This window comes from Streptomyces tailanensis (assembly GCF_008386495.1).
Classification (GTDB): Bacteria; Actinomycetota; Actinomycetes; order Streptomycetales; family Streptomycetaceae; genus Streptomyces; species Streptomyces tailanensis.
In genome coordinates, this window is the sequence record NZ_VTHJ01000029.1 from 1 (window position 1) to 98,123 (window position 98,123).

The following is a 98,123-nucleotide window of genomic DNA, read 5'->3' on the forward strand; positions in this document are numbered from 1 at the left end:
GTCCTGCCCGGCGTTCGCATCGGATACGGGTCGGTCATCGGCGCCGGCAGCGTCGTCAGCCGCAGCATTCCCCCGATGACCGTCGCGGTCGGAACCCCTTGCCGGGTGGTCCGCTCCATCACGGACGAGGACCTCACCGCTCGTACCGCCGGGCATTAGTGCTGGTTGCGGATCCCGCCACCCCTTCCCAGCCGCGCCGCGCGGGGCCTGGCTGCGGCTGGGCGAGCGCGCTTCGCAAGCACGATCAGCCGACACGGGCCCTGGCCAGCCTGTCCTGCCGCGCCGTCCCGGCGCGGCAGGACAGGCTGGCCAGCGAAGCAGAGCGCGGTGGGCCGTTCCGCCGCCGGTGTTCAACGCTCGTCACGGATGCGTGGCCAGCGGATCGAGGAACGTCAGGACGGAGGCGTCCTCCTCGATCAGCGGGGTGAGGGCGGCGTTGAACGGACCGCCGTACGGGGCGTTCAGGTGCGTCTGGAAGGCGTCCTCGTCCCTGTATACCTCGAAGATCCAGTAGGCGCGCGGGGCGGCCGCCTTGGTGTAGACATCGAAGGCCAGGTTGCCTTCCTCGTCGCGCACCTTCAGGGTGTAGTCCCGGATCAGGCGGGCGACTTCGTCCTCCGCTCCCTCTCGGGCGGTGAACTCGGCGAGCAGGGTTTTCGTCATGGTTTCGTGTCCTTGTCAGTGGGTGGAGTCGAGGTGCTGGGCGACGGTCTTTTCCGTCGCGAACCTTGCCAACTGGCTCTCCCATGGCGGGTTGGGGCCGGCGACCGAGCAGGTCAGGGCCGCGACCTGCGTGGCGAACAGGCAGGCGGCCTCGACATCGCCGATACGCAGATCGGTCAGCCTGCCGCCGAGGAGTCCGCGGGTGCCGAGGTGGTGCAGCAGTCCGGCGGTGAACGAGTCCCCCGCACCGACTGTGTCGACGACCTGCGTCGCCGGTGCGGGGACCTGCACCCGTTCCCCGTCGAGTGAGGCCAGGGCACCATCGGCGCCGCGCGTGATCAGGACGAGCCGCGCCCCCGCTTCATGCCAGGTGTCGCACGCCTGCTCGGGCGGCGTCCCGGGCAGCAGGAGTTCCAGGTCGTCCTCGCTCAGCCGCAGCACATCCGCGAGGCCACACCAGTGCGCCAGCCGGGCGCGGTAGACCTCGGGACGCACCAGGAGCGGGCGGACGTTGGGGTCGATGCTGATGGCGGCCCGGGAGGCGGCCGCTGCCAGGAAGTCCTCCACCACCGCCGCCCCGGGTTCCTTGACCAGGGCCAGTGACCCGGTGTGTACGCAGGCGGTGCCGGCCAGGTCCACCCCGGCCAGTTCCGCGCTCGTCCACTGCCAGTCGGCGGTGGCCTGCGCATGGAAGGAGAACGTGGCCTGGCCCTGGGTGTCCAGCTCGGCCACGGCCAGCGTGCTGGGCTCGGCGGCCTCGACGGCGTGCGACAGGTCCACCCCGGATGCCTCCAGGTGGGCCCGGAAGAGGCGGCCGAACACGTCGCCGGACAGCCGTGCGAGGAAGCGGGCCGATGTGCCCAGTCGGGCCAGGGCCACCGCCGTGTTGGCGGGTCCGCCGCCCGGCAGCACCCGCAGGGCGAGTTCGTTCCGGGCACTTGCGGGTTCGGTGAACGCGTCGGCGACGCACTCTCCCAGGACGGTGATCTGAGGCGGGGTCATGGCTGCTCTTCTCTTGGAATGCGCTGGCAGAACGGGCACGCTGCGGGCAGTCTCTGAGCGGCTTCGGGCGGGCGACGGCCACGGGCGTTGCCGATTTGTGACGGGTGCAAGGCATTGACGTTGCCTGGAGGCGGAGTCCATCATCCTGGCCAAGCAGTGTCAACGATGACATAAGTCAACGATGACACCTCGGGACGGCATGCCCCGATGCCGGCCGCTCGCCCGCAATCCCGCAGGAGTTGTTCATGTCACGCATCTCTCGTCTGCCCTCCTCCTTGCTCAGAGCCGCTGCCTGCACGGGTGTCGCAGCCCTCACCCTGACCGCCTGTGGATCCGGATCCGAATCGGGCACCGCGAGCACCGGCTCGGGCAGCATCAAGGTCGGTCTGATCACCAAGACCGACACCAACCCGTTCTTCGTGAAGATGAAGGAGGGCGCGGAGAAGGCCGCCAAGGAGAACGGTGTCGAACTGTCCACCGCGGCGGGCAAGTTCGACGGGGACAACGCCGGTCAGGTCACCGCCATCGAGAACATGGTCGCCGCCGGGGTGAAGGGCATCCTGATCACGCCGAGCGACTCCAAGGCGATCGTGCCGGCCCTCGAGAAGGCCAAGGCCAAGGGTGTCCTGGTCATCGCCCTCGACACCCCGACCGAGCCGGAAAGCGCGGTCGACGCCCTCTTCGCCACCGACAACGTCAAGGCCGGTGAGCTGATCGGCGAGTACGCCAAGGCCGCCATGAAGGGCAAGTCGGCGAAGATAGCCACCCTCGACCTCGCGCCGGGCGTCTCTGTCGGCGTCCAGCGGCACAGCGGCTTCCTGAAGGGCTTCGGCGCCACCGACAAGGACGTCGTCTGCGCCCAGGACACCGGCGGCGACCAGGCCAAGGGCCAGACGGCGATGGAGAACTGCCTCCAGAAGGAGCCGGACATCAACGTCGTCTACACCATCAACGAACCGGCCGCACTCGGCGCGTACACCGCGCTCAAGGCCAAGGGCCGGGAGAAGGACGTACTGATCGTCTCGGTCGACGGCGGCTGCACGGGCACTCAGGCTGTCAAGGACGGCAAGATCGCCGCGACCTCGCAGCAGTACCCGCTGAAGATGGCCGCCGAGGGCGTCAAGGCCGTCGCGACGTACGCCAAGGACGGCACGAAGGCGTCCGGTTACACCGACACGGGCGTCACGCTGATCACCGACAAGGCGCAGGACGGGGTCACCTCCAAGGACACCGCCTACGGCCTGGAGAACTGCTGGGGCTGAGCCGCCGACCCCAGCTGCCGCCGTAGTAGCTGCCGCCGTTCGAAACCCCTCAGCGGGGCGGCCGGCCCCTCCTCCCCGACCGGGGACGGCCGCCCCCTCGTCCTCTTGCCGTCCGACAAGGACCGACAAGGACTTGAGTCTTCCGACAAGGACCTCGCATGACTGCCACGTCCACGCCACCCTCCACGTCCACGCCGTACGCCGAGCTCAAAGCGCCGACCACGGCCCGCAGACTGCTCACGGCACCGACCACCGGCCCGCTGGTCGCCCTCCTCCTGGCCTGCGCCTTCTTCTCCACGACGACCGACCAGTTCCTCACCGGCGGGAACTTCTCGCTGATCGTGCAGCAGGTCATGGTCGTCGGCACCCTCGCCATCGGACAGACCCTGATCATCCTCACCGCGGGCATCGACCTGTCCTGCGGAGCGGTGATGGCGTTCGGCAGCATCGTGATCGCCAAGATGGCGGCCGAGGGCTCCCTGCCCCCGCTCGTCGCGATCGCGTTGGGCCTGGTCGTCTGTGGCGGGTTCGGGCTGCTCAACGGGGCACTGGTGCAGAAGATCCCGCTGCCGCCGTTCATCGTCACCCTCGGCATGCTCAACGTGGCGTTCGCGCTGACCCACATCTACTCCGAGGAGCAGACGGTCACCAACCTGCCGGGCCCCCTGACGGCGCTCGGGCAGACCTTCCCGCTCGGCAACACCGACATCACGTACGGCTCGCTGGTCACCATCGCCCTGTTCCTCCTCCTCGCGTATGCGCTGAGCAGCACAGGCTGGGGCCGGCACGTCTACGCCCTGGGCAACAGCCCGGAAGCGGCCCGGCTGAACGGCATCCGCACCTCCCGGCTGACCATCGGCGTCTACACCGTGGCCGGCCTGCTGTACGGCATCGCCGCCCTGCTGCTCATCTCCCGCACCGGAGTAGGCGACCCCCAGGCCGGGCAGACCGACAACCTCGACAGCATCACCGCCGTGGTCCTCGGCGGCACCAGCCTCTTCGGCGGACGCGGATCGGTCCTGGGCACCTTCATCGGCGTCCTCATCGTCGGCGTCTTCCGCAACGGCCTGCAGCTGATGGGCGTCGCCTCCATCTACCAGACCCTGATCACCGGAGTCCTGGTGATCCTCGCGGTGACCGTCGACCAGCTCTCCCGGAAGAAGGCCCGATGACCGCCACATCCTCCCCCACCCCCGTGCTGCAGGCCCGCGGTCTGGTCAAGCGCTACGGCCACGTCACCGCCATCGACGGCGCCGACTTCGACCTGCTGCCCGGCGAGGTCCTCGCCGTCATCGGCGACAACGGAGCCGGCAAGACCAGCCTCATCAAGGCCCTCACCGGCGCGGTGGTCCCCGACGCGGGCGAGATTCGCCTCAACGGGAAGCCCATCACCTTCTCCGGGCCGCAGAGCGCACGCGCTCACGGCATCGAAACGGTCTATCAGGACCTCGCCGTGGCCGCCTCCATGGACATCGCCTCGAACATGTTCCTCGGGCGCGAGCTTCGCCGCCCCGGTGTCCTCGGCAGTGTCTTCCGCATGCTGGACAAGAAGCGCATGCGCCAGGAGGCCGCCGAGCACATGGCCGACCTGAAGATCGGCCTGCGCTCGCTGACCCAGTCGGTGGAGACGCTCTCCGGCGGACAGCGGCAGGCCGTCGCGGTCGCCCGTTCCGTCGCCTGGGCCCGCAGCGTCGTCGTCATGGACGAACCCACCGCCGCGCTCGGTGTCAAGGAATCCGGCCAGGTCCTCGACCTCATCCGCCGGGTCCGGGACAAGGGCATGCCGGTCGTCCTGATCAGCCACAACATGCCGCACGTCTTCGAGATCGCCGACCGGATCCACGTCCACCGGCTGGGCCGGCGCGCCGCGGTGATCAAGCCCTCCGACTACTCCATGGCGGAAGTCGTCGCCATCATGACCGGCGCCCTCACCGTCGACGAGGCCGGAACTACTGTCGTAGCAGATTCGGAGGCCGCCAAGGCCGCCGGAGTCCAGGCCACCTGACAGCGCAACCCCGCTCTCACGGCTTCCGGCCGAGGCCGCGGCCGGAACCGACGAGCACAGGAGACTGTTTCACCCATGGCAGCGAACCGCCGCCCCACCCTGGCCGACGTCGCACGAGAAGTCGGCGTCAGCGCCAAGACAGTCTCGCGCGTCCTCAACGAGGACGGACCCGTCTCGCCGCAGACGCGGGAAGAGGTACTCGCCGCCGTGGCCAAGCTGGGCTTCCAGCCGAACCTCATGGCCCGCAGCATCCGCGTCGGCGGCCCGGACACCACCATCGGACTGGTCATCCCCGACCTCGCCAACCCCTTCTTCGGAGCCGTGGCCCGCGCCATCGAGGACACCGTCGGCGACCGCGGCCTGACCCTGCTCATGGGCTCCTCCGCCGACGCCCCCGACCGCGAACGCGCCCTCACGGCCAAGTTCCTCGCCCGCCGCGTCAGCATCCTGATCGTCGTGCCGTCCGTCGGCGCCGACCACTCCCACCTCAAGTCCCACCGGACGGCGGGGCTGCCCATCGTCTTCCTCGACCGACCAGGAGTCGGCCTGTCCACGGACAGCATCGTCAGCTCCAACCGTGCGGGGGCCCAAGACGGTGTCGCCCACCTGATCGCCCACGGGCACCGCCGCATCGGATTCGTCGGCGACCTGCCCGTCAAGCTGTACACCCGCCGCGAACGCCTCGCCGGATACCGCGCGGCCCTGCAAGAAGCCGACATGCCCTACGATCGCTCCCTGGTCGCCAGCGCACACGACCAGCCGGGAGCCGAGGCCGCGACCTCCCAACTCCTCGAACTGGCCGATCCCCCCACGGCCCTGTTCGCCGGAAACAACATCATGGCGCTCGGCATCGTCGCCGAACTCGCCCGCAGCAAGCGCAAGGACGTAGCAGTCGTCGCCTTCGACGACGTATCACTCGCCGAAGCCCTCGAACCGGCCCTGACCGTCGTCGCCCAGGACCCCGAAGAACTCGGCCGCAGCGCCGCGGCCACCGCCCTGGCCCGGCTCGACGGCGACCGCTCCCGGGCGCGCACCATCACCGTTCCCACCCGGCTGATCGTCCGAGGCTCCGGGGAGCAACCCGCGCCCAAGCCGTAGGCGGCTTGCCCCTGTCAGCCGACGAGCCGGGAATCGCCGATTCCGCCCAGAGGCTACTGATCAGCCTCGGGCGGCTGGTCGTATGAGCTCAGCAGCCCCTCGATGCGCTGGTTGTTGATGGACTGCCTGTCGTACAGGCACTTCGCGTACCGGCTCAGCAGGACCTCGACGCTGTTGCCCGCCCGCTGGGCGACCTCGGCCGGGTCCGCGCCCGCGCACAGCCAGGTGGACAGCGCCGAGTGCCGCAGGTCATAGGGGCGCTTGGCGAGCGGGGTGCTGGTCAGGACGGGTGGCAGGGCGAGGTCGCGGGTCTCGTGCCAGACCCGGTGGTAGGTGGTGTAAGTGATGATCCGGCCCTGTTCGGTGAAGAACAGCCGGCCGTCGTCGGCCGTGCCGAACGTGGCGACATGCTCGCGCCACAGGGCCACCAAGTGCGGCGGGAGCGGCACCACCCGCGTCTCGCCCGGCGGACGGTTCTTCAGCCCGCCCTCATCGTGGTACTCGCCGGTGTCGGTCCACCGTTTGCCCGCCTGCGGCCGAGCACGGTGCAAGATCAACCGCCCCCAGCCGGTGCTGGGCAGGCGACAGTCCGGCAACGCCACCGCGACCGCCTCCTCCGGACGCAGACCCGCGTAGTACATGCCGGCGAAGAACCCGACCAGCCGACGGCCACGAGCCTGCCGGTAACCGCCCACGTAGGAGACGGCGTCCAGCAGATCCCGTGCCTGGTACGGGTTGGCCACCACCCGCGGATCCACCGACACGTTCGGCTTGGGCACCCGCCACCGAATCTTCTCCAGCGGATGACTGCCCAACTTGCCCCGTTGCACCGGCCGGTCCTCCGCCGGCATCTCCTGGTGTCCCGGCCCGGGTACGACAAAGGCCCAGTGCCGCAGGGCACGGCGCAGCAGCTGCTCCTTCGGCCGGCCCGGCAGGTCCCAGCACATCGCCTGAGTGATCGCTGTCAGCGCCTCGCTGACCTCGTTCCGGGTCTTCGCCGCCCGGCCGGGCCAGTGCGCCCGCGCGTACTCGGTCGCAAAGGCGTACCAGCTCAGCTTCGACGGGCCTCGAGGGCCGTACCCAGGGCTGGCGCCTTGGGCCAGGCCCGCACGGATGGCCCGCACCAGCTCCGCACCGAACTCACCGGCCATGTCCGCGACCGCTCTGTCGCGGTCCGGGTGTCCATCGCTGTGCGGCTGCGCCGGGGATTGGTCCGCCGTCTGTTCGGGGTCTGGTGTAGCTCCATCGTGCTGTTCTGTGCCCGGTTGACGAGCGCGGATTGTCGGACGTTCGGCCTGGCTTCCGTCGCCGCTGGTCATACCCGGTCCCAGTGTGGCCGGTTGTGCTCCATGGCGCACTATGCGCACTTGTATGCGCCCCCATGCCCCGAACTACCGTTCCCGGCCGGCCCTCGGCGGCGCCGCACCACGGTCCCGGAGCAGGCGCGTGGTCACCTCGGCGGACGGGGACGGCGGCCGGGCGGCGGCTGTCAGGGGGTCGCCAAGGGGGCGTGCCGGACCCACACGTCCGCCGAAGGACCCAAGACCGGCGGTACTCCGTCGATCGGTACTCACTCGCATTCATCCGCCCGGCGGCGCAGCAGACGACTCCGGACCGGCCGTGGCGCCCGGTCCTGCGGAGTGGAGGACGGGCATGGGCGCCGCGGCGTCACACGCCGACGCGGTGCCGCAGGCGGCAGCCTGGGGATGAAGCGGGACGCCGTTGGCGCGCAGCACCTCGCGGACGTCCAGGATCAGGGGAAAAACCTCGTGATTGCGATCCTCGCCCTGCTCCTCCCACGCCCGCTGCTCGGCTTCGACAGCCATGCGATCCTCAGCGAACACCCGTTCGATGAAGCGCCTGATGAGCGGCCAGGCCAGATGAAGGGCGCCGGGAATCCCGGGCTTCTCGATCATGAGCAGGCCGTAGGCGTGACATGTGCGCTGTTCGGCGTCCTCGGGCACGTACGCGGCCCAGAGGCTGAAGGCCGGACGTTCGGCATGTTCGGGGACGAGGTCGAGTGTCTGGTACGGGTATTCGGTGCGGATGGTCATGACGTCGCGGGAGCCGCCGCCGATGCCCTCGCCGGCCAGCAGGGAGGCGCCGCGGTTCCGCTTCCCTCCGGCGTGAGTGAACAGGTACCTGGCCTCCACCGACCGTGGGCCGGTCCGGTATTCCAGCAACTTCGGGTGGAGCCTGCCGACGACGCCCTGGTGGAGGAACTGGTGGTTCATGTCGAGCAGGTTCTCGTGCATGAAGGAGTAGTGGCAGCGTACGGTCCGGGAGAAGGTCATGGTCTTGTACTTCGGTGAGCCGTAGGTCGGCAGCTCGGGCAGCGCGGTGACCGCCGCTTTCTCCGGGTCGCCCGGGAAGACGAACACCAGGCCGTACGCCTCGCGGACGGCGTAGCCGCGCACGCCGGGCGGTGGCCGGCCATCGCCCTTGGACAGGTACGGGATCTGTGAGATGCGGCCGTCGCCGCGATAGGCCCACGCGTGATAGCGGCAGCGGAGTGTCTCGCCCTCCACGACGCCCATGCTCAGTGGCACCTGCCGGTGGGCGCACCGGTCCTCCAGCGCGTGAACGGTGCCGCTCTCCCCGCGGTAGAGCGCGATGCGCTCGCCGGCGAACGCGGTCGCGACCACCCGCCTGCTGCACACCCTCCCGGACAGCGCGACCGGGTACCAGAAATCCGGGTTCGCCCCGACGCGCCGAAGGTCAGCCGTGCCGGGACCTGGATCGCGGTGCCCAGAGGGCCGACCACCCCCGTCCGCGTCGGTCTCGGTCATGCCTCTCCCTCGTAGGTGGGACAGCACCCTCCATCCTGGCGGCCGCCCGCCGCCCACGCCCCGCTCAGCGCGTCCGATCGAGCGAGCGGCCTGTCAACCCTGGCGTTCACTGACGCATGGGGCAGGTGATTCCAGGCGGTGATGCGTACGTTGGGCGTCGTCGATCGTGGCTGAGGCGACCGCCATTGGGCCGGAGGGCAAGCGCAACCATCACTGTGAGTAACAACTCTACGAGTGTGCACGCTGCCAACGGCGTGTTTGCACGGTGATCGGGTGGGCACTTCGGCCGCATGAGCAAGCGGGACGACAGGGTGCCCGGCACGAGGCGTCGGTGGGCGAGCCGACTCGTTGCGGGGCCTCTTACCGCGTGGCTGCTCGCCGGCTGCGTCCTGTACGAAGATCGCGACGGCTCGGAGGCGCCGCGGACCTCTCCAGGAGCGGTGCGCGAAGTCCCCCTCAGGGTCGTGGAGCAGGGCGGCCAGACGCTGGCGTTCGTCCCGGTGAGCATCGAGGGCGAGGGGCCCTTCATGTTCGCTCTGGACACCGGTGCCTCCTCCAGCGTGGTCGACGAGGACGTCGCCGACCGGGTCGGTCTGGAACGCACTGGCGAGCGCCGCTCGGTGAGCGGGATCCTCGGCACCGGGCAGGTTCCCGTTGCCGTGGTGGACCAGTGGAAGGTCGGTGACGTACGTCTCGACCCGGGTGAGGTTACGGTCATCGACCTGGGCCCTCCCAGGGAAGGCGGTGGCATTCAGGGCCTGCTCGGCTCGGACGTGCTCAGCGACTTCGGCTCGATCGCAGTGGACTACGAGGACGGCGTCCTCAAGATCCCCGCCCCTTGAGGGCTTACCTGCCCATGACCGCGGCAGGGCCGGTTGGCGCCTCGTTTCACACGGCGTCGTGGTCGTGACCAGAAGCCCGCTTTCCCCGTAGGGCATCGGCCCAGCCGCTCGGCACACCGGTGAAGAGGCCCAAGGCCACTCCTCAACCGTTGCGGTCGACACCCGAGCATCGGTGGGCCGACCCTGGAATGGGGGCACATAGCGAGGCCGTAAGCGAAGGGTGCGGAGATGGAATGGTGGACCTGGCTCATCATCGCTCTCGCGATCGTCCTGGTGGGCGCCGCTTCCCTCGTGGCGCTGCAGGCGCGCCGCCGCTCCGGTGGCGTGATAGCCCAGGGCCGCCGACATCGGAGGGGAGGAGGGCCCAAGCCGTGACCGTCTACATGCGAGCCAGCGAGATCGCCAAGAAACCGGTGGTCACTCTGGCGGGGGAAGACATCGGGCAGGTCAAAGACCTCGTCTTCGACGCCTCGACAGGCAGCATCCGGTGCTTCACACTCGCCGGCCGCGGCCTGCTCGCAGGCCCGCTCCACCGTGCTCTGCTGTGGAGGAACGTCCATGCCCTGGGGCCGCACGCAGTCATGGTGCGCGACGAGAGCGCGCTGGAGGAGAACGACACGGCCGCCCGATCGGACGCCAAAGAGCCGGGCGGAGGCAATGTGCTCGGTCTCGCGGTGACGACCCGCAGCGGGGTACGGCTCGGCATCGTCACCGACGCCGTCGTAGCGACAGGCAGAGCACCGGTGGTCGCGGGGTACGAGGTCCAAACCGCCGAGCACCGCCGCGTCTTGCTGCCGGTGGCCGGCCCGGTCACCGTCTCCGGCGAACGGGTACTCGTTCCGGACGCCACCGCCCAGCACAGCGCAGGTGACCTGGGAGGGTTCGGCGCCGCCGCGGAGAGCCTGCGCAACCGCCTCCATCAGGCCCCGCAGGAGGATTGACGCAGATGTTGTTCACCAAAGCGCAGGGCAAGGCGGTCATGGACCTCACGACGGCCGAAACAGTGGGGACGGTCGCCGCGTGCACCGTTGCACCGTCACCGGCGCGTATCGCCGGGCTGCGCCTCAAAACCCGAGGCCGCGGACACCACACCCTCGACTGGAGCGACGTCCAGTCGTTCGGCCCCGACGCGGTCGCCGTCGAAGAGGCCGGTCGCCTCCGCGACGAGAAGGACATCGATCCCGGCAACCACGCCCACGCCGCGCACGACCCCATCAGGAAGGCGGTACTGACCGAAACGGGTCTCAACAAGGGCACCGTGATCGACATCGAATTCGACGAGCAATCAGGACGCATCAGTCACCTGCTGACCGATGAGGAGCAGATCCCCGGCGGCGAACTTCTCGGAGTCGGCAGTTACGCGGTTGTCGTCACCGCGCCCCAGTGACGGCAAAGGGCTCACCGTCTGGTCCACCCGTCTGAGGACGAACGTCGGTGTACGAATGCCCCGCCTCCGTCCGGTCCCCGGCTGAGACGGGCCCACGTGCCCGGCCGAGCGGCGAACCGGGGCACACGCCTGCGAACGGCAACACGGCAGGCCGGGCAACTTCGTCGCGGTGGACTACGCGACGATCGGAGACGCACGAGCAGCCGTGGACGCCCTCAACACCGAACGCCTCCGGACAAGTACCCTCGTGCGCCGGATACCACATGCGAGCCACGCTCGCGGCCCCGAGCACGGCGTCCGCCAGCCTGGTGCCGGATGTGGTGTCAGCACTCCTGGGAGGGGCCAGGCTCCGGCTCCTCCAGGTACTCGGGACAGTCAGGGTTGTGGCAGGGGCCCGGACCCCACACGGGCACGAAGACTCCCAAGGTCTTGTGCCGTCTCTTGACGGTCATCTGCAGAGGCCGCTTGCAGACCGGGCACACAAGCGTCCCTTGAGGGCCGGTCTCATGCTCGCGTTTACTCATTCTTTAACCATAGATTGCCTGGTCGTAGAAGAGGCAGGCCACGTGCTCAGTCATTGTCCCGGCGATCAGAGTGCTCCTCAGGCCCGTCCCGCTGTTCCCGCTCTGCGCGCGGAGAGCTGACGGGCCCGGGGTTCTTGGCAGCCGTGTCTGACCGTGGGGCTGCGTCCGCCGGGGCGGCGGGGGCCAGCTGGGGCGGGACGGGTCTCCGCAGGCTGAGGACGACGGATGCGGCCAGCACGACGACGATGACCGCGAGACTGATCAGTGAAGGGATTTCCGGGACGCCGGGGCTGATCGTCTTGTGGGCCGCTTGGAGGACCAGCTTGACGCCGATGAAGCCGAGGATGACCGCCAGGCCCATGTTCAGGTAGTGGAAACGGTCCAGGAGGCCCGATAGCAGGAAGTACAGGGCCCGCAGACCCAGAATGGCGAACGCGTTGCTGGTATAGACGATGAAGAGGTCGTCGCTGACGGCGAGCACAGCAGGGACACTGTCGACTGCGAAGACCAGGTCGGCTGCCTCAATCGCGGCGACCACCGCAAGCAGCGGGGTGGCCACGCGTTTGCCGGCCTCCTTGACGAAGAAGCTCATGCCCGCGTACTCGTCCCGGACCGGGATGACCTTGCGGAGCATCCGCAGGGCGAAGCTCTTGCCGGGGTCGAAGCCCTCCTCCTCGCCCCTGAGTAGCTTGTAGGTGCTGTAGAAGAGCACAGCCGCGAAGGCGAACAGCACCGCGGTGAAGCGGCTGACAACGGCGACACCGAGGGTGAGGAAGATCCCGCGGAACACCAGAGCGCCCATCACGCCGAAGAAGAGGACACGGTGCTGGTAGGCACGGGGCACCCTGAAGTAGGCGAAGATCACGGCGAAGACGAAGAGATTGTCCACCGACAGGCTCTTCTCCAGCAGCCACGCGGTGGTGTACTCGGTGCCGGCCGTCGTGCCGAGGACGAGGAAGACGACCGCGCCGAAGACCAGAGCAAGTCCCACCCACACGGCGCTCCAGGCGACGGCCTCCTTGAAACCGATGACATGTTCGGCGCGGTGGGCAAGCAGGTCCACCGCCAGCGACACCACCACCGTCGCGGCGAACGCCACCCACAACCAGAGCGGGACCTCCAGCACTCCGGTCACCCTCTCCACGGCCCACACCGACACAGGCCCTCATACAGGAGTCTCCGGCATCTCACCGCACTGGGCGAGCCCAGGAAGGCGACGGGATCCAAGCCCCTTGTCTGAACCCGGTCATCCCGCCCTCCCTCACAGAGTGACGCTCCGGGGGCCCTTCCTCAAGCTTCCGCGGCCATACGATCAGCCGGTTCATGCAACGCGCGTCCGGTCGACTGGTCCCCTGCTTGTCCGGTCGATCAGCCGGTGGCTTCCTCGGCGGCGGGGCGGGTCTGTCGGTGATCAGCGGCGTACGCGTCAAAGACGTTGCCCCGCGACCCGCCGTTGTACAGATGCCGCTGATCAAGCGTCTTGGCCAGATCATCCAAGGCGGCGGCCAGTACCCCGGCCGTCAGTCGTACTTCCGTTCTTCCGGCCGCCTGTCCCCGCTCTGCGAGGAGAACAGCGTGACGCACCATGACGGCCAGCGACGTACGATCCGCGCCATCGTGGAAGTAGTACGCCTCCGGGTACTGGGCGAAGTCGATGCGGACACGCACGACTTCGCCGGCCAGGCTGTCCAGTGTGGTCGCGCCTGCGGACGATTCCAGCAGCCGCATACCCGGGTCGGCGTGCCGGAGCAGGGCGAGCCGAACCGCCAGAGCTCTCCTGCGGGCCAGGGCCGGGTAGAGCTCCAGCACCCATGCCACGGTGGCCGACAGCAGGACGAACCCGATCAATGCCTCCAGCGGCGCTGCGATGCGGAGCCATCCGGCTTCCGGTGCGATGTCCCCCAGTCCCAAAGTGCCCACCATGACGAGCGACACGTACACAGCGTCCAGCAGATCGGCCCGCTCGGACGGCACAAGCCCTTGCGCGAACGCGAACGCTTCCGGCATGTGCGGCCAGTAGATCAACGCCCACCCCAGCACAACGGCAAGCGCCCACGTCCCGACGACGGCGACCATGCCGAGCGGTCCGACCAGTCCGGCCGTCCGATGCCAGAAGGGCAGCAGGTGCGACAGCCTCCACATCGCGGTCATGATCAGTTGGCTCAGCCCGCCCCGACGAGTCGGGTGCCAAATCGTATGGAAAAGATCACGAAGGGCCGCCAGCACGACGACAACACCGACCGCGGAGATCAACCAGTTCACGGGAAACACGCCCCTGTGAAGAGTGATGGCCGTACCCCGAGTCGGACCGGCGAAGTACTCGGCGCCGCGCCACCACCTCGCCTGCTCGACGAACACCGAGCCAGGGACGATCGCGACGGTGATGGATGCAGACACGGACCAGAAGGTCCCCCCTGGAGCCGGCCCCATCGCGACGGACCGACCGGCGGGTGCATGGCGGCATTCCGGTGCATCCGATGAGGTGGCTGCGGAGACTCGTACGCCGACGCCTGCGGCACATGCCGATCAGCCGCCATTAGGGGCCCGGCAGCCGAAGCGTCCGCACTTGTCGTCCGCCCTGTCGTGTGTGGATCGGCCATCAGTGGTTCTCCGATCCGCGCAGCGCGTGGCGCTGGACGATCCGGGAGATGTCCCGCGCGGTGATGATGCCCACCAGGTGCCGGCCGTCGGTGACGAGGATGGGCAGGCCGCTGCCCGGGCGGAGCATTTCGAGCACGCCTTCCAGGAGGGCGTCCGGCGCGCAGGTCGTGGCGTGCGCCAGCGGGGTCGCCACGTCGCGCACGCGCAGTGTCTGCCGCTGCGGGGCCGGGATCCGCGCGAGCTGAGGCAGATGCAGCAGGCCGCTGGGCCGCCCCTCGAAGTCGGTCAGGACGAACGTCGAGTGGTGGGTCCGCAGAGCCACGTCCTCGACGCAGCGTTCCACAGTGAACCAGTCAGGGCAGGTCTCCACAGGACTCGACATGGCATCGGCCGCTTTCACTCCACGCAGAGCCGGGACCAACCGTGCACGCCGGCGTTCGGCGCCGGCCACGATCACGACGAAGAAGCCGATGACGGCCAGCCACAGGCCGCCGAAGGCGCCGCGCAGGACAGCGATCCATCCAAGAGCGATCAACAGCATGCCGAGGACCTGTCCGCTGCGCGCGGCCGCTCGTTCGGCACGGTCCCGGTCCCCGGTACGCCACCACATCAGCGCCTGCACCACCCGACCGCCGTCGAGCGGGGCGGCCGGCAGCAGGTTGAACACGCCCAGGACCACATTCACCCACCCGAGCCACACCAGGACGGCCACGGGCACCTCCCAGCCGGACACCGCATCCAGCCCGATGCCCGCCCCGAGCGCCGCCGCACCGACAATGAAGCTGGTGAGCGGCCCGGTCACGGCTACCAAGAAGGCCGCGCCGGCCCCGCGCGGCCGGCCCATCTCGGTCATCCCGCCCAGCGCCCACAGGGTGATGCACCGGACCTCGATGCCCTTCCTGCGGGCCGTGATCGCGTGGGCGGCCTCATGTGCCAACAGGCTCCCCAGGAGCAACAGAGCTCCGACCAGGCCGGCCACGGTGTACGTGGCGTTCGACTGGTCCGGAACTGAGGCGGGAAGAGTCTGGCTGCCCAGGCTGTATCCGAAGAGCAGCACGAGCAGCGGCACGGTCCAGTGGATGCGCAGCGGCACCCCGAGAATGCGCCCCGTCCCTACCGAGCCGTTCATCACCGTCTCCTGGGGGCTGAAGCCGGCGGTCCTGTGCCCGAGCCAACAGGCTGGGGCCTCAACGGGACGGGACCAGCATGGTGTCCCCCCGCCGACAGTCTCACTCGCCAGGGGCGGGTGGCAGAGGGCGCAGCGTTCCTGGGCACGGCGGATCTCCTTCGCATGCGGATGGGGTATCGGAGTCGCCGCTTTGATCGGGGCGGTCCTCGTTCCGAGTGGCCGGAGCGGCGATGTGGTGCTGATAGATGTCGGGGATGTTGTCGGCGTTCTCGTCGAGGTTCTCTTCCTCATAGAGCCGCCGGTACTTGCTGTTCCGTGCTCTCAACAGCACGCACGCCAGCAGCGCGGAGGTCAGGGAGCCGAGGAGGACGGCGGCCTTGATGTGCTCGAGGTCTGCGGGCGTCGGGTAGGCGAGTTCACCGATCAGCAGCGAAACGGTGAACCCGATCCCGGCCAGCATCGCCACGGCGATCACGTCCGCCCAGGCGAGATCCGGGCTGAGGCGTGCCCGGGTGAAGCGGACGGCAAGGTAGCAGCCGCCGAAGATACCCAGCACCTTGCCGGCGGCCAGGCCCAGGGCCACGCCCAGCGGTTCCGGACCGCCGACCACATCTCCCAGCGTGTCGCCGGACACGCTGACGCCGGCCGCGAACAGCGCGAACAGCGGGACGGCCACCCCGGCGGAGACCGGCCGCACCAGGTGCGTGATGTGCTCAGCCGGACGCCGGCCTCGCTCACCGTCCTGCGCCACCCGCAGCAGCAGTCCCATGGCGACTCCCGCCACCGTGGCATGCACGCCACTGGCGTACGTCAGACCCCAGATCACCAGGGCGAGCGGCAGGTACCAGTACCAGCCGTGCACGCGCCGCCGGTCGTGCAGGTGGAAGAACAGCCCCAGCCCGAGGACAGCGCCGATGAGGGCGGCAAAGTTGATCGTCGAGGTGTAGAAGAGGGCGATGACGACGATGGCACCGAGATCGTCCACGACCGCGAGCGTCAGCAGGAAGGCACGCAGCGCCGAGGGCAGATGGGTGTCGATCACCGCGAGGACGCCCAGGGCGAAGGCGATGTCGGTGGCCATGGGGACCGCCCAGCCGTTCCACGTCCCTCCCATGGAGGTGGCGACGAGTCCGTAGACCAGAGCGGGTACGGCCATACCGCAGGCCGCTGCGACCACGGGCAGGACCGCTGTTCCCGGGTGGCGCAGTTCGCCGACCACAAGCTCACGTTTGAGTTCGGCACCGGCGACGAAGAAGAAGATCGCCAGCAGTCCATCGGCTGTCCAGTGGGCCACGGAGAGATCCAGGCCCAGTGCCTCGATGCCGAAGTGGAATTCGCGTATCGACTCGTATGCGCTGCTCAGCGGTGTGTTGGCCCATACCAGCGCTACGGCAGCCGCAGCGAGCAGCACCATGCCACCAACGGTCTCCGTGCGCAGAGCGTCCGTCACGAACGTGCGCTCGGGCAGCGGGAGACGGCCGAGGAAGGTGCGGTTCTTGCGGTTGCCTCCGGACACGCAGCTGACCTTTCGACGATTCGGCAGGGGGCGAGCCGGCCGGGCTGCTCACGCCTGGAGGAGTCGTTCCAGCAGGTGGGCGGCCGTGACGACGCCGAGGAGGCGGCCAGGGCCCCCGGCATCCCGTTGGACGATGGCGATGAGGGGACTCCGGGTACGGGCCATCAGTTCGGCCAGCTCCACGGCCGTGCGATCCGGAGCGGCAGTGGGAAGGAAGGGCCTTCCCGGCGGGAGACGGTCGGCGAGCGTGCGTCCCGCCAGCGCGCGACACAGGCGATCGGCATGCGGCTCGTCGATCACGGCGGCAAGTACCGGATCCTCCTGGATGTAGCCGGGAACCAGCGTCCTGACCACGTCGCAGGCAGGCAGCATCGCGAACGGCTGCCCGGCCCGGCCAACGACCAGAAGACCCGGCAGCCCCTGCTCGACGAGCAGTCTCACCGCTTCTACGGCATCGGTGTCCGTGCTGACCGAGACGTACGGCTGTGCGAGATCACGTGCACGCATTCGTCCTCCTTGGGAGTGTGGATGCTGACGGGCGTAGCGCGGGCAGGGTTGGCCTGGGGCCTGTCCGAGTCCGAGGGCCACGCCGCTGGGTATGGACAGCTACGGCCGGAGCGAGGCCCTTCGCCGGTGGTCCCTGGTTGTCGTCGGCCGGGGGCGGCTTGGCGAAGAGCGCCGTGAGGATCAGGCCCGCCAGCGCGACGAGGAGCAGTGCCACGACGACCTTCCGGCGCCAGTCAGGCCGTCCGCCGTTGTCGTTGTGGCCGTCGGCGTCATCCGGTTCGTGAGGGAACTGGTGGTTCAGCGCGTCCATCATCGAGACCAGCTCGGGATCGTCCCGGGCGAGAGACCGCTCGATCTCGGCAAGGATGCGCCGGTCGTCCATCGAGGGGTTCATACCGATCTCCTCTGTCCTTGAGGCTGAGGCCTCCCCTGCGGAGTGCGCGACCGCTCGGCGGGGTCTCGGCTATCCCGTGCGGGGGCCTCTCTGCGCGGCCTCGGGAGGCCGGAGCATGTCGACCAGGCGCAGCACCTCCATCGGCAGCGGGAAGATGAGGGTGGAGTTCCGCTCGTTGGAGACTTCGGCCATGGTCGACAGGATGCGCAGGTGCATGGCAGCGGGGTGGCCCTCGAGCCGTTCTGCGGCGTCCGCCAGGGTCTGAGCGGCCTCGAACTCGCCCTTGGCGTGGATGACCTTGGCCCGCCGGTCGCGCTCGGCCTCGGCCTGGCGAGCCATGGCGCGCCGCATGGCCTCGGGCAGCTCGACGTCCTTGACCTCGACGAGGGTGACCTTGACTCCCCACGGGTTGGTGACGTCGTCGATGATCCGCTGGAGGCGTTGGTTGATCTCGTCCCGGTTGATCAGCAGCTCGTCCAGGTCCACCTGGCCGAGGATGCTGCGCAGCGTCGTCTGGGCGATCTGCGAGGTTCCCTTGATGTGGTCCTCGATGGCCACCACGGAGCGGTTGGGGTCGACGACGTTGAAGTAGGTGACGGCGTTGACCCGTACGGTGACGTTGTCCTTGGTGATGACGTCCTGCGGTGGGATGTCCATCGTGATGGTGCGCAGCGAGACACGGACCATGCGATCGACCACGGGGATGATGACGAACAGGCCAGGCCCCTTGGCTCCGATGATCCGGCCGAGGCGGAAGATCACCCCGCGTTCGTACTCGGGAACGATCTTCACGGCGGCCATGAGCAGCAGGAGCAGGACGGCTGCGCCGATGATGATGCCGGTCAGTGCTGGGCTCATGGTTCGTCCTTCTGTTCGGTGCCTTGGCCCTGTGCGGGCTCGACATGTTCGACGATCAGTTCCAGGCCGTCGTGGTCCACCACGCGGACGTGCTGCCCTTCGGCAACCGCCGCATCGCGGCCGCGCACGATCCACCAGGCCCCTTCGAGCCACACCTGGCCCGTGCCACCTGCGGCGCGCCGTACGACCGCCTCATGGCCTACCAGCGCCTGGTGCCCGGTTGTCGCCGGTGCTCTGCGGGCACGCCAGGCCAGCCGGCCGGCGAGGATCGAGCCGCCTCCCACCACTAGGGCGGTCGGCCACAGCACGGCGGGATCCACGCCGAGCTCACCGCGGAAGAGCAGCACTCCCGCGAAGAGCAGGGACACCGTCCCCCCGGCGGCGAAGACCCCAACGCCCGGGGTGATCACTTCCGCGGCGAACAGGGCGGCGGCCAGGAGCAGGAGCAGCAGCCCGCCGACGTTGAAGGGCAGCACGCTCAGCGCGACGAACCCGAGAACGAGCAGGACGACACCGAGGACACCGGCGAAGCCCATGCCAGGGCCGGCCAGCTCGTAGATCACGGCCAGCGTGCCGATCGACAGGAACAAGTACGCCAGCTCCGGGCTGGCCAGGAGTTGGCGCAGCTCGCCGAAGAAGCCGAGTTCGTGCTCGACGACCTGTGCTCCCGCCGTGTTCAGAACGACCTCGCGCTCCGCGCCGTCAGGGCCGACCATGACACGGCGGCCGTCGAGCTCGGTGAGCAGCACATCGCGGGACGGCGCCACGAGATCGACAGCCTTGATCCGCAGGGCCTCCTGGTCGGACACCGATTTGCCGTCGCGGACCATGTCCCGGGCGAAATCCGTGCTGCGCTCTCGCTGCTCGGCGATCGAGACCGCGAAGGCGACCGCATCGTTGACGACCTTCTCGCTCGCCTCCTCGCCCTGCCCGGTCACCGGCGTGCCGGCCCCGATGTGGGTGCCCGGTGCCATGGCGGCGACGTGTGCGGACAGCGTGATGTAGGCGCCGGCCGACGCGGCACGCGCTCCCGAGGGGGTGACGTGGACGATGACCGGAACGTCGGAGGCGAGGACATCCTGGACGATCTCCCTGGTCGACTGAAGCAGCCCGCCCGGGGTGTCCATCTCGACCAAGAGCGCCACATGGCCCTCCCGCTCGGCGGTGCGCACCCCTTCCCCAAGGTGATCGGCGACGACCGGCGTGATGGTGCCGTCGATCCGCATCACGAGCACCGTTGGCGTCTGCGCCGCGCTCACCACGGGGGCTGCGAGAAGGCAGCCCAGCGCCACCAGGAGGATCCCGGCAATCCTCCGGAACAACGACAGGAAGGGGCTTCGGGGCACAGCGCAGTACCCCCTTGTTCGTGGGTCTTCGTCAGGCGCTTTACCCACGGATTACCCTCGCGGCTCAGCCGGACGCCTGCCGAGGGCGGCCAGCCAAGGACGTCTCACGGACCCCCGTTTTGCCGTTGTTCGGCAAAATGGGAGCATGCCGACGCGAAAACGCCACCAGGAACCGCGTGCGGCGACAGGTGCCATGGTGCCCGCACCGAATGCCGCACCCGCCGCCGAGAGCAAGCCTCCGCCCTCGGTGGCGGACATGAGCCGCCACTTGGAGCACCTCGCAGGGATTTCCCTCAGTAAACGGTGCCTGCCCCAGGAGGATCTCGCGGGTCTGCGGCAGTTCGCCGCCGCCGCGGCCGACCGCGGCACGGCCCTGCGGTTCCTGATCGCCGAATATCTCGACTCCGTCTGCCGCACCTGGACCGACCTGCCCGGCACCCGGCAGGCTACGGACCCTCAGGGCCTCAAAGAGGTCGCCTCCGCCGTGATCAGGGCAATCGGTGACGCGACGGTGGCTCTCACCGAAGGCTACGAAACCGCACACCGGGCAGCCATCCGAGGCGAAGAGGCGACGCGACGGGAATTCGTCGGCGACCTCCTCGAAGGCCGCACCGACCTCGGCCGACTCGCCGAGCGGGCCGAGCGATTCGGGCTGCGGCTGATCGGACCACACCAGGTGACCGTCGCCCGCGCCGAGAGCGCGTTCGAGGCAGGCGATGACACCACCCGCTACGTCGAGGAAGCGCTGACCGGCCGGTTCCGTACACGGGACGTACTCATCACCACCAAGGACGGCCTGCTCGTGTGCGTGTCACCCGGGGCGGTGTCGGAGGTTCCGGACGCCTTCGCCGCCAAGGTGGGCGACGCCGTCGACGAGCCGTACCAGATCGCCGTCAGCCGACCACGGCCCGGACCCAGCGGCATCGTCCGCTCCTACCAGGAAGCACGCAGCACCCTCGACCTCGCCGACCTGCTCGGCCTCACCACCCCGCTCGTGCACGCCTCAGACCTGCTGGTCTTCCAGGTCCTCGGCAGGGACCGCGCCGCCATCACCGACCTGGTGGCCACCGTCCTCGGCGACCTCGAAGGAGCACGCAGCGGGCCCAAGGCCCTCCTGGACACCCTGACCGCGTACTTCGCCAGCGGCTGCCTGAACACCGCCACGGCCCGCCGCCTCGGAGTGAGCGTGCGTACCGTCACCTACCGGCTCACCCGCATCCGCGAGCTCACCGGCCACGACCCCACCGATCCCGACCAGCGCTACATCCTGCAGACCGCCGCGCTCGGCGCCCGCCTCCTCAACTGGCCCTCGCGCCCCCTGCAGCCCGCCGAATGATCCGCTCCGCCCTCAGTGGGTACCGGGACAGACATGAGTGAGTCGTCGCCGGTGCCCCTGGAGGGGTATCTGCCGATCGAAGACCACGGCCTGATCGGCGACGGCCGTGGCTGTGCCCTGGTGGGCCGCGACGGCGCCATCAGCTTCATGTGTGTGCCCCGCTTCGACGCGCCTCCCCTGTTCTGTTCACTGCTCGACCGCCACCGTGGCGGTTCCTTCCTGCTGTCTCCGGACCGGCTGTGGGACAGCCGCCAGTATTACCTGCAGGACACCGGTGTCCTGGTGACGGAACTTCGGGCGGACACCGGCATCGTCGAGGTCACCGACGCCTTCCTCCTCGAACCAGGTGCCCGCCTCGAAGAGGACATGCCGGCCAGCCGAGGCGAACTCGTCCGGCACGCCAGAGTCACCCACGGCTTTGTCGATCTCACCGTGTCGGTGCGACCGCGCGGCGGCGCGCAGCCCGAGCGTCACGCCGGCGGATGGCAACTGACCTGCCCCGGGCAGCCTCTGAAGCTGCGCCTGACCGCCTCCCGGCCGCTGCCCGACCACCCGTGCACCCTGCCCCTGCGCGAAGGGGAAGACCTCTGGCTACGCCTGCGCTGGAGCCAACAGCAGGACCCCTGCGCAGGGCAAACATTCGCCGACCGCGTCACCGACACGATCGAGGCATGGCTCCGCTGGTCAGCACACGTGGTGGACGACACGCCCCGCCCGGAGATGGTGCGTCGCTCGGCCATCACGCTCAAGCTCCTCGACCACATCGAGAACGGCGCCATCGTCGCCGCTCCCACCTCCTCGCTGCCGGAACTCATCGGAGGCGACCGGAACTGGGACTACCGCTACGCATGGATCCGCGATGCCGCATACACCGTCTTCGCCCTGCGCCGCATCGGCCTTCCCGACGAAGCAGGAGGCTTCCTCCGCTGGGCCCTGAGCGCCGCCTGGCGGGACGGGCGACCACGCGTCCTGTACGACGTGGACGGCCGGCCACCGCCGGCGGAAGTGATCGACGAGGAGCTGGAGGGCTACCGCGCTTCCGCACCCGTGCGGTGGGGAAACGCCGCCGCCGAACAAGTGCAGCACGACGTCTACGGAGAGATCCTCGACTGCGCCTTCCAATGGGCAGCCACCGGCAGAACGCTGGACACCGACCTGTGGCACCGCCTGTCCGGCCTGGCCGATCAGGCCCGCACCGCCTGGAAGACACCGGACCACGGCATCTGGGAAGTACGCACTCACGGGCGCCCGTTCACGTACTCCACAGCGATGTGCCAGGTGGCCCTCGACCGCGCCGCCCGCCTTGCCACCCGCCTGAACCTCCCGGGCGACGCGACCACTTGGGCTGCTCAGGCCCGGCACCTCACCGAGCGGATCATCCGCGATGCCTGGGACGACCGTCTGAACTCCCTCACCGAACACGTCGGCGAGACAGGAGGACTGGACGCCTCGCTCCTCGCCTTGCCCCTCAGGCGCGTCCTTCCCGCTGACCACCCGCGCATGATCGCCACCACGAGGGCCATCGCCGAACGCCTCAGCGCGGGCAATGGCCTGCTGTTCCGCTACTTGCCGAAGGTCTCACCCGACGGACTCGACGAGCCGGAGGGCGCTTTCCTGCTGTGCAGCTTCTGGCTCGTGGACAACCTCGCGGGCCAGGGACGCGTCGACGAAGCCTCCGAACTGTTCGAGAAACTCTGCTCCTACGCCAGCCCGCTCGGCCTGTTCGCCGAACAGATCGACCCCGGCGACCACTCCTTCCTCGGCAACTTCCCCCAGGCACTCAGTCACGTCGGGCTCCTCTCCAGCGCCGTCGTCCTCGCCCGCGCCCAGCGCGGCGTGCGACCGGAACTCTCCACCCATGCGTGGTTTCAGTGAGCGCAGCAGCCCGGAGCAACAGCGACGAGAGCCCCGCGGCAACGCACGCGCCGTCCTCCGCCGTCACATACGGCCCCGTCCGTGCCCAAGGCAGACTGACAGCTACGCAGTGGAGGGCCAGTTCAACGCTCGTCGCGCCCAAGTCGTCTGACAGGACAGTCAGGGTCAGCGGTAGCGGAGCAGCAGCATGGCGGCGTCGTCCTGCAGAGGTCCGTTCACATGCTGCAGCAGCCCCTGTCGCAGGGTTTCCAGCGCCGTCTCCGGATCGTCCTCTTTGAGGAGGTGGACGCGCTCGGTGAGCGGGAAGAAGCGTCCTTCGTCGTCGCGTGCCTCGATGACCCCGTCGGTGTAGAGCAGCAGTTGGTCCCCTGGTCGGAAGTCCGCGGAGTACGGCTCCGGCTGGGACGGGCCGTGCACACCCAGGCCCAGCGGAAGCGCGTAAACGTCCGGCTCGGGAAGACTCGCGGAACCGTCGGCGTGGACCAGCAGCGGTGCGGGGTGGCCGTAGTTCAGGAACGTCACCCGCCGGTCTGTCATCTCGGCGAGAATGGCGGTGACGAACTTCTCCCCCTCCAGTTGCCGGTCGACGGACCGCTCCAGCCTGCGCCCCACCTGGGTGAGGTCCGCCTCGTCCAGCGCCGCTTCACGGAAGGCGCCCAGGACCACGGCCGCGGTCTCCACCGCTTCGAGCCCCTTCCCCTGTACGTCCCCCACGATCACGCGCACGCCCTGCGGGGCGGCGACCACTTCGTACAGGTCACCGCCGATACGCGCCTCGGCGACGGCGGACATGTAGCAGACGGCCGCGCGTAGTTCCCCGGCCAGGCGCGGCACCGGCTTGAGCAGCACCCGCTGGGCCGCCTCGGCGATCGACCGGACGCTGTCGAGCTCCGCCTCCCGCTCCCGGCGCATGAACACGGCCACGAGTCCCGCCACCGTGACGCCAACGACGGAGGCAAGGCTCATGTAGCCGCGGCGGGCCTCAAAGAGGTCGTTGTACAGGCCGAGGCCGACACAGAGCAGCAGCGCGACCACACCAACGCACGCGGTGCGTCGCCAACCGCCGACGAGCGGGGCGAAGGCCGGTCCCACCGACACCAGCGGCAGCAATCCCACCGAAGGGCCTACGGCGACATCCACCACCGCAACTGTGCCCATCATGGCGAAGGGCAGGACGGACAGGACCGTCAGCCGGTGGTTCTTCGCGGACACATCGCCCTCCGACACTTCGGCGGCCTGTCCGGTCCAAGGGAGCGCCACAGGCCGCCGGAACCTCCCCCATCACGCCCTCGTGCCCTCGCACAGAGCAAGATTCATCTTCCCAGACGTTGCGCGCCTGTCTCCATGATGAGGCGAATCGAACGCGCTGCCGCGTGTGCAACTTCCTCTGAAAGCCGCGGACCCAACGCGCGGGTACGTGGCCACGGCGGGGCCACGTCCGCTGGTCGCCCAGCAGAGACCTCGGCATCGGTAGATCAGGCCGCGAACAAGGAGCTACTCGCGGAACTGTTCCCGTTCGGCGGTCAGCCCAGCGCCCTGAGGATGCCGTACGCCCCGGGGACAGAGCACGGACCGGGAGCCGTCAGTCCTTGGGACACCATGAGTTCGACCTCAGTAGGCGGTTTCGGTGGGGCGGTCTTTCACGACGGCCAGGAGCTTGTCACGTTGTTCCTCGTTCGCGAGCGCGACCAGCCTGTCCTCGACATGCGGTGGCAGGTCCTTGATGCCGAGTTCGACGCCGGACTTGTACGAGTGGTCGATGAAGGTCAGCAATGCCTTGGCCCCGGACATGTCAATGTAGTCGACGTGCTTCAGGTCCAGCGACAGGTTTGACTCGTCGTCGCGGAGTGCTGTGAAGACGCGGTCGACGGACAGGAACGACAGTGGTCCCTCGATGCGGTAGGTGCCGACGCCGTCGTGCGCGATTGAGGCTTTGCGTCGGCGCGACTTCGTGGCGTGCACGATGAGCGCCAGGACGACGCCGACGGCGACCGCCATGGTCAGGTCGACGACAACGGTGATGATCATCGTCGCGAACATGACGACGACGTCGCCCCTCGGGGAGACGTGCGCTTTGCGCAGGCTCTCCCAGTCGAACATGCCGACCGCGGTCAGGATCAGGATCCCCGACAGCACCGCGAGGGGGATGTACTGCACGACGGCCCCGAGCCCGGCCACGAGGGCGAGGAGGATGACGCTGTGCGTGGCCGCCGACAGCGCGGTGCGGCCGCCGCTTCTGACGTTGACCACGGACCGGACGGTCGCTCCGGCGCTGGCCAGGCCGCCGAACAGTCCGCTGGCGGCGTTGCCGAGTCCCTGGCCGATCAGTTCCTTGTTGCTGCGGTGCCGTTGGCCGGTGATGTTGTCCATGACGACCGACGTCAGCAGCGAGTCGATGGAGCCCAGCAGGGCGATGCTGAGCGCGGGCAGGACCAGGGTGAGCAGCAGCGACCCGCTGAGCTCGGGGACGGTGATCGAGGGGATCGACTCCGGGATCTGGCCTATGTAGTCGATCGCCGTGTTCAGCGGGACCGGCCCGAGGCGCACGTCCCGCAGGAGCGAGTCCGTGAGCTGCAGGGCCGGGGTGACGAGGAGGAGCGCGATCAGACTCGCCGGGACCGACTTGATCACTCGTGTGGATACGAGCATGAGCACGATCGTGCCCGCCACCACCAGGAAACTGCTCTGCACCTGGTCCAGTTCGCCCAGGATGATGATCAGTGCGATCCCGCCCATGAAACCCGACACCACGGGGTGGGGAATGTAGCGGATCAACGATCCGAGCCTGCACAGCCCGAACAGGATCTGGAACGCGCCGGCCATGATGAACGCAAGGAACGCGCCCTCGAGCCCGTGCTCGGCGATCACCCCGGTGGCGACGACGGTGATGGGACCGGTCGGGCCGGTCACCTGGCCAGGAGTACCACCGAACACCGCCGCGAAGAATCCGGCGAAGATCGCGCCGTACAGCCCGACGAGCGCGCCCTCGGAGGTGCCCGTCGCCGTGATGCCGAAGGCGATCGCCAACGGCAACGCCACGATCGCCACGGTCAAGCCGGAAAGAATCTCTTTTGCGACGCGCTGGAACATCGGCCCCCACTCCGGTCGACGGCATGCTGACGTCGGCCCATGGCGGACCGAACCGCCGACCAGACTTCCCGGCACTCCATGCGTAAAGATGCCGTATGGAACACGTCAAAGCAAGACCAAAGATCGCCATCTGAGGCTGCCCAACGCGCCACCGGCCACCGGCCGTGTCGCAGTCCACCGGCGGCCGCAGCTTGATCCCGGGCACTGACGAAACGAGCATGCCAAGCTCACCGAACACCTCGGCTGCCTGCTCGTAGCTTCCGCTCATCAGCACAGCAGAGCCGGCGAAACGTCAGAAGGGCAGCGGCTGCTCTGGGCGTGGGTTGCGGCCTCGGCGAACGTCACCCGCGCAGACTCTCCGTCGCCAAGTACAGGATGACGGCCAAGGGTACGGCCCAGCGCACGAACGCCGATCCGCCCGCCGGGTGCGGAGCCTGAGCAGCGGGGCGCAGGTGACTGTGGCGGGCCATCGCGGTGAGCGTGTCGGCCGCAAGTCCCCCGGTGCCGGGCCGACGCAAGAGCCGGGCCAGCCACGGCGGCATGAACAAGCCCGCCATAGGAGCCCGCTGCGGGCCGATGAACTCCAGCAGCCCGTCGCGCCGGATCTCCACACGGCCGATCACCGACCAGGCGATGAAGCGGGTCGACCACATGCGGCGGAGGTACACCCCGGAGCGGTCAGCGGTGATGCGCCACATACTGAACTGGCAAGTGATCCACGCGGCGACGAGCGAGGTCCAGACCGCGAAGAACAGGGCACCCGGCTCGGGATGCGTCAGGCTCGCTCCGTCAGGCCGGTCAGTCAGCGCGACGAACGACAGGCACCACACCAGGCCGGCCAGCCTCCCCTGCCAGCCTGCCCGCCACACCAGCGGTTCCGCAGGGTCCCTCATCTTCGCAGCGAGTTCCTCGATCCTCTCACGCTGCTCCCGCCGCGCGTGCTTGCGCCGCTCCCCACGACCCATCGTCGCCCCCCTGCCCCTCGGATCTCAGTTATCTGTGGTGTTGACGCAGGTGCGGTTCAGCCGCCCCCGCCTGCTTCCCGGTCCGACCGACGCGCGAGTACGGTCAGCGGCGCGGTGAGCGCCCGGGCCGTTCGGACAGCTCCCCACAAAGGACGGCCTCGGGAACAGCGGCCGCCGCACAGTGATGGCGTCGGTAGTCACCCGCTCCGCGTGGTCGCAGAGCCGGTCAACAAGCAGCAACGCCACGGCCGTACCGACCGCTCCCCGGCAGCAGGTGCCCAGATGGGTTCGCAGCCGGGAACGCAGACGACTCGCGCACTATCACCGCGGGGATCGCGACGGGCACCGTCGGTTCCTCCAGCAACTGCACAGCCGCGAACGACAGGCGCAGCCAGACGACGCCAACAGCCCGCCGTAACCGGGACGTACCGGCCAGGACGCGCTCACCGCGACCGGTCGACCAGTCGGCCCACTCCGGCCGCAGCCAGGCAGAAGATGCCGAGCAGGAGAACGGGCACTCCGGGTCCGGGCAGCACCCACATCGCGGTGCCGCAGAGAGTGAGCAGCACACCGGCGACCGCAAACGACCATACGAATGTGCGACCGGTGAAGGATGGGGGCATCAGGCGACTCCAGGAAACGGGGGAACTCGATGCCGACCAGGCTTCCCGGCTCACCTGCGCGGATTGTAGCCGGTCGGACAAGAGCGCGATCCGGCAGCGTCAGGGCACGCCGGGAGGCACGAGCCCTCATCCCGTCCTCGTCCGGCCGCGACCGCGCAAGGAGGGGCCTACAGCGTCTTCGACGAGTCGCAACCCGCCTAAAGATCATCAGCGTTCGGATCCTGCTGGGATTCCTGCGGCCCCGACCGGGCGGGACGCCGTGAAGAAGCTCCTCGGCCACATGCGGGATCCTGCGGCGGATGCGCTGAGGCGGGTCGTCGCAGTGGCCGTCTGCGCAGCAGACACGCACGAGAACGCCGCCGGTACTGTCTGCTCGACCAAGTCGCCGAGCATGCTGCCCCCGTCCGCAAGGCACTGGCCGACCGGGGCTTCAAGACGGCCGTGGTCGACCACGGCGCCACACTGGGCATCGACGAGGTGGGCTTCGTACCGAGCGAGCCGAAGCCGTGGGCGGTAGAGCGGACAGGCGGGATCCTGATACTGATCCGGCGGCTCGCAACCATCGCCTCGTCTGGGCCACGGTTGCCAGAACCCGGCAGGTTTCGCGTCCGCGGACTGCCATTGTGTGCTCTGCCGCCAGCCAGTGGGCCAGGCGATGCTGGGCGGGCCGCCGAGGGCGCGGACAACCAGGCGACAGGGCGGGAGGGAGAGCTTCTCAACATCGCCTCGTCGTTCGTTGCCGGGATCGGGAAGGCTCGGCCCGCGTTCCTCGCCAGACGCCGCTGTATTGGCTGAGAAACGGCTGGTGAAATATGCAGGGTGTGGTTGCCGTCCCGGACAGCAACCAGCCGCCGCCGTATGACGCGCTGGAAGGAGGAAGCCGGTCATGAGACGTCGGCGACGCCACAGCCGACACGGCCGACCCTTCCTGTGGCGCCGGGCGAGCTCGGCCAGGGACTGCGGCAGATCGTCCATGTGGCTGCGCTGCGAGGGCCTGGTCGTCGCGTTCGTCGGTACGCCGCTTGTCGTCGGCGCCGGCCTCTACGGCGCGCTCGCCGGGCCGGGCGCGCCGAGTATCAGTGCGGCCGGGGTCGTGTGCACCTTGGCTCTCAGTCTGTATCTGCTCATCGTGCGGGCGGGGCGTGTGCTGGTGGGCTTCATCGCCCTGACGGGTATGGCGCTGGCCGTGCTGGTCCCCCGGGTCACGGCGGAGATCGCACTGAGCGAGCGCGGCCACCGCAAGGACGTGATCGTCACCGCAGTCCAGGCCGAGCAGGCTCCGTCCGGCCGCAGTGCCGGTGTCCTCTGCTCCTACGCCTGGGAGGACGGGGCTCCCGTGCTGGTCCCGATACGCCGGGGTTGCCGTACCACGACCTCGGCAGGAGAGCACATCAGTGTGCTGTTCGATCCCAGGGGCGTGATCACGCCCCGCGCCGCCGGCCCCTTCCGGCTCGGCCGATTCGCAGTCACCGCGGCACTTGCGCTGATGCTGCCGGTGTTGTGTGTCGCCGCCGTCCAGCGCTCGTACCGCTCGCCCGCGCCTCACCGAACACCTCAAGACCTCGTACAGCGAAAGCCAGGCAGCCGGGTTCGCGGCCGCGGTCGCCGCGGCCCGCGCGCCTCGAAGTCGTGACTATCGGCGCAGTGCCTGTGCTTCATGGATGGCAAGGGCCGATGTCTCCCGATGCACGCCGGCCGAACGCCTGTAGATTCTGAAACCCGACAGCTCGCGGCCCTTGGAGTCACTGGGGAAGGTCCCGGGACGACTGATGCCCCTCCTCCTCTCGTGTCGGCCACGACCACATGGTCGAGAGGCAGCGATTTCGCGCAGCGCGGCCGACGTCGTTCCCTGGTGCCGTACCGGGTGGTTCCAGCCAAGGGCGCGGGTTCGGCTCTCGTGTTCATCTCGGGACTCGGGCGTCCTTGCCTGCGGCCAGGATGAACAAGAGGCCCGCGAGGGCGGAGCAGCCGATACCGACAGCGATGCCGGCCATAACCGTGTTGTACGAGGCATCCGCGAGCCGGGGTACGCCGTTGGCCGGCGTGCCCGCGTACAGGCACAGCAATCCGAAGGCGCGCAGTCGCAGGCCGCCGGTGCGGTTGCGCATCCACGGCGGAACCCATCCACGCAGGATCGCTGTCGACAGCGGCAGCAGAAGCACACTGGCGATCCCCAAAGCGATCCAGTGATACAGCGGGTTGCCATGCACGAGCCCGCCCCCGTCTTTCGTCCGGCTTTCATCCGGTCGCACGGCGCTGGTCCCCGCGCGACGCCATCGGCGACAGGGCTGCACGGCAGCGGCCACCATGCCGGATCCCAGCAGTCCTGAACGCCTCCTACCTGCCTGGTGACGGCGGGGAGCCCCGCCGTGGCGCGCTGGTCAGCGGCAGGTCACCGCAACCACCGGTCTGCGGGCGACAAGTGGTGGCCGCCCGCTCGTTCCCGAGCCGGCAGCGGCTCGGCGCAGCGCCCTGCGGGAGGTCCGGACTGGTGAGGCCGAGGGACACCCCGTGGGCGTCGCGCACCAGCAGGACGCGTTCCGACACCGCTGCGGGAGAAGTAGGTCAGCCGCCGCACCCGCTCGATCCGGGACGGATCCACGGGAAAACCGTCACGTCCTGCTCCCTTTCCGCACTTCCTCAGCGCGAAGTCTGCCCTCCCGCACGATCCGCCGTCACTGCCGGAATCCGGAAGTCTCCGCCCGTCCGGACTGCGCGGGTACCGCTACCCGCCACCGGACGGCTCACCTGGTCCGTCAGGGACCGGGCCCGGCACGACGGGCCCCCTTCCTGTTCGGCGGCAAGGACACCGAGAAGGGCGGCGAAGAGAAAACACGACGAGCCCGCCGAGCCGGGCCGGAAGGCCGGTCGGAGCCGCAGCCGTTCTGCAGGCTCGGCTACATGACCGGACAGTTCCCCCAGACCGCGGCCAGGGCCTCGGGAATCTGTGGGACATCGCCGCAGCCCCGCGGCCCTCGGGGGAAACCGTCACTGGCGACGTAGCTCCAGTTACCTGCGGACGTACTGCGGAAGTACTTCCTGGCGCTGCCCTCGTCCTGCATGCTCACGAGTTCCTCGTGCGAGGCACCGGAGGTGGACTCGAATTGGGTGGCGGCGTAGCGGACGCCGCCGCACTGGCCGTAGAAGAACTGCCCCGGCACCGGCTGGATATGGGTGAAGCGAGGAAAGCTGCGCTGGTATGCCACCGTCACAGCGGCCTTCACCGCGTCGGTGGCGGTCAGGTTGTGACAGCCGGAACGGTCTGCGGAGGCAGCGGTTCCGGCGGGAGTGGGGGACGTCGTCGCCCTAGCCGGGGCGGCAGAGGTGCGCGATGGCGTGGGCGTGGTGCCGGAAGATGCCGAGGGCGTGGTGTCGGCAGGGACGTGCGAAGGGGTGGCCGTCGGCACTTGATCCCCGAGACGTCACGCCCGGCTGGATGTCCGAGTTCCGTAATGTGCCCAGTTCCTTAGGTGTTGGCGTCTCTGCCCGGCGCCTGTCGCGCGGTTCTTGGAGGCATGAGAACCAGCCTTCCGCGTCCGCCGGTGCGGGTGTTCACCGGTACCCATGGGGTCAGGGTGGTCGGCGACCCGCATCTGCGGATCGCCGACGCCCCGCTTCCGCCGGCCGAGGTCTTCGGCGTCGTACGGGACACACTCGCCGTCCAGGACGCCGCCGCCCAGTCGGGAAGCCGCGCCGCCCGCCTGCCCGCTTCGGCGACGGCACCAGGAAGCAGGTGCTGGACCTGCTCCTGGGTCTCGACGACCGGAACGCCGAGGACGCGAAACTGCTCAAGCTCTTCGGCGCCAAGTCCTTCGTAGGCACGAAGAATTCCGCCTACGACCGGATCGAGGACGTGGCCCGCGACCTGGGGCCGCTGCGGTGAGTGAGGCTCCGCCGGTGATCCGGCTGCGCGGCGCGGGGTGCCGGTTCGGTGCGCACGAGGCCCTGGGTGAGCTGGACCTCACGGTCCATGCCGGGGAGCGGGTGGCGGTGCTCGGCACCAGCGGCGCCGGCAAGAGCACGCTCCTGGCTCTGGTCAACGGGTCGTTGGAGCCGACCACGGGCAGTGTGGAGGCCTTCGGTGAGAACTCCGCCCACCTGACGGCCCCACGGCGGCGGCTGGTGCAGCGGCGCATCGGCTCGGTGAGCCAGGACCTCGCCCTGATCGAGCAGGTCCGGGTGGTGCACAACGTCAACGCGGGCCGGCTCGGCCGGTGGAGCACCACCCGCGCGCTGGCCTCGCTGATCTGGCCCCACTCGCTCGACGTGGTCCGCGACGCGCTCGAACGGGTCGACCTGGGCTGGGGCGAGCCCGTATCCAGTCTCGATCCGGTGCGCGCCGCGCGGGTTCTCGGCCTGCTCGGCGCCTCACCGACCGGGAGAACGCTCGTGGTGAGTCTGCACCAGCCGGCATTGGCCCGCGAGCACTGCACCCGCGTGGTGGGCCTGCGCCAGGGCCGGATCGTCCTCGACCTCCCGGCCGGCGACGCGACCGACGAAGCCCTGTCATACGACCTCTACGAGCTCGTATGACACTCCAACTCGACGCCCCGCCATCCCCGCCGTCCCCGCCGGCCGTGTCCGCGCCGGGACGAAAGCCCGTGAGCGGGCGGCGGATTCTGCTCCGCAGGCTCACAGCACTGGTGACGGTGACCGGGCTGCTGGCCTGGGCGTTTGCTCGCGCCGTCCCGTCGGGCGGCGAGCTGGTCAACCGAGGCGGTCTGGCCCTGCTCGACGACCTCGCGGCGACCGCGCTGCACCCCGCCCTGGACCCGGGCTTCCTCGCCGTGGTCCTGGAAGCGACGGCGACGACGCTGGCCCTGGCGCTGCTCGGGACGGCCGGGGCACTGGTGATCGGCCTGGTCGGCGGGCTGGTCCTCAGCGACGCGGCGTGGAGCGGCGCGCTGCCGTGGCCCCTAGGTGCGGGGCGGCTTGTGCTGCGTGGCGCGCTGGTGGCCGTCCGCTCGGTGCACGAGCTGGTGTGGGCGCTGCTCTTCGTCAGCGTGCTCGGCCTCGACCCGCTCGTCGCCGCCCTGGCACTCGCCCTGCCCTTCGGCGCGCAGAGCGCCCAGGTCTTCGGGGAGACCTTCGACAGCGTGCCCGACGCGCCGCTGCGTGCGCTGCGCGCCGCCGGCGCCAAGCGTTGCTCCGCTCTGGCCTACGCCCTTCTTCCCGGCACGGCACCGCTGCTGCTGTCCTACTCCTTCCACCGGTTCGAGTGCGCCCTGCGGTCCGCGGTCGTGCTCGGCGTCGCCGGCGTCGGAGGGCTGGGATTCGAGCTCACGGTGAGCCTGCAGTCGCGTAACTGGGGGGAGGTCTGGACGCTGGTCGCGGCACTGCTGGCCCTCGCGGGGGCGGTCGAGCTGTGGAGCAACCGCGTCCGCTCCGACGTCGCGGTGGTGACCTGCGCCGACTGGTCGGTCGGACATGAACGCTCACGCGACGACGGCCGGTCACCGCGTGGCCTGTCCCGCCCGACCCGCTGGTCTCTGATCCTGGCTGTACCGGCGATCGCGGTCGCCTGGTGGTGGGCCGGCCTCTCACTCGCCGGACTCGCCTCGACCCGCACCCAGGACCTCACCGGCCGACTGCTCGGCGACCTGTGGCCTCCCGCACTCCCCGAAGGCGGTCTGCGGGTACTGACCGGCGCCGCCCTCGACACCGTGACCATGGCCGTCCTCGCCATGGCCGTGGCGGTCGTGATCACCCTGCTCGTGGGCCCCTGGGCCGGCCGCCCGCGCGCCGACCGGCGCGGCCCGGCATCCTGGGGCCGACGCCGTGTCCGTGTCCGACCTCACCGACAGCCGCGCGGCAACCGACACCCTGCTAAGGACGCCGAGAGACGGCCGCTGGAGACCGTATGTCGTGGCGCGTTTCCTGGGTCTGGCCGCTGATAGGTCGGTGCGGCAGGCGGCCCGCCGCCCCCGGGCGCTGACCCAGCTCACCGTCCTGCACGGCCTGTTGTTCGTCCTCGCCCGCGATCGCGAACCGGGACGGGGCTGGGTGGCGGCCAACTGGCTGCTCGCGCAGCCCTGCATCTGGGCCTGTTGGAGCGCCGCGACCGGCTCGCACCGGCCGATGCGCTCACCCTGATCCGTGGCAGTCTCCCCGCCACGGCCCTGGGGTCCTGCCGCTGGTCGGGGGTGGCGGCGGTCGGCCTGGACCTGGCCGACGGCCGCCTGGCCCGCCGCCAGGAGACCGTGTCCCCGTTCGGCGACTACGCCGACTCCCTCGCCGATGCCGCGTTCGGGACCTGGCTGGTGCTGCGGCACGGGCCGAGCCGCACGCTGCGGGTTACCGCGATCGCCGCGTGGGCGGTACCGGTCGTCACGGTCACCGCCGTCGCCATCTGTCGCGGCACCATGCCCGAACCCGGCCCAGTGCACGGACGCCCACATCTGCCGCATCCTGGTCGGGACGAACAGTGAGCGCCATTACTGAGCCGCGCCTCCGCCCGGGCATAGCGTTCCGTACATGAGGAACCTCCACCGCGCATGACGAGGAGCACGGTAATGCTGCGCGCAGTATGGAACGGCACCGTGATCGCGGAAGCCCCCCGCACCGTGATCGTCGAGGGCAACCACTACTTCCCGCCCGGAACACTGCATCGCGAGTACTTCACCGAGACCCGCGGCCGGTCGCTGTGTCTCTGGAAGGGGCTCGCCCGCTACTACACCGTCACCGTCGACGGGCGGACCAACCGGAACGCGGCCTGGTACTACCCGCACCCGAGCCCGCTCGCCCGCAGGATCAAGAACCACGTCGCCTTCTGGCAGGGCGTGACGGTCGAGGGCGAGCCGGGGGGCACGTCGTGAGCGGCCGCCGGAGGGTCCGGACGGCAGCATGGACGGCGACCGCGGCGGCCATGGCCGTCGGCGGATACGCCGGGCTGGTCAGCGGGGCACTTCCGGTCGACCTGGGCGTGGGCCGACGGGTCAGACCGCTCGGGCCGCAGACCCTGGACATCGCGGCGCCCCGGGACGTGGTCTTCGACGTGATCGCCCAGCCGTACCTGGGGCGCGCCACCCGGGCCATGCGGGAGAAGGTGCGCGTTCTGGAGCGCGGCAGTGACATGGCACTGGCCGCTCACTTCACGCCGCTCGGCGGACGGTGGAAGGCCGTCACGGTAGAGACCGTACGGTTCAGCCGCCCCGAGCGCGTCGACTTCCGCCTCGTGCGCGGTCCGGTCCCCTACGTCGTGGAGTCGTTCACCCTGACCGAACTGCCCACCGGCACCCGCCTGTTGTACGAAGGGGAGCTGGGCACCGACCTGTGGCGGGCCGGAGCCTGGTGGGGTGAGAAGGTCGCCGCCCGCTGGGAGGCGACCGTCGCCGGATCGCTCGCCGCGGTCAAGGAGGAGGCGGAGCGCAGGGCCCGGCGATGACTGGCGAGAGCCGTCAGGGTGCCGCCGGGCCACCGAGCGAGGCGAGGGCGGCGGTCACCGTTCTGCCCAGGTCGTGTGCGTCCGCTCCGGCGCGGGAGCGGAGGTTGACGCCGTACGCGAGCAGCGCCAGTAGGTCGGCGCAGGCGCCGGGGTCGCAGCCGGGGGCGAGCTGTCCCTGGGCATGGGCGGTGACGAGCGCCGCGTGCATCGCGTCCCGTAGCTCCTGGTGATGCCGGTCCAGGACAGCGCGCACCTCGGGATCACCGTTCTCGGCCCCGGCATGCGCGTTGGCGACCATGCAGCCCCAGCGGGCGTACTCGCCCGAGCAGCGCGCCTCGATCAGGCCGGCGAAGAACTCGGAGATGGCCGGCAGTCCCCGCTCGTCCTCGGCGAGGCGCCGGAACGCCGGCTCGGACCGCTGTTCCACGTAGCGGCGCAGTGCGGCACGGTAGAGCTCCTGCTTGCCGCCGAACGTGGCGTACAGGCTGGAACGGTTGAGCCCGGTCGCGGTGACGACGTCCTGGATACCGGTTGAAGCCACGCCCTGCCGCCAGAACAGGCGGACCATCGTCTCCAGGGCCGTGTCCGGGTCGAAGTGCTTGATGTCCGGCATGCTTCCTACCCCGCCATCTCGAAACGATAGTTCCAGGATACCTCCGCCACTGCTATCCTGGAACGGTCATTCCGAGTTGAGTCGTGCCCCAGTGACCCAGGAGGACCATCCCCATGACCCTCAACGCCGAACTGCGCGCCTTCTACGAAGCCCGCCAGCAGCAGATCCCCGCCGAGATCCGGGAGATCATGCGCCGGGCGGGCCAGGCACTGGCCGACTCCGGCCAGGCCGACCGCACCCTGACCGCCGGCGCGCGGGCCCCCCGCTTCACCCTCCCCTCGGCGACCGGGCAGGCCGTGTCCCTGGACGACCTGCTCGCCGACGGCCCGATCGTGCTGACCTTCTACCGCGGTGCCTGGTGCCCGTACTGCAACATCGCCCTGCACGCCCTCCAGCAGCACCACGACGCCATCACCGCACGCGGCGCCCAACTGGTGGCCGTCTCCCCGCAGATCCCCGACGAATCCCTCTCTCTCACCGAGAAGCACCAGCTCGCCTTCGACGTCCTCAGCGACATCGGCTCCGACACCGCCAAGCAGTACGGCCTCGCCTTCGACCTCCCCGACGACCTCGCCGCCGTCTACGACAAACTCGGCTTCGACCTCCAGCGCGTCAACGCCGGCCACCCGCGCACCCTCCCACTGCCCGCCACCTACGTCATCGACCGCGCCGGCACCATCCGCTGGGCCTTCGCCGACACCGACTACACCCGCCGCGCTGAACCGGCCGACATCCTCGCCACCCTCGACTCCCTGGACTGACCCACCAGGGCGTCGGTCAACAGCACGAGCGTGAGCGGATAGAACACCGGCCGCATCGGAATCGACGCCGGCAGCAGCACGGCGGCGGTGCCGAGCACGAGCCGGACGGCCGGTGCGCAGCAGACGAGGCCGGGCAGGAACACCGGGAACACCCCGAGCAGGCGTGTGTATCCCCTCCGGCGACGCGTCGCCCGGCAGGCCGCCGCATGCCGGGTCGCGAGCCCGGCGACCGCGACGTTGCAGCCGCCCCGGGCGCGACGATTCCTCCGAGCAGCAAGTTGAGCAGGCTGACGAACACCGCCAGGTGCGCCGAGGATGCGCCGCGACCACCGGCTCGAACAGGTGCGGCGCCCGGACCTGCAACACGCGCTCCCGGGCCGTCTGGAACACCGGGCCGCCGGTGAACCGGCCCGGAGGCCGAGACCGCGAGGTCACCGATGGAGAAGAGATACGCCACCAGCACGACGAGCGGCGATCAGTCCCGTCCTCGGTGGCGCGCGGCGGTTGCCTGTTCGGTGAGCGCGCTTACAGTTCCCGGCCCCGTTCCGGCCGTAGCGTTCAGGCATGGTGCTGCGGATCGTACTGGGCGCGCTGTTCGTCGCGATGGCGGCCGGGCAGCTTGTCTCGTTCCGGTGGATGCCCGGCATTCTGGCCGCGTACGGGCTGGCCTCCGGGGCGGGCGCGACCGCACTGGCCGTGGCAGTGATCGCAGGCGAACTGCTGTGCGGGGTGTGGTTCCTGGCCCGCCCTCGATCCCGCGCGAGGGCGCCGGTATGGGTGTTCACCGGCGTCGCCCTGGCGTGGGCGCTGCTGGCGGCACAGGCGTACGCGCGCGGGCTCACCGTGGCCAACTGCGGCTGCTTCGGCCGCTACCTGCCCCAGCGGCTGAGCTGGTTCGTGCTCGTCCAGGACGCCCTCTTGCTGCTCTACGCCGGTCTGCTGCTGCGCGGCAGCGCGGCCACGCCTCCCGGCACGGGTGGAGCCCGCAAGCGGGGCGGGCTGCGTAACGAGGAGGCGGACGCGTGATGACGTGTGATGACCGGACGGCGTGAACGTCCCGGTGTGCGCGGGACACTCGGGCCACTGGGCGCCGAGCTGGTGATGGTGCTGCGCCGGCCCGTCGTTCGTTGCCGGCGGAGCACTCGGCGCGGTCGGCGGAGCACCACGCAACCCATGGCTGATCGCCGTCCGCCTACGCCCTGCACTGCCGCGCCCGTCACCGACGCGGCGCCGGCCCCGAGGACTGCTGCTCGTCCGCACCGCTCCCCTCCAGCGCCGGCGAGCACAAGAGCGCGGGCTCGGGGAGCGCCCCACGGCGCAGGGGCGTCCAAGCCGAACAGCCGATCCCGTCACGACGGAGTGAGGAGTACCGATGCCCCAGGCATCCGCGCCACGGCGCAAGGCGGACCGCGACGAGGTGTTCGTGGAGTTCACCAAGTCGATCTGCCCCCTGTGCAAGACGCCCGTCGACGCCCAGGTCAACATCCGTGACAACAAGGTGTATCTGCGTAAACGCTGCCGCGAGCACGGCGAATTCGAGGCCCTCGTCTACGGGGACGCCGAGGAGTACCTGTCCTCGGCCCGCTTCAACAAGCCCGGCACCATCCCGCTGGTCTTCCAGACCGAGGTGAAGGACGGCTGCCCCAGCGACTGCGGGCTGTGCCCCGAGCACAAGCAACACGCCTGCCTGGGCATCATCGAGGTCAACACCGGCTGCAACCTGGACTGCCCGATCTGCTTCGCCGACTCCGGCCACCACAGCGACGGTTACTCGATCACCCACGAGCAGTGCGAGCGGATGCTCGACGCGTTCGTGGAGTCCGAGGGCGAGGCGGAGGTGGTGATGTTCTCCGGCGGTGAGCCCACCATCCACAAACACATCCTCGAGTTCATCGACCTCGCCCAGACCCGCCCGATCAAGAACGTCCACCTCAACACCAACGGCATCCGCCTCGCCACCGACAAGAACTTCGTCGCCGAGCTCGGCAAACGCAACCAGGTCCCCGGCAAGTCCGTGAACATCTACCTCCAGTTCGACGGCCTCGACGAGCGCACCCACCTGGAGATCCGCAGGCGGGACCTGCGCACGTTCAAGCAGCGGGCGCTGGACAACTGCGCCGAGGCCGGGCTGACCGTCACCCTCGTAGCGGCCGTCGAACGCGGCCTGAACGAGCACGAGATCGGCGCGATCATCGAGTACGGCATCGACCATCCGGCCGTCCGGTCTGTGGCCTTCCAGCCGGTCACCCACTCCGGACGGCATGTCGAATTCGACCCGCTGAACCGGCTCACCAACCCCGACGTCATCAAGCTCATCAACGCCCAGCGCCCGCAGTGGTTCCAGAAGGGCGACTTCTTCCCCGTGCCCTGCTGCTTTCCCACCTGCCGCTCCATCACCTACCTCCTCGTGGACGGCGAACCCGGCAACCGCACCGTCGTGCCCATCCCGCGCCTGCTGAACGTGGAGGACCACCTCGACTACGTCACCAACCGGGTCATGCCCGACGCCGGCATCCGCGAGGCCCTGGAGAAACTCTGGTCAGCTTCCGCGTTCATGGGCACCGCCACCACCGAGGAGCAGCTCCGCGCCACCGCGGAGGCCCTGGACTGCGCGGACGCCTGCGGCATCGACCTGCCCCAGGCGGTGAAGGAACTCAACGACAAGGCTTTCATGATCGTGGTGCAGGACTTCCAGGACCCCTACACCCTCAACGTCAAGCAGCTGATGAAGTGCTGCGTCGAGGAGATCACCCCGGACGGGCGGCTGATCCCGTTCTGCGCCTACAACTCGGTCGGCTACCGGGAGCAGGTCCGGGCCCAGATGTCGGGGGTACCGGTCGCGGATGTGGTGCCGAACGCGCTGCCGCTGGCGGACCGGCTCACCCCGACACCGTACGGCTCGAAAACCGTCCGTACCGAGGCGGAGGGAGAGCGGTCATGAACAGCGACGAGGTCAAAGCATGCTGTGCGGACGCCTACGCGAAGGATGTCGTCGCCCTGCTGCTCGGCGGCTCCTACCACCCCGGCGGCACCGCCCTGACCCGACGCCTCGCCGACCGCCTTCAGCTGACCGCAGGCGGCCGGGTCCTGGATGTGGCCTCGGGTCGGGGCACCACGGCACTCCTGCTCGCCGACGCCTACGGGGTACGAGTGGACGGTGTGGACTACTCGGCCGCCAATACAGCGCTCGCCCAAGGCGCGGCCCAGGCGGCGGGGTTGGTGGAGCGGACCGTGTTCACCACGGGCGACGCGGAACACCTGCCCTACCCGGACGAGGTGTTCGACGCGGTGGTGTGCGAGTGCGCCCTGTGCACCTTCCCCGACAAGGTCCAGGCCGCAGCCGAGTTCGCCCGTGTCCTGCGCCCGGGCGGCCGGGTCGGCATCACCGACGTGACCGCCGTCCCCGACCGGCTGCCGCCCGGGCTGGCCGGTCTCGGTGCCCGCATCGCCTGCGTCGCCGACGCCCGCCCGCTGGCCGAGTACGGCGACATCCTGGCCGTTGCAGGACTGCGCACCCTGGCCACCGAGCGCCACGACGCGGCGCTGCTCCGCATGATCGACCAGATCGAGGCGCGGCTGAACCTGCTGCGCATCACCGCCCCCGGCCGCCTCGCCGACGCCGGTGTGGACATGGCCGCCGCCCCGGCCGTGCTCGCCGCGGCCCGCGCCGCCGTCGCGGACGGCACGCTCGGCTACGCCCTGCTGACCGCCGTGAAGTCCACCTGACGGCCGTACCGCTACCGCCGGGTACGTAAGCGCCCTCACATACCTGTACCTGCCCCGCGTCCTAGCGTCAGCGACAAGAGCGATGAGTCACTGCACCAGGAGGGCGATCATCATGACTACGACCCTGCGCGTTTCCCCGAGCACGGCCGTCATTCCGGTGCACGCGGTGTGGGGCGCCGCGGCCGGTCTGGTCGGCGGTGTCGGGATGGGCATCTGGATGTCGGTGTCGAGGCCCATGACGGACACCGCGATGATCACCATGGTCGCAGGTCTCCTCGGCTCCACCAACGCCTTCGCCGGATGGCTGATCCACCTGTCCATCGCGCTCTTCGCCGGCATCACCTTCGGCGCGCTGCTGGGGCAGTTCGCCCAGCGCCTCGCGTCCGCCGTGGTCCTCGGCCTGGCCTACGGCGCGGTGTGGTGGACCGTCGGCGCGCTGTGGATCATGCCCGCCAACCTGGGCATGCCGGTCTTCGAATGGAACGACGTCACCTCCTCCAGTCTCGGCGCCCACCTTGTCTTCGGTCTCCTGGCCGGACTCACCTTCTCCCTCGTCGCCCGGACGGCGGGCAAGCAGACCGGCCGGACTACCGGATGACACCGGTACCACCAGAGTCAACGCCTGGTTCCGGCGCACCGCCGGGGGGTACCGAGCCTCTCCTGGGCGCCCTGGACGACTACTGTCTGGCCAGCAGCGCTGGCGCGCTGGCCGGCCCGGCGTGGGGCGCCGCACCCCCGCCCTGGGCACCGGGACGACGCGAGGAACCACACCACATGAAGCACACCGGCGACGAGGCCGAGAAGACCTGGTGCATCTCCGAGGTCGACATCTTCCGCGACCTGAGCGACGCGGAAATGGACGCCATCGCCACCGCGGCCCCGATGAAGACCTACAGCGCCGGAGAACTGCTCTACTCGCCCTCCCAGCCCTCCGAGGTGCTGTTCATCCTCAAGCAGGGCCGGGTGCGTATCTTCCGGGTCTCGGCCGACGGCCGCGCCCTGACCTGCGCGATCATCAGCCCCGGCACCATCTTCGGCGAGATGGTGCTGCTCGGGCAGCGTATGTACGACAACTTCGCCGAAGCCCTCGACGACGTCACCGTCTGCGTGATGAGCCGCGCCGACGTCCACCGCTTCCTGCTGTCCGACGCCCGGATCTCCGCCCGCATCACCGAGATCCTCGGCCGCCGCCTGACCGACCTCGAACAGCGCCTGTCCGACAGCGTCTTCAAGTCCGTCCCGCAGCGGATCGCCACCACCCTGCTGACCCTCGCGGCCGAGACCCGCCCCAGGGTGCTCGGGACCCACAGCCCGCAGATCGCTCTCACCCACCAGCAGATCGCCGCCCTGGCCGGCACCTCCCGCGAAACGTGCACCAAGGTGCTGCGCGACTTCGCCGACCAGCACCTGATCCGCCTCGCTCGGGGCCGCATCACCGTCCTCGCCCCGGAGCGGCTCGCCGACCACGCGGGCTGACGTCACCGGACCGTAAGCACCCACCCCAGCCCGTACCGCTCGCCGCCCGGCCTACAGTTCAGCCGACCCCGACCACCAGGAGCCGTCCCGTCATGCGTGCCCGCCTGATCCTTCCCGGCCTGCTGGCCGCCACCGCGCTCACCCTCGTCGGCTGCGGCGCGGAGAAGTCCGCCTCCTCCAGCGGTACCGCAGAAGAGACCAGCCCCACGGCCTCCGGCTCCTCCTCGCCGGCGCAGGCAAGGGCCAGCACCGGGGCGGTCCCCGAGACGCTGCGGTTCACCGGCACGACCGTGGACGGTAAGCCGTTCGACGCGGCCATGCTGGCGGGCAAGCCCACCGTGTTGTGGTTCTGGGCGCCGTGGTGTCCCACCTGCAAGGCCCAGGGCCCCGAAACCGCCAAGGTCGCCGACCGGTTCCAGGGCCAGGCGCACGTGATCGGGGTGGCCGGACTCGACAAGACCAAGGCCATGAAGGACTTTGTCGCCGACACCGGGGTCGGCGCCTTCCCGAACCTGTCCGACGAGCCGGGGATATCTGGAAGAAGTTCGAGATCACCCAGCAGAGCGTCTACGTGATCCTCGACAAGGACGGCAAGACGGTCTTCACCGGCAGCCTCCCGGCCGGCAAGGGCCTCGCCGACAAGCTCAGCCCGCTCGTCGGCTGAGCCGCCATGTCCGATCTGCCGCTGGCCCTCGCTCTGACCGCGGGCATGCTCGCCGCCGTCAACCCCAGGGTGGTCGACGCGATACTGCGTCACCTGGGGCAGCACTTCGGCAACCCGTCCAGCAGCCATCCCTATAGCGATCAGCCCGCCACGCGCTCGGACAAGCACGCGCGCAGGTCGAGGCCGGCCTCTTCGCCCTTCAGGGCGAAGAGCAAGTCAATTCTGCGAGCTTCCCTCGGGCTCTTCGGCAGCATGTCGAGCGCCGTGACGCAGTGTTGTAGCAGGTCAGGCATTGTCCCGGACCGGGCCCGCCCGCAGAAGGCTGCCTCTTTCCCGCGGTTCCCGCGGGAAAGAGGCAGCCGGCGTCAGTGGCCTGCGGTGAGCTGGCCGGCGAGGCGTTCGTGCATGTCCGCGCTGGGCTCGTTCAGGCCGATGATGGTGACCTTCTTGCCGCGCTGCTTGTACTTGGTCTCGATGGCGTCCAGGGCGGCCACTGACGAGGCGTCCCAGATGTGGGCGTCGGTGAGGTCTATGACGACGTCGTCCGGGTCGTCCTTGTAGTTGAACTGGTAGACGAGGTCGTTGGACGAGGCGAAGAACAGCTCGCCGGTAACGGCGTAGACGACCTGGTTGCCGTCGGGGTCGACGACGCCGGAGACGTTGGCGAGGTGGGCGACGCGCTTGGCGAAGATCACCATGGCGGTGATGGAGCCGAGGACGACACCGATGGCGAGGTTGTGGGTGGCGACCACGGCGGCGACGGTGACGACCATGACGGTGGTCTCGCCCAGCGGCATCCGCTTCAGCGTCTTGGGCTGGATGGAGTGCCAGTCGAAGGTGGCGACCGACACCAGGATCATGACGGCGACCAGGGCGGCCATCGGAATGTCGGAGACGACAGGGCCGAAGGCGATGCACAGGACCATCAGGAAGGACCCGGCCAGGAAGGTCGACAGGCGGGTGCGGGCGCCGGACGTCTTCACGTTGATCATCGTCTGGCCGATCATGGCGCAGCCGCCCATGCCGCCGAAGAAGCCGGTGACGATGTTGGCGATGCCCTGGCCGATGGACTCACGGGTCTTGTTGGAGTGGGTGTCGGTGATGTCGTCTACCAGCTTGGCCGTCATCAGCGACTCCATCAGCCCGACCAGCGCGAAGGCGAACGCGTACGGGGCGATGATGGTCAGCGTGTCCAGCGTGAACGGCACGTCGGGCAAGCCCGGGACCGGGAGCGAGGAGGGCAGGTCGCCCTTGTCGCCGACGTTGGGGACGGCGATGCCCGCGGCGACGGTGATGACCGTGAGGATGACGATGGAGACCAGGGGGGCCGGGACGGTCTTGGTGATCTTCGGGAAGAGCACCATGAGCGCGAGGCCGCCGGCGATCAGCGGGTAGACGGCCCACGGGACGTCGTGCATCTCGGGCACCTGGGCCATGAAGATGAGGATGGCGAGGGCGTTGACGAAGCCCACCATCACCGAGCGCGGCACGAATCGCATCAGCTTGGCGACGCCCAGCGCACCGAGAACGATCTGGATGAGCCCGCCGAGGATGACGGCGGCGATCAGGTAACCCAGGCCATAGTCGTGGTTGAGCGGCGCGATGACCAGCGCCATCGCGCCGGTCGCGGCGGAGATCATGGCCGTGCGGCCACCGACGAACGAGATCACCACAGCCATGGTGAACGACGCGAACAGGCCGATCGCCGGGTCGACCCCGGCGATGATCGAGAAGGAGATGGCCTCAGGGATCAGTGCCAGCGCCACCACCAGACCGGCCAGCACCTCGGTGCGGAAGACCTTCGGGGAATCGAGCCAGTCGGGCTTGACTGTGCCCTTTGAAAAACGGGCGCGCAGCTTGGGGCCTGCGGACAGCAGTGAAGACATGCAACCGTTTCTGTTCGGGCGCGCACATCCACCTGCTGGATGTGCGCGCGTCGTACTCGACTCCACGCAAGGGGCGGAAGTCCCCGGCGGCCCGGCCTCGACGGGGGCCCTGCCGGATGGAGTGGCAGCCTTCGCGGCTGCCGGTCGGGCATCATTGCCCGGAAGTCTGCGGGTGCCGGCGGGGCCCGGTCGGGGCCCGCGCTCTGCCGGGGCCGCCCTGGCTGCGCCTTTACAGCGTGGCTGCCCTCGCAAAAAGACTCTACCCTGACGTGAGGTGAGAGTGCGACCTGTGGCTTGTGAAATGCAGGTGAACACGGCCTCGGATCATGTGATTCCAGACACGTATGCTGGAGCACTTCGAACGTTCGAACGCGGCGGGACGCAGAAGGAGAAGGCGTGACGATGACTGAGCGGCAGATGCAGATCGGCGAGGTGGCCGAGCGGACCGGTTTGTCGCTGCGCACGATCCGCCACTACGAGGAAGTCGGCCTCGTCATCCCGTCCGCCCGCAGCAAGGGCGGCTTCCGTCTCTACACCGAGGCCGACGTCGAGCGCCTGATGGTCATCCGCCGCATGAAGCCGCTGGACTTCTCGCTGGAGGAGATGCGGGACCTGCTGGAGATCACCGACCGCATCGCCGACACCGACAAGCCGCCCGCCGGCGAGGAGATGGAGCGGCTGCGCGAGCGCCTCGACTCCTACCGGAAGGTGGCCGACGCCCGCTGCGAAACGCTGCGCGCCCAACTGATGGCCGCCGAGGACTTCGCCACCACGCTCCGCCGCAGGCTCGGCACAGGGAACTGACAGCGGCGCGCGAGGGGACATTCTCCTCACGCGCCGCCCGGCCGACTCCGCTTACGAGGCTGTCGGCTCACCGCTGCCGTAAGGACGGGTGATGACCTCCATGCCGTGTCCGGCGGGGTCCATGAAGTACATACCGCGCCCGCCGTCGTTGCGGTTGATCTCGCCAGGCTTCTTGCCGTGCGGATCGGTCCAGTACGTGATCTCGGCATCCTGGATCCGCTGGAAGATGGCGTCGAACTCACCCGGACGGTGACCGACACGCGATGCCGTGCCGTCATCCTAAAGGGCCAATGCCCCGTCGCCCCAAGGTATTTCGTCGGTCAGAGGCTGCCCATACGTGGGCGGCTGCGTCCTTCAGTACGCCCACCACCGGCCCGAGTCGCTTTGCCGTACCCAGCACGCGATGCCGTCCTCGCCGATCACGCGCACGTGGGCGCTGTCGAGGCGATCGGCCTTGACGCTGCAGGCTCGGGACCAGTTGCCGCGGGCGTCCACGTTCTCGAAGGCCACGTCCCCGGCGTCGGTGCGGGTGGCCCGTCCGGCGGTGAGGATCATCTCGGAGCCGTCGGTCAGATTCACCATGAACGTTCCCATCGGCGTTCTCATCCTCTCGGCGTGGACTGCGCGTGAGCGTGCAGTCCACCCCTGCCCCGGCGGGCAGGCGGCCGCTTCAGTAGCACCACCAGGTGCCGTCGGGCGGCTGTGGAATCCAGTGGTAGCCGCCGCCGTCGGCGGGGCCGCGCCGGAAGACGGCCGTCACCGTGTCCACCCGGTACGTGTGCACCCGCTCGGAGTTGCCGTGCAGGTCGGTGCGCTCCAGCACGATCTCGCCCGACGCGGTGCGCCCGGCGGCGTCCGCCTCGATCACGGCGTCCTCGCCGTGGGCCAGCTGCAGCATGGAGTTTGCCGCTTGTGAATTACGCCTACAGTTGGAGAGTCGTCTTACAGACTCTCACGTGTCAATAGAGTCTTGACGAGCCAGCCGATCCACTGGACAGGTCCGGCCGGCGCGGCGGCGCCGGTAAGCCCTCCACTCGGCGGTGGTCGGGGCCGCCACACCCTTTCCCGCCTCAGCCGCCGCCTCGGCGGAGCTTCGCGGCCGGGTCGGAAGCGAGCCGGCCACGGGCGCCCCAGAAGTCGATGGCCCGCAGGATGGTGCCCAGGGCGCGCTGCGCGGCCGCACTGTTCCGGTCGCCCCAGTGCCCGTCGCACCAGGCGGCCAGGCTGTCGGCGGCGTCGGGTTCGTCCGGGACGCCGAGGCGCTCGTGCGAGCCGAGATGAGTGCCCAGCACCAGCATGGCGGTGTGATCGACCTCGCCGGAGGCTTCGGCGAGAAAGCCGGCGATCGCCTGCCGCACGGTCGGCACCACAGAGGGCGCCGCCGGGCGAGGACGGCTACGCGCGGCCCGGGGCTGCGCGGGAGGGCCCGCCGACCGCGCAGGACCCCTGGCCGGTTTCGCCGCCGCCGGGTCGGGTTGCGCGACGGGCCGCGGGGCCGGTGTGGCGGTCGGCGCCGGGCGCGGCGCGGGCCCCGTTGAGGGCCGCTCCCCGGGCCCGTACAGGCAGTTGGAGACGTAGTCGCCGGGGACGGGCGTGTTCTGGGCGATGGAGGTCTCAAGCACCTCGGCGTCGCAGGTCCGACACAGCGACACCTCGCGCCAGCCGATGATCGACAGCTGGGTGCCGCGCGAGTGGCGGGTCATCGACTGCGGCCTCTCCACGATGTCCTGGCCGCCGCAGCCCGCGCAGCGGGGAGCGCCCCGCATCCACTGGGCCCCGCACGACAGGCAGGTAACCCGGATGTCACCCTCGCAGGGCTCCCCGCGCAGCTCCTCGCCCTCCCCGCACGACGGGCACTCCGCCACACCCGCCATCGGCCTTCCCTCCCGGCTGCCTCATCAGACTGCGCACGCCATTCAAGTCTACCTTCACGTGAGTGTAGACTCCGGAGTGGATGATCAACGGCCGAGCATGCCGGTGGTGACGCGGCAGGAGGTCGGCGCCCGCACACCCCTGGCGTTCAGGTCCGGCCGGGTCCGCAGGACAACCTGTCCACCGTCGCGCGGGCGGCCGGCGGGAAGTGATGGAGACCCTGGCGCCGCGACATGCCCTATTCGTGTGCGGCGAGGAGGTGCTCGAGCCGGGCGTCGGGAAACTCCCGCTCGAAGGAGCCGGCCTGCCAGCGGTCCGGGAACAGGGCGAGGACGGCCTTGTCGCGGATACGGGTCAGCGCCTCGCCCTTGACCAGCCGAGAGCGGTTGAGCGCCTCACCTCCGGCCGTGTCCGTCGCCCGCGCCAGATGGTAGGGCAGCATCTCCAGCCGTACAGGCGCGGAGAACTCGCCCGCCATCCGCGCGGAAACGACATCGAACTGCATCGGCCCCACCGCGGCGAGCACCGGCGCCTGATCGCCGCGCACATCCGACACCAGGACCTGCACCACGCCCTCCTCATCCAACTGGGCGATGCCGCGCCGGAACTGCTTGGAGCGGCCGATGTCCACGGGGCGCACGACGGCGAAGTGCTCCGGGGCGAAGGTCGGCATGGACGGAAAGAGGGCGGGCGGCCCGTCGTAGAGGGTGTCGCCCACGCGCAGGGCGGCGGCGTTGACCAGGCCGACCACGTCACCGGGGTAGGCGGTGTCGACCATGGAGCGATCCTGTCCGAAGACGCTGTGCGCGTACTTGGTGGCGAACGGCTTGCCGGAGGCGGCGCGGGTGACGGTCGCTCCCCGTTCGAACATGCCCGAGCACACCCGCAGGAACGCGATCCGGTCGCGGTGCGAGGGGTCCATGTTCGCCTGCACCTTGAACACCAGTCCGGAGAAGGGCGCGTCGACCGGGCGGCTGCCGCCACCCTCCAGCCCACGGGGGCCGGGCGGTGGGGCGAGGTCGACGACGGCGTCCAGAAGCAGCCGAACGCCGATGTTGGACAGGGCGGCCCCGAAGAAGACCGGCGTGGAGGTACCGGCCAGGAACGAGGGGCGGTCGAACTCAGCCCCGTCCGCCCGCAGGAGTTCCAGCTCGTCGGTGGCCTGCGCCCAGTCGGCGCCCTCCTCCAAGGCGGCCTGCTCGGCGGGGATCGGCTCCTCGACGGCTTCGTGGGCACCGCCGGGCGCCCGGGTGTAGCGCAGCATCCGGCCGGGTTCGCGTACGTCGATCAGTCCGCGCAGGTATCCGGCGGTGCCGACCGGCCAGGTGATGGGGGTGGGCCTGAGGCGGAACTCGCGCTCGATCTCGTCGAGCAGCTCCAGCGCCTCGCGCCCCGGGCGGTCCCACTTGTTGACGAACGTGATCACCGGAATGCCGCGGTGGCGGCAGACGTCGAAGAGCTTGCGGGTCTGCTCCTCCAGGCCCTTGGCCGCGTCGATGAGCATCACCGCGCAGTCCACCGCCGCCAGCACCCGGTAGGTGTCCTCGGAGAAGTCCGCGTGCCCAGGAGTGTCCAGCAGATTCAGCACGCAGTCGCGGTGGGCGAACTGCAGCACCGCCGACGTGACGGAGATGCCGCGGGCCTTCTCCATCTCCATCCAGTCCGAAGACACCCCGCGGCGCCCGGACTTGCCGTGCACCGCACCCGCCTCGGTTATCGCGTGCGCATGCAGGGCGAGGGCCTCGGTGAGCGTGGACTTGCCCGCGTCCGGATGGCTGATCACCGCGAACGTCCGCCGCCGGGCGGCCTCGGAGGCCGCCCATTCACTGGTGGCGTTCACCGCACCGCCTTCACGGCCGTCGTGGGGGCATCAAGGAGCTTGGCCAGGTGCCCGTGCAGGGAGTGGGCGAATTCCTCCGCCGACGCCGGCTCCCGGCGCAGGTCCACGCACCGTGCATCGGCCTCCACCCAGTACTTCCGCAACATCGCCACCAGTTCCTCGTGCGCTTCCTCGTCGTTCTCGGGCAAGGGCCCGCCCGCGTCGGGCAGCCGCTCCAGGACGTCCGGCAGTGCCCGTACGTCCTCCAGGCAGAGGCCGAGCGGGCGCATCCGGCGCACCAGTGCCAGCCTGCGCACCTCCGCCTCCGTATAGAGGCGGAAGCCGCCCGTACTGCGCTCGCTGGGCGCGACCACGCCGACGTCCTCGTAGTGGCGGATCGTGCGCAGCGACAAGCCCGTGCGCTCGGACAGCTCGCCGATCCGCATCAGCCTTCCGCCCACGGCTCCACCACCTCGCGTCGCCCGCCCGGCTCCCTTGCCTACTACAAACTTACCCTGACGTTAGGGTAGGTTTGTAGTCGCTGCAACGAGATGGCCTGACAGGCCGCCGTCGTTGCCAGGCGGCGCCGCCCTCATCCCCCGAGGGGCGGCGCCGCCCCTTGACCGCCAATGGGCATGAGCCGGCGCGCCGCCGGCAGCCCGATCCCGCTCAGGAAGCGGCACCGCAAAGCGTCTTGGTGTCCTCGCGTCCGGTGGCGACAGCCGCGGCCTGAACGCCGTCATCCGGTCCGTCGCGCATTGCGCCGTCGTCGACCACGGCGACGAGGTCATCGGCTTCCGGGACGGCTGGAAGGGCCTCGTGGAGTGCGACTACCTCAAGCTCGACCTCGACGCGGTGAGCGGCGTCCTGGCTCGCGGCGGCACCATCCTCGGCTCCTCCCGGTTCCAGCCTGCGCATCTGCGTGACGGTGCGGAGCGGGCCAAGGGGCATCTCCGTAAAGCAGTTGCGGGACCGGCCCGGCACGCAGCCACAATCGGCGCAGCACACGTCCCGGCATGTGGAGGAGCATACGTGATCAGCCCTGCCTTCCCTCGTATCGCACGATCTGATGTGCCCCTCATCGTCATCGGCACCCGCTACGCAGGCGGTCCCGACCACCAGCGACGGATGGCTGACGCCGATGCCCACGAGTTCGACCGCGGCCCCTGGGCCGGCGGACGTGCCGTCATCACCTGGTTTCTGAGCATGGACGGCGAGACGTTGCTGACCTGTGCCCAATGGGACAGCGACGCGGCATACGACGCGTACCTGCGAGGCAACGGCCCGGCGACCCCGCTCGCCGGACCGCCCGGCTACCGGCTGTACCGCAGCCTGGCCGAGGAGGGCGAGACCCGCACCCCCGGCTGCCTGATCACCGCAGCCTTCGACGTGGACGGACCCGAGCGGCAGCGGTACTTCACCGACGCCGTCATCGCGGCCCAGCCCGAGGAGGGCGGGCACCCGGGAGCGATCTCGGCGCACTTCCTGCTGAGCACCGACGGAACCCGGGTGCTCCTCTACACGGAATGGACCAGCACCGAGGCCCACCAGGAGGCGGCCGAGGCGGGCGATCACGACAAGGGACACGACATCTTCTCCAGCACACCCGGCGTACGGCTCACCCACGGCAACCGCTACCACCTCCACCGCGCGCTGTCCCGTCCGCTGCCGTAGCGGCCCCGCTCCGACGGCTGAACGCCTCGGCCTCGCCGTGCTGAACCGGCTGGTTGGGCAGCCAATGAATCACCTCGGCAGACTCTCCGGTAACGTCAGAGTATGAGTCATCCGCATCCAGAACTGAAAGCCGCCCCTCCCCTGCCCAAGGGAGGGCTGCGGGTCGTCGCCCTGGGCGGCCTGGGTGAGATCGGCCGCAACATGACCGTCTTCGAGCACGCCGGCAAACTCCTCGTCGTCGACTGCGGCGTCCTGTTCCCCGAAGAGACCCAGCCCGGCGTGGACGTGATCCTGCCGGACTTCACCTCGATCCGGGACCGCCTGGACGACATCGTGGCCGTAGTGCTCACCCACGGCCACGAGGACCACATCGGCGGCGTGCCGTACCTGCTGCGCGAGCGCTCCGACATCCCCGTCGTGGGCTCGAAGCTGACGCTGGCGTTCCTGGAGGCCAAGCTCAAGGAGCACGGCATCCGGCCACGCACGGTGCGGGTGCGTGAGGGCGACCGGCGCACCTTCGGCCCCTTCGACTGCGAGTTCATCGCGGTCAACCACTCCATCCCGGACGGCCTCGCGGTCGCGATCCGCACCGGCGCCGGAATGGTGCTGCACACCGGCGACTTCAAGATGGACCAGTTTCCGCTGGACGACCGCATCACGGACCTGCGCGCCTTCGCCCGCCTCGGCGAGGAGGGCGTTGACCTGTTCCTGACCGATTCCACCAACGCCGAGGTGCCCGGCTTCACCACGTCCGAGCGCGAGTTGAACCCGGCGATCGAGCAGGTGCTGCGGACCGCCCCGCGCCGGGTGATCGTCTCCAGCTTCGCCAGCCATGTGCACCGCATCCAGCAGGTCCTGGACGCCGCGCACCAGCACGGCCGCAAGGTCGCCTTCGTGGGCCGCTCCATGGTCCGCAACATGGGCATCGCCCGCGAACTCGGGTACCTGCAGGTGCCCTCGGGCCTGGTCGTGAGCACCAAGGAAATGGAGAAGCTCCCCGACCACAAGATCACCCTGGTGTGCACCGGATCCCAGGGCGAGCCCATGGCGGCTCTCTCCCGGATGGCCAACCGCGACCACGTGATCCGCATCGGCAAGGGCGACACCGTCCTGCTCGCCAGCTCCCTCATCCCGGGCAACGAGAACGCCATCTACCGGGTGATCAACGGGCTGACCCGCTGGGGCGCCCACGTCGTCCACAAGGGCAACGCCAAGGTCCACGTCTCCGGGCACGCCAGCGCCGGTGAACTCGTCTACTGCTACAACATCGTCAAACCCCGCAATGTCATGCCCGTCCACGGCGAATGGCGCCATCTGCGGGCCAACGGCGACCTCGCCATCCGCACCGGACTCGATCCCGACCGGGTGGTCATCGCCGAGGACGGCGTCGTCGTCGACCTCGTCGACGGCCGCGCCTCGATCACCGGCAAGGTGCCCGCGGGCAACGTCTACGTGGACGGCATGGAAGTCGGCGGCGCCACCGAAGCCTCCCTCAAGGACCGCCTCACCCTCGCCGCGGAAGGCGTCGTCACGGTGGTGGCCCTCGTCGACGCCGACACCGGCGCGCTGGCCGAAGCCCCCGACTTCCTGGCGCGCGGTTTCGTCCACGACGACACCACCTTCGAACCCGTCATCCCGGTGATCGAGAAGACCTTGGCCACCGCGGCCCAGGAAGGCGTCGGCGACGCGCACCAGCTCGAACAGCTGATCGCCCGCGCCGTGGGCAACTGGGCGTTCCGTACCCACCGCCGCAGGCCGCTGATCATCCCGGTCGTCATCGACGCCTGACAGAGCCGCCACCCCAACTCCCCATTCCCACGCCGGCAGCGGCACTCATGCATCCACGAACGTCAGAAGGGTGAGCGGATGGGCCTGCGCTTCGAGGAGATCGACTGGCAACCGACACCGATCGGTGAGATCAGTCTGCGTCGGCGCCGCCACCCGGTCTCGGGGGACGACGTGTACGAGGTGAAGCTCGGCGACGAGTTCCTGATGTCCAGCCTCTTCACCGCCGGCGAGATCGCGCTCGCGGAACTCGCCCTGGCGAAACTGCCGGACACCGAACTGGACGTAGCCGTCGGCGGACTCGGGCTCGGCCACACCGCCCAGGCGGCCCTGGACGACCCCCGGGGGCGCTCGCTGACCGTGATCGACGCGCTCGCCGAAGTCATCGACTGGCACCAGCGGCACTTGGTACCCCTCGGAGCCCGGCTGTCCTCGGACGCCCGCTGCCGCCTGGTGCACGGAGACTTCTTCGCGCTGGCCGCCGACCCCTGCGGTCTGGACCCGAAAGAGCCGGGCCGTCGCTTCCACGCCATCCTGCTGGACGTCGACCACTCGCCGCGCCATGTGCTCCACCCCCGGCACGCGGCGCTCTACCAGCCTGCCGGGCTTCGCGCCCTCGCCGCTCACCTCCACCCCGGCGGGGTGTTCGCCCTGTGGTCGAACGACCCGCCCGACGAGCAGTTCACCTCCGCGCTCACGGAGGTCTTCGCACAAGCAGCGGCCCATGTCGTCGACTTCGACAACCCCCTGCAAGGCGGCACCTCGGCCAACACCGTCTACCTCGCCGGCACGGCACCGGACACGCCGTAGGACGACGCCTCGACCGGATCCGGCGATCCGGCGCGGCCACTCAGGTACGGCAGAACAGCCTCTCCAGGTGGTAGCCCAGCACCTTCCGGGCGGACTCCTGCGTGCGCCGGCCGACCAGGACGCTCGTACCGAGGCCGTGGCTGAGGGCGAGCAGGCGTACGGACTCGACGCTCGGGTCCGCGCGGGCGTCGAGGACACCATCCGTCTGCGCCTGCCGCAGCAGATCGGCAAGCTGACCCTCCAAGCGCTCAGGGCCCTCGGCGAAGGACTCGGCGGCGAGTTCGGGATCGGTCATCGCCAGCATCGCGCACGAGGTCCACAGGATGTGGAAGGCGCGGCTCGCCTCGTCGGTGGGCAGGGCCTCTTCGAGCAGGGCCTCGACAAGGGCCCGCGGGGACGGCGGGGACCGCTGGGCGGCCAGGCGGGCTGCCCAGCGCTCGTGACTTTGCTGTTCCAGATGCCGCAACGCGGCCAGCATCAGCTGAGCCTTGGTCTCGAAGTAGTACTGCACCAGCCGCACCGACACTCCGGCCTCGGCCGCGACCACGCGCATGGTCGCGGCGTGCACGCCGTCACGGGTGGCGACGCGGACCAGACCCTCGATGATCTGAGCCCGGCGCTGCGCATGGTCAGCGGTCCTCGGCACGCTCGCCCTCCTTTCCCCAAAGCCATTTTGATACGGCGTACCATAACGTTGCCGGATCCGATGGAGGTAGCCACGCGCCCGATGAGGAGTGGGATGACGTGAAGCGGCACAGCGCAGCGCTGAAGGGCGTGTCGGAAGTCCCTGGCATCGGACGGCGCCGCGCGGGCTGGGTGCTCGTTCTGGCCTGCGCCGCTCAGTCATGGTGGTGCTGGACGTCTCCGTGGTGAACGTCGCCCTGCCGTCGATCCGCTCCGCTCTGGGTTTCGCCCCGGTGGACCTGCCGTGGGTCGTCAACGCGTACGGGCTCGCCTTCGCCGGTCTGTTGCTACTGGGTGGCCGCCTCGCCGATGTCCTGGGCCACCGGCGGGCCTTCGTGCTGGGGCTGGCGCTGTTCTCGGCGGCGAGTCTGGCGGGCGGTCTGGCCGTATCGCCGGGCTCGCTGGTAGCGGCCCGCACGGTGCAGGGAGCGGGGGCCGCGCTCCTCGCCCCGGCCACACTGACCGTGCTGACCGGCACGTTTCCCGAAGGGCCGGTCCGGACGCGGGCGCTGGCCATCTGGACGGCGGTCGGGGTCGCGGGTGGTGCGACGGGCAATCTGATCGGCGGCGCGCTCACCGAGTACCTGTCATGGCGCTGGATCCTGCTGGTCAACGTGCCGATCGGGGCGGCGGGTGTGCTGCTGGGCGCGCGGCTCCTGCCGGGCGGACGGGACGGCGGGGCCGGGCCACGCCTCGACATCCCGGGGGCCGCGCTCGCGACCGCCGGGATCGCCGCCCTCACCTACGGGCTGGCCCAGGCGGACTCACGCGGCTGGAGAGATGCCCTGACCATGGGGGCGACGGCGGCCAGGGTGCTGGTGATGGCGGGCTTCGTCCGGGTGGAGGCGCGAGTGGCGCGGGCGCCTTTGGTGCCCTTACGGCTCTTCCGGATCCGTTCCGTGGGCGTGGGCAACCTGATCCTGCTGCTGACCGGAGCCTGCCTCATCCCCATGTGGTACTTCCTCTCCCTTTACATGCAACAGGTCCTGCACTACGGGCCGTTGCGCACGGCGGTCGGTTTCCTGCCGCACACCCTGGTGACCATGGCGGTCGGTGCCCGCCTCGCGCCCCGCCTGCTGCAGTACGCCGAGCCACGCACGCTGATCATCACCAGCGCCGCCGTCTCGGCGGCCGGCTTCTGGTGGCAGAGCCGCATCACCCCCGACAGCGGCTACCTCGACGGGGTGATGGGCCCGGCACTGCTGATCTCCGTCGGCAGCGGGCTCCTGCTCACCCCGATCACCACCGCGGTCACCAGCGGTGTCGACGCCGCCGACGCGGGTGCCGCCTCCGGACTGATAAACACCACCAAGCAGGTCGGCGGCGCCCTCGGCCTCGCCATGCTCTCCACGGTCGCCGCCGCCGACGTCCCCGGCGTGCGGGCGCTCACGGCCGGATACGCGCGGGCGTTCCTGGTCATCGCCGGGGTCCTGGCCGTCGTCGCCGTCGTGTCGCTCGCCCTGCCGCACCGCCAGGAGGGGACCCGTTAGGCGGGGAGCGTCGCCACCCGGGCGAACTGGGCCTCGTACAGGCGCGCGTACGCCCCGTCGGCCTCGAGTAGTTCCTCGTGCGTGCCCTGTTCGACGATGCGGCCCGCCTCCATGACGAGGATGGTGTCGGCGTCGCGGATGGTGGAGAGCCGGTGGGCGATGACGAAGCTGGTGCGGCCGGTGCGCAGGTCGGCCATGGCGTGCTGGACGAGGGCCTCGGTGCGGGTGTCGACGGATGAGGTGGCCTCGTCGAGTACGAGCATCGACGGCTCGGTGAGGAAGGCGCGGGCGATGGTGAGGAGTTGGCGTTCGCCGGCGCTGAGGCCCTCGCCGTTCTCGTCGAGGAGGGTGTCGTAGCCGTCGGGGAGGGTGCGGATGAAGTGGTCGGCCCGGGCCGCCTTCGCCGCCGCCACGATCTCCTCGTGTGTGGCGTCGACCTTGCCGTAGGCGATGTTGGCGGCGATGGTGCCTTCGAAGAGCCATGTGTCCTGGAGCACCATGCCGATGCGGGCGCGCAGTTCGGTGCGGGGCAGGGTGGTGATGTCGGTGCCGTCGAGGGTGATGCGGCCGGCGGTGGGTTCGTAGAAGCGCATCAGCAGGTTGACCAGGGTGGTTTTGCCGGCGCCGGTGGGGCCGACGATGGCGACGGTCTGGTGCGGGGTGACGGTGAGATCCAGGTTTTCGATCAGCGGCTCGGTCGGCTCGTAGCGGAAGGAGACCTGCTCGAACTCCACCCTCCCCGTGACCTGCCGGAGTCGCTGCGGGATCGCGGGGTCGGGGATCTGCTCGTCCGTGTCGACGAGTTCGAAGACGCGTTCCGCCGACGCGATGCCGGACTGGACGATGTTGACCAGGGCGGCGGCCTGGGTGATGGGGTTGTTGAACTGAAGGGTGTAGGTGATGAACGCCTGGATCTCGCCGATCGTCATCGCGCCGGCCGCCACCCGCAGCCCGCCGAGGACGGCGACGGCCACGAAGGTGACGTACCCGAGGAAGGCCAGGGCGGGTTCGATGACGCCGGAGAAGAACTGGGCCCGGCGGCCGGCCTCGAACGCGGCGTCGTTGCGCTGGTCGAATACCCGCTGGGTGTCCTCGCCCCGGCCGAAGAGCAGCACCTGGTCGTGGCCTGTGAACATCTCCTCGACATGGGCGCCGAGTTCGCCGGTGGCCCGCCACTGCTTGGTGAACTCGGGTTGCGAGCGGCGTCCCAGCAGCCGGGTGACGACCGCGGCCACGGGCAAGGACGCCACCGCGACCAGGGTGAGCAGCGGCGACAGCCACAGCATCATGCCCAGCACGCCGACGACGCTGAGCAGCGATACCGCGATCTTGGTGAGGAGCTGCTGGAGGGTAAGGGCGATGTTGTCGGTGTCGTTGGTGAGCCGGGAGATCAGATCGCCGCGCGGGCGACGGTCGAGGTAACTCAGCGGCAGGACGGTGAGCTTGGCCGATGCCTGCTCGCGCAGCCGGTAGGCGGTGCGCTGGCCGATGTCCTGGGCCAGCGCACCGCGCGCGAGGGCACAGGACGCGGAGACGACGACGAGCGCGGCGGCCAACGCGAGTACGCGCCCGACCCGCGCGAAGTCCACTCCGCCATCGGCCGCCCCGCGCACGATCAGGTCGGTCGCGTGGCCGAGGATCATCGGCACGGACACGGTCAGGGCCACGCTCACCATGCTCAGCGCCAGGCACAGGATCAGCAGCCGCCGGTCAGGGCCCAGGGCACGCAATAGCCGTACGGCCGTCCGGCGGAAGTCCTGGGGCTTGGCGGTTGTTTCGGCTTCGGCCGTCATACGGCCGCCTCCTCTGCGGTCATCTGGGAGAGGACGATCTCCCGGTACGTCGGGCTGGCATCCATCAGTTCGCTGTGCGTGCCGCTCCCCTCCACCCGGCCCTCGTCCAGGACGACGATGCGGTCGGCATGGCGGACGGTGGCCACGCGCTGGGCGACGATGACGACCGTCGCCCCCGCGGTCTGCTCGGCCAGCGCGACGCGCAGGCGGGCGTCGGTGGCCGCGTCCAGGGCGGAGAAGGAGTCGTCGAAGAGATACACATCCGGCCGGGCCAGCAACACCCGGGCGATGGCCAGGCGCTGACGCTGCCCGCCCGACAGGTTGCTGCCGCCCTGCGCGACGGGCGCGTCGAGCCCCTCGGGCAGGGCCTGTACGAAGTCGCGTGCCTGCGCGGTCTGAAGCGCCTTCCACAGTTCGTCGTCCGTTGCTTCCGGGCGCCCGTAGCGCAGGGTGGAGGCGATGGTGCCGGAGAAGAGGTACGGCTTCTGGGACACCAGCCCGACCGTCGCCGCCAGGGTGGCCCGGTCTACCTCGCGTACGTCCGTACCGCCGGCGAGGACCTGTCCCTCGGTCGCGTCGAACAGCCGAGGTATCAGGTGCAGCAGCGTCGTCTTGCCGCTGCCGGTCGAGCCGACGACCGCGACGGTCTGCCCGGGCCGGGCGGTCAGGGACACCCCGCGCAGCACGGGCTCCTCGGCACCCGGATAGCGGAAGCCGACGCCGCGCAGCTCCAGACGGCCGGCCTCGCGCAGCTCCGTGACCGGCGAGGCGGGCAGGGTCAGACTGCTGCTGGTGTTCAGGACCTCGCGGATGCGCGTCGCACACACACTCGCCCGGGGCGAGAGCAGGAACGCCATCATCGCCATCATCACGGCCTGCAGAATCTGCGTGAGGTACTGCAGGAACGCGATCAGCGTTCCCGCCTGCATCCCACCGCCGTCCACTCGATGCCCGCCGAACCACAGCACCGCGATCCCCGAGAACTCCATGATCAGCATGGCGGTCGGCATCCCGAGCGCCTGCATCCGCCCCAGCCGCAGGCCCACCTCCAGCAGATCCCGGTTCACCTCGGCGAACCGCTCCTGCTCGTACCGGTCGCGCACGAAGGCCCGTACGACCCTGATCCCGGTGATCTGCTCCCGCACCACCTTGGTGACCCGGTCCACCCGCTGCTGCAACGAGGCCGACAGCGGCATCTGCCGACCGAAGATCACACCCATGGCAACGGTCAGCACCGGCAGCACCACCACGAGCAGCACCGACAGCGGCGCGTCCAGACGCACCGCCATCACCAGCGCGCCCGCGCCCATCACCGGAGCGGCCACCACCAGCGTGAACACCAGCACAACCAGGGTCTGGATCTGCTGCACGTCGTTGGTGGTCCGCGTGATCAGCGAGGCCGCACCGAAGCGCCCAACCTCCCGCACGGAAAAGGTCTGCACCCGGGCGAAGACCTGGGCCCGCAGATCCCTCCCAAGCGCCATCGCCGTCCGCGCGCTCACATACACGGCCGCCGCGGCACACGTCATCTGCACCAACGTGACACCGAGCATCACGCCGCCGGTCCGCAGCACGTACCCCGTGTCCCCGGCAAGCACCCCGTGGTTGATGCCGTCGGCGTTCAGCGTCGGCAGATACAACATCGCGGTGATCTGCACCAGCTGCAGGACACTGATCGCCGCGACAGAACGGGCGTAGGGACGAAGACCGACGGCCAGCAGATGTAACAGGACGCTCACGCGAGCCCCCCTCGTCCGGTCTCCGCCCCCACGAATCCCCTGACCACCCCAGGGGGGTTGACGGCCAGGCCGAGCAAAGGCACAGCGGGTGGGGCGTTTTCTGCCCGAGTCGGGGGTCTTTCCCGCAGAGACGGAGGGAAGGCGGGTGTCGGGACGGGCCGGGCAACAGGCTGGGGCATGGCGGTCTCCAGGCCGAGGAGCAAAAATTGTCACTCAGTGGCAGTATGCCATTAGAGGCAGTAACGCATCAGGGGCTTTTTCTGATGGAAGGCTTAAGGTGACGTGCATGGCGACCCCCATCTCCGCTCCCTCCACGGCCGTGGCCAAAACCCGCGGCTTGGACGACCGCGCCCTGCCACTGCGCGAGCGCAAGAAGCAGCGCACCTTCCGCGCCCTGGCCGACGTGGCCCTGGCACGCTTCACCGAGCGGGGCTTCGACGAGGTGACCCTTGACGAGATCACCGACGAGGTGGAGATCTCCAAACGGACCTTCTTCCGCTACTACTCCTCCAAGGAGTCAGTCGCCCTCGCCGCCGAGGCCGAGCTCTGGATCAACTACGTCGAGGAGTTCACCGCGACCGACCTGCACGGCGACGTCCTCACCGCCCTGCGCACCGCCCTGACCACCGCGATCACCGGCATGGACGACGACTGGCCGCGCCGCTTCCTGGCCACCCGCCGCCTCGTCGCCGGCCACAACGGCCTGCGCAAACACAGCCTCGTCATGGCCGCCCACCACCAGGAGCAGATCGTCGAGCAACTCGAGGCCAAACTCGGCCGCGACAGCCGCGAGGACCTACGCCTGCGCCTGCTCGGCGAAATCGCCTTCGGCGCCTACCGCGTCGGCGCCAAGAACTGGACCGCCGGCCGCGGCAAGGGCGCCGGCAGCCGTGGCAAAGGCGGGCGCGCGACACTCGCCGCCCGCGTCAGCGAGGCATTCGACGCCGTCCCCGACGCGATCGCGCTGACCGTCGGCTGACGGCCATCCGTCCGTGCTTGTTCTGCCTGTGGATCGTGGGCGTATGAGATACCCGACTTCAAGTGCTGCTCGTCCGCCTTCGGCGGCTGGCCGTAAGCCCGCGGCAAACTATCGTTGCGCTGGTTAGCCATGGGCTGCCGGTCACTGACCGCACAGGGCGTACTGAGGCCCTGACTTTGCCTCGATCGGGAACCCCGAACGGACCTCCGTCGCGGGATGGGCTGACTTCTGTGAACGTGCCCGCGCTGCCCAAGACCCGCGCCTGTGCGTTCAGATGTAGAACTTGAATTGAGGCAGCGGCTCCCGGTCAGCGGGGATCTCCCTCATGATCTCGCCGACCAGCCCGGAGAACTTGATCGTGATCGGCAGGAGTCCGCCCAATGCGGCCGAGTTCCAGTTCAGCTTGGTGAGAGCGAGAACTTCCTTCAACAGGGCGTCCCGCGAAGAGTCCTGCCCGACGTGATCAGCGACCTGGAGTGGCGCCACATGCATCCCGTGGAATTCGTTGAGCGCGGATATGTAGCCCGTGGTGTACAGGTAGTCCAACTCCCCGAAGCTGAAGCGGGTTCCGCGCAGCGGCGGATACTTCGAGGTGGTGATGAGGCGAGCCCGGCTCTGCGCCTCGAGTGCCATCAGGTCGTAGCGGTGAGGACCAGTTCGCCGTGGGTGGCGAAGAGGGCCTGGCCGTGGCGGCCTGGCAGGTCGGCGTCGGTCCCTACGGCAGCGGCGGAGACCTCGGCGGTGGCCGGGTCCGCGCCGAGTTCGATGAGGTCCGAGCGCGCGTGGCGGCTGTGCAGTTCGATCGCCTTGTCCCGGTCGTCGATGTCCCGGGAGGTGTCCACGTAGACGGAGGCGTACGGGCCCGGCATGGCGTACAGGGCGTCCAGGAAATGCAGCCTCATGGGAATCGTTCCTTGGAATCGTTCCTTGCTTCCGATGCGCGCCGCCTGCGGTAAGGGCCGGCGATGTCCTGCGGTGCGTAGCCCCGGAGGAGCCGGCGCCGGGGCCCAGCGCCGGGCGCTTTTTCCCCGCGCCGTCGACGCTGCCACGGTCGTCTCCGTGGTTTGCCGTTCTTGGCCAGCTCTCTCCAGGTGTCCTGCGTCTCCTCGGCGACGGGCAGGGGCTGTCGCCAAGGGGTGGACGCGTCCAGGTCCGGTGCGAGACGCCGCAGCCGGTCCGCCGTGGCCTCCGCGTCGTCCCGCACCGAGACGGCCAGGAGTCCGAAGGAAGCCGTGGGCCGCAGTTCCACGCAGACCACTGGCCTGCCCGGCCGTACGGCCACGAAGTCCTGTCCGCCGGGATGGCCCCGCGTGCCGACGCACAGCACGCCGGGAATCCAGACTCCGTGCAGAGCAACTCCGCGCAGGGCACGCCACCAGTCGGGTTCCACCGTCACACGGGACACCGCCGCCAGCGGCACGCGCACACTTCCGCGGTGCGCGGCAGCCGTCTCCCGCCACGACAGGCGCACCACGAGGTCGTCGTCCTTCACGAGGATCCGAGCCACGTTCACTCCCTCCCCTCCATCCTCGCTCCGGACCGGGTGGGGTGGGATGGTGCAAGGGTGCCGGGCACGGCGGCGGTCTCACGATGCGGTCACCCGTTTACTCCCTGTTTGGGCATCCCTTGAATGAAGCTTTCCGTCTGCCGGAGGAGACGAGTGATGGGCGAGCATGTTCACGTGCGCATCGGGGACGGCGTCCGGGTGAGCGACGAGGGGGAACTGGTCGAGCTCACCCGCTGCCGCTGCGGCGCCACCTGGGCCAAGACCTATCGGGTGGCCGACGGCGCCCCCGAGGAGTGAGTACTGGCCACGACCGGGACGATCAGGGTGGTTCCGCGCGCGTCTGAGCGGCTCGCGCATCGGGTTGCGGCTGCGGATGGCCGGCTGTGTGCAGCAGGGGTGCGGTGTGCCGGTCGGGACGACGGGCTGCCCCGGCAGGAACGCGGCTGCGGGGTACGTCGGTGTCATCGGGCAGGGGCACGGGGCGGCGGGCGACGAGGCGGCCGACCCATCGCCGTCCGCAGTGTTCGCGCGCAGGAGCGCCTTGCGAGCGCCGGTTCCCGCACCGAGGCGTTCGCCGCCGCGTTCCGGCCCGGCACGGGGGTACGCCAGGCCGTGGGCGGCGGAGGGTACGACGCCGTCCGCTTCGCCGCCCACGGCCTCACCTCCGCCGACGCCGACGCCCGCTCCGCCCTGCGCTCCGACGATGCCCAGTGCGCGCAACGCGCCAACGGCGTTGCTCATCACGGATATCCCGAATCTGGCCGGGCGGAGCTCCGGTGCGCCTTCGTGGACCGTGACGTCGCCTCCCGTGGGGAGGGAGGCCGGTGGTCGCGCTCGCCGGGAATCCGGCGCCGACCCGCAGCGAGAGGAGACCGGCTGGGGTCTTGTGCGGCTCGTTACATGGCTCGTTGGCGGCGGGGCGGGGTGAAGACGTACAGGTCGAGGATCGGGGGCATGGGGGCGAGTCCCGGGCCGCCCGCCCGTACCCAGCTGACTACGTCCTCGGTCGCGTCGGGGTCGTTGACGAGGCCGAGCCAGACCGGGCGGGCGCCTGCGGCCCGGGCCTCGGTGGAGGGCTGGACCACGACGACGTTGGCCTGGTCGCAGACGTCCAGGCAGTCGGTGATACGGGTCGGCACGGTCTCGCTGAGGCGGGTGGTCTGGGCCTCGTGGTCGACGCCGGGGAGTTTGGGGGTGCCGCAGCAGCAGTCTCGGCAGACCACAACTCGGCTTTCCACACCGGGGAGTTTAGTCGCCCCCGCGGCCCCTGCCCTCCCTCCGCCTCCGAGCGGAGGCGTCTCAGAACTGGTAGGGACCGAAGCGGCCACACGCGACCGCGGCCAGCAGCGCGATCCAGAGGATGTTCGCGGCGGCCAGTGATGTCTCGGAGCGACGGAGTTGGAGAACAGATCCGCCCCCGGCCAACGCGACACCGCCGAGCGCGGCCCAGGGGACGAGTGGTCCAGGGTCCCAGGGGTGTCGAAGCGTCAGGGCAGCGCATGGGCGGTGCCCGGGTCGAGCAGGGGGGCCAGTAGGTCGCCGTAGTCCTGGAGGCGGGGGGCGATGTCCTGCGCACGGAACACCAGTTGGCCGGGGGATGTGCAGCCCTCGACCTCGTCCCAGGTCACCGGGGCCGAGACCGTGGGCTCGGGGCGGGCACGCAGGGTGTAGGGGGTGGCCGTGGTCTTGCGTGCGGCGTTCTGGCTCCAGTCGACGAACACCTTGCCGGGGCGAAGGCTGCGGGTCATACGGTGTACGACCCTCCGGGGCATCGCCTGCTCCGCCTCCATGGCCAGCTCCTTGGCGTACTCCGTCACCCGTTCGGAGGGTGCCCCGCGCACCGCCGCCAGCAGATGGAGCCCCTTCGACCCCGACGTCTTCGCGTATGCCTCGATCCCGTCCGCCGCGAGCCGCTCACGCAGCCAGCAGGCGACCTCGCAGCACTCCACGATCGTCGCGGGCGTCCCCGGATCCAGGTCGAAGACCAGCCGGTCGGCCTCGTCCGGGGAGTACGCGGTCCACTGGGGCGTGTGGAACTCCGTGACGAGGTTCGAGGCCCACATCAGGCTCGCCAGGTCCTGGACCAGCACCATCCGGGCCGGGCCCTCCATCCGCTTCACCTCGGCGGTCGTGACCCAGTCGGGGGTGCCCGGCGGCACGTTCTTGGCGAAGAAGACCTGGCCGTCGGGGCCGTCCGGGTAGCGCAGGAAGGAGACCGGGCGGTCGTGCAGATGGGGCAGCAGGGCGTCGGCGGTCGTGGCGTAGTAGTGCAGCAGCTCGCCCTTGGTGAAGCCGGTCGCCGGGTGGATGACCTTCTCCAGATTGGACAGGGCGACCCGGTGGCCCTCCACCTCGGTGATCGGCGTCATGCGATGAGAATCCCACGAATTCCGTGAATCGCACCAAATCAGCGCAAAGCATCACGAAGGGATACCGTGTGGATGACTCGGTGTGGATGACTCGGTGTGGATGACTCGGTGTGGATGACTCGGTGTGGGCCCTGGGGCCCGACCGCCACCGATCCGAAAGGTGCGTGCTGCTCGTGCGATCCATATGGAACGGGGCCATCTCGTTCGGCCTGGTCAGCATCCCGATCAAGCTGGTGAACGCCACCGAGAGCCACTCCGTCTCGTTCCGCCAGATCCATCTGGAGGACGGCGGCCGCATCCGCTACCGCAAGGTGTGCGAGCTGGAGGAGCGCGAGGTGACGCAGGGGGAGATCGGCAAGGCGTACGAGGACGCGGACGGCACGATGATCCCGATCACGGACGACGACCTCGCCGCGCTGCCCATCCCGACCGCCAAGACCATCGAGATCGAGGGGTTCGTGCCGGCGGACAGCGTCGACCCGCTCCAGGTGGACGCCGCGTACTACCTCGCCGCGAACGGTGTCCCCGCCGCCAAGCCGTACACCCTCCTCCGCGAGGCGCTCAAGCGCAGCGGGAAGGTCGCCATCTGCAAGTTCGCCCTGCGGGGGCGTGAACGGCTCGGCATGCTCCGGGTGGTGGACGACGTACTCGCCATTCACGGGCTGCTGTGGCCGGACGAGATCCGTACGACCGAGGGGGTCGCCCCCGACACGGGCGTCACCGTCCGCGACAAGGAACTCGACCTCGCCGACGCCCTCATGGAAACCCTCGGCGAGGTCGACCTCGAATCGCTCCACGACGACTACCGGGAGGCCGTCGAGGAACTCATCGCCGCGAAGGCCTCCGGCGAGGAGCCCCCCAGCGCCCCCGCCCCCGCGCCGGGCGGCAAGGTGCTCGACCTCATGGCCGCCCTGGAGAAGAGCGTCCGCGAGGCCAAGGAGTCCCGCGGCGAGGAAGTCGCCGAGGTCGCCCCCATGCGGTCCCGGTCCACCCCGAAACAGCCCACCGGCAAGAAGTCCACCGCCGCGACCAAGAAGACAGCCGCCCCCTCGGCCGCGCCGACGAAGAAGTCCACGGCGAAGAAGACGACCGCGAAGAAGTCGACGGCGGCGAAGTCGACAACGAAGAAGACCACCGCGAAAAAGACCACCACCAAGAAAACGACCCCCCGCAAACGCCCCGCCTAATGATCAGTCGGTCGGCGGTGCCGAACCGGGCGGCGAGGTTCTCTGTCACAGGCGGAGGGCCAGGACCGCGTTGTGGCCGCCAAAGCCGAAGGAGTTGCTGAGGGCGAGGTCGCCGTCGGGGGGTAGGAGGCGGGGGGCCTTGATGACGAGGTCGATGGGGATCGCGTCGTCCGGAGTGGTGCAGCCGAGGGTGGGCGGTATCAGGCGGTGGTGGAGGGTCAGGGCGGTGGCGACGGCCTCTACGGCGCCGGCGGCTCCCTGGAGGTGGCCGAGCGCGCCCTTGAGGGCGGTGACGGGCACCCGGCGGCCCAGTACCGCGGCGAGGGCGTTCGCCTCGGCGAGGTCGCCGTCGACCGTGGCGGTGGCGTGGGCGTTGACGTGGACGACGTCGGAGGGGTCGGCGGCCGCGTCCTGGAGGGCCCGGCGGAGGGCGAGGGCGACGCCTCTGCCCGACGGGTCCGGCGCGGCCATGTGGTGGGCGTCGGCGGAGAGCCCCCAGCCGGCGGCCTCGCAGTAGACACGGGCGCCGCGAGCCCGCGCGTGCTCCTCGGCCTCCAGCAGCAGAAAGCCCGCGCCCTCGCCGTTGACGAACCCGTCCCGGTCCTTGGCGAAGGGGCGGGACGGGCTCTCGCCGGTGCCGTTCAGGCCGTGCCGGGACAGCGCCCGCATCGCGGCGAAGGACGCCATGATCGCCGGGGTGACCACCGCCTCGGCCCCGCCCGCGAGCGCCACGTCGACCCGGCCGTGGCGGATCCGGTCCACGGCCTGCCCGATCGCCTCGGTGCCGGAGGCGCACGCGCTGGTCACGGTACGGGCCTCACCGGTGATGCCGAGGTCGAGGGAGACCTGCGACGCCGCCTGCGAGGGCACACACATCGGGGTGGTGAGCGGGGAGACGGCCCGTGGGCCCCGGTCGCGCAGCTGGCGGTCGCCGGCGACGAGTACGGAGGCGTCGCCGAGGATGGCCCCGGCGGACACCCCGACCCGCTCCGGTGCGAGCCCGCTCTCGTGCGCACCGGCGGGATCGAAACCGCCGTCCCGCCACGCCTCCCGCGCGGCCAGCACGGCGAACCGCGCGGCCCGGTTCATCCGCCGCGCCCGGGGCCGGGGAAGCAGGTCGGCCGGGTCCACGGGCACGGTCCCCGCGACCCGCACGGGTAACCCGTCGAACTCCTCCCCCGCCAACTCCCGTATCCCGCACCGCCCTTCGAGCAACCCCTCCCACAGCTCGCCCACGCCCACACCGAGCGGTGTGACCGCCCCGAGCCCCGTGACCACGACCCGCCGCCCAGCCGAGTACGACATGAACCAGCCCCCTCCAGCTCAGCCCCGTCCGATGCCTCCTGCCACAGGAATAGTTCCCCGTTCAACAGACCGCCATCCACGCCCACCGCCTGGGTTCACAGGACTTTCGCCCGTACCAGCGCCGAGAGGACCAGCGTGCCCGGGATCAGGGGCAGCCAGACCGTGAGGACGCGGTAGCCGATGACCGTGGTGGTGGCGAGGGTGGCGGGCGCGCCGAAGGCGACAAGGGTGAAGACGAGGGCCGCGTCCACGGGGCCGAGGCCGCCGGGAGCGGGTACGGCGCCGGCCGCGGTGCTGGCCACGAGGTAGGCGAAGACCATCTGCGTCCAGGAGAGGGGCAGGTCGAGGGAGGAGCCGACCGAGGCGACGACGGCGCCCTGGCAGAGAGGGAAGGCGGCGGCTCCGCCCCAGAGGGCGAGGGCGCGGACGGGGCGGCTGTGGACGAGCCGGGTGTCGGTGAAGGCGGTGCGCAGACCGCCGATCAGGGGCCGGCGCAGCGGTCGTACGGTCGTGATCAGGGTGACCACGGCGGCGAGGCTGACGGCGGTGATCGCGCCGACCAGGGCGAGGGTCTCGCCCTTCGGGAGGAGTTCGGCCAGGTGCAGCGTGCCCGGGAAGGCGACGAGGAAGGCGAGTATCACCAGCGTCTTCGCCACCGGTTTGACCGCCGAGTAGAGGGCGAGCGAGGCGGTGCACCGGGCGAGGGGTATGCCTTTGCCCCGCAGGAAGCGCAGGACGACCGCGTGGGCGCCGATGTTGCCCGGCAGCGCGTGGCCCGCCGCGCCCGCGGCGAACTGCGTGGCGAGCAGCTGGCCCGGCGGCAGCCGCTCGGGCACCGTGCCCTGGCGTACGCAGGCGGCGGAGACGGAGCACAGGCCAGTGAAGAAGACCCCGGCCAGCAGCCACAGGGGATGGGCGGAGGCCAGTCGGACGGCACCCGTGTAGACCGTGTGCCAGTCGACCGCCGCCCATACCGCGAGCAGCAGCAAAGGCAGCAGGCTGACGGCGAGGCGGAGCCTACGGGCGCCGGCCGGGGTGAGGTTGGGGAGGAGGGTCCGGAGTCTGGTGGGGAGGGGGAGCCGCGAGGGGCCGACGTCGGGGGCGGCGGGCCGCGCGGGGGGCGGCGCGTCGAGCGGGAGCGGATACAAGGGGCACGTCGTCCTTCCGTGTCGCCGCCGGCCCGGCGGGGGACCGGACCGGCGGTGGCAAGGCGTGACAAGAACGAGGGGGACGACAGGACCGTTCCCGTTGGACGTGACGCCCAAGTGTGGGGAAGCCGAATTCCCACCGCCGCCGGAGCCATTTTCAGGCGTCCGTACAGGGACTTTGTACTCCCCCGTACCCTTCTGCGGCCGATGTTGTGATTCGAGTCACGCAAGGTTTAGGGTTGAAGCGCTTGGCAGGTGTCCCCGGGGGCGAGCCGGGTGGCGGTGCGCGACGGGGTTCGCCTCCAGGCGAGGGAAGTGATCCCGTTGTCCGTCGCCTGGGACAGCATCGGCGGTCTCGTCGATGCCCATGAGCGCTTCCTCGCCGGTGCGCGGGTCGACTCGGATGTCCGCGACCCGGTGCTCGACTCCTGGAAGCGGTGCCGTTCCGCGGGGCTCGAACCGCATCATCTGCTGATCCCCTACGCACCCGATCTCACCATGGAGGACCCCTTCCTCCGCGCGGCCGACCCGGTGCTCACGCAGCTCACCGCCTCCCTCGCGAACGTGAGCATGACCGTCGTGCTCTGCGACGCGCAGGCCCGCATGGTCCAGCGGCACGGCGGCGACCGGCAGCTCCTGTCCCGCCTCGACGAGGTGAACTTCGCCCCCGGCTTCTGCGCCTCCGAGGCGGCCGCGGGCACCAACGGCGTCGGCACCGCGCTGACCGAGCGGCAGCCCGTCTTCGTCCTCGGCCGCGAGCACTTCGCCGACTGCCTCTCCCCCTTCGCCTGCGCCGGCGCGCCCGTCCGCAACCCGCTCAGCGGCCGTATCGAGGCCATCCTCGACCTCACCTGTCTGCGCGACGACGGCGACCCCGCGATGCTGCGGCTCGTCCGCGAGGCCGCCCACGACATCGAGGCCCGGCTGCTGGAGCAGGCCACGGAGCGCGAGCGGGCGCTGCTCGCCGCGTACCGCCGGGCCGCCGCCCGGGGCGCGACCGGCCCCGCCCGCTGGCCCCGCCAGCCCGAGGTCCCGCCCGGGCAGCACGGGCCGAACGGCCACAACGGCGAGCGCCTCGGCCGCGTCGACCTGGCCGTGCTCCGCGAGAAGGCCGAGGAACTCATCGCCTCCCCGCACCGCACCCTCGACGAGGTCGCCCTCTCCGGCGGCCGTGTCGCCACGCTGCTGCGCCGCCCGGTCATGGGCGCCGCGGGCGAGATGGGCGTGGTGGTCGAGGCCCGCGTCCTGGGCGGACCCCAGCTGCGCCATACGGAACTGACGTCGGCGCCGACATCGCCGCTGGGGCAGGCGCCAGTGCCGGTGTCGGCCCTGATCGGGCAGGCTCCGCTGGCACTGATCGGGCAGACAGCGTCGGCTCCCATCGGGCAGGCGCCCTCGGCCCCGATCGGGCAGGCCCCGTCAGCCCCGATCGGGCAGGGGTCGTCGTCGCCGACAGGACGGACGACACCGTCCACGGTGGGGCAGTCGTCACCGCGGACCACAACGGGGAGTCCGGCGGCAGCCGAGACGCGGATCCCGACGCCGACGGCGGCCGACGCAGCGGCGGCGAGCGCGACGCGTGCCCAGGCGCCGGCGGCGGCCGAGACGCCGACGGCAATGGCAACGGCAACGCAGGCCCAGACACCGACGACGGCCGAGACGCCTGCCGAATCGCCTCCCCCGAGGATCGGCCTGGCCACGGCCGCCGTGGAGTCGCTGCCCGCCCCCGCACCGCCCGGCACTCCCGCCGAGGCGACCGCGCCGCCCTCCCCCGCCGCCCGTCCCGACGTGCCCTCGGCCCCACCCCCCACCGTCGTACTCCACACGCTCGCACCGCCCTCCCCTCAACCCCTCCCGACGAAGCCCGCCCCGCCCCGGGCCACCCCGTACGGAGCCGTCGGCAGCCCTCTCGGCGACTCCGGCTACGACTCCTCCGCCGACGGCTGGCTGTTGCTCGTCGGTGAAGCCGGGGTCGGGCGGCTGGCCGTGCTGGCTCGGCGGCGGCTGGAGTTGCTGCACGACGCCGGGGTCCGAGTGGGGACGACCCTGGACGTCACGCGGACCGCCGAGGAGCTCGCGGAGGTGACCGTGCCGCGGTTCGCGGACTTCGCCGCCGTGGACCTGCCGGACTCCGTGCTGCTCGGTGATGAGCCGGAGCCGTTCGGGGTGGGGATGTCGTTGCGGCGGGTCGCGCTGGGGGCGATGCACAAGGAGTCGCATCTGTACGAGGTCGGCGACCCGGTCGAGTACGTGCCGACCACGCCCCAGGCCCGCAGCCTGGAGAACGGCCGGCCGGTGCTCGAACCCGTCCTGGCCGAGGCCGGCGGCTGGCTCGCCCAGGATCCGGCGCGGCTCGAACAAACCCTCGCGGCGGGCATCCACTCCCTGATCACGGTCCCGTTGCGGGCCCGCGGCACCACCCTCGGCATCGTCAGCTTCTACCGCTCCGAGCAGCCCGCCCCGTTCGAGGACGACGATCTGTCGCTGGCCCAGGAGCTGGTCGGCCGCGCGGCGATCTGCATCGACAACGCCCGCCGCTACACCCGCGAGCACAACACCGCGCTCACCCTGCAGCGCAGCCTGCTGCCCCGGGGCAGGTCCGAGCAGAACGCCGTCGAGGTCGCGTACCGCTATCTGCCCGCGCAGGCGGGCGTCGGCGGCGACTGGTTCGACGTCATCCCGCTGTCCGGCGCGCGCGTGGCACTGGTCGTCGGCGACGTCGTGGGCCACGGCCTGCACGCCGCCGCGACCATGGGCCGGCTGCGTACCGCCGTGCACAACTTCTGCTCCCTGGATGTGCCCCCGGACGACCTCCTCACCCACCTCGACGACCTGGTCGGCCGCCTCGACCGGGGCGAGGGCTGGGCCGTGGAGAACACCCACCAGGACTCCGGCATCGTCGGCGCGACCTGTCTGTACGCCGTCTACGACCCGGTGTCCCGGCACTGCACCCTCGCCCGCGCCGGGCACCCGATGCCCGCGGTGGTCGCCCCCGACGGCACGGTGGACTTCGTCGACCTGCCCTCGGGACCGCCGCTCGGCCTCGGCGGCATGCCCTTCGAGACGGTCGAGCTGGAGCTGGCCGAGGGCAGCCAGCTCGTCCTCTACACCGACGGCCTGGTCGAGGACCGGCACCGGGACATCGACACCGGCCTCGCCACGCTCCGCACCGCCCTGAGCTGCGCGGACCGGACGCCGGAGGAGACCTGCGAGGTGGTCCTCGACGCCCTGCTCCCGGCCCGGCCGGAGGACGACGTGGCCCTGCTGATCGCCCGTACGCACGCGATCGGGCCGGACCGGGTCGCCCAGTGGGAGCTGCCGAGCGACCCGGCGGTCGTCTCCCGCGCCCGGATGGCGGTCACCGAACAGCTGGCCGCGTGGGGCCTGGACGACCTCGCCTTCACCACCGAACTGGTCGCCAGCGAACTCGTCACCAACGCCATCCGCCACGCCACCGGCCCCGTCCAGCTCCGCCTCCTGCGCGACCGCGCCCTGATCTGCGAAGTCTTCGACGGCAGCGGCACGTCACCACGGCTGCGCCGCGCCCGCACCGAGGACGAGGGCGGCCGCGGCCTCTTCCTCGTGGCCCAGCTCACCGAACGCTGGGGCACCCGCTACGCCCCCGACGGCAAGACCATCTGGACCGAACAGCCACTTCCCTGACTCCGGAAGGACTCCGGAAGCCCTCCACACGGGCGGGAGTCCTACACCCGCGCCCACGTATGCCGGTCCCGGGCCATCGCGTGCAGGGCCTCCACGTCCGCCGCCTTGAGCACGCCGCCGGTGCGGGCGAGTTCGGGGAGGTCGGTGTCCGTCAGGACGCGGGCCTCCCGCAGGGGCGTGGGGACGGTGAGGGCGGCGGGTTCGGTGAGGGCGAGGACGGGGCGGACCTCGGCGGTCAGGGCGTAGGAGGCGCGGGCGGCGTCGGCGCGGAGCCGGTGGAGCAGGGGGCGGGGCTCCTGGCGGCCTACGGCGACCATGGGGTCGGCGACCCTGACGCGCTGCCGGCGGGCGTAGAGGGAGCGCACGCAGAACAGGCCCCCGGGTCCGATCACCAGATGGTGGATCCGGTCCCCGCCGGGCAGCGGCACCGAGTGCAGGGTGTGCCAGCCCGCGCCCTCCAACCGGTCCAGCGCCTCCCCGACCGTCCGCTCCGCCGCCAGGGCCCGGCGGCGCGGATCGGGACGCAGCCGGCGCGGCGGCCCGGGGTCGCGTTCGAGGGCGACGAGCAGGGCCTCACCGGGGCGGTTGGGGGCCAGGTCGTCGTCCGGGTGGAGGCTCAGCAGGGCCAGCTCCGCGGCGGTGGGCACGGGTGGCGGGCCCACCGTGACGGAGCCGGTGAGGAAGGGGCGGAGGACGGTGAGCACTTCGTCGCCGTACTCCTCGCTCAGGAGGTTCACCCGGCCCGCCTCACGGTCGTACCAGGCCAGATGCCTCCCGTCGGTCCGGCACACGTACAGGCGCTCCTGTCCGTGGCGCCAGGTCGGTATGACGCGCAGTCCGCTCATACACCATCACCCCACGACCATGGGACCAGGCGGGGTGCTCCATCGGCAAGAACCCCGTTACCTTTGGGGTGACGACCCGCCGTCAGGGGCCAGAGGCCCATGGGAGGCCGCCGTTGCGGACGCGCAAGCAATCCGATGTTCCGGCTCCGGACGAACCGTGGAGCGAGGTGGTGCCCGGTCTGTGGATGGGCGGGCACGAGTACGCGGGCCGGGACGGCACCGGCGAGGTCGAACTCGCCGTCGTACGCGATGAGTTCGATCTCGTACTGACCCTGTTGCGGCTGCCCGGGTACGGGCCCGACGCCGACGTCGAGCACCATGTGTGGCCGATCCCGGACGGGCCGCTCGACGGTACGCAGCTGGCCGGCGTGATGCGGCTGGCGCAGGCCGCGTGCGACGCGCTGGAGGACGGCAAGAAGGTCCTCGTCCGCTGCTACAGCGGCTACAACCGGTCCGGTCTGGTCGTGGCGCACGCGCTGATCCGCGACGGCCACTCCGCCGAGGAGGCGATCCGGCTGATCCGCACCCGCCGCTCGCCGCACGCGCTGCACAACGAACTCTTCGTGGACTATCTGCACACCGGGCTGCCCACCGTCCGCCTGCTGGAGGAACTGGAGGAGGTCACCGACTGACGGAGGTGCATCGCGGGTCGCAGTACGTAAAAACGACTTCCGCACGAATAGGGTGTACGGGTCACAGCCACCCGACGGAAGCGACGGAAGCCCTCGCGCCTGCCCCGTACCCACCGTTCCCAGGAGTCCCGTGTTCCCCAGCCGCCCCGCGTCGCGCGCGGCCGTCGGCGGTGCGGCCGCCGTGGCCGTCGCCCTGCTGCTTTCGGGCTGCGGCGACTCAGGGGGCCTGGTGAGCGCGGGCACGACGCCCACCGCGAGCGGCCCGACCCGGCTGTGGCCCGGGGAACCACCCGCCACCTCCCCCGCGTACGACTACGGCGAGGCCGAGAAGGAGGCCATCAAGGGCATCAGGGCCCCGGGTGACGACATCCACAAGGTGGACCCGGTGGCGGTCGTCCGCGCCGAGATCGCCGCGCACCCGGATGTGTACTCCGGCTCCTCGGCTCTGTACTACGGGACGACCCGCCGCATGGCCGACTGCGGGGAGAGTGGGGACCGCGGCAAGTGCCCCGTCCTCAAGGCCTACTACCGGGACCTCACCGGTGACGGGCGCGACGACATGGTGCTCGGCTTCCGGCTGCTGCCCGGCAACCAGACGGCCGTACGTATGTACACCTTCCAGGAGGACCGGCTGGTGCAGGTCCTCGCCAGCGACGACGCGGTGACAGGGGTCGAGCTCGCCGGCCGCACCGTCATCATCCGCTCCCCGGCGGGCATCGTCGGCTACGAGTACCGCACGCAGTGGACCTGGGACGAGGACCAGCTGTCGATGCTCCTCACCCGCGACGAGATACTGCGCGTGGACGGTAAGCACACCCCGACCCGGTCGGCCTCGCCGTGAGCCCCCCCTCGCAACGACCCCGGCTGCGCCGCTGGGCCGCCACGCTCACCTGGAAGGCTCTGGCCTTCATCACGGTCATGTGCTGCGGCCTGGCAGCGCTGCTCGGCACGCTCGTGCATGTCTCCGTCACCGACCAGACCGTCGACGAGGCCCGTGCACGCGCGCTCGCACGGCTGGAGGAGGCGGCCTGGGCGTACGAGGCCGGGGACCGGCTCCCGCCGGGCGCCGGGGTCGGTCCGTCGGAGCTGCCGCGGGCGCTGCGCGAGCTGGCGGAGGGCGGGGAGCGCGGCACGATGGTCAGCGACGTCGAGGGGTACCCCACGATGTGGGCGGCCGCCCCCGCCGACGGCCGCGCCCTCGCCGTACGGATCGATTACTCGCAGAGCGCGGCCACGATCGAGAACCTCGACCGGGCCATCCTGGGCTCGTCGGCGCTGGCCATCGGGGTGACGCTGGCGGTGGGCGCGTTCGCCGTCACGGGTGTGACCCGGCGGCTGCGCACGACCTCCCAGGTGGCCCGGCGGATCAGCGCGGGCGACCTCGACGCCCGGGTCGGTGATCCCCGTACGACGGACCCGACGCGCTACCGGGACGAGGTGGCCGCGGTGGCCGCCGCGCTCGACACCATGGCGTCCACGCTCCAGAGGAAGCTGCTCAGCGAGCAGCGGTTCACCGCGGACGTCGCGCACGAGTTGCGTACGCCGCTGACCGGGTTGCACGCGGCGGCGGAGTTGCTGCCGCCGGGGCGGCCGACCGAGCTGGTGCGGGACCGGGTCGCCGCGTTGCGCACGCTGACCGAGGATCTGCTGGAGATCTCGCGGTTGGAGGCGGGCAGCGAGCGGCTGGATCTGGAGGAGACGCGGCTGGGACGGGTGGCCGAGCGGGTGGCCGCGGGGGCCGGCGCGGGGGCAGGCACCGAGGTGCGGGTCGTCGAGGACGCGCGCGTGGAGACGGATCGGCGGCGGCTGGAGCGGGTGTTGGGGAATCTGGTGGCCAACGCGCACAAGCATGGGGCGCCGCCGGTGGTGCTGACCGTGGAGGGGCTGGTGGTGACGGTGCGGGATCATGGCGCCGGCTATCCGGAGTACCTGGTGGCGGAGGGACCGCAGCGGTTCCGTACGGAGGGCTCCACCAAGGGGCACGGGCTGGGGCTGACCATCGCGGTGGGGCAGGCGGAAGTGCTGGGCGCTCGGCTGGAGTTCGAGAACGCGGCCGAGGGGGGTGCCGTGGCGCTCCTGCGGCTGCCGGTGAGTGAGGGCTGAGCGCGCCCTCCTCCTCTGATGGCCCAGTGCGGCGGGCGCGGCCGACAAGTGGCTCCTAACGTGGCGAATAGTCACCTTCGCCCCCTTTTTCTGGAGGAGCCTCAATGTCCCTGCGGATTCTGCTCATGCGCTTCGGCATAGCTGCCGCCGGCGGCGCTCTCCTGGCGCTCGCCGTCACGACCCCCGCCATCGGCGACGACCGGGAGGGCAGCGGACAGGACAAGCGCGCCGCCGCCGCCGTCGTGGGCAAGGTCACCGCCCGTTCCGGGCTGGCCCTGCGCACCGCCCCCCTCCGCGGCGCCTCGGTCGTCCGGGTCGCCCCTTACGGCGAGTTCGTCTGGATCCACTGCAAGATCCGGAGCCAGAGCGTCGACGGCAACTCGACCTGGTACCTGCTCAAGAACGACACCTGGTCCTGGGGCCCGGCCCGCTACATCTCCACCTCGGAAACGCCACGCTGGTGCCGCTGAACCAAGGCACACAAGACATCCCCTTTAGGTAAGTTCCGGACATGACCACCAAGGCCGGAACGACCCTGGCGGCGGATCCCGCGGACCCGTCCCCTCCCGCCGTACGCCTCCCCCGGCGCAGAGGCGTCGAGTTCACCCTCCTCGTCGTGGCCGTTCTCCTCTCCGTGTACGGCTACTGCGCGGTCGGTCTGGCGAAGTACGGCACCCTCCCGCCCGGCGCCGCCGATTACGGCGCCGGGCTCGGCGTGCTCGCGCTGCTGGCCCATCTCGCGGTGCGGCTGCGGGCGCCGTACGCCGATCCGCTGCTGCTGCCGATCGCGGTGCTCCTCAACGGGCTCGGCCTGGTGCTGATCCACCGGCTGGACCTGGAGACCCCGGCCGACCTGGCGGCGCCCGCGCAGCTGAACTGGTCGACGCTGGGCGTGGGGTTGTTCATCGTGGTCGTGGTCCTGCTGCACGACCACCGGGTGCTCCAGCGGTACGCGTACGTCTCGGTGGTGGCCGCGCTGGTGCTGCTGGCGCTGCCGATCCTCTTCCCGCCGGTCAACGGCGCCCGTATCTGGGTGCGGATCGCCGGATTCTCCCTCCAGCCGGGCGAGTTCGCGAAGGTGCTGCTCGCGCTGTTCTTCGCCAGCTATCTGGCGGCCAACCGCAACGCGCTGGCGTACGCCGGGCGCCAGATCTGGCGGTTCAAGCGCCTCCAACTGCCCACGGGGCGCGTGCTCGGCCCGATCGTCACCATCTGGCTGCTGAGCGTCGGGGTGCTGGTCCTGGAGCGGGACCTCGGCACCTCGCTGCTGTTCTTCGGGCTGTTCGTGATCCTGCTGTACGTCGCCACGGGCCGCACCGGCTGGATCGCGGTGGGGCTGCTGCTGGCGTGCGTGGGCGCGGTGGCCGTCGGCTGGCTCGAACCGCATGTGCACAGCAGGGTCGAGGACTGGCTGCACCCGTTCGCGTCGATCGAGGCGGGCCGGGGCCCGAACCAACTCGCCCAGTCCCTCTTCGCGTTCGCCGCCGGCGGTCTGTTCGGCACCGGTCTCGGCCTCGGCCACTCCATCCTCATCGGCTTCGCCGCCAAGTCGGACTTCATCTTGGCCACGGCGGGCGAGGAGCTGGGCCTCGCCGGGCTCTCCGCGCTCTTCCTGCTCTACGCCCTGCTGGTGGAGCGCGGCTACCGGACCGGCCTGGCCCTGCGCGACCCCTTCGGCCGGCTGCTGGCCATCGGCCTCGCGTCGATCGTGGCGTTGCAGGTCTTCGTGATCGCGGGCGGTGTCACCGGGCTGATCCCCCTCACCGGCATGGCGATGCCGTTCCTCGCCCAGGGCGGCTCCTCGGTCGTCACCAACTGGATCATCGTGGCCCTGCTGATGCGCCTGAGCGACTCGGCCCGCCGCCAGTACGACGACGGCCCGGGGGCGACCGGCGCATGACCAAGTACATCCGCCGCGCCGCCGCCCTGTGCGCCCTTCTCCTGGTCGCTCTCCTCGTCAACGCCACCCGCGTCCAGGTCTTCCAGTCCCGGGCGTACGACGACAGCCCCGCCAACCGCCGCCCCGTGATCGCCCGTTGGGGCCAGCCGCGCGGGGACATCGTGGTCGGCGGCCGCCCGGTCACCGGCTCGAAGGACACGGGAGAGCAACTCCGCTACGAACGGACGTACCGGGACGGCCCGTTGTACGCCCCGGTCACGGGCTTCGCCTCCCAGCGGTACGGGACGACGCTGCTGGAGCACGCCGAGGACCCGCTCCTCGACGGCAGCGACCCGCTGCTGTCCTTCCTCCCCTTCTGGAACGACATCACCCGCGACCGCAACGCCGGCGGCGAGGTCGTCACCACCATCGACGCGGCGGCCCAGCGGGCGGCCTACCTCGGCCTCGGCGCCCGCCGGGGCGCGGTCGCGGCGCTCGAACCGGCCACCGGGCGCATCCTCGCGCTGGTCTCCAGACCGTCGTACGACCCCGGCGTCCTGTCCGGCAACGGCCCCTCGGCGACGGACGCCTGGACGCGCCTCAACGGGGACGAGGGCAAGCCGATGCTCAACCGGGCGGTGCGGCAGACGTATCCGCCGGGTTCGACGTTCAAGGTGGTGACGGCCGCGGCGGCGCTGGACAACGGGGTGATCAAGGACCTCGACGCCCGGACCCGCTCCCCCGCCCCGTACACCCTCCCCGGCACCACCACCTCCCTCGCGAACGAGGTCAGGGGCTGCAAGAACGCCTCGCTGCGCCGTGCCTTCGAGCGATCGTGCAACACGGTGTTCGCGAAGCTGGGCGTGGACGTGGGGCTCGGCGCCATGAGCGACACGGCCCGGGCCTTCGGCTTCAACGGCGCGGACCTGCGCATCCCGTTCTCGGTCGCCCCCAGCAACTTCGACACCGAGATGGACCGGGCCCAACTCGCCCTCTCCTCGATCGGCCAGTACAACACCCGGGCCACGCCGCTCCAGATGGCCGTCGTCACGGCCGCCGTCGCGAACGGCGGTGCCGTCAGATCGCCGTACCTGGTCGAGCGCACGACGACGGCCGCCGGCCGCACGGTCGCCACCACGAACACCCGCACCCTCCGCCAGGCCATGAACCCGGGAACCGCGAAGCGCCTGCGCGAACTGATGCGCGGCGTCGTCGAGGACGGCACCGGCACCAACGCCGCCTTCCCCCACGCCACCGTGGGCGGCAAAACGGGCACCGCCCAACACGGCATCGGCAACTCCGGCACCCCTTACGCCTGGTTCATCGGCTGGGCCCAGTCCGACGACGCGATGGAACCCCAGGTCGCGGTGGCGGTGGTGGTGGAGGACGCGGAAGCGCGACGGGGGGACATCAGCGGGGGTGGCGACGCGGCACCGATCGCGAGGGAGGTGATGGAGGCGGTGCTGAAGACCACTGACCATCATCTGAGATAAGGGGTGCCACCCCCGGGCCCGCCCGACCTATCGTTCGGTACATGACTTCCGCCGCGTACGAACTCGCCCAGGTCAACATCGCCCGCCTCAAAGCCCCCCTGGATTCCCCGCAGTTGAAGGACTTCGTCGACGCCCTCGACCCCGTGAACGCCGTCGCCGACGGCTCGGACGGCTTCGTCTGGCGCCTCCAGAGCGACTCCGGCAACGCCACGGACGTACCCGTCTTCGGCGACGAGTGGCTGGTCATCAACATGTCGGTGTGGCGGGACACGAACGCCCTGACGGCGTTCATGTACCAGGGGCAGCACAGGGAGCTGCTGGCCCGCAGGCGGGAGTGGTTCGAGCGCCTCCAGGAGGCGATGGCGGTCCTGTGGTGGGTCCCGACCGGCCAGCGCCCGACGGTCGCGGAGGCGGAGTCCCGCCTCCTGCATCTACGCGCGAACGGCCCGACCCCGTACGCCTTCACACTGCGGACGTCGTTCCCGGCGCAGGGAGCGGAGCCGGTGTCGTTCGCGGTGCCGGAGGATCTGGGGTGCTCGGTCTGACGCGGATCAGGCCTGCGGTTCCGGGAGGCTCCGGGCGACCTCTCAGCCCTCCTCCCCCGCCTCGATCGCCTCCCCCACCTCGTCGACCCGCTCCCGTTCCTCCACCGCGAAACGCTCCGCGTCCAGGCGCTCGGCGACCTCCTCGTCCTGGGCCATGAGGAGGTCGAGGCCTGCGTCGCCCAGTTCCAGGACGCCCATGTCGACGTAGGCCTGCTGGAGTCGTTTGCCCCACAGGCCGATGTCCTTGACACAGGGGACGATGCGGCTGAAGAGGAGCTTGCGGAAGAGGGCGAGGAACTCGGAGCGCTCGCTGAACTCCTCGGCCTCCGCCTTCGGGATGCCGAAGTTCTCCAGGACCTCCACGCCACGCAGCCGGTCGCGCATGAGGTAGCAGCCCTCGATGACGAACTCCTCGCGCTCGCGCAGTTCGGCATCGGTGAGCTGCCGGTAGTAGTCCCGGAGGGCCATCCGGCCGAAGGCCACGTGCCGGGCCTCGTCCTGCATGACGTACGCGAGGATCTGCTTCGGCAGCGGCTTGTCGGTGGTGTCGCGGATCATGCCGAAGGCGGCGAGGGCGAGCCCCTCGATGAGCACCTGCATGCCCAGGTACGGCATGTCCCAGCGGGAGTCGCGCAGGGTGTCGCCGAGGAGGGACTGGAGGTCGTCGTTGATCGGGTAGACCATCCCGATCTTCTCATGCAGGAAGCGGGCGTAGATCTCGGCGTGCCGGGCCTCGTCCATGGTCTGGGTGGCGGAGTAGAACTTGGCGTCGAGATCGGGGACGGACTGAACGATCCGGGCCGCGCAGACCATGGCACCCTGCTCGCCGTGCAGGAACTGGCTGAACTGCCAGGACGCGTAGTGCCGGCGCAGTTCTCCCTTGTCGCGGTCGGTGAGCTTCGCCCAGTACGGCGTGCCGTACAGGTTCATCGCCTCGTCGGGCGTACCGAGCGCGTCGTACGGATCGACCTCCAGCTCCCAGTCGATGCGCCGCTGCCCGTCCCACTGCTTGTCCTTGCCCTTCTGGTACAGGGCGAGCAGGCGTTCACGGCCGTCGTCGTACTCCCAGCTGAAGCGTGCCGCACCGCTCGCGGGCACCGTCCACAGCGGGTCTCCCGGGTCCTTGGCATACAGCTCGTGGGTCGGCATACCTCGCACATTCACATGGGGTAGACGGGTCGTCAACAAGTGGCGCGCGAGGGATTGACGGCCTTGCTGACAAGTAGTCTCATAACGGTGACCGCACCCGTACTACGAGGTGGAACAGCCCATGACGACGGTGACCTCGAAGACCTCCGTGTCCGAGGCGGAGGTGCTCCGCGACGCGCTGGGCCTCCTCAAGGACCGGGAGCAGGTGGCCGAGCGGCTGCTCGCCTCCTCCGCGAAGCACTCCTTCGACCCGGACAAGGAGCTGGACTGGGACGCGCCCTTCGAGGAGGGCAAGTGGTTCTGGCCGCCGGAGCTCGTGTCGCTGTACGGGACGCCGATGTGGCGGCGGATGTCCGAGGAGCAGCGGATCGCTCTGTCCCGGCATGAGGCGGCGGCGCTGGCCTCGCTCGGCATCTGGTTCGAGATCATCCTCATGCAGCTGCTCGTACGGCACATCTACGACCGGGCCGCGACCAGCGCGCATGTGCGCTACGCGCTCACCGAGATCGAGGACGAGTGCCGGCACTCGAAGATGTTCGCCCGGCTGATCGCCAAGGGCGGGACGCCGTACTACCCGGTGAGCCGCCTCCACCAGAACCTCGGCCGCCTCTTCAAGACGATCTCCACAACCCCGGGCTCCTTCACCGCGACCCTCCTCGGCGAGGAGATCCTCGACTGGATGCAGCGGCTGACCTTCCCCGACGAGCGGGTCCAGCCCCTGATCCGGGGCGTGACCCGCATCCATGTGGTGGAGGAGGCCCGGCATGTCCGCTACGCCCGCGAGGAGCTCCGCCGCCAGATGGTGACCGCCCCGCGCTGGTCCCGCGAGTTCACCCGCGTCACCTCCGGCGAATTCGCCCGCGTCTTCTCCGTCGCCTTCATCAACCCCGACGTCTACCCGAACGTCGGCCTCGACCAGCGTGAGGCCATCACTCAGGTCCGCGCCAGCGCCCACCGCCGCGACATCATGCAAACCGGCGCGAAACGGTTGACGGACTTCTTGGACGACATCGGGGTGCTGAGGGGTGTGGGGCGGAGGATGTGGAGGTCGTCGGGGTTGCTGGCGTAGGCAGGGACGCGGGAGAGCTCGGGGCTGAAGGTGCCTTGGCGGCTGCGGGTGGTTCGTGGTTGCTCGCGCAGTTCCCCGCGCCCCTAAAAGACACGGCCCTGCGGGCCGCTGAAAAGACTGGGGCGAAGCCCCGTCTTTTCAGGGGCGCGGGGCTGTGTCGATTTGCGGCTCCGCCGCGTGGGCGCGACAAGCCCCCACCCACCCGCACCCGCCCACGCACCCCACCCCCGAGCTCGAAGGCGCAGCGGGGTCGAAGGGGCAGCCGCCCCTGGATGGGGGCACCTTCCGCTCGAGCGAAGCCGAGAGTGGGGGAGGGACGGGTAGGGGCGGCGGGGGCGAAACAACCCCCACGGCTACGCTGCGAGGTATGACGCCCGACGCCCCCACCCGCGCATACCGCCGCCTGAGCGTCGAAGAGCGCCGCAGCCAGCTACTGCATGCCGCACTGAACCTGTTCGCACACCACACCCCGGAGGACGTCTCCCTCGACGACGTCGCGGAGGCGGCCGGCGTCTCCCGCCCCCTCGTCTACCGCTACTTCCCCGGCGGCAAGCAGCAGCTCTACGAGGCGGCCCTCCGCTCAGCCGCCGAAGAGCTGGAGCACTGCTTCGACGAGCCGCCCGAGGGCCCCCTCACCCTCCGACTGACCCGCGCCCTCGACCGCTACCTGGCCTTCGTGGACGAACACGACACCGGTTTCAGCGCCCTCCTCCAGGGCGGCAGCGTCGTGGAGACCTCGCGGGCGACGGCCATAGTGGACGGCGTACGCCGGGCGGCGGCGGACCACATCCTGCGGCACCTGGAGATCGCGGAGCCCGGGCTGAGGCTCCGTATGACCGTCCGCATGTGGATCACCTCCGTCGAAGCCGCCTCCCTCATCTGGCTGGACGAGGGCAAACAGCCGGACGTGGCGGAGCTCCGGGACTGGCTCGTCGAACAGTTCGTGGCCTGCCTCACCGCGACCGCCGCACGCGACCCCCAGACCGCCACCGTCGTCCGGGCGGCCCTGGCCATCGAGACCCCCGACGGCGCGGTCAGCACCCTGGCCCGCCGCATCCTGCCCGTGGTCGGCGACGCGGCTCACCTGCTGTGACACTGGTCCGGTGAAGACCCAAGACACCCCCTTCGAGGGCGGGCCCCTGGACGGGCGCGTCCTGCCCGTGCTGCTCGGCATCACCGGGCACCCGCCGAAGACGTACCGGGTCCCCGTGCCGAACCCGGCCGGCGGCCCGCCGACCGTGCTGGTGTACCGGCGGGTCGACGCCGGCCGGGGCGGTTTCCTGCACCAGCTGTGGAAGTACGAGTACGCCCCCGACGCGGACCCGAGCCGCCGCCTGAAGTGGCCCTGGTCGTCCACGCGCAAGTCCCGCGAGGGGCAACCCGCCACGCCGCCCGAAAAGCCGCACCGCCACGACGAGTGACCCTGGTGGGCCGGACGGTCCACCCCGGCGCGCGCCCACCCCTCGCTCCTCCGATGCTGCCGGTGCGAGGTGGACGGCCCACCTGCGCACCGGAGGTGATGAAGTGTCAGAAAGGCTTCTGCGCCGGACATGTACGGCAGCGGTCGCGACCTTGGCGGCCGGCACACTCCTCACGACGACCCCGACCCCCGCCACGGCCACCCCGGCCGCTCCGGAACCGGCACCCAGCGACACGGCCGCCGACTCCCCGGACCCCCACTCGGACGCCGCCCCCGAGGACCGCTCGGTCGCCGACCTCCTCACCGAACTCCAGCGGCTCTACCGCGAGGCCGAGGAGGCCGCCGAGGACTACAACGCCACCGAGGAGGAGTTGGCCAAGCAGCGGGCCGAGGTCGCGAAGCTCGACCGGAAGCTCACCTCGGCCCGTATCTCCCTGTACGACAGCCGGGGCGCCGCCGGACGGTTGGCCCGGCAGCAGTACCAGAACAGCAGCACCGACCTCTCCCCGTACGTACGGCTGCTCCTCGCCCGCGACCCGCACCGCGCGATGGAGCAGGGCCATGTGATCGGACAAGTCGCCCGGGAACGGGCCCTGACCGTGGAACGGTTGGTCGGCAGCGAGCAGCAGACCGACGCCCTCGCCCGCAAGGCCCGCGCGGCCCTCGACCTCCAACTCACCCTCACCGAGCGCCACAAGAAGAAACGCGACGACGTACGCGCCCGCCTGGCCGAGGTCCAGAAGCTCCTCGCCTCCCTCACCGCCGAACAACTCGCAGGCGTCCAGAAGTTGGAGAGGGCCACCACTGCCGAGGCCCAGCAGAACCTCGTCACCTCCGGCGCCCTCAGCACCGCCCACCCCCCGACCGGCCCCGGCGCCAAGGCCCTGCGCTACGCCGTGGCCCAGATCGGCAAACCGTACGAGTGGGGCGCCGAGGGCCCGAAAACCTACGACTGCTCGGGCCTGACCTCCCAGGCCTGGTCCCACGCGGGCCACCCCATCCCCCGCACCAGCCAGGAACAGTGGTCCCGCCTCCCCCGCGTCCCCCTGGACCGCCTGCGCCCCGGCGACCTGGTCGTCTACTACCCCAAGGCCACCCACGTAGCCCTCTACCTGGGCGACGCCAAGGTGATCCAGGCCCCCCGCCCCGGCACGAAAATCAAGGTCTCCCCCATCGCGGCCAACCCGATCCTGGGCGCAGTCCGCCCGGACCCGAAAGCCAAACCCCTGAAACGCTTCAAGCCCCCAAGACTCCCAGCAAAGGAGAGCAAGGAAAGCTCGGACAGGGCCTATAACGCCTTGCAGCACTTGTGACAAAGGGGCGCGTGTGTGCTTTTAGGGGCGCGGGGCTGTATCGATTTGCGGCTCCGCCGCGTGGGCGCGACCAGTCACGAACAACCCGCAGCCTCAATCCCCCAACAACCCCTACGGCGATTAGGACCCGGCAACCTCAGAAAGGTACGCCCGAGTCTTCTCCGCCTCATAGAAGTACCCCTCGAAATCCGCCGGGTCGTCGAAACCATTGGCAAACCGATCCGCCACCACCGGCAGCCCCTCAGCGGCCCCGATCAACTCCAGAACATGCGAACCCGGCGGAGCCAACATCGTGTTGGTCCACTTAGTCACCGGCCCCACAATCCCCCAGAACCGCCCGAACGTCCGCCCCATCCACGCCTCATCGAACTCCTTGTCCCCGTGTTCGAGAATCGCGTCGAGATACACGGCCGCACACTTGGTCGCCGAGTTCGCCCCCTGCCCGGTGAGCGGGTCATTGGCCACGACCACATCCCCGGCACCCAACACCAGCCCCCCACCGGGCAGCCGCCCGACGGGATGCCGCACGGTCGGCGTGTAGCGGCCCGCCAACGCCGCACCCACGTCGGTCACCTCGACCTCGCCGGCCCGCGCGTACTCCCACGGGGTGTACCGCTCCATGAGTTCCAGGGTCAGTTCGAGATGCCGCCCGGCGTCCCGGACGCCGCCGAACACATCGAGCGGACCGTCGGGCAGCCCCAGCCAGAACAGGGCGTCGGCGCGCCCGGAGGTCGTGAGGACGGGCTGGACGATGAGTTCGCCGACGCCGGGCACCAGGTTGCAGCGGGCCGCGTCGAAGTCGGGGTGCTCGGGGCGGGGGCCGAGGCCGTGGACGTAGACGGCGGCGAGGGCGCGCTGCGGCTCGGTGTAGGGCGAGCGGGAGGCGTCGCGGCCGAACATCCGTACCAGTTCACCCTTGCCCGCCGAGACGACCACGAGGTCGTACATACGGGAGAAGTAGTCGAGGTCGGAGACCGCGGCGCCGTGGATGACCAGTTGGCCGCCGCGGTGGGCGAAGGTCTCCAGCCAGCCGGCCATCTTCACGCGCTGGTCGACGGCTTGGGCGTATCCGTTCAGTCTGCCCACCCAGTCCACGGCGCGCTGCCCGTCCGGGCCGGCGACGGAGACCCCGATGCCCTCGATCCTGGGGGCCTGGGACTCCCAGAAGTTCAGCCCGAGGTCGCGCTCGTGGCGCAGCGCCGAGTCGAACATGCACTGCGTGGACATGATCCGGCCGGTGCGTATCTCGTCGGGGGTCCGGTTGGACATCAGCGTGACCTCGTACCCGTGCGACTGCAGTCCGAGGGCCAGTTGCAGCCCGGACTGGCCGGCTCCGACGACGAGTATCTTCCGCATCCGGGCTGGGCTCCTCAATTCGTCCTCTTCGTCCCCCGAGTTCGTCCCCCGAGTCGGCGCAGTCGGCGGAGTCCGCCGACTGCCGGCCGGGACTACTCGGGGGTGACGGATATCGCGTGCGCGCACAGCGCGAGCAGGGTCTCCATCGCCGAGGCCCGCTTGCGTGCGTCCATGATCAAGACAGGTACATGTGCGGGCACCGTCAGCGCTTCCCGTACGTCCTCGGGGTCGAACCGCTCGCTGCCGTCGAACGCGTTCACCGCGACGACGTACGGCAGTCCGCAGCTCTCGAAGTAGTCGAGCGCGGGGAAGCAGTCGCCGAGGCGGCGGGTGTCGGCGAGGACGACCGCGCCGATCGCGCCGCGCGTCATGTCGTCCCACATGAACCAGAACCGCTCCTGGCCGGGCGTGCCGAACAGATAGAGGACCAAGTCGTCGGCGAGCGTGATGCGGCCGTAGTCCATGGCCACGGTGGTGGTGAGCTTGCCCGGGGTCGCGGAGAGGTCGTCCGTGGCGGCGCCGGCCTCGGTCATCAGCGCCTCGGTCCTGAGGGGGGTGATCTCGGAGACCGCACCGACGAAGGTGGTCTTGCCGACGCCGAAGCCGCCCGCCACCACGATCTTCGTGGCGATCGGAGCCTTGGAGAGGTCGGCCTGCCAGGGCTTCAGCTCCTCCTCGGGCTCCTCTTGAACGTCGGGCCCCGGCACGGGACGCGGCACGTCGACGCGAGGGGCGTTCACATCGACATCGACGCGGGGGGCGTCGTCGTCGACGCCCGGGGTGACGCCGGGCGAGGCGTCGGGGGTGACGCCAGGCGAGGCGGCGTCAGAGACGGCGGAGTCCACTCAGCACCCTTTCCAGCAGAGCGCGGTCCGGCTGTCCCGGTCCGTGACCTGTTCCGTACACACGGGTCTTTCCCTGGTCCGCGAGATCACTGAGGAGGACACGGACCACACCGAGCGGCATTCTCAGCAGCGCGGCGATCTCCGCCACCGTCCGCATACGGCGGCAGAGTTCGACGATGGCCCGCATCTCGGGCATCACCTTGGTGTTGAGTGAACCATTCTCCAACTGCGGCCGCTCCGCCGGGGCTTCCAGTACGGCGACGAACGTCTCGACGAGCAGCACATGACCGAAGCGCGTACGGCCGCCGGTGAGCGAGTAGGGGCGTACGCGGGCGGGTTTACGATCGCCGCCGCGCACCGGAAGCCGCTTCGAGCCGCCGCCCTTGCTGCCCTTGTGGGCACTCTTCTGCGTGCCCTTCGAGGCGCTCATCGCCGGCTCCCGGCCGCCTCGGTCTCCTTGTGGGCCTCGCTCTCCAACGACTTGCGCAGCTCGCTGCGGAGCTCGGGGGTCAGCACATGGCCGGCGCGGCCGACGAAGAGCGCCATGTGGTACGCCACCACGCTCATATCGCAGTCGGGGGCGCCGTGCACTCCGAGCAGCGAGCCGTCGCTGATCGACATCACGAAGAGGCTGCCCTCGTCCATCGCGACCATCGTCTGTTTGACCCCGCCGAACTCCATCAGCTTGGCGGCGCCGATGGTGAGGCTGCCGATGCCGGAGACGATGGTGGCCAGGTCGGCGGCGGAGCCCCGGGGGCCCTGGGGCCGTTCGTCGCGGGTCTCGCGGGCCGCGGCGTTTCTGCCGGGGTCGGAGGAGAGCAGGAGCAGACCGTCGGAGGAGACCACCGCGACCGACAGCAGTCCCGGCACCTCCTCGACGAGGTTCGTCAGCAGCCAGTGCAGGTTGCGGGCTTCACTGCTCAGGCCGTAGGTACTGGGCGCGGTCAACTGCTTGCCTCCTCGGAAGTGCCCCCCGTGGTGTCAACTGCCTCTGTCCGGTACTCACGTGTCTCGGGAATCCGTGTCTCACCCGACTGCTCGGCGATCTCGGCCTCGACGTCCCGGCGACCCTCCCTCGCCCCTTGGTGGAACCCGCCGAGCCGTCGCCTGAGCTCGTCGGCGTTCACGCCCCCGACACGCGGCCTGGGGGCCGTGGGCGGGGGTGCGGTGATCCTGGGCGTGCGCTTGGGCAGGCCCTTGTCGGTGAGGCGCGGCGCCTCCTCGTCCCGTGGCGCCCCCATCGTGCGCGCCGCGTCCCCCTCGTCGGCGGCGCGCTCGTGGGTGTCGGGTTCGTCGGCGGCGGTCTCCTCCGGGACCACGGGAGCGAACAGCTCCATGGTGGTCTCGGAGACGGACTCGCGCCGCGGCTCAGGCTCGGGATCGTCCTGCGACACGGTGTCGTCGTGCGGTACGGCGGTCTCGGCGGCCGTTTTCGAGGTCTCGGCGGTCTCCCGTGCTCCCAACGCCCGCTCCATCGCCTCGATGAGCGGGTCCCCGTCGCCCTCCGGCTCGCCCACGATGACCGAACGGCCGGTCAGGACACCGGAGTTGGCTTCGGTGTCGGCGCCCGGCAGGGACAGGGTGTGGGTGAGCCCGGCGGGGGTGCCGACGGGCACGCCGGGGGTGGGCGCCAGCAACGACTTGGGCAGCACGACGATCGCCGCGGTGCCGCCCCCGTCCTGCTTCTGGAGCCGTACGCCGGTGCCGAGCCGGTGGGCGAGGCGGGCCACGACGTACAGGCCGAGGCCGAGCCCCTCGCCGTCCTCCTGGTCGTAGGGGGCCTCGGGGTCGAAGTCGGTGAGGCGGGAGTTGAGCTTCGCGATCCGCTCGGCGGCGATGCCGATGCCGCCGTCCTGGACGGAGAGGGCGATCTCGCCGTTCTCCATCAGCCAGCCGGAGACCTCGACGGACATCTCCGGTGGCGAGAACGACGTGCCGTTCTCCATCAGTTCGGCGAGGAGGTGGCTGAGGTCGTCCGCGGCGAACCCGGCGACGTGCGCGGCCGGTGGCAGGGCGGCGATGCGTACGCGCTCGTAGCGCTCGATCTCGCTGACCGCGGCGCGGACGACGTCGACGAGCGGGACGGGTCCCGCGTGGTGCTGGACATGCTCGTGGCCGGCCAGGACGAGGAGGTTCTCGCTGTGGCGGCGCATGACGGTCGCGAAGTGGTCGAGCTTGAAGAGGGTGGCGAGCCGGTCGGGGTCCTGCTCGCGCTCCTCCAGCGACTCGATGACGGCGAGCTGGCGCTCGACGAGGCCGAGGGTGCGCAGGGCGAGGTTGACGAAGGTGGCGTGGACGCTGTGCCGGATCTTCGTCAGATGGGCGGTGGCCTCGGCGAGTTCGGCGCGCAGGCGGTCGCGGTCGTCGGCCATGGTCTTGCGCTGGCCGATGAGGTGCTTGCGGTCGCCCTCCAGGGGCGCGAGCCGCTCGTGCAGAGCGAGGGCGTGCGCATGGAGCGCGTTGACGGAGCGTACGACCTGGGCGAACTCGTCGTTGCGGCCGGTGAACCTGATGGGTTCCTCGGTGGTCGGGTCGCCCGCGAGCCGGGCCGAGCCGATGCGCACCACGGCGAGCGGGCGGGTGAGCGAGCGGGCCATGCCGGTGGCGATGCCGACGGCGACGAGCATCAGGGCGCCGAGGACGGCGATGCGGATCTCCAGCGCGGTGACGTCGTCGTCGCGCAGCTGGGCGAGGTCCTTGGTGCGCCGGTCGTAGAGGGAGGCCTCTGCGCCGCGCATCAGGTCGACGCGGGCGGAGAGCGCCGCGTTCACCTTCTTGGCGCTGGTGCCGGCCTCGCCGTCGGAGAGGGCGGGCTCGTCGGTGAGCTTCGCCAGGTAGGTGTCGGCGGTGTCCGTCTCGGGGCCGGTGACCGTGGAGTCGTACGAGGAGCGGGCGGCGGCGGGCGCGATCTCGCGGAAGTGGGCGAGGGCGGCGTCGGAGCGGACGCGGGCCTGCTGGGCGGCGGCGCTGAGGGCGTCGCGCCGCTTCTTGTCGGCGGCCGAGGCTCCGGTCGTGGTGGCGGGCAGGCCGGTGACCGGGTCGATGACGGTCTGGGTGGTCGTCGGGACGCTGAGCGCGGCGAGGAGCAGTCCGCGGGCGGCGGCGGCCTGCTGGACGGCGGTGTCGAGCTCGGCGAGCGCGTACGCGCCGCCGCCCGCGCGGGGCGGGATCTGCTCGGCCAGTTCCTCGGCGAGGGCGTGGAGTTCGGAGACGACGGCGGTGTACGCCTGGTGCGCTTCGAGAGCGGTGCTCTCTTCGGAGAGCGCCGCTTTCCGTACGCCGGCGATGGACTCGATGTCCTCACGCAGGGCGGCGGAGGTGTCGGTGTCCGCGCTCAGTTCCTCGATCTGGAGGTCGACGCGGTCACTGTGCTGCTTGCTCGGCGCGGCCGAGTCGGGCCGCCCGGCGGCGATGTAGGCAGTGACCTCGTCGCGCTCGTCGGCCAGCGCGTGGGCGAGCGTGAGGGTCTGCTGGGTCCGCTCGGCGAGCGTCACCAGGCTCTGGGTGTCGTGCAGTTGTTCCGAGGCGGCGAGGATCGAGGGCGCCCCCGCGCCCGCTATGGCGGCGGCGACGACGGCCACGGCCACGATGAGCCGGTTGCGTACGTGCGCCTTGCGCCCGGTGCCGACGGTGGGGGCCTGCCGCTGTGCCGCCCCCTGCTGGTTCGGGGAGGCCGCGGAGGCCGTCGATGCCGCCTTCTTGGCTGCCTTCTTCTCCGCGCGCCGAGGCCGCGTCTTCTGCACCGGTGCTCGCATTCCTGACTCGTGTACCCATGGGCCCGGGTGACGTTCCGTCAACTAGTCACTTGCGGCCAGTCACTTACGGCCGTCCCCCCGGTACGGCTCCCGACCCTCCCAGTGCCGGTGGGCAGTGGTCCCGCATCATCAGTCCCGCCACCCGAAGGAGTGAACATCCCCGGGGAGTTGGCGGGCAAGTTCCTCCGGCTAGCGCCGACGCCCCGGCACGCGGGCCGGTTGGACGTCGGCGACGCGCTTTGGCAGGATTCGCCGCCGCGCTTCACCACTGACGATCATTCCATGCCAAACCCGGCGCCCGGCCGGGAAGGTCCGGGCCGTACGGCAACCATTGTCGGCCTTTCCTGGATCTTGTGGAGGGTACGTGCAGACTGGCCGAATGCGCACTGAACTCGTCTCGGAGCCCGGCGACCCGACCCGCCCCAACGAGGACTTCGCGACGGTCGCGCTGCCCGCGGGAGGACAGGGCGGCACCCTGGTCCTCCTGGACGGCGTGACACCACCGCCCACCGATTACGGCTGTCGACATTCGGTCGCATGGTTCAGCTCCCGTCTCGGCGGCACCCTGGCCGAACTGTCCGTTTCGCAGCGGGATTCGCCGTTGCCTGACGTCCTCTCACAGGCCATCTCTCGTACCGCTGAGGCGCATACGCAAACCTGTGACCTTTCTCACCCAAGAACTCCACAGGCGACAGTGGTCCTCGTCCGCTGGTCGGCCGCGGCCGTGGAGTACCTGGTGCTGTCGGACTCGGCCCTGCTGTTCGAGGCACCGGACGGATCGGTGACGGCGGTCCTGGACGACCGCCTGTCACGCCTCCCGCGGGCCTCACTCGCCACGGCCGCCATCGCCGACTCCACCGTCCGGAACAAGGAGGGCGGCTTCTGGACGGCGGCGGCCGATCCGTCCGTGGCCGTCCGGGCGGTGACGGGGACGGTCCCCCGCGAGAAGGTCCGGGCCCTGGCCGCGCTGACGGACGGCGCGACCCGATGGGTCGAGCGCTTCCGGGAGGGCGACTGGGGGGACTGCTTCACGTTCATGCGAAAGGAGGGTGCGGGAGCGCTGGTGGAACGCGTACGGGAGCTTGAACGGGCCGATGTCGGGCGACGGCTCCTCGGCCGGAGCAAGACGCACGACGACGCAAGCGTGGTGTTCGCGGAGTTGTGAGGGCAGCCCGGGTCCTCAGCCGTCGGCTCGGCGGTTCAACTGGTGCAACAACCGCGCCAGTTCAGCCACCTCGTCGCGGTCCCAGCCCGCCAACTGCCGTACGTACGCCACGCGCCGCGCGTCCCGTACCGCCCGGAATCGCGCGCGTCCCTCGTCCGTGAGGTGGACGAGCCAGGCGCGGCCGTCGGCGGGGTCGGGTTCGCGGGCGATGAGGCCGAGGTGTTCGAGGGCACGGAGCTGGCGGGACATGGTGGCCTTGCCGACACCGATGTACGCGGCGAGTTCGGTGGCACGGAGGCGACCGGCCTCGTCGAGGCGGGCGAGGAGACCGTACGCGGCGGACTCCAGGTCCGGGTGGACCGCCCGGGCCATCTCACCGGACTTGGCGCGGGCCCGCCGCAGCAGGACCGTCAACTCCCGCTCCAGCGCGAGGAAGGCCTGGTCCATGCCCCCCGCCGACAGCCCGGTCCCCACACCGCTCCCGTCGCCGTTACCACCCTCGTCGTGCACGTCAGCGCTCCTGTTTCCGTTCCCGCCGTGACCGGGTTCTCGCCTTGTCCGGGTTCTCGCCGCGTCCCGTGTCTCGCCTTGTCCGGGTCCGCCGACGCCAGTATTTCGCAGCCTCGGACCGCCCTCGTGCCACACCCCGGCACCCGCTTGACAAGCGAAAAGGCCCGGCATCCCGCAAGGGACCCGGGCCTTCCGCCACCCAGTGGACGTCCGTCACGCCGCCCACCGGAGTCATCGGGCTGAAGCCACTCACGCCGCCGCCGTCGAAGCTCTCGGCGGCGCGGCCGGTCAGGCCGCGACCGGGACTTCCACCTCCGCCGGGGCAAGGGCCAGGTCCAGGACCTGGCGGACGTCTGTGACGGCGTGGACGTCGAGCTTGTCGAGGACCTCGGCGGGGACGTCGTCCAGGTCGGGCTCGTTGCGCTTGGGGATGATCACGGTGGTGACGCCGGCCCGGTGCGCGGCGAGCAGCTTCTGCTTGACGCCGCCGATGGGCAGGACCCGCCCGGTCAGCGAGACCTCGCCGGTCATCGCCACGTCCGTACGCACGAGCCGGCCGGAGAGGAGCGAGGCGAGAGCCGTCGTCATGGTGATACCGGCACTCGGCCCGTCCTTGGGCACGGCCCCCGCCGGGAAGTGGATGTGCACACCCCGGTCCTTGAGGTCGGCGACGGGCAGCTCCAGTTCGGCGCCGTGCGAGCGCAGGAAGGAGAGCGCGATCTGCGCGGACTCCTTCATCACGTCGCCCAGCTGCCCGGTGAGCGTCAGCCCCGCCGCGCCCGTCTCCGGATCGGCCAGCGACGCCTCGACGTACAGCACGTCGCCACCCGCCCCGGTGACCGCGAGCCCGGTCGCGACGCCCGGCACGGCCGTACGCCGCTCCGCCGGGTCCTGGGCCGACTCGGGCACATGGTGCGGGCGCCCGATGAGGCCGCGCAGATCGCCGTCCGTGACGGTGAACGGCAGCTCCCGCCGGCCCAGTTCGTGCTGGGCGGCCACCTTGCGCAGCAGCCGCGCGACGGCCCGCTCCAGGTTCCGTACACCCGCCTCGCGCGTGTACTCACCGGCGATCCTGCGCAGCGCGCTCTCGTCGAGCGTGACCTCGTCGGCGCCGAGTCCGGCCCGCTCCAACTGCCGCGGCAGCAGGTGATCCCTGGCGATGACGATCTTCTCGTCCTCCGTGTACCCGTCCAGCCGCACCAGCTCCATCCGGTCGAGCAGCGCCTCCGGAATCGCCTCCAGCACATTGGCCGTGGCGAGGAAGACGACATCGCTCAGGTCCAGCTCCACCTCCAGGTAGTGGTCCCGGAAGGTGTGGTTCTGGGCGGGGTCGAGCACTTCGAGCAGCGCGGCGGCGGGGTCACCCCGGAAGTCGGACCCGACCTTGTCGATCTCGTCGAGCAGGACGACGGGGTTCATGGACCCGGCCTCCTTGATGGCCCGCACGATACGACCGGGCAGGGCCCCGACGTACGTACGCCGATGCCCGCGGATCTCCGCCTCGTCGCGCACGCCACCGAGGGCGACCCGTACGAACTTCCGCCCCATGGCGTGCGCCACGGACTCCCCGAGGCTGGTCTTGCCGACGCCGGGCGGCCCGACGAGGGCGAGCACGGCACCTCCGCGCCGCCCGCCGACGACGCCCAGCCCCCGGTCGGCACGCCGCTTGCGCACGGCGAGGTACTCGGTGATGCGCTCCTTCACGTCCTCAAGACCGGCGTGCTCGGCATCGAGAACACCCTTCGCGCCCTGGATGTCGTACGCGTCCTGGGTCCGCTCGTTCCAAGGGAGTTCGAGGATGGTGTCGAGCCAGGTCCGGATCCACCCGCCCTCGGGTGACTGGTCGCTCGACCGCTCCAGCTTGTCGACCTCCTTGAGAGCGGCCTCGCGGACCTTCTCGGGCAGGTCGGCGGCCTCGACGCGGGCCCGGTAGTCGTCGGACTCCTCGCCCCCCTTCTCCCCGTTGAGCTCGCGCAGTTCCTTGCGTACGGCTTCGAGCTGCCGCAGCAGCAGGAACTCCCGCTGCTGCTTGTCGACGCCCTCCTGGACGTCCTTGGCGATGGTCTCCGCGACGTCCTGCTCGGCGAGGTGGTCGCGCAGCTGCTGCGTGGCGAGCTTCAGCCGGGCGATCGGGTCGGCGGTCTCCAGGAGCTGGATCTTCTGCTCGGTGGTGAGGAAGGGCGAGTACCCGGAGTTGTCGGCGAGCGCGGACACGTCGTCGATGGCCTGCACCCGGTCCACGACCTGCCAGGCCCCGCGCTTGCGCAGCCAGCTGGTGGCAAGCGCCTTGTACTCCTTGACGAGTTCGGCGACATGCCCGGGCAACGGCTCGGGCATACCCACCTCGACCCGGGTCCCCTCGACCCACAGCGCGGCCCCCGGCCCGGTGGTCCCGGCCCCGATCCGCACGCGGCTCCGGGCCCGGACGAGCGCCCCCGGATCCCCGTCGGCAAGCCGCCCGACCTGCTCGACGGTCCCGAGCACGCCGATACTCGCGTACGCCCCGTCCACCCGCGGCACCAACAGCACCTTCGGTTTCCCGGGCTCCGTCCGCGCCTCCGCCTGCGCGGCCTCCACCGCGGCCCGCACATCCGTGTCATTGAGGTCCAGCGGCACCACCATGCCGGGCAGCACGACCTCTTCGTCGAGCGGCAGTACGGGCAGGGTGAGCGGTGCGGACGGAGCGTACTCAGCAGCCATGATCTTCCTCTCGACAATCAACTTGAGTTACATGGACTCAATGCATGTGAGCCTCCCAATATTCCCTCGCAAATGTTCGCTATTAGCGATCACAACTCGACCTGTCTATGCGGGTAGACCTCGCACTTTCGTGAGCCTGCGCTCACGTGCCTCTCCCAAATGGAGCTACAAGTTCTAGCCCTGAGACCCGGTGGAAAATCACTGAGGGAAAACTGCGAGCAGCAGCTCACCAGGCACCCCGCTCGCTGGCCCAGCCTGGAGAGGACAGCGGTGTCCTTTACGCCACTAGTCACAGCGGATCCGGGAGAGCCCGTCCCAGGCGGGCGAGTGGGGACAGAGCCATCAGCACGGGAGACAGCAGCATGCCTGCGGCCGTCACCAGGAGGCTGGTGCGCAACCCCCACTGCTCCGCGAGAAATCCGCCGAGCAGGGAGCCGAGCGGGGTCAGGCCCATGCCGACAAACGTGATCGTGGCGGCCGCGCGGCCCTGTATCCCGTCCGGGGTGACGGCCTGCCGAACGGCCATGACCGTGACATTCACCAACTGGCCGCCGGTCCCGAACACGAAGCTGACCGCAAGGAGCGCGGAAACCGTCACGGCAGAGGAGCCGTGCAGTGCGGGCACACACAGGAACGCGCCGTCGCCGAATACCGCCGCGAACACGAGCACCGGGCCATAACCGAATCGGCTCGGCAGGCGGGCGGCGAGCATCGAGCCCAGGAGCGCGCCCGGTCCCGTCGCCGCAAGCGCCAGGCCGACGGCAGTGCCCGACAGGTGCAATTCTCGCGGCAGGAAGAGCAGATAGACGGTCATCATGGCCGCGAAGGAGAACTGGAAGGCAGCCGAGGCGAGGCACACGGTCCGCAGCGAAGTTTCGCCGACCACGAAACGGAGGCCCTCATGGATCCGCCGCCATACCCGAGGGGGACGCTCCGAGCGCTCCGGGATCGATTCGGTCCGGCGGATCCGGCGAATCGACAGGAACGACAAGGCAAAGCACAGCGCGCTGGAGGCAGCAGCGATCGGCGCCGACAGCAGTGACACCAGAGCGCCACCGAGGGCGGGACCGACAATCTGGGCCGCGGACCGGCTGCCCTCGAGCGCACTGTTGCCCTGCACCAACTGATCGCGTTTCACCAGCCCTACGAGAGACGCCTGGTATGCCACGTCGAAGAACACGGACAGGGCCCCGACGACGAAGGCGACCACGAGCAGCGCGGGCACGCCGAGCCAACAGAAGAGGCCGGCCACGGCGGCGGCGCCCAGTGCCAGGGTCCGGCCAGCGTCCGTCAGCACCATCACAGTGCGGGTGCGCCACCTGTCCACCCACGCGCCGACGAAGAGCGAGAGCAGCAGGATCGGCGCCTGCCCCACCGCGCGGAGGACTCCCAACTGGCCGCCACTGGCGTTGAGCGTCAGGACAGCGAAGAGCGGCAGAACCACCAGGCTTGCATGTTCACCGAGTTGGGAGGCCGTCTGCCCCACCCAGAGTCTGCGGAAGTCGCCGTCCCGCCACAGGCTTGACGGAACAGGTCGATCGGAATCGGATACAGCGGAGGAAGCGGACGGCACAGGAGTCCCTTGGATTGCCGACAACGAGGCCCGACGCCCAGCGCACGACAGATGCGCCGACGGTTCAGGCGGGGGAAGGCTCGCTATGCCGCAACATCAAGGGCAGCACGCGATGACAGGCCGATCACGGCCTACAACGTCAACGCGCGCTCGGACGACCGGGCATGTCTTTCACTCCTCGTGGGAAACTCGCTGCACCCAAACGCTAGCCCTCGGCGGCTCAGCGCGAAAGGCGATTTAGGGCCTGTTCTGAGTTGAAATCACAAGAGGGTTGGCAGGCTGCGTAGCCAGAGGATGGATCCGCGCAGGTGGAGCCCAGCGGCATCGCTCTCGGGCGTCTTGTCGTAGCGGGTGGCCAGCCCCCGCCATTCCTTGAACTTGTTGATGCCGCGCTCGACGGTGTTCCGATCTTTGTAGAGCGTGTCGTCGTGGCTGACCGGGCGGCCGCCGGAGCATCCCTTCTTCTTGCGGTTGGCGGCCTGGTCGGTCTTCTCCGGGATCACCGCCTTGATGCCGCGTTTGCGCAGGTGGGCGCGGTTGGCACGGGAGGAGTACGCCTTGTCTGCGGCGACCGCGTCCGGCCGGGCCCTGGGTCGGCCGACCGGGACCCGCACCTTGATCTTGTTGAGGACGGGGATGAAGCGCGGGCTGTCCGCGGCCTGCCCGGGGATGAGGATGATGGACAGCGGGCGGCAGCGCCGCTCAACGGCGAGGTGGACTTTGCTGGTGAGCCCGCCCCGGGAGCGGCCCAGTTCAGCGGCCCGCAGCCGGGCCCTGCGGCGTCGGCGCACGGCGCGGCGCCGTTCCCGCTCGGGGTCCTCCCTGACCGCGGCCCCCTCGCCTACGGTGCCGTTCTGGCCCTTCGCCGCAGCCCCTTTTCCTCCGCCATGGCCTTCTCCAGGTCCTCAAGGAGTTCCGGGCCGACACCATGCCCGCCGCGTGGTGATGCGCGCGGGAAACGGTCGAGTCCACGCTGACCAGGCTGAGATCGACGTCGTCGCGAGCCGCCGCCTCGGCGATCATCGCGTCCATAAGGGTCTGGAAGACCTCGTCACGCGACCACATCCGGAACCGGCCGTAGATCGTTCGACCAGGAGCCGTAGCGCTCCGGCACTCACCACGAGTCACGCGACCGGTCTACCGCACCCGGCACCCTTCCGAAGCGGGAATGACCGATCCCGTGATCTCAACTCAGAACAGGCCCAAGGCCCGTGGCAGACGGCCGGGCTCCAGTCCGGCATGCCGTTGCGCCTCCGGCCCAGCGGGAGGACCACACCTCACCGTTCCACCGAAAATGCAATGTGAACCTGCGCGGCTTCGGCGGCTGACGGCCAGAGCAAACATGCGGGTGCGGCCCAGCCGGGTGCTGTTGTACTCGGCGAGTTTCACGAGCGCCGCGAGACATCTGGGCCGTCGACTCGAACTCCCGCGAGAAGAACCGCTCCCGGTCGCTCTCGTCCATGCGGGTGGCGTCCCGCCAAGTGGTGTAGCGGATCAAGGCGCCGGAATCCGCAGGTCATCGGCGCGGTTCGGGGCCGCGCATGGTCTGACGGCTGGTCAGCCGCTGTGCGATCCGGGCGCCGTGTCCGGTGGGGTGGCCGACGCGCGGCTTACCGGAACGCGTCGAGCAAGGTCGCTTACACCACGAAGCGGGACGCGACCTCCATGCGCTCCAGCACCTCGACGAGGAGGTCCTCCCTGCTGCGGAAGTGATGCAGCAGGCCGCCCTGGGTGATGCCGACGTCCTTGGCGATGCGGGCGAGGGAGGAGGCGTCGAAACCCCGCTGGGCGAAGTGCGCGACGGCCGCGTCGAGGATCCGCGACCACCGCTCGTCCCCGGCGGCGTACGTGCCACGCGCAACGGCCCGCCCAGCGCCTTCCGGCCCGCGCTTCCGCACCATGCCGGCCACTCTAACGCTCGCCCGGACGACCTCGAAGGCTCTCGCAAACCGGCGGTTACACGAGTCAACACCACCCTCCTTTCAAGCCATCTGCCTTGTGATTGTGGCCACTTGACCAATACCTAGTACCCACTTGGTTTTGCTGCTTCCCTGAACGAGCGTCTCTGATCGGCTTGGGTTTCCTGGGTGATCCCGGGTGCTGGGGACCGTTCTGGAGGGTGACTCTGCCGTGGCCATCGTGGGATGGGGGTGGTGTGGGCGTGGCGGTGGAAGCCTGCCCCGAGTCTGGCCCCGCCTGGCTGGTGTGGCCGGGTGGGGGTGCCGGTCGTTGTCGGTCCCTGCTGCCGTGACCACCGCTGGCTGCGGTGGGCCGGGTGCGTGGGGGTCCGCCCCGCCGGACGCTTTCCACCCGGCGCTCGGCCGGGTAGGGCGGGGAACCTGCGCCGCTTCCCGGGCACAGGGTGTCTGTTCGTGGGGCCGCTCTTGGTGCGGTCCCGGGTCTGGTGCTGGACCTGGCTGGCCTGGTCCAGGGTGTCAACCACCGTACGGATCACAAGGGTTCCGCTGGTGCGGTCGAGGCGGGTGGTGTGCTGGTGGGTCAGGCCGCGGGCACCGATGCGCTGCCAGGCGGCGTTGTCCCGTCCGGTGCTGTACCCGCACGCCTCGTTGGGGCAGGTCGCCCACGCCCAGCCCGCCCGCGGATCGTCGGGGGCGCGGTGGTGGCGGACGGCGGTCAGGCAGTGCGGGCAGTACTTCGACGTCCCGCGCGGCGGCACGATCACCACGGCGATGCCGTGGGCGGCGGCGGTGTGCCGGACGTGGCTGACGATCGCACCGCGCACCGTCTGCGACAGACGCGTGTTCAGGGTGCGGCCCTTGCCGCGGGCTTCCATGTCGCGGAGGTCTTCGAGGTAGATGAC

93 protein-coding genes and 4 pseudogenes are annotated in these 98,123 nt (G+C 70.3%); 48 read left to right on the forward strand and 49 right to left on the reverse strand.

The genetic code is table 11. From position 1 onward, the window contains the following. Positions 1 to 159 (forward strand): annotated as a pseudogene (locus tag F3T56_RS48070) (sugar O-acetyltransferase); the annotation flags it as partial. 201 nt (positions 160 to 360) lie between these two features. Here the strand turns inward: F3T56_RS48070 and F3T56_RS23135 are convergent. Then, positions 361 to 663: a putative quinol monooxygenase gene (locus tag F3T56_RS23135; RefSeq protein ID WP_149827294.1), complete on the reverse strand. Its 303-nt coding sequence runs from the start codon at positions 661 to 663 to the stop codon at positions 361 to 363. A 15-nt stretch (positions 664 to 678) separates the two neighbouring features. Next, complete coding sequence (locus F3T56_RS23140; RefSeq protein ID WP_149827295.1) at positions 679 to 1,665, reverse strand: carbohydrate kinase family protein; 987 nt, start codon at positions 1,663 to 1,665, stop codon at positions 679 to 681. A 245-nt stretch (positions 1,666 to 1,910) separates the two neighbouring features. Here F3T56_RS23140 and F3T56_RS23145 point away from each other — a divergent pair, with 245 nt between their 5' ends. The 4 genes from F3T56_RS23145 to F3T56_RS23160 all read left to right on the forward strand — a co-directional run bounded on the left by F3T56_RS23145 (position 1,911) and on the right by F3T56_RS23160 (position 6,030). Then, a complete protein-coding gene (locus F3T56_RS23145) occupies positions 1,911 to 2,927 on the forward strand; it encodes a sugar ABC transporter substrate-binding protein (protein ID WP_149827296.1) in 1,017 nt (338 codons plus the stop codon). 158 nt (positions 2,928 to 3,085) lie between these two features. After that, positions 3,086 to 4,099 carry an ABC transporter permease gene (locus F3T56_RS23150; RefSeq protein ID WP_149827297.1) on the forward strand — a complete coding sequence of 338 codons (1,014 nt, stop codon included), beginning with the start codon at positions 3,086 to 3,088 and terminating at the stop codon, positions 4,097 to 4,099. Further along, complete coding sequence (locus F3T56_RS23155; protein ID WP_149827298.1) at positions 4,096 to 4,932, forward strand: ATP-binding cassette domain-containing protein; 837 nt, start codon at positions 4,096 to 4,098, stop codon at positions 4,930 to 4,932. Before F3T56_RS23150 ends, F3T56_RS23155 begins: the two co-directional genes overlap by 4 nt. 75 nt (positions 4,933 to 5,007) lie before the next feature. Continuing rightward, positions 5,008 to 6,030, forward strand: coding sequence for a LacI family DNA-binding transcriptional regulator (locus tag F3T56_RS23160; RefSeq protein WP_149827299.1), 1,023 nt, complete (start codon positions 5,008 to 5,010; stop codon positions 6,028 to 6,030). A gap of 53 nt (positions 6,031 to 6,083) precedes the next feature. Here the strand turns inward: F3T56_RS23160 and F3T56_RS23165 are convergent, their stop codons facing one another. Beyond that, entirely contained in the window at positions 6,084 to 7,181 is a 1,098-nt protein-coding gene (locus F3T56_RS23165; protein WP_246203772.1) for a site-specific integrase, read from the reverse strand. Positions 7,182 to 7,610: 429 nt separating this feature from the next. Next, positions 7,611 to 8,819: an aromatic ring-hydroxylating oxygenase subunit alpha gene (locus F3T56_RS23170; RefSeq protein ID WP_149827300.1), complete on the reverse strand. Its 1,209-nt coding sequence runs from the start codon at positions 8,817 to 8,819 to the stop codon at positions 7,611 to 7,613. Between the two features lie 440 nt (positions 8,820 to 9,259). On the opposite strand from F3T56_RS23170, the gene F3T56_RS23175 reads away from it, so the two are divergent. The 4 genes from F3T56_RS23175 to F3T56_RS23185 all read left to right on the forward strand — a co-directional run bounded on the left by F3T56_RS23175 (position 9,260) and on the right by F3T56_RS23185 (position 11,048). Beyond that, positions 9,260 to 9,661, forward strand: a complete 402-nt coding sequence (locus tag F3T56_RS23175; RefSeq protein ID WP_172639084.1) for a retropepsin-like aspartic protease — start codon at positions 9,260 to 9,262, stop codon at positions 9,659 to 9,661. Between the two features lie 228 nt (positions 9,662 to 9,889). After that, complete coding sequence (locus F3T56_RS46320; RefSeq protein WP_172639085.1) at positions 9,890 to 10,036, forward strand: hypothetical protein; 147 nt, start codon at positions 9,890 to 9,892, stop codon at positions 10,034 to 10,036. Beyond that, a complete protein-coding gene (locus tag F3T56_RS23180) occupies positions 10,033 to 10,602 on the forward strand; it encodes a PRC-barrel domain-containing protein (RefSeq protein ID WP_149827302.1) in 570 nt (189 codons plus the stop codon). Before F3T56_RS46320 ends, F3T56_RS23180 begins: the two co-directional genes overlap by 4 nt. 5 nt (positions 10,603 to 10,607) lie before the next feature. Next, positions 10,608 to 11,048, forward strand: a complete 441-nt coding sequence (locus F3T56_RS23185) for a PRC-barrel domain-containing protein (protein WP_149827303.1) — start codon at positions 10,608 to 10,610, stop codon at positions 11,046 to 11,048. Positions 11,049 to 11,618: 570 nt separating this feature from the next. Here the strand turns inward: F3T56_RS23185 and F3T56_RS23195 are convergent. The 8 genes from F3T56_RS23195 to F3T56_RS23230 all read right to left on the reverse strand — a co-directional run bounded on the left by F3T56_RS23195 (position 11,619) and on the right by F3T56_RS23230 (position 19,923). Next, positions 11,619 to 12,698, reverse strand: a complete 1,080-nt coding sequence (locus F3T56_RS23195; protein WP_149827375.1) for a TerC family protein — start codon at positions 12,696 to 12,698, stop codon at positions 11,619 to 11,621. A 242-nt stretch (positions 12,699 to 12,940) separates the two neighbouring features. Next, positions 12,941 to 13,930, reverse strand: a complete 990-nt coding sequence (locus F3T56_RS23200) for a potassium channel family protein (RefSeq protein ID WP_342786976.1) — start codon at positions 13,928 to 13,930, stop codon at positions 12,941 to 12,943. Positions 13,931 to 14,171: 241 nt separating this feature from the next. Beyond that, entirely contained in the window at positions 14,172 to 15,302 is a 1,131-nt protein-coding gene (locus F3T56_RS23205; RefSeq protein ID WP_149827305.1) for a site-2 protease family protein, read from the reverse strand. Positions 15,303 to 15,402: 100 nt separating this feature from the next. After that, complete coding sequence (gene nhaA / locus F3T56_RS23210) at positions 15,403 to 16,818, reverse strand: Na+/H+ antiporter NhaA (protein WP_149827306.1); 1,416 nt, start codon at positions 16,816 to 16,818, stop codon at positions 15,403 to 15,405. Between the two features lie 48 nt (positions 16,819 to 16,866). Then, a complete protein-coding gene (locus F3T56_RS23215) occupies positions 16,867 to 17,325 on the reverse strand; it encodes a CBS domain-containing protein (protein ID WP_149827307.1) in 459 nt (152 codons plus the stop codon). Continuing rightward, on the reverse strand, positions 17,312 to 17,719 hold the full coding sequence (locus F3T56_RS23220; RefSeq protein ID WP_149827308.1) for a DUF3040 domain-containing protein: 408 nt from the start codon (positions 17,717 to 17,719) through the stop codon (positions 17,312 to 17,314). The genes F3T56_RS23215 and F3T56_RS23220 overlap by 14 nt, the downstream gene beginning before the upstream one ends. A 69-nt stretch (positions 17,720 to 17,788) precedes the next feature. Continuing rightward, entirely contained in the window at positions 17,789 to 18,577 is a 789-nt protein-coding gene (locus F3T56_RS23225; protein ID WP_149827309.1) for a slipin family protein, read from the reverse strand. Beyond that, positions 18,574 to 19,923 (reverse strand): NfeD family protein, encoded by a 1,350-nt coding sequence (locus F3T56_RS23230; RefSeq protein ID WP_246203773.1) that lies wholly within the window; start codon positions 19,921 to 19,923, stop codon positions 18,574 to 18,576. Before F3T56_RS23230 ends, F3T56_RS23225 begins: the two co-directional genes overlap by 4 nt. A 145-nt stretch (positions 19,924 to 20,068) precedes the next feature. On the opposite strand from F3T56_RS23230, the gene F3T56_RS23235 reads away from it, so the two are divergent. Together F3T56_RS23235 and F3T56_RS23240 are read left to right on the forward strand one after the other, a co-directional pair. After that, a complete protein-coding gene (locus F3T56_RS23235) occupies positions 20,069 to 21,259 on the forward strand; it encodes a PucR family transcriptional regulator (RefSeq protein ID WP_246203774.1) in 1,191 nt (396 codons plus the stop codon). A gap of 33 nt (positions 21,260 to 21,292) precedes the next feature. Next, positions 21,293 to 23,134 carry a glycoside hydrolase family 15 protein gene (locus tag F3T56_RS23240; RefSeq protein ID WP_149827310.1) on the forward strand — a complete coding sequence of 614 codons (1,842 nt, stop codon included), beginning with the start codon at positions 21,293 to 21,295 and terminating at the stop codon, positions 23,132 to 23,134. A gap of 165 nt (positions 23,135 to 23,299) precedes the next feature. Here the strand turns inward: F3T56_RS23240 and F3T56_RS23245 are convergent, their stop codons facing one another. The 4 genes from F3T56_RS23245 to F3T56_RS49355 all read right to left on the reverse strand — a co-directional run bounded on the left by F3T56_RS23245 (position 23,300) and on the right by F3T56_RS49355 (position 27,758). Beyond that, positions 23,300 to 24,295: a PP2C family protein-serine/threonine phosphatase gene (locus tag F3T56_RS23245; RefSeq protein ID WP_149827379.1), complete on the reverse strand. Its 996-nt coding sequence runs from the start codon at positions 24,293 to 24,295 to the stop codon at positions 23,300 to 23,302. Between the two features lie 450 nt (positions 24,296 to 24,745). Further along, on the reverse strand, positions 24,746 to 26,224 hold the full coding sequence (locus F3T56_RS23250; protein ID WP_149827311.1) for a SulP family inorganic anion transporter: 1,479 nt from the start codon (positions 26,222 to 26,224) through the stop codon (positions 24,746 to 24,748). A 341-nt stretch (positions 26,225 to 26,565) separates the two neighbouring features. Then, positions 26,566 to 27,189 (reverse strand): hypothetical protein, encoded by a 624-nt coding sequence (locus tag F3T56_RS23255; RefSeq protein ID WP_149827312.1) that lies wholly within the window; start codon positions 27,187 to 27,189, stop codon positions 26,566 to 26,568. A gap of 443 nt (positions 27,190 to 27,632) precedes the next feature. Next, a complete protein-coding gene (locus F3T56_RS49355) occupies positions 27,633 to 27,758 on the reverse strand; it encodes a hypothetical protein (RefSeq protein WP_281291886.1) in 126 nt (41 codons plus the stop codon). Positions 27,759 to 28,698: 940 nt separating this feature from the next. Here F3T56_RS49355 and F3T56_RS23265 point away from each other — a divergent pair. After that, positions 28,699 to 29,445, forward strand: a complete 747-nt coding sequence (locus F3T56_RS23265; protein WP_149827314.1) for a hypothetical protein — start codon at positions 28,699 to 28,701, stop codon at positions 29,443 to 29,445. 268 nt (positions 29,446 to 29,713) lie between these two features. Here the strand turns inward: F3T56_RS23265 and F3T56_RS23270 are convergent, their stop codons facing one another. Both F3T56_RS23270 and F3T56_RS23275 read right to left on the reverse strand, forming a co-directional pair. Continuing rightward, complete coding sequence (locus F3T56_RS23270; protein ID WP_149827315.1) at positions 29,714 to 30,064, reverse strand: hypothetical protein; 351 nt, start codon at positions 30,062 to 30,064, stop codon at positions 29,714 to 29,716. 645 nt (positions 30,065 to 30,709) lie between these two features. Continuing rightward, entirely contained in the window at positions 30,710 to 31,024 is a 315-nt protein-coding gene (locus tag F3T56_RS23275) for a hypothetical protein (protein ID WP_149827316.1), read from the reverse strand. Between the two features lie 521 nt (positions 31,025 to 31,545). Between F3T56_RS23275 and F3T56_RS47045 the strand changes: the two genes are divergently transcribed. From F3T56_RS47045 to F3T56_RS23300, 7 genes are all read left to right on the forward strand, one after another. Next, entirely contained in the window at positions 31,546 to 31,695 is a 150-nt protein-coding gene (locus F3T56_RS47045; protein WP_216372995.1) for a hypothetical protein, read from the forward strand. After that, entirely contained in the window at positions 31,692 to 32,345 is a 654-nt protein-coding gene (locus F3T56_RS23280; RefSeq protein WP_216372996.1) for an ATP-binding cassette domain-containing protein, read from the forward strand. Before F3T56_RS47045 ends, F3T56_RS23280 begins: the two co-directional genes overlap by 4 nt. A gap of 68 nt (positions 32,346 to 32,413) precedes the next feature. Continuing rightward, positions 32,414 to 33,706 carry a PhnE/PtxC family ABC transporter permease gene (locus F3T56_RS23285; protein WP_172639087.1) on the forward strand — a complete coding sequence of 431 codons (1,293 nt, stop codon included), beginning with the start codon at positions 32,414 to 32,416 and terminating at the stop codon, positions 33,704 to 33,706. Further along, positions 33,678 to 33,905, forward strand: coding sequence for a hypothetical protein (locus F3T56_RS48075; RefSeq protein WP_246203775.1), 228 nt, complete (start codon positions 33,678 to 33,680; stop codon positions 33,903 to 33,905). The genes F3T56_RS23285 and F3T56_RS48075 overlap by 29 nt, the downstream gene beginning before the upstream one ends. Next, a complete protein-coding gene (locus F3T56_RS48080) occupies positions 33,860 to 34,240 on the forward strand; it encodes a CDP-alcohol phosphatidyltransferase family protein (RefSeq protein ID WP_246203776.1) in 381 nt (126 codons plus the stop codon). Before F3T56_RS48075 ends, F3T56_RS48080 begins: the two co-directional genes overlap by 46 nt. An 84-nt stretch (positions 34,241 to 34,324) precedes the next feature. Beyond that, positions 34,325 to 34,627 carry a DUF427 domain-containing protein gene (locus F3T56_RS23295; protein ID WP_149827319.1) on the forward strand — a complete coding sequence of 101 codons (303 nt, stop codon included), beginning with the start codon at positions 34,325 to 34,327 and terminating at the stop codon, positions 34,625 to 34,627. Next, entirely contained in the window at positions 34,624 to 35,196 is a 573-nt protein-coding gene (locus F3T56_RS23300) for an SRPBCC family protein (RefSeq protein ID WP_246203777.1), read from the forward strand. The genes F3T56_RS23295 and F3T56_RS23300 overlap by 4 nt, the downstream gene beginning before the upstream one ends. 13 nt (positions 35,197 to 35,209) lie before the next feature. Here F3T56_RS23300 and F3T56_RS23305 read toward each other — a convergent pair whose 3' ends face one another. Further along, positions 35,210 to 35,809: a TetR/AcrR family transcriptional regulator gene (locus F3T56_RS23305; protein WP_149827320.1), complete on the reverse strand. Its 600-nt coding sequence runs from the start codon at positions 35,807 to 35,809 to the stop codon at positions 35,210 to 35,212. 113 nt (positions 35,810 to 35,922) lie between these two features. Between F3T56_RS23305 and F3T56_RS23310 the strand changes: the two genes are divergently transcribed. The 7 genes from F3T56_RS23310 to F3T56_RS23340 all read left to right on the forward strand — a co-directional run bounded on the left by F3T56_RS23310 (position 35,923) and on the right by F3T56_RS23340 (position 42,347). Continuing rightward, positions 35,923 to 36,570: a peroxiredoxin-like family protein gene (locus F3T56_RS23310; RefSeq protein ID WP_149827321.1), complete on the forward strand. Its 648-nt coding sequence runs from the start codon at positions 35,923 to 35,925 to the stop codon at positions 36,568 to 36,570. Between the two features lie 564 nt (positions 36,571 to 37,134). Next, positions 37,135 to 37,596, forward strand: coding sequence for a MauE/DoxX family redox-associated membrane protein (locus F3T56_RS23315; protein WP_172639088.1), 462 nt, complete (start codon positions 37,135 to 37,137; stop codon positions 37,594 to 37,596). Positions 37,597 to 37,942: 346 nt separating this feature from the next. Beyond that, a complete protein-coding gene (locus F3T56_RS23320; protein ID WP_149827322.1) occupies positions 37,943 to 39,511 on the forward strand; it encodes a radical SAM protein in 1,569 nt (522 codons plus the stop codon). After that, positions 39,508 to 40,296 carry a class I SAM-dependent methyltransferase gene (locus F3T56_RS23325; RefSeq protein WP_149827323.1) on the forward strand — a complete coding sequence of 263 codons (789 nt, stop codon included), beginning with the start codon at positions 39,508 to 39,510 and terminating at the stop codon, positions 40,294 to 40,296. The genes F3T56_RS23320 and F3T56_RS23325 overlap by 4 nt, the downstream gene beginning before the upstream one ends. A gap of 112 nt (positions 40,297 to 40,408) precedes the next feature. Next, positions 40,409 to 40,894, forward strand: coding sequence for a hypothetical protein (locus F3T56_RS23330; RefSeq protein ID WP_149827324.1), 486 nt, complete (start codon positions 40,409 to 40,411; stop codon positions 40,892 to 40,894). A 176-nt stretch (positions 40,895 to 41,070) separates the two neighbouring features. Further along, positions 41,071 to 41,772 (forward strand): Crp/Fnr family transcriptional regulator, encoded by a 702-nt coding sequence (locus tag F3T56_RS23335; RefSeq protein ID WP_246203778.1) that lies wholly within the window; start codon positions 41,071 to 41,073, stop codon positions 41,770 to 41,772. Positions 41,773 to 41,864: 92 nt separating this feature from the next. Beyond that, positions 41,865 to 42,347, forward strand: a complete 483-nt coding sequence (locus F3T56_RS23340; protein WP_246203779.1) for a TlpA family protein disulfide reductase — start codon at positions 41,865 to 41,867, stop codon at positions 42,345 to 42,347. A 454-nt stretch (positions 42,348 to 42,801) separates the two neighbouring features. Here the strand turns inward: F3T56_RS23340 and F3T56_RS23345 are convergent, their stop codons facing one another. Next, complete coding sequence (locus tag F3T56_RS23345) at positions 42,802 to 44,322, reverse strand: SulP family inorganic anion transporter (protein ID WP_149827326.1); 1,521 nt, start codon at positions 44,320 to 44,322, stop codon at positions 42,802 to 42,804. A gap of 402 nt (positions 44,323 to 44,724) precedes the next feature. Between F3T56_RS23345 and F3T56_RS23350 the strand changes: the two genes are divergently transcribed. Next, on the forward strand, positions 44,725 to 45,126 hold the full coding sequence (locus F3T56_RS23350) for a MerR family transcriptional regulator (protein ID WP_149827382.1): 402 nt from the start codon (positions 44,725 to 44,727) through the stop codon (positions 45,124 to 45,126). Between the two features lie 51 nt (positions 45,127 to 45,177). On the opposite strand, the pseudogene F3T56_RS48085 reads toward F3T56_RS23350, so the two are convergent. From F3T56_RS48085 to F3T56_RS23380, 6 genes and pseudogenes are all read right to left on the reverse strand, one after another. Further along, positions 45,178 to 45,366: pseudogene (locus tag F3T56_RS48085) on the reverse strand (VOC family protein); the annotation flags it as partial. A gap of 114 nt (positions 45,367 to 45,480) precedes the next feature. Next, positions 45,481 to 45,720, reverse strand: a complete 240-nt coding sequence (locus F3T56_RS23360) for a hypothetical protein (protein WP_149827327.1) — start codon at positions 45,718 to 45,720, stop codon at positions 45,481 to 45,483. A 76-nt stretch (positions 45,721 to 45,796) separates the two neighbouring features. Continuing rightward, positions 45,797 to 46,024, reverse strand: a complete 228-nt coding sequence (locus tag F3T56_RS23365; RefSeq protein WP_149827328.1) for a hypothetical protein — start codon at positions 46,022 to 46,024, stop codon at positions 45,797 to 45,799. 172 nt (positions 46,025 to 46,196) lie between these two features. Then, positions 46,197 to 47,000, reverse strand: a complete 804-nt coding sequence (locus tag F3T56_RS23370; RefSeq protein WP_149827329.1) for a hypothetical protein — start codon at positions 46,998 to 47,000, stop codon at positions 46,197 to 46,199. A 236-nt stretch (positions 47,001 to 47,236) separates the two neighbouring features. Next, entirely contained in the window at positions 47,237 to 48,838 is a 1,602-nt protein-coding gene (locus F3T56_RS23375) for a peptide chain release factor 3 (RefSeq protein ID WP_149827330.1), read from the reverse strand. Then, complete coding sequence (locus F3T56_RS23380; protein WP_149827331.1) at positions 48,835 to 49,278, reverse strand: MerR family transcriptional regulator; 444 nt, start codon at positions 49,276 to 49,278, stop codon at positions 48,835 to 48,837. The genes F3T56_RS23375 and F3T56_RS23380 overlap by 4 nt, the downstream gene beginning before the upstream one ends. 268 nt (positions 49,279 to 49,546) lie before the next feature. On the opposite strand from F3T56_RS23380, the pseudogene F3T56_RS23385 reads away from it, so the two are divergent. From F3T56_RS23385 to F3T56_RS23400, 4 genes and pseudogenes are all read left to right on the forward strand, one after another. Beyond that, a pseudogene (locus F3T56_RS23385) lies at positions 49,547 to 49,777 on the forward strand (6-phosphofructokinase); the annotation flags it as partial. 72 nt (positions 49,778 to 49,849) lie between these two features. Continuing rightward, positions 49,850 to 50,491, forward strand: a complete 642-nt coding sequence (locus tag F3T56_RS23390; RefSeq protein ID WP_149827332.1) for an antibiotic biosynthesis monooxygenase — start codon at positions 49,850 to 49,852, stop codon at positions 50,489 to 50,491. A 102-nt stretch (positions 50,492 to 50,593) separates the two neighbouring features. Further along, positions 50,594 to 52,279, forward strand: a complete 1,686-nt coding sequence (locus tag F3T56_RS23395; RefSeq protein WP_149827333.1) for a ribonuclease J — start codon at positions 50,594 to 50,596, stop codon at positions 52,277 to 52,279. A gap of 78 nt (positions 52,280 to 52,357) precedes the next feature. Continuing rightward, the gene (locus F3T56_RS23400; RefSeq protein ID WP_149827334.1) at positions 52,358 to 53,086 is read left to right on the forward strand and encodes a polyamine aminopropyltransferase; all 729 of its coding nucleotides are present in this window, start codon (positions 52,358 to 52,360) and stop codon (positions 53,084 to 53,086) included. 40 nt (positions 53,087 to 53,126) lie between these two features. On the opposite strand, the gene F3T56_RS23405 is transcribed toward F3T56_RS23400, so the two are convergent. After that, the gene (locus F3T56_RS23405; protein ID WP_149827335.1) at positions 53,127 to 53,732 is read right to left on the reverse strand and encodes a TetR/AcrR family transcriptional regulator; all 606 of its coding nucleotides are present in this window, start codon (positions 53,730 to 53,732) and stop codon (positions 53,127 to 53,129) included. Positions 53,733 to 53,937: 205 nt separating this feature from the next. Between F3T56_RS23405 and F3T56_RS23410 the strand changes: the two genes are divergently transcribed. Beyond that, a complete protein-coding gene (locus F3T56_RS23410) occupies positions 53,938 to 55,260 on the forward strand; it encodes an MFS transporter (RefSeq protein ID WP_425473602.1) in 1,323 nt (440 codons plus the stop codon). Here F3T56_RS23410 and F3T56_RS23415 read toward each other — a convergent pair. After that, complete coding sequence (locus F3T56_RS23415) at positions 55,257 to 57,053, reverse strand: ABC transporter ATP-binding protein (RefSeq protein ID WP_149827337.1); 1,797 nt, start codon at positions 57,051 to 57,053, stop codon at positions 55,257 to 55,259. The genes F3T56_RS23410 and F3T56_RS23415 overlap by 4 nt on opposite strands. Beyond that, a complete protein-coding gene (locus F3T56_RS23420; protein ID WP_246203780.1) occupies positions 57,050 to 58,792 on the reverse strand; it encodes an ABC transporter ATP-binding protein in 1,743 nt (580 codons plus the stop codon). The genes F3T56_RS23415 and F3T56_RS23420 overlap by 4 nt, the downstream gene beginning before the upstream one ends. 286 nt (positions 58,793 to 59,078) lie before the next feature. On the opposite strand from F3T56_RS23420, the gene F3T56_RS23425 reads away from it, so the two are divergent. After that, positions 59,079 to 59,771: a TetR family transcriptional regulator gene (locus F3T56_RS23425; RefSeq protein ID WP_149827338.1), complete on the forward strand. Its 693-nt coding sequence runs from the start codon at positions 59,079 to 59,081 to the stop codon at positions 59,769 to 59,771. A gap of 270 nt (positions 59,772 to 60,041) precedes the next feature. Here F3T56_RS23425 and F3T56_RS23430 read toward each other — a convergent pair whose 3' ends face one another. The 3 genes from F3T56_RS23430 to F3T56_RS23440 are packed head-to-tail and all read right to left on the reverse strand — an operon-like array spanning position 60,042 to position 61,278. Continuing rightward, complete coding sequence (locus F3T56_RS23430) at positions 60,042 to 60,404, reverse strand: argonaute/piwi family protein (RefSeq protein WP_149827339.1); 363 nt, start codon at positions 60,402 to 60,404, stop codon at positions 60,042 to 60,044. Beyond that, the gene (locus tag F3T56_RS23435) at positions 60,404 to 60,673 is read right to left on the reverse strand and encodes a hypothetical protein (protein ID WP_149827340.1); all 270 of its coding nucleotides are present in this window, start codon (positions 60,671 to 60,673) and stop codon (positions 60,404 to 60,406) included. Before F3T56_RS23435 ends, F3T56_RS23430 begins: the two co-directional genes overlap by 1 nt. Next, positions 60,670 to 61,278, reverse strand: a complete 609-nt coding sequence (locus tag F3T56_RS23440; protein ID WP_149827341.1) for a hypothetical protein — start codon at positions 61,276 to 61,278, stop codon at positions 60,670 to 60,672. The genes F3T56_RS23435 and F3T56_RS23440 overlap by 4 nt, the downstream gene beginning before the upstream one ends. 156 nt (positions 61,279 to 61,434) lie before the next feature. Between F3T56_RS23440 and F3T56_RS46325 the strand changes: the two genes are divergently transcribed. Next, complete coding sequence (locus tag F3T56_RS46325; RefSeq protein WP_172639090.1) at positions 61,435 to 61,575, forward strand: hypothetical protein; 141 nt, start codon at positions 61,435 to 61,437, stop codon at positions 61,573 to 61,575. Positions 61,576 to 62,174: 599 nt separating this feature from the next. Here the strand turns inward: F3T56_RS46325 and F3T56_RS23445 are convergent. Both F3T56_RS23445 and ligD read right to left on the reverse strand, forming a co-directional pair. Continuing rightward, positions 62,175 to 62,516, reverse strand: coding sequence for a (2Fe-2S) ferredoxin domain-containing protein (locus F3T56_RS23445; RefSeq protein ID WP_172639091.1), 342 nt, complete (start codon positions 62,514 to 62,516; stop codon positions 62,175 to 62,177). 249 nt (positions 62,517 to 62,765) lie between these two features. After that, entirely contained in the window at positions 62,766 to 63,647 is an 882-nt protein-coding gene (gene ligD, locus F3T56_RS23450) for a non-homologous end-joining DNA ligase (protein ID WP_149827342.1), read from the reverse strand. Between the two features lie 173 nt (positions 63,648 to 63,820). On the opposite strand from ligD, the gene ku reads away from it, so the two are divergent. Continuing rightward, a complete protein-coding gene (gene ku / locus F3T56_RS23455) occupies positions 63,821 to 64,834 on the forward strand; it encodes a non-homologous end joining protein Ku (protein WP_484422101.1) in 1,014 nt (337 codons plus the stop codon). A 45-nt stretch (positions 64,835 to 64,879) separates the two neighbouring features. Here ku and F3T56_RS23460 read toward each other — a convergent pair whose 3' ends face one another. Both F3T56_RS23460 and F3T56_RS23465 read right to left on the reverse strand, forming a co-directional pair. Then, positions 64,880 to 66,139 (reverse strand): beta-ketoacyl-[acyl-carrier-protein] synthase family protein, encoded by a 1,260-nt coding sequence (locus F3T56_RS23460; RefSeq protein WP_149827344.1) that lies wholly within the window; start codon positions 66,137 to 66,139, stop codon positions 64,880 to 64,882. A gap of 95 nt (positions 66,140 to 66,234) precedes the next feature. Then, positions 66,235 to 67,287 (reverse strand): lysylphosphatidylglycerol synthase transmembrane domain-containing protein, encoded by a 1,053-nt coding sequence (locus F3T56_RS23465; RefSeq protein WP_149827345.1) that lies wholly within the window; start codon positions 67,285 to 67,287, stop codon positions 66,235 to 66,237. A 315-nt stretch (positions 67,288 to 67,602) separates the two neighbouring features. Between F3T56_RS23465 and F3T56_RS48090 the strand changes: the two genes are divergently transcribed. Beyond that, complete coding sequence (locus F3T56_RS48090; protein ID WP_425473603.1) at positions 67,603 to 70,950, forward strand: ATP-binding SpoIIE family protein phosphatase; 3,348 nt, start codon at positions 67,603 to 67,605, stop codon at positions 70,948 to 70,950. Positions 70,951 to 70,991: 41 nt separating this feature from the next. On the opposite strand, the gene F3T56_RS23480 is transcribed toward F3T56_RS48090, so the two are convergent. Next, positions 70,992 to 71,795, reverse strand: coding sequence for a nuclease-related domain-containing protein (locus F3T56_RS23480; RefSeq protein ID WP_149827346.1), 804 nt, complete (start codon positions 71,793 to 71,795; stop codon positions 70,992 to 70,994). A 113-nt stretch (positions 71,796 to 71,908) separates the two neighbouring features. Between F3T56_RS23480 and F3T56_RS23485 the strand changes: the two genes are divergently transcribed. The 7 genes from F3T56_RS23485 (at position 71,909) to F3T56_RS23515 (ending at position 78,447) form a co-directional block, all read left to right on the forward strand. After that, a complete protein-coding gene (locus F3T56_RS23485; protein ID WP_149827347.1) occupies positions 71,909 to 72,427 on the forward strand; it encodes a protein-tyrosine phosphatase family protein in 519 nt (172 codons plus the stop codon). A gap of 130 nt (positions 72,428 to 72,557) precedes the next feature. Next, positions 72,558 to 73,268 (forward strand): hypothetical protein, encoded by a 711-nt coding sequence (locus F3T56_RS23490; RefSeq protein WP_149827348.1) that lies wholly within the window; start codon positions 72,558 to 72,560, stop codon positions 73,266 to 73,268. Beyond that, complete coding sequence (locus F3T56_RS23495) at positions 73,265 to 74,530, forward strand: sensor histidine kinase (RefSeq protein WP_246203781.1); 1,266 nt, start codon at positions 73,265 to 73,267, stop codon at positions 74,528 to 74,530. Before F3T56_RS23490 ends, F3T56_RS23495 begins: the two co-directional genes overlap by 4 nt. Before the next feature lie 104 nt (positions 74,531 to 74,634). Then, positions 74,635 to 75,000, forward strand: a complete 366-nt coding sequence (locus tag F3T56_RS23500) for an SH3 domain-containing protein (RefSeq protein WP_149827349.1) — start codon at positions 74,635 to 74,637, stop codon at positions 74,998 to 75,000. A 41-nt stretch (positions 75,001 to 75,041) separates the two neighbouring features. Next, on the forward strand, positions 75,042 to 76,430 hold the full coding sequence (locus F3T56_RS23505; protein ID WP_149827350.1) for an FtsW/RodA/SpoVE family cell cycle protein: 1,389 nt from the start codon (positions 75,042 to 75,044) through the stop codon (positions 76,428 to 76,430). Further along, positions 76,427 to 77,902, forward strand: coding sequence for a peptidoglycan D,D-transpeptidase FtsI family protein (locus F3T56_RS23510; protein WP_149827351.1), 1,476 nt, complete (start codon positions 76,427 to 76,429; stop codon positions 77,900 to 77,902). Before F3T56_RS23505 ends, F3T56_RS23510 begins: the two co-directional genes overlap by 4 nt. A gap of 41 nt (positions 77,903 to 77,943) precedes the next feature. Continuing rightward, entirely contained in the window at positions 77,944 to 78,447 is a 504-nt protein-coding gene (locus F3T56_RS23515) for a DUF3291 domain-containing protein (RefSeq protein WP_149827352.1), read from the forward strand. Between the two features lie 42 nt (positions 78,448 to 78,489). Here the strand turns inward: F3T56_RS23515 and F3T56_RS23520 are convergent, their stop codons facing one another. Beyond that, positions 78,490 to 79,596 carry a diiron oxygenase gene (locus tag F3T56_RS23520; protein WP_149827353.1) on the reverse strand — a complete coding sequence of 369 codons (1,107 nt, stop codon included), beginning with the start codon at positions 79,594 to 79,596 and terminating at the stop codon, positions 78,490 to 78,492. Positions 79,597 to 79,717: 121 nt separating this feature from the next. On the opposite strand from F3T56_RS23520, the gene F3T56_RS23525 reads away from it, so the two are divergent. From F3T56_RS23525 to F3T56_RS23540, 4 genes are all read left to right on the forward strand, one after another. Beyond that, entirely contained in the window at positions 79,718 to 80,665 is a 948-nt protein-coding gene (locus F3T56_RS23525) for an AurF N-oxygenase family protein (protein ID WP_149827354.1), read from the forward strand. A 367-nt stretch (positions 80,666 to 81,032) separates the two neighbouring features. Next, entirely contained in the window at positions 81,033 to 81,758 is a 726-nt protein-coding gene (locus F3T56_RS23530) for a TetR/AcrR family transcriptional regulator (protein WP_149827355.1), read from the forward strand. A gap of 10 nt (positions 81,759 to 81,768) precedes the next feature. After that, positions 81,769 to 82,086 carry a hypothetical protein gene (locus F3T56_RS23535; RefSeq protein ID WP_149827356.1) on the forward strand — a complete coding sequence of 106 codons (318 nt, stop codon included), beginning with the start codon at positions 81,769 to 81,771 and terminating at the stop codon, positions 82,084 to 82,086. A 103-nt stretch (positions 82,087 to 82,189) separates the two neighbouring features. Continuing rightward, positions 82,190 to 83,398, forward strand: coding sequence for a C40 family peptidase (locus F3T56_RS23540; protein ID WP_149827357.1), 1,209 nt, complete (start codon positions 82,190 to 82,192; stop codon positions 83,396 to 83,398). A 120-nt stretch (positions 83,399 to 83,518) separates the two neighbouring features. Here the strand turns inward: F3T56_RS23540 and F3T56_RS23545 are convergent, their stop codons facing one another. The 5 genes from F3T56_RS23545 to F3T56_RS23565 all read right to left on the reverse strand — a co-directional run bounded on the left by F3T56_RS23545 (position 83,519) and on the right by F3T56_RS23565 (position 89,342). Then, the gene (locus F3T56_RS23545) at positions 83,519 to 84,754 is read right to left on the reverse strand and encodes a styrene monooxygenase/indole monooxygenase family protein (protein ID WP_149827358.1); all 1,236 of its coding nucleotides are present in this window, start codon (positions 84,752 to 84,754) and stop codon (positions 83,519 to 83,521) included. Between the two features lie 92 nt (positions 84,755 to 84,846). Next, complete coding sequence (locus tag F3T56_RS23550; RefSeq protein WP_149827359.1) at positions 84,847 to 85,599, reverse strand: GTP-binding protein; 753 nt, start codon at positions 85,597 to 85,599, stop codon at positions 84,847 to 84,849. Further along, a complete protein-coding gene (locus tag F3T56_RS23555; protein ID WP_149827360.1) occupies positions 85,580 to 86,029 on the reverse strand; it encodes a DUF742 domain-containing protein in 450 nt (149 codons plus the stop codon). The genes F3T56_RS23550 and F3T56_RS23555 overlap by 20 nt, the downstream gene beginning before the upstream one ends. Further along, positions 86,026 to 86,547 (reverse strand): roadblock/LC7 domain-containing protein, encoded by a 522-nt coding sequence (locus F3T56_RS23560; RefSeq protein WP_149827361.1) that lies wholly within the window; start codon positions 86,545 to 86,547, stop codon positions 86,026 to 86,028. The genes F3T56_RS23555 and F3T56_RS23560 overlap by 4 nt, the downstream gene beginning before the upstream one ends. Continuing rightward, positions 86,544 to 89,342: a sensor histidine kinase gene (locus F3T56_RS23565; RefSeq protein ID WP_149827362.1), complete on the reverse strand. Its 2,799-nt coding sequence runs from the start codon at positions 89,340 to 89,342 to the stop codon at positions 86,544 to 86,546. Before F3T56_RS23565 ends, F3T56_RS23560 begins: the two co-directional genes overlap by 4 nt. 391 nt (positions 89,343 to 89,733) lie before the next feature. Between F3T56_RS23565 and F3T56_RS23570 the strand changes: the two genes are divergently transcribed. Then, on the forward strand, positions 89,734 to 90,519 hold the full coding sequence (locus F3T56_RS23570) for a protein phosphatase 2C domain-containing protein (RefSeq protein ID WP_149827363.1): 786 nt from the start codon (positions 89,734 to 89,736) through the stop codon (positions 90,517 to 90,519). Positions 90,520 to 90,534: 15 nt separating this feature from the next. Here F3T56_RS23570 and F3T56_RS23575 read toward each other — a convergent pair whose 3' ends face one another. The 6 genes and pseudogenes from F3T56_RS23575 to F3T56_RS48100 all read right to left on the reverse strand — a co-directional run. After that, entirely contained in the window at positions 90,535 to 91,029 is a 495-nt protein-coding gene (locus F3T56_RS23575) for a MarR family winged helix-turn-helix transcriptional regulator (RefSeq protein WP_149827364.1), read from the reverse strand. 288 nt (positions 91,030 to 91,317) lie between these two features. After that, complete coding sequence (gene lon, locus F3T56_RS23580; protein WP_149827365.1) at positions 91,318 to 93,729, reverse strand: endopeptidase La; 2,412 nt, start codon at positions 93,727 to 93,729, stop codon at positions 91,318 to 91,320. A 289-nt stretch (positions 93,730 to 94,018) separates the two neighbouring features. Continuing rightward, positions 94,019 to 95,302 carry an MFS transporter gene (locus F3T56_RS23585; protein WP_149827366.1) on the reverse strand — a complete coding sequence of 428 codons (1,284 nt, stop codon included), beginning with the start codon at positions 95,300 to 95,302 and terminating at the stop codon, positions 94,019 to 94,021. A 260-nt stretch (positions 95,303 to 95,562) separates the two neighbouring features. Continuing rightward, a pseudogene (locus F3T56_RS48095) lies at positions 95,563 to 96,397 on the reverse strand (IS5 family transposase); the annotation flags it as partial. Between the two features lie 542 nt (positions 96,398 to 96,939). Continuing rightward, positions 96,940 to 97,203 carry a TetR family transcriptional regulator gene (locus F3T56_RS23600; RefSeq protein WP_246203782.1) on the reverse strand — a complete coding sequence of 88 codons (264 nt, stop codon included), beginning with the start codon at positions 97,201 to 97,203 and terminating at the stop codon, positions 96,940 to 96,942. 122 nt (positions 97,204 to 97,325) lie between these two features. Next, positions 97,326 to 98,123: zinc ribbon domain-containing protein (locus F3T56_RS48100; RefSeq protein WP_246203783.1), on the reverse strand; the 798-nt coding region annotated here is incomplete at its 5' end.

Excerpts from the sequence above, each read along its gene's own strand:
- F3T56_RS23135 (WP_149827294.1), bottom strand. The coding sequence starts at position 663 with ATGACGAAAACCCTGCTCGCCGAGTTCACCGCCCGAGAGGGAGCGGAG.
- F3T56_RS23140 (WP_149827295.1), bottom strand. The coding sequence starts at position 1,665 with ATGACCCCGCCTCAGATCACCGTCCTGGGAGAGTGCGTCGCCGACGCG.
- F3T56_RS23145 (WP_149827296.1), top strand. The coding sequence starts at position 1,911 with ATGTCACGCATCTCTCGTCTGCCCTCCTCCTTGCTCAGAGCCGCTGCC.
- F3T56_RS23150 (WP_149827297.1), top strand. The coding sequence starts at position 3,086 with ATGACTGCCACGTCCACGCCACCCTCCACGTCCACGCCGTACGCCGAG.
- F3T56_RS23155 (WP_149827298.1), top strand. The coding sequence starts at position 4,096 with ATGACCGCCACATCCTCCCCCACCCCCGTGCTGCAGGCCCGCGGTCTG.
- F3T56_RS23160 (WP_149827299.1), top strand. The coding sequence starts at position 5,008 with ATGGCAGCGAACCGCCGCCCCACCCTGGCCGACGTCGCACGAGAAGTC.
- F3T56_RS23165 (WP_246203772.1), bottom strand. The coding sequence starts at position 7,181 with ATGGCCGGTGAGTTCGGTGCGGAGCTGGTGCGGGCCATCCGTGCGGGC.
- F3T56_RS23170 (WP_149827300.1), bottom strand. The coding sequence starts at position 8,819 with ATGACCGAGACCGACGCGGACGGGGGTGGTCGGCCCTCTGGGCACCGC.
- F3T56_RS46320 (WP_172639085.1), top strand. The coding sequence starts at position 9,890 with ATGGAATGGTGGACCTGGCTCATCATCGCTCTCGCGATCGTCCTGGTG.
- F3T56_RS23185 (WP_149827303.1), top strand. The coding sequence starts at position 10,608 with ATGTTGTTCACCAAAGCGCAGGGCAAGGCGGTCATGGACCTCACGACG.
- F3T56_RS23205 (WP_149827305.1), bottom strand. The coding sequence starts at position 15,302 with ATGAACGGCTCGGTAGGGACGGGGCGCATTCTCGGGGTGCCGCTGCGC.
- F3T56_RS23215 (WP_149827307.1), bottom strand. The coding sequence starts at position 17,325 with ATGCGTGCACGTGATCTCGCACAGCCGTACGTCTCGGTCAGCACGGAC.
- F3T56_RS23220 (WP_149827308.1), bottom strand. The coding sequence starts at position 17,719 with ATGAACCCCTCGATGGACGACCGGCGCATCCTTGCCGAGATCGAGCGG.
- F3T56_RS23225 (WP_149827309.1), bottom strand. The coding sequence starts at position 18,577 with ATGAGCCCAGCACTGACCGGCATCATCATCGGCGCAGCCGTCCTGCTC.
- F3T56_RS23235 (WP_246203774.1), top strand. The coding sequence starts at position 20,069 with ATGCCGACGCGAAAACGCCACCAGGAACCGCGTGCGGCGACAGGTGCC.
- F3T56_RS23240 (WP_149827310.1), top strand. The coding sequence starts at position 21,293 with ATGAGTGAGTCGTCGCCGGTGCCCCTGGAGGGGTATCTGCCGATCGAA.
- F3T56_RS23245 (WP_149827379.1), bottom strand. The coding sequence starts at position 24,295 with ATGATGGGCACAGTTGCGGTGGTGGATGTCGCCGTAGGCCCTTCGGTG.
- F3T56_RS23250 (WP_149827311.1), bottom strand. The coding sequence starts at position 26,224 with ATGTTCCAGCGCGTCGCAAAAGAGATTCTTTCCGGCTTGACCGTGGCG.
- F3T56_RS23255 (WP_149827312.1), bottom strand. The coding sequence starts at position 27,189 with ATGGGTCGTGGGGAGCGGCGCAAGCACGCGCGGCGGGAGCAGCGTGAG.
- F3T56_RS23265 (WP_149827314.1), top strand. The coding sequence starts at position 28,699 with ATGAGACGTCGGCGACGCCACAGCCGACACGGCCGACCCTTCCTGTGG.
- F3T56_RS23295 (WP_149827319.1), top strand. The coding sequence starts at position 34,325 with ATGCTGCGCGCAGTATGGAACGGCACCGTGATCGCGGAAGCCCCCCGC.
- F3T56_RS23305 (WP_149827320.1), bottom strand. The coding sequence starts at position 35,809 with ATGCCGGACATCAAGCACTTCGACCCGGACACGGCCCTGGAGACGATG.
- F3T56_RS23310 (WP_149827321.1), top strand. The coding sequence starts at position 35,923 with ATGACCCTCAACGCCGAACTGCGCGCCTTCTACGAAGCCCGCCAGCAG.
- F3T56_RS23315 (WP_172639088.1), top strand. The coding sequence starts at position 37,135 with ATGGTGCTGCGGATCGTACTGGGCGCGCTGTTCGTCGCGATGGCGGCC.
- F3T56_RS23320 (WP_149827322.1), top strand. The coding sequence starts at position 37,943 with ATGCCCCAGGCATCCGCGCCACGGCGCAAGGCGGACCGCGACGAGGTG.
- F3T56_RS23325 (WP_149827323.1), top strand. The coding sequence starts at position 39,508 with ATGAACAGCGACGAGGTCAAAGCATGCTGTGCGGACGCCTACGCGAAG.
- F3T56_RS23330 (WP_149827324.1), top strand. The coding sequence starts at position 40,409 with ATGACTACGACCCTGCGCGTTTCCCCGAGCACGGCCGTCATTCCGGTG.
- F3T56_RS23335 (WP_246203778.1), top strand. The coding sequence starts at position 41,071 with ATGAAGCACACCGGCGACGAGGCCGAGAAGACCTGGTGCATCTCCGAG.
- F3T56_RS23340 (WP_246203779.1), top strand. The coding sequence starts at position 41,865 with ATGCGTGCCCGCCTGATCCTTCCCGGCCTGCTGGCCGCCACCGCGCTC.
- F3T56_RS23345 (WP_149827326.1), bottom strand. The coding sequence starts at position 44,322 with ATGTCTTCACTGCTGTCCGCAGGCCCCAAGCTGCGCGCCCGTTTTTCA.
- F3T56_RS23350 (WP_149827382.1), top strand. The coding sequence starts at position 44,725 with ATGACTGAGCGGCAGATGCAGATCGGCGAGGTGGCCGAGCGGACCGGT.
- F3T56_RS23360 (WP_149827327.1), bottom strand. The coding sequence starts at position 45,720 with ATGGGAACGTTCATGGTGAATCTGACCGACGGCTCCGAGATGATCCTC.
- F3T56_RS23365 (WP_149827328.1), bottom strand. The coding sequence starts at position 46,024 with ATGCTGCAGCTGGCCCACGGCGAGGACGCCGTGATCGAGGCGGACGCC.
- F3T56_RS23370 (WP_149827329.1), bottom strand. The coding sequence starts at position 47,000 with ATGGCGGGTGTGGCGGAGTGCCCGTCGTGCGGGGAGGGCGAGGAGCTG.
- F3T56_RS23395 (WP_149827333.1), top strand. The coding sequence starts at position 50,594 with ATGAGTCATCCGCATCCAGAACTGAAAGCCGCCCCTCCCCTGCCCAAG.
- F3T56_RS23400 (WP_149827334.1), top strand. The coding sequence starts at position 52,358 with ATGGGCCTGCGCTTCGAGGAGATCGACTGGCAACCGACACCGATCGGT.
- F3T56_RS23415 (WP_149827337.1), bottom strand. The coding sequence starts at position 57,053 with ATGACGGCCGAAGCCGAAACAACCGCCAAGCCCCAGGACTTCCGCCGG.
- F3T56_RS23425 (WP_149827338.1), top strand. The coding sequence starts at position 59,079 with ATGGCGACCCCCATCTCCGCTCCCTCCACGGCCGTGGCCAAAACCCGC.
- F3T56_RS23430 (WP_149827339.1), bottom strand. The coding sequence starts at position 60,404 with ATGGCACTCGAGGCGCAGAGCCGGGCTCGCCTCATCACCACCTCGAAG.
- F3T56_RS23435 (WP_149827340.1), bottom strand. The coding sequence starts at position 60,673 with ATGAGGCTGCATTTCCTGGACGCCCTGTACGCCATGCCGGGCCCGTAC.
- F3T56_RS46325 (WP_172639090.1), top strand. The coding sequence starts at position 61,435 with ATGGGCGAGCATGTTCACGTGCGCATCGGGGACGGCGTCCGGGTGAGC.
- ligD (WP_149827342.1), bottom strand. The coding sequence starts at position 63,647 with ATGACGCCGATCACCGAGGTGGAGGGCCACCGGGTCGCCCTGTCCAAT.
- F3T56_RS23460 (WP_149827344.1), bottom strand. The coding sequence starts at position 66,139 with ATGTCGTACTCGGCTGGGCGGCGGGTCGTGGTCACGGGGCTCGGGGCG.
- F3T56_RS23480 (WP_149827346.1), bottom strand. The coding sequence starts at position 71,795 with ATGAGCGGACTGCGCGTCATACCGACCTGGCGCCACGGACAGGAGCGC.
- F3T56_RS23500 (WP_149827349.1), top strand. The coding sequence starts at position 74,635 with ATGTCCCTGCGGATTCTGCTCATGCGCTTCGGCATAGCTGCCGCCGGC.
- F3T56_RS23505 (WP_149827350.1), top strand. The coding sequence starts at position 75,042 with ATGACCACCAAGGCCGGAACGACCCTGGCGGCGGATCCCGCGGACCCG.
- F3T56_RS23510 (WP_149827351.1), top strand. The coding sequence starts at position 76,427 with ATGACCAAGTACATCCGCCGCGCCGCCGCCCTGTGCGCCCTTCTCCTG.
- F3T56_RS23515 (WP_149827352.1), top strand. The coding sequence starts at position 77,944 with ATGACTTCCGCCGCGTACGAACTCGCCCAGGTCAACATCGCCCGCCTC.
- F3T56_RS23520 (WP_149827353.1), bottom strand. The coding sequence starts at position 79,596 with ATGCCGACCCACGAGCTGTATGCCAAGGACCCGGGAGACCCGCTGTGG.
- F3T56_RS23525 (WP_149827354.1), top strand. The coding sequence starts at position 79,718 with ATGACGACGGTGACCTCGAAGACCTCCGTGTCCGAGGCGGAGGTGCTC.
- F3T56_RS23530 (WP_149827355.1), top strand. The coding sequence starts at position 81,033 with ATGACGCCCGACGCCCCCACCCGCGCATACCGCCGCCTGAGCGTCGAA.
- F3T56_RS23545 (WP_149827358.1), bottom strand. The coding sequence starts at position 84,754 with ATGCGGAAGATACTCGTCGTCGGAGCCGGCCAGTCCGGGCTGCAACTG.
- F3T56_RS23555 (WP_149827360.1), bottom strand. The coding sequence starts at position 86,029 with ATGAGCGCCTCGAAGGGCACGCAGAAGAGTGCCCACAAGGGCAGCAAG.
- F3T56_RS23570 (WP_149827363.1), top strand. The coding sequence starts at position 89,734 with ATGCGCACTGAACTCGTCTCGGAGCCCGGCGACCCGACCCGCCCCAAC.
- lon (WP_149827365.1), bottom strand. The coding sequence starts at position 93,729 with ATGGCTGCTGAGTACGCTCCGTCCGCACCGCTCACCCTGCCCGTACTG.
- F3T56_RS23600 (WP_246203782.1), bottom strand. The coding sequence starts at position 97,203 with ATGGTGCGGAAGCGCGGGCCGGAAGGCGCTGGGCGGGCCGTTGCGCGT.